At 72.4% G+C, this 112469-nt stretch carries 101 protein-coding genes and 4 pseudogenes (1 of these 105 only partly in view); 50 read left to right on the plus strand and 55 right to left on the minus strand.

The genetic code is table 11. From position 1 onward, the window contains the following. Nucleotides 1–84 precede the first annotated feature (84 nt). Nucleotides 85–1842: an ABC transporter permease subunit gene (locus tag ACFY9S_RS35310; RefSeq protein WP_391136980.1), complete on the minus strand. Its 1758-nt coding sequence runs from the start codon at nt 1840–1842 to the stop codon at nt 85–87. A 5-nt stretch (nt 1843–1847) separates the two neighbouring features. Then, the gene (locus ACFY9S_RS35315) at nt 1848–3359 is read right to left on the minus strand and encodes an ABC transporter substrate-binding protein (RefSeq protein WP_391136983.1); all 1512 of its coding nucleotides are present in this window, start codon (nt 3357–3359) and stop codon (nt 1848–1850) included. A 210-nt stretch (nt 3360–3569) separates the two neighbouring features. On the opposite strand from ACFY9S_RS35315, the pseudogene ACFY9S_RS35320 reads away from it, so the two are divergent. The 3 genes and pseudogenes from ACFY9S_RS35320 to ACFY9S_RS35330 form a co-directional block, all read left to right on the plus strand. Continuing rightward, nucleotides 3570–4007 (plus strand): annotated as a pseudogene (locus tag ACFY9S_RS35320) (DUF2236 domain-containing protein); the annotation flags it as partial. Further along, nucleotides 3959–6190 (plus strand): tetratricopeptide repeat protein, encoded by a 2232-nt coding sequence (locus tag ACFY9S_RS35325; protein WP_391136986.1) that lies wholly within the window; start codon nt 3959–3961, stop codon nt 6188–6190. The pseudogene ACFY9S_RS35320 and the gene ACFY9S_RS35325, both read left to right, overlap by 49 nt. A gap of 62 nt (nt 6191–6252) precedes the next feature. Continuing rightward, nucleotides 6253–7830 carry an FAD-dependent oxidoreductase gene (locus ACFY9S_RS35330; RefSeq protein ID WP_391136989.1) on the plus strand — a complete coding sequence of 526 codons (1578 nt, stop codon included), beginning with the start codon at nt 6253–6255 and terminating at the stop codon, nt 7828–7830. A 4-nt stretch (nt 7831–7834) separates the two neighbouring features. Here the strand turns inward: ACFY9S_RS35330 and ACFY9S_RS35335 are convergent, their stop codons facing one another. Further along, nucleotides 7835–9616: a serine hydrolase gene (locus ACFY9S_RS35335; RefSeq protein WP_391136992.1), complete on the minus strand. Its 1782-nt coding sequence runs from the start codon at nt 9614–9616 to the stop codon at nt 7835–7837. A 326-nt stretch (nt 9617–9942) separates the two neighbouring features. On the opposite strand from ACFY9S_RS35335, the gene ACFY9S_RS35340 reads away from it, so the two are divergent. From ACFY9S_RS35340 to ACFY9S_RS35350, 3 genes are all read left to right on the plus strand, one after another. Next, on the plus strand, nt 9943–11052 hold the full coding sequence (locus ACFY9S_RS35340) for a nitronate monooxygenase (RefSeq protein ID WP_391136995.1): 1110 nt from the start codon (nt 9943–9945) through the stop codon (nt 11050–11052). Beyond that, complete coding sequence (locus ACFY9S_RS35345) at nt 11049–12602, plus strand: AMP-binding protein (RefSeq protein ID WP_391136998.1); 1554 nt, start codon at nt 11049–11051, stop codon at nt 12600–12602. The genes ACFY9S_RS35340 and ACFY9S_RS35345 overlap by 4 nt, the downstream gene beginning before the upstream one ends. Before the next feature lie 113 nt (nt 12603–12715). After that, entirely contained in the window at nt 12716–13981 is a 1266-nt protein-coding gene (locus ACFY9S_RS35350) for a DUF418 domain-containing protein (protein ID WP_391137001.1), read from the plus strand. 51 nt (nt 13982–14032) lie between these two features. Here the strand turns inward: ACFY9S_RS35350 and ACFY9S_RS35355 are convergent, their stop codons facing one another. Next, complete coding sequence (locus ACFY9S_RS35355) at nt 14033–16471, minus strand: penicillin acylase family protein (protein WP_391137004.1); 2439 nt, start codon at nt 16469–16471, stop codon at nt 14033–14035. Between the two features lie 155 nt (nt 16472–16626). On the opposite strand from ACFY9S_RS35355, the gene ACFY9S_RS35360 reads away from it, so the two are divergent. The 3 genes from ACFY9S_RS35360 to ACFY9S_RS35370 all read left to right on the plus strand — a co-directional run bounded on the left by ACFY9S_RS35360 (nt 16627) and on the right by ACFY9S_RS35370 (nt 19816). Continuing rightward, the gene (locus ACFY9S_RS35360) at nt 16627–18129 is read left to right on the plus strand and encodes a fatty acyl-CoA synthetase (RefSeq protein ID WP_391137007.1); all 1503 of its coding nucleotides are present in this window, start codon (nt 16627–16629) and stop codon (nt 18127–18129) included. A gap of 60 nt (nt 18130–18189) precedes the next feature. Beyond that, nucleotides 18190–19023: an alpha/beta fold hydrolase gene (locus tag ACFY9S_RS35365; RefSeq protein WP_391137010.1), complete on the plus strand. Its 834-nt coding sequence runs from the start codon at nt 18190–18192 to the stop codon at nt 19021–19023. Between the two features lie 70 nt (nt 19024–19093). Next, nucleotides 19094–19816 (plus strand): alpha/beta fold hydrolase, encoded by a 723-nt coding sequence (locus tag ACFY9S_RS35370; RefSeq protein WP_391137012.1) that lies wholly within the window; start codon nt 19094–19096, stop codon nt 19814–19816. Here the strand turns inward: ACFY9S_RS35370 and ACFY9S_RS35375 are convergent. Next, nucleotides 19788–21668 (minus strand): sulfatase, encoded by a 1881-nt coding sequence (locus ACFY9S_RS35375; protein ID WP_391137015.1) that lies wholly within the window; start codon nt 21666–21668, stop codon nt 19788–19790. The genes ACFY9S_RS35370 and ACFY9S_RS35375 overlap by 29 nt on opposite strands. A 113-nt stretch (nt 21669–21781) precedes the next feature. Continuing rightward, nucleotides 21782–23401, minus strand: a complete 1620-nt coding sequence (locus ACFY9S_RS35380; protein WP_391137018.1) for an AMP-binding protein — start codon at nt 23399–23401, stop codon at nt 21782–21784. 175 nt (nt 23402–23576) lie between these two features. On the opposite strand from ACFY9S_RS35380, the gene ACFY9S_RS35385 reads away from it, so the two are divergent. The 7 genes from ACFY9S_RS35385 (at nt 23577) to ACFY9S_RS35415 (ending at nt 29803) form a co-directional block, all read left to right on the plus strand. Further along, the gene (locus tag ACFY9S_RS35385; protein WP_391137021.1) at nt 23577–24377 is read left to right on the plus strand and encodes a crotonase/enoyl-CoA hydratase family protein; all 801 of its coding nucleotides are present in this window, start codon (nt 23577–23579) and stop codon (nt 24375–24377) included. Between the two features lie 116 nt (nt 24378–24493). Further along, on the plus strand, nt 24494–25435 hold the full coding sequence (locus ACFY9S_RS35390) for an OB-fold domain-containing protein (protein ID WP_391137024.1): 942 nt from the start codon (nt 24494–24496) through the stop codon (nt 25433–25435). After that, complete coding sequence (locus ACFY9S_RS35395; RefSeq protein WP_391137027.1) at nt 25432–26496, plus strand: thiolase domain-containing protein; 1065 nt, start codon at nt 25432–25434, stop codon at nt 26494–26496. The genes ACFY9S_RS35390 and ACFY9S_RS35395 overlap by 4 nt, the downstream gene beginning before the upstream one ends. Beyond that, entirely contained in the window at nt 26493–27659 is a 1167-nt protein-coding gene (locus tag ACFY9S_RS35400; RefSeq protein WP_391137030.1) for a thiolase domain-containing protein, read from the plus strand. Before ACFY9S_RS35395 ends, ACFY9S_RS35400 begins: the two co-directional genes overlap by 4 nt. An 82-nt stretch (nt 27660–27741) precedes the next feature. Beyond that, nucleotides 27742–27984 (plus strand): DUF397 domain-containing protein, encoded by a 243-nt coding sequence (locus tag ACFY9S_RS35405; RefSeq protein WP_010033039.1) that lies wholly within the window; start codon nt 27742–27744, stop codon nt 27982–27984. 161 nt (nt 27985–28145) lie between these two features. Then, the gene (locus tag ACFY9S_RS35410) at nt 28146–29048 is read left to right on the plus strand and encodes a universal stress protein (RefSeq protein ID WP_391137033.1); all 903 of its coding nucleotides are present in this window, start codon (nt 28146–28148) and stop codon (nt 29046–29048) included. A gap of 257 nt (nt 29049–29305) precedes the next feature. Then, nucleotides 29306–29803 (plus strand): hypothetical protein, encoded by a 498-nt coding sequence (locus tag ACFY9S_RS35415; protein ID WP_391137035.1) that lies wholly within the window; start codon nt 29306–29308, stop codon nt 29801–29803. Nucleotides 29804–29872: 69 nt separating this feature from the next. On the opposite strand, the gene ACFY9S_RS35420 is transcribed toward ACFY9S_RS35415, so the two are convergent. Continuing rightward, nucleotides 29873–31012: a phosphotransferase gene (locus ACFY9S_RS35420; RefSeq protein ID WP_391137038.1), complete on the minus strand. Its 1140-nt coding sequence runs from the start codon at nt 31010–31012 to the stop codon at nt 29873–29875. Between the two features lie 232 nt (nt 31013–31244). On the opposite strand from ACFY9S_RS35420, the gene ACFY9S_RS35425 reads away from it, so the two are divergent. After that, nucleotides 31245–32738 carry a hypothetical protein gene (locus ACFY9S_RS35425; protein WP_391137041.1) on the plus strand — a complete coding sequence of 498 codons (1494 nt, stop codon included), beginning with the start codon at nt 31245–31247 and terminating at the stop codon, nt 32736–32738. Nucleotides 32739–32767: 29 nt separating this feature from the next. Here ACFY9S_RS35425 and ACFY9S_RS35430 read toward each other — a convergent pair whose 3' ends face one another. The 3 genes from ACFY9S_RS35430 to ACFY9S_RS35440 all read right to left on the minus strand — a co-directional run bounded on the left by ACFY9S_RS35430 (nt 32768) and on the right by ACFY9S_RS35440 (nt 37167). Beyond that, nucleotides 32768–34177, minus strand: a complete 1410-nt coding sequence (locus ACFY9S_RS35430) for a SpoIIE family protein phosphatase (protein ID WP_391137043.1) — start codon at nt 34175–34177, stop codon at nt 32768–32770. Nucleotides 34178–34450: 273 nt separating this feature from the next. Further along, entirely contained in the window at nt 34451–35545 is a 1095-nt protein-coding gene (locus ACFY9S_RS35435; protein ID WP_391137046.1) for a chemotaxis protein, read from the minus strand. A gap of 50 nt (nt 35546–35595) precedes the next feature. After that, nucleotides 35596–37167, minus strand: a complete 1572-nt coding sequence (locus tag ACFY9S_RS35440; RefSeq protein WP_391137049.1) for an alpha/beta fold hydrolase — start codon at nt 37165–37167, stop codon at nt 35596–35598. A 304-nt stretch (nt 37168–37471) separates the two neighbouring features. Here ACFY9S_RS35440 and ACFY9S_RS35445 point away from each other — a divergent pair, with 304 nt between their 5' ends. Further along, nucleotides 37472–38137, plus strand: a complete 666-nt coding sequence (locus ACFY9S_RS35445; RefSeq protein ID WP_391137051.1) for a chaplin family protein — start codon at nt 37472–37474, stop codon at nt 38135–38137. Between the two features lie 11 nt (nt 38138–38148). On the opposite strand, the gene ACFY9S_RS35450 is transcribed toward ACFY9S_RS35445, so the two are convergent. From ACFY9S_RS35450 to ACFY9S_RS35460, 3 genes are all read right to left on the minus strand, one after another. Beyond that, the gene (locus ACFY9S_RS35450) at nt 38149–38883 is read right to left on the minus strand and encodes a class I SAM-dependent methyltransferase (RefSeq protein ID WP_391137054.1); all 735 of its coding nucleotides are present in this window, start codon (nt 38881–38883) and stop codon (nt 38149–38151) included. A 6-nt stretch (nt 38884–38889) separates the two neighbouring features. Beyond that, on the minus strand, nt 38890–43194 hold the full coding sequence (locus tag ACFY9S_RS35455) for an aminotransferase class I/II-fold pyridoxal phosphate-dependent enzyme (RefSeq protein WP_391137057.1): 4305 nt from the start codon (nt 43192–43194) through the stop codon (nt 38890–38892). Between the two features lie 141 nt (nt 43195–43335). Then, nucleotides 43336–43821: a deaminase gene (locus ACFY9S_RS35460; protein WP_391137060.1), complete on the minus strand. Its 486-nt coding sequence runs from the start codon at nt 43819–43821 to the stop codon at nt 43336–43338. A gap of 146 nt (nt 43822–43967) precedes the next feature. Between ACFY9S_RS35460 and ACFY9S_RS35465 the strand changes: the two genes are divergently transcribed. After that, nucleotides 43968–44744: a GNAT family N-acetyltransferase gene (locus tag ACFY9S_RS35465; protein WP_391137063.1), complete on the plus strand. Its 777-nt coding sequence runs from the start codon at nt 43968–43970 to the stop codon at nt 44742–44744. Nucleotides 44745–44874: 130 nt separating this feature from the next. Here ACFY9S_RS35465 and ACFY9S_RS35470 read toward each other — a convergent pair whose 3' ends face one another. Beyond that, on the minus strand, nt 44875–45315 hold the full coding sequence (locus ACFY9S_RS35470) for an SPW repeat protein (RefSeq protein ID WP_391137066.1): 441 nt from the start codon (nt 45313–45315) through the stop codon (nt 44875–44877). 228 nt (nt 45316–45543) lie between these two features. On the opposite strand from ACFY9S_RS35470, the gene ACFY9S_RS35475 reads away from it, so the two are divergent. After that, nucleotides 45544–45720 (plus strand): hypothetical protein, encoded by a 177-nt coding sequence (locus ACFY9S_RS35475; RefSeq protein WP_391137069.1) that lies wholly within the window; start codon nt 45544–45546, stop codon nt 45718–45720. A 193-nt stretch (nt 45721–45913) separates the two neighbouring features. Here the strand turns inward: ACFY9S_RS35475 and ACFY9S_RS35480 are convergent, their stop codons facing one another. Further along, a complete protein-coding gene (locus ACFY9S_RS35480; protein ID WP_391137072.1) occupies nt 45914–47023 on the minus strand; it encodes an ABC transporter substrate-binding protein in 1110 nt (369 codons plus the stop codon). A gap of 125 nt (nt 47024–47148) precedes the next feature. Between ACFY9S_RS35480 and ACFY9S_RS35485 the strand changes: the two genes are divergently transcribed. The 4 genes from ACFY9S_RS35485 to ACFY9S_RS35500 all read left to right on the plus strand — a co-directional run bounded on the left by ACFY9S_RS35485 (nt 47149) and on the right by ACFY9S_RS35500 (nt 51112). Further along, a complete protein-coding gene (locus ACFY9S_RS35485) occupies nt 47149–47595 on the plus strand; it encodes a MarR family transcriptional regulator (RefSeq protein WP_391137075.1) in 447 nt (148 codons plus the stop codon). 238 nt (nt 47596–47833) lie between these two features. Then, complete coding sequence (locus tag ACFY9S_RS35490) at nt 47834–48724, plus strand: glycoside hydrolase family 19 protein (RefSeq protein ID WP_391137078.1); 891 nt, start codon at nt 47834–47836, stop codon at nt 48722–48724. A gap of 75 nt (nt 48725–48799) precedes the next feature. After that, nucleotides 48800–50161 carry a phospholipase gene (locus tag ACFY9S_RS35495; RefSeq protein ID WP_391137300.1) on the plus strand — a complete coding sequence of 454 codons (1362 nt, stop codon included), beginning with the start codon at nt 48800–48802 and terminating at the stop codon, nt 50159–50161. 42 nt (nt 50162–50203) lie between these two features. After that, entirely contained in the window at nt 50204–51112 is a 909-nt protein-coding gene (locus tag ACFY9S_RS35500) for an oxidoreductase (RefSeq protein ID WP_391137081.1), read from the plus strand. 7 nt (nt 51113–51119) lie between these two features. Here the strand turns inward: ACFY9S_RS35500 and ACFY9S_RS35505 are convergent, their stop codons facing one another. Together ACFY9S_RS35505 and ACFY9S_RS35510 are read right to left on the minus strand one after the other, a co-directional pair. Continuing rightward, nucleotides 51120–51578 (minus strand): pyridoxamine 5'-phosphate oxidase family protein, encoded by a 459-nt coding sequence (locus ACFY9S_RS35505; protein ID WP_391137083.1) that lies wholly within the window; start codon nt 51576–51578, stop codon nt 51120–51122. A 49-nt stretch (nt 51579–51627) separates the two neighbouring features. After that, the gene (locus tag ACFY9S_RS35510) at nt 51628–52029 is read right to left on the minus strand and encodes a tautomerase family protein (protein WP_391137086.1); all 402 of its coding nucleotides are present in this window, start codon (nt 52027–52029) and stop codon (nt 51628–51630) included. A gap of 136 nt (nt 52030–52165) precedes the next feature. Between ACFY9S_RS35510 and ACFY9S_RS35515 the strand changes: the two genes are divergently transcribed. Both ACFY9S_RS35515 and ACFY9S_RS35520 read left to right on the plus strand, forming a co-directional pair. Further along, nucleotides 52166–52558, plus strand: a complete 393-nt coding sequence (locus ACFY9S_RS35515; protein ID WP_391137088.1) for a VOC family protein — start codon at nt 52166–52168, stop codon at nt 52556–52558. 45 nt (nt 52559–52603) lie between these two features. Further along, complete coding sequence (locus tag ACFY9S_RS35520) at nt 52604–53683, plus strand: adenosine deaminase (RefSeq protein WP_391137090.1); 1080 nt, start codon at nt 52604–52606, stop codon at nt 53681–53683. On the opposite strand, the gene ACFY9S_RS35525 is transcribed toward ACFY9S_RS35520, so the two are convergent. From ACFY9S_RS35525 to ACFY9S_RS35535, 3 genes are all read right to left on the minus strand, one after another. Beyond that, the gene (locus tag ACFY9S_RS35525) at nt 53665–54180 is read right to left on the minus strand and encodes a DUF664 domain-containing protein (protein ID WP_391137092.1); all 516 of its coding nucleotides are present in this window, start codon (nt 54178–54180) and stop codon (nt 53665–53667) included. The genes ACFY9S_RS35520 and ACFY9S_RS35525 overlap by 19 nt on opposite strands. Before the next feature lie 41 nt (nt 54181–54221). Then, complete coding sequence (locus ACFY9S_RS35530; protein WP_391137094.1) at nt 54222–54347, minus strand: hypothetical protein; 126 nt, start codon at nt 54345–54347, stop codon at nt 54222–54224. A 64-nt stretch (nt 54348–54411) separates the two neighbouring features. After that, nucleotides 54412–55329: a LysR substrate-binding domain-containing protein gene (locus ACFY9S_RS35535; protein ID WP_391137096.1), complete on the minus strand. Its 918-nt coding sequence runs from the start codon at nt 55327–55329 to the stop codon at nt 54412–54414. 117 nt (nt 55330–55446) lie between these two features. Between ACFY9S_RS35535 and mgrA the strand changes: the two genes are divergently transcribed. Next, nucleotides 55447–56439 carry an L-glyceraldehyde 3-phosphate reductase gene (mgrA, locus tag ACFY9S_RS35540; protein ID WP_391137098.1) on the plus strand — a complete coding sequence of 331 codons (993 nt, stop codon included), beginning with the start codon at nt 55447–55449 and terminating at the stop codon, nt 56437–56439. 42 nt (nt 56440–56481) lie between these two features. Here the strand turns inward: mgrA and ACFY9S_RS35545 are convergent, their stop codons facing one another. Further along, entirely contained in the window at nt 56482–56769 is a 288-nt protein-coding gene (locus ACFY9S_RS35545; protein WP_391137100.1) for a DUF1905 domain-containing protein, read from the minus strand. A 77-nt stretch (nt 56770–56846) separates the two neighbouring features. After that, on the minus strand, nt 56847–57230 hold the full coding sequence (locus ACFY9S_RS35550) for a nuclear transport factor 2 family protein (RefSeq protein ID WP_391137103.1): 384 nt from the start codon (nt 57228–57230) through the stop codon (nt 56847–56849). 336 nt (nt 57231–57566) lie between these two features. Here ACFY9S_RS35550 and ACFY9S_RS35555 point away from each other — a divergent pair, with 336 nt between their 5' ends. Genes ACFY9S_RS35555 through ACFY9S_RS35570 form a run of 4 tightly spaced genes read left to right on the plus strand, consistent with a single transcriptional unit; the run spans nt 57567 to nt 62787 of the window. Then, complete coding sequence (locus tag ACFY9S_RS35555) at nt 57567–57977, plus strand: hypothetical protein (protein ID WP_391137106.1); 411 nt, start codon at nt 57567–57569, stop codon at nt 57975–57977. A 59-nt stretch (nt 57978–58036) separates the two neighbouring features. Then, nucleotides 58037–60376: an FHA domain-containing protein gene (locus ACFY9S_RS35560; RefSeq protein ID WP_391137109.1), complete on the plus strand. Its 2340-nt coding sequence runs from the start codon at nt 58037–58039 to the stop codon at nt 60374–60376. Between the two features lie 9 nt (nt 60377–60385). Continuing rightward, on the plus strand, nt 60386–61792 hold the full coding sequence (locus tag ACFY9S_RS35565; RefSeq protein ID WP_391137112.1) for a hypothetical protein: 1407 nt from the start codon (nt 60386–60388) through the stop codon (nt 61790–61792). Next, complete coding sequence (locus ACFY9S_RS35570; RefSeq protein ID WP_391137115.1) at nt 61789–62787, plus strand: protein kinase; 999 nt, start codon at nt 61789–61791, stop codon at nt 62785–62787. Before ACFY9S_RS35565 ends, ACFY9S_RS35570 begins: the two co-directional genes overlap by 4 nt. 8 nt (nt 62788–62795) lie before the next feature. On the opposite strand, the gene ACFY9S_RS35575 is transcribed toward ACFY9S_RS35570, so the two are convergent. Further along, entirely contained in the window at nt 62796–64094 is a 1299-nt protein-coding gene (locus ACFY9S_RS35575) for a streptophobe family protein (RefSeq protein WP_391137118.1), read from the minus strand. A gap of 176 nt (nt 64095–64270) precedes the next feature. On the opposite strand from ACFY9S_RS35575, the gene ACFY9S_RS35580 reads away from it, so the two are divergent. Beyond that, nucleotides 64271–65455 carry a DUF6777 domain-containing protein gene (locus ACFY9S_RS35580; RefSeq protein WP_391137121.1) on the plus strand — a complete coding sequence of 395 codons (1185 nt, stop codon included), beginning with the start codon at nt 64271–64273 and terminating at the stop codon, nt 65453–65455. 10 nt (nt 65456–65465) lie between these two features. On the opposite strand, the gene ACFY9S_RS35585 is transcribed toward ACFY9S_RS35580, so the two are convergent. Next, nucleotides 65466–65882, minus strand: a complete 417-nt coding sequence (locus ACFY9S_RS35585; RefSeq protein WP_391137124.1) for a PRC-barrel domain-containing protein — start codon at nt 65880–65882, stop codon at nt 65466–65468. After that, nucleotides 65879–66463, minus strand: coding sequence for a PRC-barrel domain-containing protein (locus ACFY9S_RS35590; RefSeq protein ID WP_391137127.1), 585 nt, complete (start codon nt 66461–66463; stop codon nt 65879–65881). Before ACFY9S_RS35590 ends, ACFY9S_RS35585 begins: the two co-directional genes overlap by 4 nt. A 326-nt stretch (nt 66464–66789) precedes the next feature. Between ACFY9S_RS35590 and ACFY9S_RS35595 the strand changes: the two genes are divergently transcribed. Continuing rightward, nucleotides 66790–67254: an ATP-binding protein gene (locus ACFY9S_RS35595; RefSeq protein WP_391137130.1), complete on the plus strand. Its 465-nt coding sequence runs from the start codon at nt 66790–66792 to the stop codon at nt 67252–67254. A 102-nt stretch (nt 67255–67356) separates the two neighbouring features. On the opposite strand, the gene ACFY9S_RS35600 is transcribed toward ACFY9S_RS35595, so the two are convergent. Beyond that, a complete protein-coding gene (locus tag ACFY9S_RS35600) occupies nt 67357–68244 on the minus strand; it encodes an RNA polymerase sigma factor SigF (protein ID WP_102911313.1) in 888 nt (295 codons plus the stop codon). Between the two features lie 204 nt (nt 68245–68448). Here ACFY9S_RS35600 and ACFY9S_RS35605 point away from each other — a divergent pair, with 204 nt between their 5' ends. Beyond that, nucleotides 68449–68862 (plus strand): helix-turn-helix domain-containing protein, encoded by a 414-nt coding sequence (locus ACFY9S_RS35605; protein WP_391137133.1) that lies wholly within the window; start codon nt 68449–68451, stop codon nt 68860–68862. A 64-nt stretch (nt 68863–68926) separates the two neighbouring features. Here ACFY9S_RS35605 and ACFY9S_RS35610 read toward each other — a convergent pair whose 3' ends face one another. Next, on the minus strand, nt 68927–69529 hold the full coding sequence (locus ACFY9S_RS35610) for an ATP-dependent Clp protease proteolytic subunit (RefSeq protein WP_391137136.1): 603 nt from the start codon (nt 69527–69529) through the stop codon (nt 68927–68929). Next, nucleotides 69529–70170: an ATP-dependent Clp protease proteolytic subunit gene (locus tag ACFY9S_RS35615; RefSeq protein ID WP_248509782.1), complete on the minus strand. Its 642-nt coding sequence runs from the start codon at nt 70168–70170 to the stop codon at nt 69529–69531. The genes ACFY9S_RS35610 and ACFY9S_RS35615 overlap by 1 nt, the downstream gene beginning before the upstream one ends. Before the next feature lie 430 nt (nt 70171–70600). Between ACFY9S_RS35615 and ACFY9S_RS35620 the strand changes: the two genes are divergently transcribed. Beyond that, nucleotides 70601–71083 carry a VOC family protein gene (locus ACFY9S_RS35620; RefSeq protein ID WP_391137140.1) on the plus strand — a complete coding sequence of 161 codons (483 nt, stop codon included), beginning with the start codon at nt 70601–70603 and terminating at the stop codon, nt 71081–71083. 132 nt (nt 71084–71215) lie between these two features. Here the strand turns inward: ACFY9S_RS35620 and ACFY9S_RS35625 are convergent, their stop codons facing one another. Further along, nucleotides 71216–72106: a phosphotransferase gene (locus ACFY9S_RS35625; RefSeq protein WP_391137143.1), complete on the minus strand. Its 891-nt coding sequence runs from the start codon at nt 72104–72106 to the stop codon at nt 71216–71218. 16 nt (nt 72107–72122) lie between these two features. Beyond that, nucleotides 72123–73031, minus strand: a complete 909-nt coding sequence (locus ACFY9S_RS35630; protein ID WP_391137146.1) for an SGNH/GDSL hydrolase family protein — start codon at nt 73029–73031, stop codon at nt 72123–72125. Between the two features lie 196 nt (nt 73032–73227). Here ACFY9S_RS35630 and ACFY9S_RS35635 point away from each other — a divergent pair, with 196 nt between their 5' ends. Together ACFY9S_RS35635 and ACFY9S_RS35640 are read left to right on the plus strand one after the other, a co-directional pair. After that, nucleotides 73228–74025: a VOC family protein gene (locus ACFY9S_RS35635; RefSeq protein ID WP_391137149.1), complete on the plus strand. Its 798-nt coding sequence runs from the start codon at nt 73228–73230 to the stop codon at nt 74023–74025. Nucleotides 74026–74064: 39 nt separating this feature from the next. Then, the gene (locus ACFY9S_RS35640; protein WP_391137151.1) at nt 74065–74778 is read left to right on the plus strand and encodes an RNase H family protein; all 714 of its coding nucleotides are present in this window, start codon (nt 74065–74067) and stop codon (nt 74776–74778) included. Here ACFY9S_RS35640 and ACFY9S_RS35645 read toward each other — a convergent pair whose 3' ends face one another. Continuing rightward, nucleotides 74779–75600 carry a tyrosinase family protein gene (locus ACFY9S_RS35645; RefSeq protein ID WP_391137154.1) on the minus strand — a complete coding sequence of 274 codons (822 nt, stop codon included), beginning with the start codon at nt 75598–75600 and terminating at the stop codon, nt 74779–74781. A 32-nt stretch (nt 75601–75632) separates the two neighbouring features. Beyond that, a complete protein-coding gene (locus tag ACFY9S_RS35650; RefSeq protein WP_391137157.1) occupies nt 75633–75998 on the minus strand; it encodes a tyrosinase family oxidase copper chaperone in 366 nt (121 codons plus the stop codon). A gap of 341 nt (nt 75999–76339) precedes the next feature. Here ACFY9S_RS35650 and ACFY9S_RS35655 point away from each other — a divergent pair, with 341 nt between their 5' ends. Beyond that, entirely contained in the window at nt 76340–77551 is a 1212-nt protein-coding gene (locus ACFY9S_RS35655; RefSeq protein WP_391137160.1) for an FAD-dependent monooxygenase, read from the plus strand. A gap of 43 nt (nt 77552–77594) precedes the next feature. On the opposite strand, the gene ACFY9S_RS35660 is transcribed toward ACFY9S_RS35655, so the two are convergent. Next, complete coding sequence (locus tag ACFY9S_RS35660; protein WP_391137163.1) at nt 77595–79322, minus strand: cholesterol oxidase substrate-binding domain-containing protein; 1728 nt, start codon at nt 79320–79322, stop codon at nt 77595–77597. 138 nt (nt 79323–79460) lie between these two features. Here ACFY9S_RS35660 and ACFY9S_RS35665 point away from each other — a divergent pair, with 138 nt between their 5' ends. After that, complete coding sequence (locus ACFY9S_RS35665; RefSeq protein WP_391137166.1) at nt 79461–80444, plus strand: aldo/keto reductase; 984 nt, start codon at nt 79461–79463, stop codon at nt 80442–80444. Between the two features lie 9 nt (nt 80445–80453). On the opposite strand, the gene ACFY9S_RS35670 is transcribed toward ACFY9S_RS35665, so the two are convergent. Beyond that, nucleotides 80454–80801, minus strand: coding sequence for a hypothetical protein (locus ACFY9S_RS35670; RefSeq protein WP_391137169.1), 348 nt, complete (start codon nt 80799–80801; stop codon nt 80454–80456). A gap of 196 nt (nt 80802–80997) precedes the next feature. On the opposite strand from ACFY9S_RS35670, the gene ACFY9S_RS35675 reads away from it, so the two are divergent. Continuing rightward, nucleotides 80998–81468, plus strand: a complete 471-nt coding sequence (locus ACFY9S_RS35675; protein ID WP_102911611.1) for a DUF6328 family protein — start codon at nt 80998–81000, stop codon at nt 81466–81468. 225 nt (nt 81469–81693) lie between these two features. On the opposite strand, the gene ACFY9S_RS35680 is transcribed toward ACFY9S_RS35675, so the two are convergent. After that, on the minus strand, nt 81694–82119 hold the full coding sequence (locus tag ACFY9S_RS35680) for an SsgA family sporulation/cell division regulator (RefSeq protein ID WP_102911607.1): 426 nt from the start codon (nt 82117–82119) through the stop codon (nt 81694–81696). Between the two features lie 62 nt (nt 82120–82181). After that, a complete protein-coding gene (locus ACFY9S_RS35685; protein WP_391137172.1) occupies nt 82182–83222 on the minus strand; it encodes a hypothetical protein in 1041 nt (346 codons plus the stop codon). Between the two features lie 143 nt (nt 83223–83365). Between ACFY9S_RS35685 and ACFY9S_RS35690 the strand changes: the two genes are divergently transcribed. Further along, complete coding sequence (locus ACFY9S_RS35690) at nt 83366–84061, plus strand: hypothetical protein (protein WP_391137175.1); 696 nt, start codon at nt 83366–83368, stop codon at nt 84059–84061. On the opposite strand, the gene ACFY9S_RS35695 is transcribed toward ACFY9S_RS35690, so the two are convergent. Then, nucleotides 83958–84929 (minus strand): LLM class F420-dependent oxidoreductase, encoded by a 972-nt coding sequence (locus ACFY9S_RS35695; protein ID WP_358959892.1) that lies wholly within the window; start codon nt 84927–84929, stop codon nt 83958–83960. The genes ACFY9S_RS35690 and ACFY9S_RS35695 overlap by 104 nt on opposite strands. 72 nt (nt 84930–85001) lie before the next feature. On the opposite strand from ACFY9S_RS35695, the gene ACFY9S_RS35700 reads away from it, so the two are divergent. Beyond that, the gene (locus ACFY9S_RS35700) at nt 85002–86453 is read left to right on the plus strand and encodes a serine hydrolase (RefSeq protein WP_391137179.1); all 1452 of its coding nucleotides are present in this window, start codon (nt 85002–85004) and stop codon (nt 86451–86453) included. Here the strand turns inward: ACFY9S_RS35700 and ACFY9S_RS35705 are convergent. The 6 genes from ACFY9S_RS35705 to ACFY9S_RS35730 form a co-directional block, all read right to left on the minus strand. Beyond that, complete coding sequence (locus tag ACFY9S_RS35705) at nt 86445–88106, minus strand: protein kinase (protein WP_391137182.1); 1662 nt, start codon at nt 88104–88106, stop codon at nt 86445–86447. The genes ACFY9S_RS35700 and ACFY9S_RS35705 overlap by 9 nt on opposite strands. Nucleotides 88107–88447: 341 nt before the next feature. Beyond that, nucleotides 88448–89407 (minus strand): pyridoxal-phosphate dependent enzyme, encoded by a 960-nt coding sequence (locus tag ACFY9S_RS35710; protein WP_391137185.1) that lies wholly within the window; start codon nt 89405–89407, stop codon nt 88448–88450. A gap of 265 nt (nt 89408–89672) precedes the next feature. After that, entirely contained in the window at nt 89673–90695 is a 1023-nt protein-coding gene (locus tag ACFY9S_RS35715; RefSeq protein ID WP_391137188.1) for a polyprenyl synthetase family protein, read from the minus strand. An 86-nt stretch (nt 90696–90781) separates the two neighbouring features. Then, nucleotides 90782–91837, minus strand: a complete 1056-nt coding sequence (locus tag ACFY9S_RS35720) for a tetratricopeptide repeat protein (RefSeq protein ID WP_391137191.1) — start codon at nt 91835–91837, stop codon at nt 90782–90784. Nucleotides 91838–92009: 172 nt separating this feature from the next. Next, complete coding sequence (locus ACFY9S_RS35725) at nt 92010–92687, minus strand: AIM24 family protein (RefSeq protein WP_391137194.1); 678 nt, start codon at nt 92685–92687, stop codon at nt 92010–92012. A gap of 77 nt (nt 92688–92764) precedes the next feature. Further along, complete coding sequence (locus ACFY9S_RS35730) at nt 92765–94048, minus strand: CAP domain-containing protein (RefSeq protein WP_391137197.1); 1284 nt, start codon at nt 94046–94048, stop codon at nt 92765–92767. Nucleotides 94049–94426: 378 nt separating this feature from the next. Here ACFY9S_RS35730 and ACFY9S_RS35735 point away from each other — a divergent pair, with 378 nt between their 5' ends. Further along, nucleotides 94427–95668: a GDSL-type esterase/lipase family protein gene (locus ACFY9S_RS35735; RefSeq protein WP_391137200.1), complete on the plus strand. Its 1242-nt coding sequence runs from the start codon at nt 94427–94429 to the stop codon at nt 95666–95668. A 30-nt stretch (nt 95669–95698) separates the two neighbouring features. On the opposite strand, the gene ACFY9S_RS35740 is transcribed toward ACFY9S_RS35735, so the two are convergent. The 5 genes and pseudogenes from ACFY9S_RS35740 to ACFY9S_RS35760 form a co-directional block, all read right to left on the minus strand. Continuing rightward, nucleotides 95699–98635 (minus strand): AAA family ATPase, encoded by a 2937-nt coding sequence (locus ACFY9S_RS35740; protein WP_391137203.1) that lies wholly within the window; start codon nt 98633–98635, stop codon nt 95699–95701. 110 nt (nt 98636–98745) lie between these two features. Then, the gene (locus ACFY9S_RS35745) at nt 98746–99099 is read right to left on the minus strand and encodes a UBP-type zinc finger domain-containing protein (protein ID WP_391137206.1); all 354 of its coding nucleotides are present in this window, start codon (nt 99097–99099) and stop codon (nt 98746–98748) included. Continuing rightward, nucleotides 99096–99385: pseudogene (locus ACFY9S_RS35750) on the minus strand (ATP-binding protein); the annotation flags it as partial. The pseudogene ACFY9S_RS35750 and the gene ACFY9S_RS35745, both read right to left, overlap by 4 nt. Next, nucleotides 99386–100069: pseudogene (locus ACFY9S_RS35755) on the minus strand (response regulator); the annotation flags it as partial. A gap of 106 nt (nt 100070–100175) precedes the next feature. Continuing rightward, entirely contained in the window at nt 100176–100529 is a 354-nt protein-coding gene (locus tag ACFY9S_RS35760; RefSeq protein ID WP_391137209.1) for a VOC family protein, read from the minus strand. 63 nt (nt 100530–100592) lie between these two features. On the opposite strand from ACFY9S_RS35760, the gene ACFY9S_RS35765 reads away from it, so the two are divergent. Beyond that, nucleotides 100593–101474: a universal stress protein gene (locus ACFY9S_RS35765; RefSeq protein ID WP_391137211.1), complete on the plus strand. Its 882-nt coding sequence runs from the start codon at nt 100593–100595 to the stop codon at nt 101472–101474. Between the two features lie 13 nt (nt 101475–101487). Here ACFY9S_RS35765 and ACFY9S_RS35770 read toward each other — a convergent pair whose 3' ends face one another. Together ACFY9S_RS35770 and ACFY9S_RS35775 are read right to left on the minus strand one after the other, a co-directional pair. Continuing rightward, nucleotides 101488–102759: a DUF4032 domain-containing protein gene (locus tag ACFY9S_RS35770; protein WP_391137214.1), complete on the minus strand. Its 1272-nt coding sequence runs from the start codon at nt 102757–102759 to the stop codon at nt 101488–101490. Between the two features lie 170 nt (nt 102760–102929). Beyond that, nucleotides 102930–103553, minus strand: a complete 624-nt coding sequence (locus ACFY9S_RS35775) for an alpha-ketoglutarate-dependent dioxygenase AlkB (protein ID WP_391137216.1) — start codon at nt 103551–103553, stop codon at nt 102930–102932. Between the two features lie 100 nt (nt 103554–103653). Between ACFY9S_RS35775 and ACFY9S_RS35780 the strand changes: the two genes are divergently transcribed. Both ACFY9S_RS35780 and ACFY9S_RS35785 read left to right on the plus strand, forming a co-directional pair. Further along, nucleotides 103654–104292 (plus strand): TetR family transcriptional regulator, encoded by a 639-nt coding sequence (locus ACFY9S_RS35780; RefSeq protein WP_391137219.1) that lies wholly within the window; start codon nt 103654–103656, stop codon nt 104290–104292. 17 nt (nt 104293–104309) lie between these two features. Further along, the gene (locus ACFY9S_RS35785; protein ID WP_391137222.1) at nt 104310–105983 is read left to right on the plus strand and encodes an FAD-binding dehydrogenase; all 1674 of its coding nucleotides are present in this window, start codon (nt 104310–104312) and stop codon (nt 105981–105983) included. A 28-nt stretch (nt 105984–106011) separates the two neighbouring features. Here the strand turns inward: ACFY9S_RS35785 and ACFY9S_RS35790 are convergent, their stop codons facing one another. Further along, entirely contained in the window at nt 106012–106356 is a 345-nt protein-coding gene (locus ACFY9S_RS35790; RefSeq protein ID WP_391137225.1) for a DUF488 family protein, read from the minus strand. 138 nt (nt 106357–106494) lie between these two features. Between ACFY9S_RS35790 and ACFY9S_RS35795 the strand changes: the two are divergent. After that, nucleotides 106495–106937 (plus strand): annotated as a pseudogene (locus ACFY9S_RS35795) (DUF6098 family protein). 44 nt (nt 106938–106981) lie between these two features. Here the strand turns inward: ACFY9S_RS35795 and ACFY9S_RS35800 are convergent. Next, nucleotides 106982–107236: a WhiB family transcriptional regulator gene (locus ACFY9S_RS35800; protein WP_391137228.1), complete on the minus strand. Its 255-nt coding sequence runs from the start codon at nt 107234–107236 to the stop codon at nt 106982–106984. A gap of 103 nt (nt 107237–107339) precedes the next feature. After that, nucleotides 107340–108557 carry a saccharopine dehydrogenase C-terminal domain-containing protein gene (locus tag ACFY9S_RS35805; RefSeq protein WP_391137231.1) on the minus strand — a complete coding sequence of 406 codons (1218 nt, stop codon included), beginning with the start codon at nt 108555–108557 and terminating at the stop codon, nt 107340–107342. A 124-nt stretch (nt 108558–108681) separates the two neighbouring features. On the opposite strand from ACFY9S_RS35805, the gene ACFY9S_RS35810 reads away from it, so the two are divergent. Further along, nucleotides 108682–109389 (plus strand): TetR/AcrR family transcriptional regulator C-terminal domain-containing protein, encoded by a 708-nt coding sequence (locus ACFY9S_RS35810; protein ID WP_391137234.1) that lies wholly within the window; start codon nt 108682–108684, stop codon nt 109387–109389. 4 nt (nt 109390–109393) lie between these two features. Here ACFY9S_RS35810 and ACFY9S_RS35815 read toward each other — a convergent pair whose 3' ends face one another. Next, on the minus strand, nt 109394–110293 hold the full coding sequence (locus tag ACFY9S_RS35815; protein ID WP_391137237.1) for an ArgP/LysG family DNA-binding transcriptional regulator: 900 nt from the start codon (nt 110291–110293) through the stop codon (nt 109394–109396). Between the two features lie 69 nt (nt 110294–110362). Here ACFY9S_RS35815 and ACFY9S_RS35820 point away from each other — a divergent pair, with 69 nt between their 5' ends. Continuing rightward, nucleotides 110363–110980 carry a LysE family transporter gene (locus tag ACFY9S_RS35820; protein WP_391137240.1) on the plus strand — a complete coding sequence of 206 codons (618 nt, stop codon included), beginning with the start codon at nt 110363–110365 and terminating at the stop codon, nt 110978–110980. Between the two features lie 81 nt (nt 110981–111061). After that, the gene (locus tag ACFY9S_RS35825; RefSeq protein ID WP_391137243.1) at nt 111062–112354 is read left to right on the plus strand and encodes an MFS transporter; all 1293 of its coding nucleotides are present in this window, start codon (nt 111062–111064) and stop codon (nt 112352–112354) included. 4 nt (nt 112355–112358) lie between these two features. Here the strand turns inward: ACFY9S_RS35825 and ACFY9S_RS35830 are convergent, their stop codons facing one another. Further along, nucleotides 112359–112469 carry the final stretch of a cyclic nucleotide-binding domain-containing protein gene (locus ACFY9S_RS35830; RefSeq protein ID WP_391137246.1) on the minus strand. Its footprint extends 345 nt past the window's final position, so 111 of the gene's 456 nt are visible here — the last part of the coding sequence; the start codon falls outside the window, past its right edge; it ends in the stop codon at nt 112359–112361.

The following is a 112469-nucleotide window of genomic DNA, read 5'->3' on the forward strand; positions in this document are numbered from 1 at the left end:
CGCGCCGCGCCCCCACGCCCGCCCCCGCCCGACTGCCGTTTCGCTGGCCCCCCGGCGGGTGCCCCCCCGGGCCCGGGGCGCCTGCTACTCGCCTTTCGGGCGTCCCAGCGCGCTGCCCGTCACCGCCAGCACGGAGAGCACCACCAGGGCGGCGGCCGGGCCGAGCACCGTCCAGGGGGCGAGTTCGGCGTACGGCTGGTTCTCCGACAGGAGCCGGCCCCACTCGGGGGTGGGCGGCTGTTCGCCCAGGCCGAGGAAGCCGAGCGAGGCCAGTACCAGGACGGCGGTCGGCAGCCGCAGCAGGGCGTTGCGGAGAAGGGCCGGCAGCACCGCGGGGAGCAGGTGACGGCGCAGCAGGTGCGGCCGTCCCGCGCCGAGTGCGACGGATGCGGCGATGTGACCGCTCGCGCGTTCCTGTTCGAGCAGCGCGGCCGTCTGGGCGGCGTACGGGCTCCAGCCGACCACGCAGACCGCGATCGCCGCACCCCACACCGACGGCCCGGTCACGCCCGCGATGAGTAGTCCGGAGAGGACCGCGGGCAGGGTCGACACGACCTCCGTCGGACCGGCGCTCGCCCGCGGCGCCATACCCAGCAGGAGACCGGTGATCGCGCTGACCACCGTCACGGCGAGGGCGACACCGGCCGTGCGCAGCGCCCCGTGGCCCAGCCGGGCCAGCAGATCCCGGCCCAGCGCGTCCGTGCCCAGGGGGTGTTCGAGGGACGGCGCCACCAGCCGCGCCGCCGTGTCGACCTGCAGGGGGTCGCGCAGGAGGCCCGCCGTGACGAGGGCGATCAGGACCACCGAACATGCCGCGGTGATCCAGCGCAGGGAACGCGGCGGGACGAGCGGGGGCCGGTGCAGGGTCGGCAGGGCGCCGTCGCGCAGGGGGCGGCCGAGGAGCGCGTGGCGCAGGGCCCGGATCAGGATGCCGGCGCTCACGCCGAGCAGGACCAGCGCCAGGGTCGCGGTCTGGAGCACCGGGAGGTCCTGCGCCACGGCGGCTTCCAGGGCGAGTCGGCCGAGCCCCGGGATGTTGAAGATCTTCTCCACGGCGACCGCCCCGCCGACCAGCGCCACGACGGTCGGCAGCAGCTGCGGCAGTATGCCGGGCAGGGTGCGGCGCAGCGCGTTGCGGGCGATGTTGCCGGGCGGGAGCCCGACGGCGTACGCCGTGCGCGCCCAGGGTTCGTGAAAGGCGGCGGGCAGCGCCTGGTCGAGCATGCCGCCGAGCATCGCGCCCGACGGGATGCCGAGGGCGAGCGCGGGCAGCACCATCGACTGCGGCCCCTCCCAGCCGCTGGACGGGAACCACCCCCACCAGACCCCGCACACGGTGGCCAGTACCGAGGCGAGCAGGAACTTCGGCAGGGCGGCCAGCACGGCGGCCGTCGTGCCCGCCCGGTCCTGCCGCAACCGTCGCCGGGAGCCGAGGAACACGGTGCGGGCGCACACCAGCGCGGCGACCAGGGCGGTCACCACGAACGCGCCCAGCACCAGCGTCAGGGAGACCGACAGGGCCGTCCCCGCCTGCGGCATGACCGGTGCGCCGGAGACCCATGAGACGCCCGCGTCCCCGCGCGGCAGGCCGGCCAGCCAGTGTGCGAGGTGGACCAGGGGGCCTTGGTCCAAGCTCAGTTGCTCGCGCACGGCGGCGAGTTCCGACGGGGTCGGATTCTGGTCGGCGGAGCGGGCGCGCAGCACCGTGCGGGCCGGGTCCGCGCCGGTCAGCCACGGCAGCAGGGCCACCGCACCGAGCAGCGCGGCTCCGGCGAGCACACGGCCGGCCGCCGCCGGCCAGAGGGACGGGCGGGCGGCGGCGGACGTGCGCGCGAAACTCATACGGGTTACTTGAGGCGGGTGTCGACGTCGATCAGGGACCGCTCGCGCGGGTCGAGGATCACGCCCTCGACATCGTCCGCGACGCCCTGGACGGCCTGCTCGTGCACCAGCGGCACCACCGCGTCGGTGCGCAGGATCTCCGCCTCCGCCTGCATGATCTTCTCCTGGCGCCCGGCGGTGTCCCGCTCGGCGGCGGCGGCCCGGATGGCCTTGTCCACCGCGGCGTCCTTCAGCCCGGCGATGTTGTAGACACCCTCGCTCGTGAAGTCGCTGGCGAGGTAATCGACCGCATCGCCGGTGTCGAGGAGCGTCACCCGGGAGAAGACGAGGGCGTCGTACTTCCCGGCGAGGAGGTCGCCCTCCATCTGCGTGTACTCGCGCACGTCCTGCTTCACGGTGAACCCGGCCTTCTCCAGCTGCTGCTGGAGCACGGCCGCGGCCTCGGGCAGTTCGGCCCGGTTGGTGTAGGTGGCCAGTCGCAGCGTCCTGCCCTTGGCGCCGGTCTTGACCTCGGCGGCGGTCGCGGCCTCGGCACGGCCCGTCACCTCGGTGCGCTTGCCCGCCGCCCAGGGGACGGCGGGCCCGAACAGGCCCTGCGCGGGGTCGGCGTAGCCACCGAAGACGGAGTCGACCAGCGCGGAGCCGTCGACGGCCTGACGGGCGGCGGCGCGCAGCCCGGCGTCGGTGAACAGGCCGCTGCCGGTGTTCAGGATCAGGCTGTCGGTGCGCACCGAGGGGACCTCGTGCCGGGTCTTCTTGTCCAGCAGCTTGGCCTGGGCGGTCGGGATCCACTCGGCGACGTCGGTCTCGCCGCCGCGCAGTGCGTTGGCACGGGCCGTTCCGTCCGCGATCCAGCTGACGTCGATGCCGGGCGCCTTCGCCTTGCCACCCCAGTAGCCGTCGAAGCGGTCGAGGGTGGCCTTGCTCTTGCCGCTCAGCCGGGTGAGTTCGAACGGACCGGTGCCGGTGCCGAGAGGGCTGGCGGAGCCGTCCTTCGCGTACGCCTTCGCCGACAGGATCGCCAGTGCGGGGCTGGCCAGTCGCAGCGGCAGCACCGGGTCGGGCGACTTGGTGGTGAGGGTGACGGTGTCGGCGTCGTCGGCCTTGGCGGTCAGTGACACGTCGCTCAGTACGCGGGGCTTGGGCTTGGCCGCGCTCGCGTGTTCGAGTGCGTTGACGACGGCCCGGGCGGTGAGCTCGGTGCCGTCCTGGAACTCGGCCTTGCGCAGCTCGAAGGTCCAGGTGGTGTCGCCGTCCTGCTTCCAGGACTTCGCCAGAGCGGGCTTGGCCGCGCCGTTCTCGTCGAGCGCGGTGAGGCCCTCGGCGACGGACAGCTTGCTCAGCACGGTGGCGTCGTTGCTGTACGGGGACAGCGCCTGCACCGGCGGTACGGCCAGCGCGACCCGGAGCCGCCCGCCCGGTCCCGCCCCGGTGTCGCTGTCGCCGGGCGCGAAACACCCGGTCAGCACGGGGGTGAGAGCGAGCGCCGCTATGAGGCCGCGGGAGGTGGTGCGCATGTCGGATCCTGTCGTGCGGGAGGTCGGGCAGGCGGTTGCGGCCCGGTCCGGGGCTTGATCGGCGACGCCAGCATATAAGGGGAGCCTTACCAAACCCTCAACCGGGTAGGTGAAATCTCAACGACTGGACGGTCACGGTTCGAACGACGGCCTCTCGACCTGTACCGCATGCTGACCGCGACCGGTCCGGACACGGGCGAGCGTTACGGCGACCTGGCCGCCGGACCCGAGGCACGCGAGGTGGACGACTTCCTGCTGCGCCCACCGACGCACCGCCTCCTCGTACCGGCGCGCGAGGCGCTGTGGCGGCGCGTGGCACATCTGGCGTACGCCTCCCTGCCGCCGTACGCCCACGAGTTGTACGGCAGACCGGCCCCCGCACCAGCCACCGTCACCCGTCAACTCCGCCTCGCGGGCCTCCTGCTGCGCCACGTTCCCGCACGTGTGCGGTGGCAACTCCCGCCCAAACACATCCTGCGGGCCATGGCGAGGCTCGGCCCCGGCGCCCGCCCGGCACCGTACAAACTCGGACGACAGGCAGCCATACTGGGTGGGCCAGGGGGGCGGGCGAACAGCTACCGGGGGGAGCGTCGCGCGACATGGGGGACAGCAGGCTCATCCAGGGCCGGTACCGGCTGCTCGATCTGATCGGGCGCGGCGGCATGGGCGAGGTGTGGCGGGCCCGGGACGAGTCCCTGGGCCGGCACGTTGCCGTCAAGTGCCTCAAACCGCTGGGTCCGAACCACGACCACGCCTTCACCCGCGTGCTGCGGGAGAGGTTCCGCCGCGAGGCCCGGGTGGCTGCCGCGCTGCAGCACCGGGGCATCACCGTCGTGCACGACTTCGGCGAGTCCGACGGCGTCCTCTACCTCGTCATGGAGCTGCTGGACGGCCGTAACCTCAGCCAGCTCCTGGAGGACAACAAGCAGCACCCGCTGCCGGTCGCCGACGTCATGGAGATCGCCGAACAGGTCGCCGCCGCCCTCGCCTACTGCCACGAACAGCACATCGTCCACCGGGACCTGAAGCCCGCCAACATCGTGCGGCTGCGCGACGGCACGGTGAAGATCTGCGACTTCGGCATCGCCCGCCTCGGCCACGACATCGGCTTCACCTCCCGGCTGACCGGCACCGGCATCGCCATGGGCACCCCGCACTACATGTCCCCGGAGCAGATCGGCGGCGACGGGGTCGACCACCGCAGCGACCTCTACTCCTTCGGGTGCGTCCTGTACGAGATCGCCACCGGCGTACCGCCGTTCGACCTCGACGACGCCTGGGCGGTTCTCGTCGGCCACCGCGACACCCCGCCCCGCCCGCCGCGCGAGCACCGCGCCGAACTGCCCGAGTACCTGGAACGGGTCGTCCTCGACCTGCTCGCCAAGGAACCCGCGCAACGCCCCGACGACGCCCGCGAGCTGGCCCGCCGGATCAGCGCCCACCGGGCCGCGCCGGCGTACGTGCCCGCCGGCGCGGCGGCCCGCCCGGCCCCCGGCGGGCCGGCGGGCGCGGACCGGCTGCCGTCCTGGACCCGCGGCATGACCACCGGCCACAAGGCGACCGGCACAGGGCTGCGCACCACGCCCGCGGACCCGTCGGCGGGACTGTCCGGCGAGTGGATCGCACGGCCCGCCACCGGCCCCGTCATCGAGGAACCCGTCCCCGCGCAGCGGCCCGCCCCGCCCACGGAGGTCCTGACCGCCCTGGCCGGCCGGCACAACGCGGGCCTGAGCCTCGGACGGCTCGGCCGCTGGGCGGAGGCGGGCGAGGTGCACCGGGCGGTCGCCGCCGAACGCGAGCACCTCCTCGGGCCCGACCACCCCGACACCCTCTCCAGCCGCTACGAGGTCGCCTTCACCCTCAGCCGCACCGGCCGCGCCGCGGACGCCCTGCGCGAGTACAAGCACGTCACCGAGGCCAGGATCCGCACCCTCGGCGCCGACCACCCCGACACCCTGGCCGCCCGTCAGGAGATGGCCTACGCACTCGGTCAGCTGGGCCGCCCCTTCGACGCCCACCGCGTCTACACCTCCGTGCTCACCGCCCGCGAGCACACCATGGGGCCCGACCACCCCGACACCCTGCGCTGCCGCCACAACCTCGCCTTCAACCTCAGCCGCCTCGGCCGCCTGGAGGACTCGTACCGCATGGCCCGTGAGGTGGCCACCGCCCGCGCCCGGGTCCTCGGCCCCGACCATCCCGACACGCTCGTCACCCGCTACGAAGTCGCCTACGCCCTGGGACAGCTGGGCCGCTGGCCCGAAGCCCTGGAGACCTACCGCGAGGTCGCCGAGGCCCGCGGTCGCGCCCTCGGCCCCGACCACCCCGACACCCTGGCCGCCCGGCACGAGATCGGCATCAGCCTGGGCCGCCTCGGCCGCAGCGCGGAGGCCCTGGACCTCTACCGCGGCCTGGCCGAGGACCGCGGCCGCAGCCAGGGCCCCACCCACCCCGAAACCCTGCGCGCCCGCCACGGCCGCTGCGTCAACCTCGGGCGGCTCGGCCGCTGGGAGGAGGCCCTCACCGAATCCCGGGAGGTCGCCGTCCTGCGCGAGCAGGTCCTCGGCCCCGACCACCCGGACACCCTGGTCAGCCTGCGCGAGGTCGCCGTCGGCCTCGGCTGGCTGGGCCGCTGGGCCGACGCGCTCACCGAGTACCGGCGTGTGGCCACCGCCCGCGAACGCGTCCTGGGCCCCGACCATCCCGACACCCTCGCCAGCCGCAACGACGAGGCCCACTGCCTGGAACAGCTGGGGCGCGGCGCCGAGGCCGTCGCCCTGTACCGAAGAGTGGCGGCCCTGCGAGAGCAGCGGGCCGCGGCGGCGCGCTGACCCCGGGGCGAGCGGGCAGGCGCCGTCTGGCCGACCCGGATCACCCCGTGTTACCAAGAACCATGACCGCACCCGAGGGACCCCGCGCACACCGGACGTACGACGCCGTCATCGTGGGCGGCGGCCACAACGGCCTGGTGGCCGCCGCCTATCTGGCCCGGGCCGGCCGCTCCGTGCTGGTCCTGGAGCGACTGGACCACACAGGCGGCGCGGCGGTGTCCACCCGGCCCTTCGCCGGGGTCGACGCCCGGCTGTCCCGCTACTCGTACCTGGTCAGCCTGCTGCCGAAGAAGATCGTCCGGGACCTCGGCCTGGACTTCCGGGTCCGCGCCCGTACCGTCTCCTCCTACACCCCGGCCGAACGCGACGGGCGGCCCACCGGTCTCCTCGTCGGCGGCGGCGAACGGCGCACCCGTGAGGCGTTCACCCGGCTCACCGGCTCCGACCGCGAGTACCGGGCCTGGCAGGCGTTCTACGGCATGACAGGCCGCGCCGCCCAGCGGATCTTCCCGACCCTCACGGAGCCGCTGCCCACCCGCGAGGAACTGCGTGACCGCCTCGACGACGAGGCGGCCTGGCGGATGCTCTTCGAGGAGCCGATCGGCATCGCCGTCGAGGAGCGCTTCGAAGACGACCTGGTGCGCGGTGTCGTGCTCACCGACGCCCTCATCGGCACCTTCGCCGACGCCCACGACCCCTCCCTGAAGCAGAACCGCTGCCTGCTCTACCACGTGATCGGTGGCGGCACCGGCGACTGGGACGTGCCGGTCGGCGGCATGGGAGCCCTCACCGACGCCCTCGCCGACACGGCACGCGCGGCGGGCGCGGTCCTCGCCACCGGCCACGAGGCGCTGCGCATCGCCACGGACGGCCGAACCGCCGAGGTCACGTATCGCACGGCCGACGGCGAAGGCACCGTCGCCGCCCGCCATGTCCTGGTGAACGCCTCACCGCAGGCCCTGGCCGACCTGACGGGCGACACCCCTCCGGCGCCCGCCGAGGGTGCCCAGCTCAAGGTCAACATGCTGCTCAAGCGGCTGCCACGGCTGCGCGACAGTTCCGTCGACCCGCGGGAGGCCTTCGCCGGCACCTTCCACATCGCCGAGGGCTACGAGCAACTGGCCGCCGCCCACACCCAGGCCGCCGCCGGAGAGCTGCCCGCCGCGCCGCCCTCCGAGATCTACTGCCACTCGCTCACCGACCCGACCATCCTCGGACCCGGCCTGGCCGAGCAGGGCTACCAGACGCTCACCCTCTTCGGCCTGCACACCCCGGCCCGGCTGTTCGAGCGGGACAACGACGCCGTACGTGAGGACCTGCTGAAGTCCACCCTCGCCCAGCTCGACGAGCACCTGGCCGAACCTCTCGCCGCCTGCCTGGCCACCGACGCCGACGGGCGCCCCTGCATCGAGGCCCGGACCCCGCTCGACCTGGAGCGGGACCTCGGCCTGCCCGGCGGCAACATCTTCCACCGCGAGCTGAGCTGGCCCCACGCCCAGGACGGCACCGGCCGCTGGGGCGTGGAGACCGGGCACGCGAACGTGCTCCTGTGCGGGGCGGGCGCGGTGCGCGGCGGCGGGGTCAGCGGGGTGCCGGGGCACAATGCGGCGATGGCCGTGCTGGAGAACACCGGAGGGTGACCGCTCAGTCGGCCTCCTGCGTCCACCCCACTGCAGTGAGGCGCGCCCCGTCCGCCGGACGCGTCTCGTCGAACAGGACGTCCCCGGAAGCCTCCACCCGCAGTCCGTCCACGTAGCAGCCGCGCCCGACGTACAGCCGGCCCGTCGCGTACCGCCAGCGCAGGGCGAGTTCCCGTGCGGCCGGGAGGCCGGCGGTGAGCGTGTGCCAGACGCGGCCGGACCAGCCGGTGACCGAGCCCGACGGATGCTGCCCGGGATCCCCACCGCGGCGGGACGTGGTGAAGGGCACGGGCCGCCAGCTCGTGCCGCCGTCGGCCGAGGCCTCCAGGACCAGCACGTCGGCCTGCGGCTCGGTGTCCCACCACAGCGCGCAGCGCAACCGGGCCCGGCCTGCGGACGTGTCGAGCGCGGGAAGCGTCAGGGTCGCCGTCGTGGCGACCGCCATCCCGGAGAACCAGGCCCTGCGGCGCCGCACCGGCCGCACCGGCACCGCCCGCGCCATGTTGTTCGCCGCAGCGACCCTGGGCGCCGAACCGGAGCGCCACGTGCGCACCGGATGAACCGAGTTGCCGAGGACGACGAGGAACGAGTCGGTCGTCGGGTCGAGCACCAGCGAGGTGCCCGTGAACCCGGTGTGCCCCGCACTGCGCGGCGTGGCCATCGCGCCCATGTACCAGTGCTGGTAGAGCTCGAATCCCAGGCCGTGTTCGTCCCCGGGAAAGGCGGTGTTGAAGTCGGTGAACATCAGCTCCACCGACTCCCGCCCCAGGATCCGGGCCCGCCCGTAGACCCCGCCGTTGAGCAGCGTACGGCCGAGGACCGCGAGGTCCCACGCATCGGAGAAGACGCCCGCGTGGCCCGCGACCCCGCCCAGACCGAAGGCGTTCTCGTCGTGCACCTCGCCCCACACCAGGCCCCGGTCGAGCCCGGACCACGGTGCCCGCGCGTCCTCCGTGGCCGCGATCCCCGGCCGCCAGGACGCGGGCGGGTTGTAGCGGGTGCGGCGCAGGCCGAGCGGCTCGGTGATCTCGTCGCGGAGCAGGATGTCCAGGGTGCGGCCCGCGACCCGTTCCAGCACGAGCTGGAGCGAGATGAGGTTCAGGTCCGAGTACAGGTACGCGGTGCCCGGTGCGCTGACCGGCGCCTCGTTCCAGATGCGCTGGAGCTTCTCCTCGTACGTCGGCGCGCTGTACAGCGGAATCCAGGCGCGGAAACCGGAGGTGTGCGTGAGGAGCTGACGGATCGTGATGTCCTGCTTGCCCGCACGCGCGAAGTCCGGCAGGTACGAGGCGACCTTCCCCTCCAGCTCCAGTGCGCCGCGCTCCATCTGCTGCACGGCGAGGATCGAGGTGAACAGCTTCGACACCGACGCCAGGTCGAAGACGGTGTCCCGGGCCATCGGAATCTGCTCGCCGGGCGGAAACTCGATGCCGGTGTCGGTCTTCTCGTCGTAGGCCCGGTAGCGCACCGCCATGCCGATGGGCCGGTGCAGCGCGACCGTGCCACCGCGTCCGGCGAGCAGGACGGCTCCCGCGTACCAGGGGTGCTCGGGGGAGGGGGCGAGGAACGCCTCCGCGTCGCTGACGAGCCGGCGCAGGTGGGAGGAGAGCAGTCCGGCGCGGGCGGCGGAGCCGTGCCGCAGGGTGGGGTGGCGGCCGGACCCCTCCGGGGCGGCCCCGACGGGCCCGGCGGGTAGCGGGGTGAGGGCGAGTGCACCGCCCAGGGCCAGCCCCGCCCGGCCCAGTTGACGCCGGGTCAGTTCGCCGCTCGCAGGTCTGTCGGTCACCGCACACACCCCTTCGCCTCAACGGTCGCGCATGTCCCGTGCAGTATGTCCGTCGCACGTCCGCGCACACAGCCCGCAGGCGGGGACCGACGCGGCCCGAATCTGAGCACTCAGCCCGCGCAGGGGAACTGACCGCGGCCCGAATCCGAGCACAGCCCGCAGGCGGGGACCGACGCGGCCCGAATCTGAGCACTCAGCCCGCGCAGGGGAACTGACCGCGGCCCGAATCCGAGCACAGCCCGCAGGCGGGGCCGCCCGCGGCCTGAATCTGACGGAGCATCAGGAAAACCCTTCCGTCCTGCGGAGGACTCCGGCATCCTGCGCCCATGCAGACGGAGCTGAGCCAGGAACTGGGAATCGAGCACGCCGTCTTCGGCTTCACGCCGTTCCCCGCCGTCGCCGCGGCCATCAGCCGGGCCGGCGGCTTCGGCGTGCTCGGCGCGGTCCGCTACACCGCCCCCGACGAGCTCAAACGCGACCTGGACTGGATCGAGGCACATGTCGACGGCAGGCCGTACGGCCTGGACGTCGTCATGCCGGCGAAGAAGGTCGAAGGCGTCACGGAAGCCGACGTCGAGGCGATGATCCCCGAGGGCCACCGGCAGTTCGTCCGGGACACCCTCGCCAAGCACGGCGTGCCCGAGCTGGCCGAGGGCGAGGCGTCGGGCTGGCGCATCACGGGCTGGATGGAGCAGGTCGCCCGCAGTCAGCTCGACGTCGCCTTCGACTACCCGATCCGGCTCCTCGCCAACGCCCTCGGCTCACCGCCCGCCGACGTCATCGCCCGCGCCCACGACCAGGACGTCCTCGTCGCCGCACTCGCGGGCAGCGCCCGGCACGCCCGCAAGCACCAGGACGCCGGGATCGACATCGTCGTGGCGCAGGGCTACGAGGCGGGTGGACACACCGGCGAGATCGCCTCCATGGTGCTCACCCCCGAGGTCGTCGACGCCGTCGCCCCACTGCCCGTGCTGGCCGCCGGCGGCATCGGCAGCGGGCGGCAGGTGGCCGCCGCGCTCGCCCTCGGCGCCCAAGGGGTGTGGCTGGGCTCCCTGTGGCTGACCACCACAGAAGCGGACCTCCACTCACCCGCCCTGACCCGAAAGCTCCTCGCGGCCGGCTCCGGCGACACCGTCCGCTCCCGGGCGCTGACGGGCAAGCCCGCACGCCAGCTGCGCACCGAGTGGACCGACGCCTGGGACGACCCGGACGGGCCCGGCACCCTGCCCATGCCCCTGCAGGGGCTGCTGGTCGCCGAGGCCGTCTCGCGCATCCAGAAGTACGAGGTCGACCCGCTGCTCGGTACCCCGGTCGGCCAGATCGTCGGCCGGATGACCAGCGAACGCAGTGTCCAGGCGGTCTTCGACGACCTCACCCGCGGCTTCGAGCGGGCCGTGGACCGCGTCAACCGCATCGCCGGAAGGAGCGGACAGTGAACACCCGTCCTCCCGTGGGATTCTGGGCCCAGGCCACCGCCGACCCCGACCGCGCGGTCCTGGTCGCCCCCGACGGCGAGGAGTGGACCGCCGGGCGCCTGCACGCCGCCGCCAACCGGCTGGTGCACGGCCTGCGCGCGGCCGGACTGGAACGCGGCGACACCTTCGCGGTGGTCCTGCCCAACGGCGTCGAATTCCTCACCGCGTACCTCGCCGCCAGCCAGGCCGGGTTCTACCTCGTGCCCGTCAACCACCACCTGGTCGGACCGGAGATCGCCTGGATCGTCTCCGACTCCGGCGCCAAGGTGCTCCTCGCCCACGAGCGCTTCGCCGACGCGGCCCGCGACGCCGCAGACGAGGCAGGCCTGCCGGATATGCACCGGTACGCCGCAGGTACGGCCGAGGGCTTCCGCCCGTACGCAGAACTCCTCGACGAACAACCCGAGTCGCCGCCCGGCGAACGCACCCTCGGCTGGGTCATGAACTACACCTCGGGCACCACCGGCCGCCCCCGCGGCATCCGCCGTCCACTGCCGGGCAAACCGCCGGAGGAGGCGTACCTCGGCGGGTTCCTCGGCATCTTCGGCATCCGCCCGTTCGACGGCAACGTGCACCTGGTCTGCTCGCCGCTCTACCACACGGCCGTTCTGCAGTTCGCCGGCGCGTCCCTGCACATCGGCCACCGGCTGGTCCTCATGGACAAGTGGACACCCCAGGAGATGCTCCGCCTCATCGACGCCCACCGGTGCACCCACACCCATATGGTCCCCACCCAGTTCCACCGCCTGCTGGCCCTGCCCGACGACGTGAAGGACCGCTACGACGTCTCCTCCATGCGGCACGCCATCCACGGCGCCGCGCCCTGCCCCGACCATGTGAAACGGGCCATGCTCGACTGGTGGGGGCCCTGTGTGGAGGAGTACTACGCGGCCAGCGAGGGCGGCGGCGCCTTCGCCACGGCCGAGGACTGGCTGAAGAAGCCCGGCACCGTCGGCAAGGCCTGGCCCATCAGCGAACTCGCGATCTTCGACGACGACGGCGACCGGCTGCCGCCCGGTGAACTCGGCACCGTGTACATGAAGATGAACACCGGCGGCTTCTCGTACCACAAGGACGAGGCCAAGACCCGCAAGAACCGCATCGGTGACTTCTTCACCGTCGGCGACCTCGGCCACCTCGACGAGGACGGCTACCTCTTCCTGCGCGACCGCAAGATCGACCTGATCATCTCCGGTGGCGTCAACATCTACCCGGCCGAGATCGAGTCGGCCCTGCTCGCCCACCCGGCCGTCGCGGACGCCGCCGTCTTCGGAATCCTGCACGACGACTGGGGCGAGGAGGTCAAGGCGGTCGTGGAACCGGCCCCCGGACACCGCCCCGGACCCGCTCTCGCCGCCGACCTCCTCGACCACTGCGCCCACCGGCTCGCCGGCTACAAGCGGCCCCGGAGCGTCGACTTCATCACCGAGATGCCCCGCGACCCCAACGGCAAGCTGTACAAGCGGCGGCTGCGCGAGCCGCACTGGGAGGGCCGGGCCCGACCGGCGTGAGGCGGCGGTGCGGCTTTGGTCGCACCGGAGGGGCACGGGCGTCATCCTTTGGTCGGCGCCCGCTCGCCCTCCGGCCGATGTCCGGCCGGGCCCCGCCTTCCTAGCGTGAAACGATGACGATCGCGACCGAACGGGGAACGCTGCGGCGTGGGGGCGTACGGCCGGGCGAACGGGCGCTCGCCCCCGATCTCGCCCGCGGGATCATGCTGCTGTGCATCGTGCTGTCCAACACCGCCTTCCATCTGTGGACGGCCCGGCGCGGGCCCTCCGGATGGCAGCCCGTGGACGGCTCGTGGCTGGACCACGCCGTGCAGTTCACCATGATCATGGCGCTCGACCTGCGGATCTACCCGCTCTTCGCCTTCCTCTTCGGCTACGGCATGATGCAGCTCTACCTCCGGCAGACCGCCGCCGGCACCGACGGGCGCGACGCCGCGAAACTCCTGCGCAGGCGCAGCCTCTGGCTGATCGTCATCGGCCTCGCCCACGCCGGCCTGCTGATGGCCGGGGACATCATCGGCTTCTACGGAGTCCTGAGCCTCGTCCTGGGCGTGGCCTTCCTGCGACGCGGCGAACGCGCTCTGACGTGGTGGATCTGGATCGGAGTCGCTCTGATGGCGCTCGTCACGGCCGGGCCCGTCATCGCCGCTCTGCTCCAGGGCGATCTGGGCACACTGGGTGACGCCGACGCCGAGGCCGGCTTCAAGGCGTTCGCGTCGGACGAGGAGAACTGGCTCACCGCGGCGGGAACCCGGCTCGAGACCGGCCTGTTCATCACCTTCGCCGCCGCCCCGCTGACCCTCGTCGCCGGCGGGTACATCCTCTTCCTGCTCGGCTTCTGGGCCGCACGCCGCCGCATCCTGGAGGAACCGCACCGCCACCGCACACTGCTGCGCATCACGGCTGTCATCGGCATCGCGGCCGGCTGGCTCGGGGCGCTGCCCGCCGCCCTCGCCCACATCGGCGTCCTGCGCGTGACGGACGACATGCAGAGCGAATCCGGGGCGCTCATGGCCCTCCGCGACGTCACCGGCAACGCCGCCGGCCTCGGCTATGTCGCGGCGGTAGCCCTCTTCACGCACTGGTGGACCACCCGCGGGCCCCGCCGCGGCACGACGGCGGTGACGGCGGTGGCCTCCGTCGGCAAACGGTCCCTGTCGTGCTACCTCGCCCACTCGCTGCTCTTCGCCCCGGTGCTGGCCGCCTGGGGCCTCGGCCTCGGCGCGCACCTGGGCAGTACGACCATGGCGCTCTTCGCGTTCGCCGTCTGGCTGGTCACCGTGGCCGGGGCGTACGCCCTGGAACGGGCCGGCCGCCGGGGCCCCGCCGAAGCGGTGCTGCGCCGGCTGATGTACGGGCCCCGGGGCGACCGGGGATGACGACATGAACGGGGGTGCCGCCCCACCGGGAGCGGCACCCCTCAGCCACGGTCAGCGGCGCTCGTGCACCCGGACGACCTTCAGCTTCGGCGAGGACAGGATGTCCTTCTCGCAGAAGCGCGACGGTACCCACTTCTCAGCGGAGAACAGCCGGGTCTGGTCCGCGTGGTGCGGCGACTCGGGGTTCGACGACTGGGAGTACGTCAGCAGGGTGCGGGCCACCGGGCAGCGGCCGCCGTCCCAGCCCACCGCCTGGAGGTGACTGCTGCCGAACGGCACCTCCGTGTAGCCGCCCCCGGCCGCGTTCCACTGCGGTTCGAGCACGTTCCACACGCCGATCCGCCCCGAGCCGCCGGGCATCGGAAGGCGCTCACCACCGCGGACGACGAACTGGTGCGCGCCGAGCGGCGCGTCGAGCGCGATACCCGCCGCGCGCAGTTCCGCCACCGCGTCGGCGAGGGCGACGCCGAAGCCGGGCGCGTCCGTGTTCAGCGTGTTCGGCGTACGCACCGGGTCCGCCGCCGAGAACGGCACCTTCCACGCCTCGGCGGCCGGCACGGCCTGTTCCAGCTTCCGCCAGAACCGGTCGAACAGCAGCGCGCCCCGGCTCCCCGTGTTCATGGTGCGGTCCCAGGCCGCCAGCACCCCGCAGGCCCCCGACACGTCGACGGCCTCGCCGTCGCTGCCCGTCGCCGTGCCGCCGGGCAGTGCGGCGCACGCCCGTGCCACATCCGTCGCGGTGAGGTCACCCGCGGGCACCCGGTTGGCGAACTGCTGCCGTTGCAGGTCACGTACGGTCAGGCGGCCCCGGTCCGCCATCGCCGCCACGTCCTCGATCCCGCCGCGCGTACGCATGCCGAGCTCCGTCTTCACCGTGCCGAAGACCCGCTCGTATCCGGTGATCGGCCGGTCGGCGTTGGTCATCCACGCGGTGCCGTTGGAGTTCTCCACGTACGGCGCGTCCTTGAGCGTCGGCATCCGCGCCGGCCCGAAGATGCCCGGCGCCACCGCGTCGGGATCGCTGCCCAGGGCGCAGTTGCCGCGCGAGCCGTCGAGGATCGCGATGCCGGACGCCGGATACGTGGTCCTGCCCAGCACGGTCGAGCAGCGCTGCGCCAACGCGTCGGTGATACGCGGAAGTACCTGGGACTGGGTGAAGAGGGAATGTCCCGCGCGGTCGGCGGCGATCGTGTTCACCCAGGGGATGCCCTGGTGCCGGGTGAGGGACCCGAGGACGTCATGCGTGCTGCGCGCCTTGCTGAAGCCGAGCGAGGTGTCGGCGAAGCGGAGGTTCGCGGCGTTCGGGTCGTGCAGGGCGTACGCCGTGGTATCCGTCCACGGCAGCGGGACCTGGGAGTTCAGGGAGGTGACGACCGGGCCGAACCGGGTCCACCACTGGGTGCGGGTCACCGGCGCGCCGTCCTTCACCGCGACCGTCACGGTCCGCTTCTTCATACGCTCCGGCTCGCCGTCCACGAGGTACGTCGTGGGATCGGCCGGATCCAGCGCCAGCTGGTGGAAGTTGGCCGGAATGCCGGTCGAGACGGTGTGGCTCCACGCCACATGTGCGTTGAACCCGATGGAGATCGCCGGGGTGCCGAGCAGAGAGCCACCGGAGACGTTCAGCTCGCCGGGGATCGTCTGCTGCGACTGCCAGAACCGGCGCCCGCCCTGCCACGGGTAGTGCGGGTTGCCCAGCAACAGACCGCTGCCGTTCGCCGTGGTGTCGCCGCGGAAGGCGACCGCGTTGGAGCCCATGCCGGAATCGCCCCACAGCTCGTCGGCCGCCTTCGTCACGGCCTTCGCGTCCGGTGTGCGGGCGGCGGGCCGGGAGGACGGGGTGCCGGAGGCGGCACCGGCCTCCGTCGGTGGCCGCGCGGCCGTGATCGTGTCCACGAAGCGCCCCTCGCCGGAGATCGAGGCGAGGGCGAGGCCACGGGCCGCCACGTCCAGCTCGGTGACCGGACGGACCCAGGACGCGCTTGCACAGCCGGGATCCGTGATCTTCTTCTGCTTCAGCCAGGCGTTGTAACCGGCCGCCCAGCCGCGCATCATGTCCCGGACCTCACGGCTCGGGCCCGCGGGCGCGGGCTCGGCCAGCAGCTTCTCCACCGTGCGGGTCTCACGGACCCCGCGGAAGTAGAGGTCACTGGCGAGATTCGTCCTGGCCCCGGAGAGGGCACCGCCCGCGGCCGCACCGGCGCCGAAGTACCGGGAGCGCTCGCCCCGCAGGGTTACGAACCCGTCGGCGAGCGTGCAGACCTCGTCCGACGCCTGCGCCCAGCCCGTACCGAAGCCCAGGTCGGCGTAGTTCTTCGCGAGGATGTGCGGGATGCCGTACTCGGTGTAGCGGATCACGGCGGACAGGCCGTCGCGGGACGGGTGCTGCTCCGCCCGTCCCTGGCCGGACGCGGCGGCCGCGGGTAACGCGGACGCGGCCGTGAACAGGGCCGTGGCCCCGAGAACGAGTCGTCTCAGGCGGCTGCGCATCGTGCCCTCCAACATCATTGAGGTAAAGGAGACTTGCGCGTACGAATGTGCTGCGTGCGCACGTCGGTACCAACACACCGGACGCCTCCGGCGTCGGCAGGGTTGAGCCGGTCGGTTCTTGACCTCGCCCGGCGGTGAACCGAGGATCAGGTGTCATGACGACGCCCGGACACGGCAGCACGGTCGACGGAGTGCTGCGGCGCAGCGCCCGACGCACCCCGGCGCGCGTCGCCGTGGAGTACGGCGACCGCACCTGGACGTACGACGAACTGGACACCGCCGTCTCCCGAGCGGCGAGCGTCCTCCTCGGCCAGGGGCTGTCCCCGGGCGACCGGGTGGGCGCGTACGGTCACAACTCCGACGCCTACCTGATCACCTTCCTGGCCTGCGCCCGCGCGGGCCTGGTGCACGTGCCCGTCAACCAGAACCTGACCGGCGGCGACCTCGCCTACATCGTCGGCCAGTCCGGCAGCTCCCTGGTCCTCACCGACCCGGACCTCGCGGCGCAACTGCCGGACGGCGTACGGACGCTGCCCCTGCGCGATGCCGGCGACTCGCTGCTCGCGCGGCTGCCCGGGGCGCCCGCGTACGACGGCCCCGAGCCACGCGCCGAAGACCTCGTGCAACTGCTGTACACGTCCGGCACGACCGCCCTGCCCAAGGGCGCGATGATGACGCACCGGGCCCTGGTGCACGAGTACCTGAGCGCGATCACCGCCCTCGACCTCAGTGCGGGCGACCGCCCCGCGCACTCCCTGCCGCTGTACCACTCGGCGCAGATGCACGTCTTCCTGCTGCCCTACCTCACCGTCGGCGCGACGAACATCATCCTCGACGCACCCGACGGCGACCGGCTCTTCGACCTGATCGAATCGGGCCGCGCGGACAGCCTGTTCGCGCCGCCCACCGTCTGGATCGCCCTGGCCGGCCGCCCCGACTTCGCCACCCGCGACCTGAGCGGTCTGCGCAAGGCCTACTACGGGGCGTCGATCATGCCGGTCCCGGTGCTCGAACGGCTCCGGGAGCGCCTGCCGGGCCTGGCCTTCTACAACTGTTTCGGCCAGAGCGAGATCGGCCCCCTCGCCACGGTGCTCGCGCCGGACGAACACAAGGGCCGCATGGACTCCTGCGGCCGGCCCGTCCTGTTCGTCGACGCGCGCGTGGTCGACGAGGACGGCAAGGACGTACCCGACGGCACACCGGGCGAGATCGTCTACCGCTCCCCGCAACTGTGCGAGGGCTACTGGGACAAGCCCGAGGAGACCGCCGAGGCCTTCCGCGACGGCTGGTTCCGCTCCGGCGACCTCGCGGTACGCGACGCGCACGGCTACTACACGATCGTCGACCGGGTGAAGGACGTCATCAACTCCGGTGGCGTCGTGGTCGCTTCACGCCAGGTCGAGGACGCGCTGTACACCCACCCCGCGGTCGCCGAGGCCGCGGTCGTGGGCCTGCCGGACGAGCGGTGGATCGAGGCGGTCACGGCCGTCGTCGTCCCGCGCGGCGACGTCTCGGAGGCGGAACTGATCGACCACGTCCGCGGGAAGCTCGCCCACTTCAAGGCGCCGAAGCGGGTGGTGTTCGTGGCGGAACTCCCGCGCAACGCCAGCGGGAAGATCCTCAAACGGGAACTGAGGAACGACCTCGGACAGCGCTGACGCGCACGAGCCGGGGAACCCGGTTGTGCCGGACCGGCCCCGGCCACCAGGATCGGCGGCATGCCGATCTTCAGTACCCCGGACGGAACCCGGCTCACCTATCACCTGCGCGGCGAGGGCGAGCCGCTCGTCGTGCTGCCCGGCGGCCCCATGCGGGCCTCCGCCTACCTGGGGAACCTGGGCGGACTGGACGCGCACCGGCAGCTGGTGCTGCTCGACCTGCGCGGCACGGGGGAGTCCGAGCTGCCGGCGGACCCGGGCACGTACCGCTGCGACCGGCTCGTGGACGACGTCGAGGCGTTGCGGCTCCATCTGCGGCGGGAGCGCGTGGACGTGCTCGCGCACTCGGCGGGCGGCAGTCTCGCGATGCTCTACGCGGCCCGGTATCAGCAGCGGCTGGGACGGCTGGCACTGATCACCGCCACGCCATGGGCCCTGGGCATGCCGGCGACGGCCGGGGACCGGCTGGCAGCGGCCCGGCTGCGCGCGTCCGAACCCTGGTTCGCGGACGCGTTCCCGCCGTTCGAGGCCTGGCTGGAGGGCAAGGGCGACTTCGACCCGGTGTTCCTCCCGTTCTTCTACGGGCGATGGGACGACACCGCCCGGGCCCACGCCGACCGTGAGGAGGCCGAGAGCAACGACGACGCGGCGGAGGTCTACGGTGCCGACGGCGCCTACGAACCGGACTCGACACGCGAGGCGCTGGCCCGGATGGGAACCCCCGTACTCGTCCTGGCCGGTGAACTGGACGGCGGCCCGAGTCCGTCGCTGGCCCGGCAGGCCGTACAGGCCTTCCCGGCTGCCGAGTTCGCGGTCCAGCCGGGCGCGGGGCACTACCCGTGGCTCGACGACCCGGCCTGGTTCGTGCGGCGCGTGGCCGGCTTCTTCTCCTGACGCGGGGGGCACCCCTCTGCTGCCGGCAGAGCGGCCCGGCCCGCAGCCGCCCCTCGCCTACCGTGCCGGTATGGAAACCCGACCGCACACGGTACGGGCGAACGGCATCACGCAGGCCTACCGCGTCTGGGGGCCGCAGGACGCACCGCCCCTCGTGCTGCTGCACTGCCGCGGGGCCGACGGCACCGACTGGGCGGAGATCGCCCCCGCTCTGGCCACGGGGGCAACGGGGCCCCGCCGGGTGTACGCCCCGGATCTGCGCGGACACGGCGGCAGCGACTGGCCCGGCGGATACGCGTACGAGACCCTGCGCGACGACATCCACGCCTTCCTCCGGGCGCTGGGCATCGGGCGGGCCGACGTCGTGGGCCACTCGCTGGGCGGCGCCGTCGCCTACCTGCTCGCCCAGTACCGCCCGGGGCTGGTACGGCGGCTCGTCCTGGAGGACGTGCCCGCGCCCTTCCCCCTGGACCCGCCCCGACCACCCGCCGAACGGCCCGGCGGTGGCCTGCCGTACGACTGGGCGATGATCCTCGCCACCGACGAACAGCGCAACGCACCCGACCCCGTGTGGTGGGACCACATGGTGCGGATCACCAGCCCCACGCTGCTGATCGGCGGCGGGCCGGGCAGCATCGTCCCGCAGGAGCAGATCGCGGCCTTCGCGGAACTGCTCCCCGACGCCCGGCACATCACCGTCGACGCTGGGCACCTCGTGCACGAGGCACGCCCGGAGGAGTTCCTCGCGGCCGTGCAGGACTTCCTCAGCCCTGGGGACCGTACGCCGTCATGAAGCGGTCGCGGAACTTGTCCATGCCCCACCGGGGGGCGTTCCCGGCAGGCTTGAGGCCCTCCGTCCAGTTCCAGTCGGCGACCCGGTCCAGGACCTTCCTGTCCTTGGCGACGATGGTGATCGGCACGTCCTTGCCGGTGTCCCCGGCGGTGACGGTCGGCACCGGCTGGTGGTCGCCGAGGAAGACCAGCACCGTGTCGTCGTCGCCGTAGCGCTCGACCCACTCGGTCAGGCTCCGGATCGAGTACTCGATGGCCCGCCGGTACTCGGTGCGCACCTTCTCCGGGTCCTTCCAGACCTCCGTGGGGTTCGTGCCCTCCTTCTTGATGCGGTGGAACACCGAGCCGTCGCCGAGGTCGTCCCAGTCGATCATCCGCGCGATGGGGGACCAGGGGTTGTGGCTCGACGCCAGGATGATCTCCGCCATGATCGGCTCGCGGTCCTTCTTGCCGTGCTCCAGCCGCTGGAAGGCCTCCATGCTGAACTGGTCGGGCACGGGCGTCCAGCTGAAGTAGGGGCCGTGGTAGCCGAGGTGCTCGGAGTCGTAGATGTGGTCCAGGCCGAAGTACTTCCCCTCCGGCCAGGCCCGCCGCACCCCGGGCACGATTCCGACGGTCCGCCAGGCGCCCGTCTTCCCGAAGTACTTCGTCAGCGTCATGCGATCGCTCGTGGTCAGATTGCGGTACCGCTGCTGGTTCTTGATCCACAGTCCGGACAGGAAGGTCGAGTGGGCGAGCCAGCTGCCCGCGCCCGTCACCGGCGCCTGCAGCCAGCCGCTGCGCGACTCGAACCCGGCCGCCTTCAGCCGGCTCGTACCCTCCTGGAGGACGGCGTCGGTCTGCTGCGCCATCGCCGGATCGTCGATGGCGACCCTGCCGTAGCTCTCGATGAACGTGAACAGGACGTCCTTGCCGCGCAGTCCGGTCAGCAACTGGTCGGGCGGTGTCTTCGCGAAGGCGTCGACGGCGGCCTGCTTCTCGAAGACCCGTGCGTCCTTCAGACCCGCCCGGACCTGCTCCACCCGGTTGCCCAGGAACTCCGCGTTGCCCTTGGTGGCGATCGGAACAGTGCCGATCTGCAGGCCCAGGGTCATGCAGGTGATCCACGCCGTGCCGAGGATCAGTGTCGTACGGGCGGCGACGGGCCGGTGCCGGACCATCAGGCGGGTCAGCCGCACCACGGCGAGGGTCGTGAGGACCAGCACCGCGACGAACAGGACGATCACACCGGTCACGGCCAGCACCTGGCCGGTACGGCCGAACGTCTCCCTCAGGAAGTCCGTGCCGTTCTCGATCAGGATCCAGTCCAGGACCAGATCGAACGGGCGGGCAAGGATCTGGTAGAAGCCCATGTCGACGAACTTCAGGATCGTGACCAGCCCGAGGAACGCGCCCATGACCACGGCCGTGACCCGGCGGGGCTTCGGCGGCAGTGTGAGCAGCAGGCCCGCGAGCAGCACGCCCTCGGCGGGAATCCTGACGAACGAGGCGAACTCGATCTTCTCGACCTGGTTCGGTACGAGCAGCGCGAACAGTACGAGGGCACCGGCCAGCACGGTGGTCCCCACGCTGACGCCGCGTGCCGCGCGGGGGAAGCGGCGCCGCCAGCCGAACCAGCCGGGCTTCATCGCGCCGGGCGACCCGTCGGACGCCAAGTCGGGGGCCGTGTCCGAGCCCGCGTCCCCAGCCGTCCCCGGTTCCGCCTCCGGGGCCGTGTCCGCCTCCGCGTCGGCCTCCGGCTGGTCGGCCTCGGTCTGCTCCCCGGCCGGTTTCTTTGCCGCCGTGTCGTCATCCGGTTCCGCCCCGCCCTCGGTCGTGTCCGAGAGCTGACGGGAGCGAGTGAAGAGCGACACCCGGTGGTCCTTCCGTGCGGTCTTGCTGGCATGGCTGACAGAGCCCGGAGACCGAGCCTGCCACCACCAGTACGTCCGCACGTCATCCCGGGTTCAATGTTGCGGCCGGAGAATCACCCGTCCGCAGCCACCGCCACCTCCCGGGCCCAGCGGTAGTCCGCCTTGCCGCTCGGCGACCGCTGCACCGACTCGGTGATCACCAGCCGGCGCGGGATCTTGTAGCCGGCGAGCCGGTCACGGCAGTGCGTCCGGATGTCCTCCAGCGACAGCCGCGCCGCACCCTCGCGCAGTTGCACCACCGCCGCCACATGGTGGCCCCACCGGGGGTCCGGCACCCCGGCCACCAGCGCGTCGTAGACGTCGGGGTGGGACTTCAGGGCCTGCTCCACTTCCTCCGGGTACACCTTCTCGCCGCCCGTGTTGATGCACTGCGAGCCCCGGCCCAGGACGGTGACCACGCCCTCCTCGTCGACGGTGGCCATGTCGCCGAGCAGCACCCACCGCTCGCCGTCCCTGACGAAGAAGGTCGCGGCGGTCTTGGCCGGGTCGTTGTAGTAGCCGAGCGGCACATGCCCGCACTGGGCGATCCGGCCCACCTCACCGGCCGGCACCGGCGCGTAGGTGGCCGGGTCGACCACCTGGGTGCGGGCGTTGACCCGCACCCGGAAGCCCCGCTCCGGTCCGGAGTCCTCGGTCGCCGTCCCGTTGAAGCCGGACTCCGACGAGCCGAAGTTGTTCAGCAGCATGGCGCTCGGCACCAGTTCCCGGAACTGCCGGCGCACCGTGTCCGACAGGACCGCGCCGGACGACGACACGCTGAACAGCGACGAGCGGTCGATGTGCCGCAGCGGACCGCTCAGCGCGTCGACCAGCGGCCGCAGCATCGCGTCGCCCACCAGCGAGATGCTGCTGACCCGCTCCTTCTCCACGGTCCGCAGCACCTCCTCGGGCACGAACTTGCGGTGGATCACGACCCGTTGGCCGAAGTTGAAGCCGATGAACGCCGTGAGGGTGGAGGTGCCGTGCATGAGTGGAGCCGTCGGGAAGAACGTGATCCCCGTACCCCCGGCCGCGACCCGTTCGGCGAGCTCCTCCGGCTTCTTCACCGGCTCCCCGGTCGGGGCGCCCCCGCCGAGGCCCGCGAAGAACAGATCCTCCTGGCGCCACATCACACCCTTGGGCATGCCGGTCGTCCCGCCGGTGTAGATGATGAACTGATCGTCGCCCGAGCGGGCCGGAAAACCGCGCTCGGGCGACCCGGCTGCCTCCACCTGTGCGAACTCCAGGCAGGGCACCTCCGCGGCTCCCGGCGGCGGAGCGCCCACCCGGATCAGATGCCGCAGCTTCCCGGCCCGGTGACGCGCCGCCGCCACCCGGTCCGTGAACCCGGCGTCGAAGACCAACGCCGCCAGGTCCGCGTCCCGGTAGAGGTACACCAGCTCGTCTTCCACATACCGGTAGTTGACGTTGACCGGCACGATTCGCGCTTTCAGGCAGCCCAGTACCGTCTGCAGGTACTCCACACCGTTGTAGAGGTGGAGACCGAGGTGCTCACCGGGACGTATCCCGCTGTCGAGCAGGTGGTGGCCGACGCGGTCGGCCGCCGCGTCCAGCTCCGCGTACGTGAGCCGGCGCTCCGCGCCCGTACCGGGGTGGTCGGCGTACACCAGCGCCTCACGACCGGGGACGACGTCGACGACCGACTCGAACAGGTCGGCAAGGTTGTACTCCACCGCTCCTCCTGACCCCGGGCGTGTCTGGCATCGGACGGTTCGCCGGTCATCAGAGCAAAGGGCGGTCCAACTGTGAAGGGCCAGCACGAAAGAATCTGACTGACTGTCAGAAAACCCTTGAAGTGCTCCCCGCCCTACTGCAACCTGTTCTCGTTCCATGAGAGGGGAGTTCGCCATGGGCGGGACGGAACACCTCACCGTGCAGCGCGAAGGCGCCACACTGGTGCTCACGCTCAACAGGCCGGAGGCCAGGAACGCGCTCTCGCTGCCGATGCTCGTCGGCCTCCACGACGGGTGGCTGGAGGCCGACGCGGACGACTCGGTCCGCTCGATCGTCTTCACCGGCGCGGGCGGCTCGTTCTGCTCCGGCATGGACCTCAAGGCCCTGGCCGGCAACGGCATGGCCGGAGAGGAGTACCGCGACCGGCTCAAGGCAGACCCCGACCTGCACTGGAAGGCCATGCTGCGCCACCACCGCCCGCGCAAGCCGGTGATCGCCGCCGTCGAGGGGGCGTGCGTCGCGGGCGGCACCGAGATGCTCCAGGGCACCGACATACGCGTCGCCGCCGAGTCCGCCACCTTCGGCCTGTTCGAGGTGAAACGCGGCCTGTTCCCGATCGGCGGCTCAACGGTCCGCCTGCAACGCCAGATCCCGCGCACCCACGCCCTGGAGATGCTCCTCACCGGACGCCCTTACAGCGCCCGCGAGGCCGCCGCAATCGGACTGGTCGGCCACGTCGTCCCCGACGGCACGGCACTCGACCGAGCGCTGGAGATCGCCGAGCGGATCAACTCCTGCGGCCCGCTGGCCGTCGAAGCCGTCAAGGCCTCCGTCTACGAGACCGCCGAGATGACCGAGACCGACGGCCTGGCCGCCGAACTCACCCGGGGCTGGCCGGTCTTCGGCACCGCCGACGCCAAGGAGGGCGCCCGCGCCTTCGCGGAGAAGCGACCGCCCGTCTACAAGCGCGCGTAGGCGCTGCCCAGGCTTTGGCCAGAGCAGACCTGCGGGCCGTCGGTCGCTGAGCGCGCAGTTCCCCGCGCCCCTCAGGGGGCGCCCGTGCACGCCGAGTCGAAGGAGGCAGGCCCTCGATGTCCGCAGTTCTCAAGGCGCCGCTCGTCGTCGAATTTCCCTTCACCCGCTCCCTCGGGCCCGTCCAGGGTGCCTTCCTGACCGGTCTGCGGGAACGTGTGATCCTCGGGGTGAAGACCCGCGACGGCCGTACCCTGGTCCCGCCCGTCGAGTACGACCCCGTCACCGCCGAGGAGATCCGCGACCTCGTCCACGTCGGCCTCACGGGCACCGTCACCACCTGGGCCTGGAACCACCGACCTCGCCGGGGCCAACCCCTGGACACGCCCTTCGCCTGGGTCCTGGTGCGACTCGACGGCGCCGACACCGCCCTCCTGCACGCCCTCGACGCCCCCGGCCCCGACGCCGTCCACACCGGCATGCGCGTCCGCGTCCGCTGGGCCGGGGAACGCATCGGCGCCATCACGGACATCGCCTGCTTCGAGCCGTACGACGGAGAGGTCTCCACCGTCACCGTCCACGCGGGCGAGATCGAGGACCCGGTCACCGGCATCGTCGCCGCCGCCCGCCTCGACTACACCTACTCACCCGGCCGCGCCCAGACCGCCTACATCAACGCCCTCTCCGGCCGCCGGACCGTCGGTGAACGCTGCCCGTCCTGCCGGAAGGTGTACGTCCCGCCGAGGGGCGCGTGCCCCACCTGCGGGGTGGCCACATCCGAACAGGTCGAGGTCGGGCCGCGCGGCACGGTGACCACGTTCTGCATCGTCAACATCAAGGCGAGGAACCTCGACATCGAGGTGCCCTACGTCTACGCCCACATCGCCCTCGACGGCGCCGACCTCGCGCTGCACGGCCGTATCGGCGGCATCCCGTACGACGAGGTCCGCATGGGGCTGCGCGTCGAACCGGTGTGGACGGAAGGCTCCCCCTACCCCGACCACTACCGGCCGACGGGCGAACCCGACGCGGACTACGACACCTACAAGGAGCTGCTGTGACGAGCGCACCGCGGGACCGCGAGATCGCCGTCGTCGCCTTCGCCCAGACCGGCCACCGGCGCACCAGCGAGGAGCTCTCCGAGGTGGAGATGCTCATGCCGGTACTGCACGAGGTCCTCGACAGGACCGGCCTGAAGACCGCGGACATCGACTTCACCTGCTCCGGCTCCAGCGACTACCTCGCCGGCCGCGCCTTCTCCTTCACCCTCGCCCTGGACGGCGTCGGCGCCTGGCCGCCGATCTCCGAGTCGCACGTCGAGATGGACGGCGCCTGGGCACTGTACGAGGCCTGGACGAAACTCCTCACCGGCGACGCCGACACCGCCCTGGTCTACGCGTACGGCAAGTCCTCGCCCGGCTCGGTCCGCGACGTCCTGACCCGCCAGCTCGACCCCTACTACATGGCACCCCTGTGGCCCGACTCCGTGGCCCTCGCCGCCCTCCAGGCCCAGGCACTCATCGACGCCGGCGACACCGACGAGCCGGCCCTCGCCGCCGTCGCCTCCCGCAGCCGTGAGGCCGCCACCGCCAACGCGCACGCACAGCTGCGGGGGCCCGTACCGCAGGGCGACTACCTCGTGCAGCCGCTGCGCACCGGTGACTGCCCGCCCATCGGCGACGGCGCCGCCGCCGTGATCCTCGCGGCGGGGGACCGCGCCCGTGACCTGTGCGAACGCCCCGCCTGGATCCGCGGCATCGACCACCGCATCGAGGCCCACGCCCTCGGCGTTCGCGACCTGACCCACTCGCCGTCCACCCGGCTGGCCGCCGAGCGGGCCGGAGCCTTCGAACGGCCCGTCGACACCGCCGAACTGCACGCGCCCTTCACCGCCCAGGAGATCGTCCTGCGCAAGGCCCTCCGGCTGGGCGACGGCGTGGTCGTCAACCCCTCCGGCGGAGCCCTCGCCGCCAACCCGATCATGGCCGCCGGCCTCGTCCGCATCGGAGAGGCCGCCGCCCGCATCCACCACGGCCGGTCCGACCGCGCCCTCGCCCACGCCACGTCCGGCCCCTGCCTCCAGCAGAACCTGGTCGCCGTCCTCGAAGGGGAACCCCGATGAGCAAGGAGCCCGTGGCCGTCGTCGGCATCGGCCAGACCAGGCACGTCGCGGCTCGCCGGGACGTGTCCCTCGCCGGACTGGTCCGGGAGGCGGCCCTGCGCGCCCTCCAGGACGCCGGCCTGTCGTGGGCGGACATCGACGCCGTCGTCATCGGCAAGGCACCCGACTTCTTCGAGGGCGTCATGATGCCGGAGCTCTACCTCGCCGACGCCCTCGGCGCCGTCGGCAAACCCATGCTCCGCGTGCACACCGCCGGCTCCGTCGGCGGCTCCACCGCGCTCGTCGCCGCGAACCTCGTCGCGGCCCGCGTGCACGGCACGGTCCTCACCCTCGCCTTCGAGAAGCAGTCCGAGTCGAACGCCATGTGGGGCCTGTCCCTGCCCGTCCCCTTCCAGCAACCCCTGCTCGCCGGGGCCGGCGGGTTCTTCGCGCCGCACATCCGCGCCTACATGCGCCGCACCGGCGCCCCCGACACGATCGGCGCCCTCGTCGCCTACAAGGACCGCCGCAACGCGCTCAGGAACCCCTACGCCCACCTGCACGAACACGACATCACCCTCGACAAGGTCATGGCCTCGCCCATGCTGTGGGACCCGATCCGCTACTCGGAGACCTGCCCCTCCTCCGACGGCGCCTGCGCCATGATCCTCACCGACCGCGCCGGGGCCGCCCGGGCACCACGGCCGCCCGCCTGGATGCTCGGCGGCGCGATGCGCAGCGAGCCGACCCTCTTCGCCGGCAAGGACTTCGTCTCCCCGCAGGCCGGGCAGGACTGCGCCGCCGACGTCTACCGGCAGGCCGGGATCACCGACCCCCGCCGCGAGATCGACGGCGCCGAGATCTACGTGCCGTTCTCCTGGTACGAGCCCATGTGGCTGGAGAACCTCGGCTTCGCAGACGAGGGCGAGGGCTGGAAGCTCACGGAGGCGGGCGTGACCGAGCTGGACGGGGACCTGCCCGTCAACATGTCGGGCGGCGTGCTGTCCACCAACCCCATCGGCGCCTCCGGCATGATCCGCTTCGCGGAAGCCGCGCTCCAGGTGCGCGGGCAGGCCGGAGAACACCAGGTGGACGGGGCGCGCAGGGTCCTCGGACACGCCTACGGAGGCGGATCGCAGTTCTTCTCCATGTGGCTCGTGGGCGACCGTCCCCCGGACTCCTGAAAGGTCCCCCTCACGTGCCCTGTTGGCCGTGGGACACGATCGCTAGGCTGGCCGCGGACGACGAACCGGGAGGAGCACGGACGTGGCCGAGACCACCACCCAGCAGCGCCCGCTCACGGGCTGGGACAAGCCCGAGCTTGACCTCACCAACGCACAGTGGCAGTCCAGCAGCCGAGGGCGGGGGGATGTCCAGATCGCCTTCGTCGAAGGCTTCATCGCCATGCGGAACAGTGCCCGCCCGGAGAGCCCTTCGCTGATCTTCACGCCCGCCGAGTGGGGCGCGTTCGTGTCGGGAGCGCGGGAGGGAGAGTTCGACCTCACCTGAGGACGGGACTGCCCCGTCCGGACGGCCGGGAGCCGACGGCCGATCCGGGGGTGTTCCGCCCGCATTTCCGGACACGCGACCGGAGGCGTCTTCCCGGAGCCACCGCCTGAGTCAGGCTGGCCCCCGGGAGGGGACGGCCCGATCCCGGAGGTGAGGACCCCATGAGCACTCTGCCCGTCGTAGCTGCGGTCGACGGTTCGGACGACAGCCTGCGCGCCCTGGATTGGGCTGTCGACGCCGCTCGCCGGCGCGCGGCACCCTTGCGCGTGGCGCACGTCCGCCAGTACGCCCACTGGGCACAGCCCGAGGTCCTCGCCGCAGGGCTCGCGGACCAGCCGGACGACCCCGTGCTCGGCCAGGTCCGCGCCCACCTGGAGGGGCGCGCCGACCAGCCGGACACGGAGTACGTCGGCGTGGAGGGCGCGGTCGGCGCGGTCCTGCCCGAACTGGGTGCCGCCGCCCAGCTCCTGGTGCTCGGCTCCCGGGGCCGCGGCGGCTTCGCCAGTCTGCTGCTCGGCTCCACCAGCATGGCCACCGCCCGCGACGCCGAGTGCCCCGTCGTCGTGGTCCCCCGGCCCGGACGCGAGGTCCACGGCGAGGCGCCGGGCGGCCCCGGCTCACGTGTGGTCGTCGGCCTCAAGGTGGACGGTCCCGACGAGGCCACACTCGAGTTCGCCTTCGCCGAGGCCGCCCGGCGCGGTGCCCGGCTCCAGGCGGTCGCCGCCTATCCGTGGCCCGCGCAGCCCTGGATGATGCCCGGGGAGATGCCCCCGCCGATCGTCGACCAGGACGTCATCGAGGACGAGACCCGGGTCCTCGCCGACGGTTTCCTCGCCCCGTACCGCGAGCGGCACCCGGACGTACCGATCCAGCTGATCCCGGCGGCGGGCGACGCGGCCGGCTACCTCGTCGCGGCCTCCCGGGACGCCGACCTCGTCGTGGTGGGCCGCCACCGGCGGCGTCTGCTCTCACCCGTGCGCATGATGGGCTCGGTCACCCACGCCGTCCTGCTGCACGCCGCGAGCCCCGTCGCCGTGGTGCCGCCCGCGTCCCCGGCGGACTGACCTCACCCAATCGAAGCAGCCGGGCCTTTCACCGGCCGCGAGCGGGATCCGTTGAACAGGGACGCCCGCCTCGCCCTCATCATCGGCCGACCGCGCCCGAGCGGCCCGCCACCACCAGCGGCACAAGGCGAAGGCCTGGCCCGGCCACCACCGCCCCGGAGGCCTCCAACCGCTCGCGGCATTTGGGTGGCGGCCCGGCCCGTCCGGTCCGCCGCCCGCCCCGCACTTCGCAGGCCGGGGCACGTACCATGGGCGACATGTCGTTCCTCCGCCGCCGCAGCGCCACTCCCGCCGGGCCCGACTTCGACGTACTGGCCATGGACCCGGGCGACTGGCCCGGCAACCTCGGTGCGGGACTGCTGCCCGCGCCCGACGGCACCTGCCAGGGCGTCTTCCTGCGCTACGACCTGTTCGGCGGTCGCGGCCCAGCGATGATCATCGGCAATCTGCCGGAGGGCTCCCCGGCCCGCGAGGTCGCCGAGGGTGAGGTCCCCTTCGAGGTGGCCCAGCTGCTGCTGGCGCTGGAGAACGACGAGGAGGTCACCGTCGTCAGCACCGAGGACGTACCGGTGATGCAGGGCGACAACCTCCTGATCGTGCGCCGCGTCAAGCTCTCCGAGAGTCGCATCTCCTGCGTGCAGTTCGACCGCAGTGACAACGTCCTCGTGACCATCGCCGCCTGGGACCGCCCCATCACGGACGACCTCTACGCCCTCCTCAAGCCGCTGCCGGCGGAACTCTTCCAGCAGGGCTGAGCCGAACCGACCGCACACGAAAGGGCCGCTGTACGCCTGACCCGGCGTGCAGCGGCCCTTTCGTCCCCGTCAGCGAGTGCCGACCGCCGCGCGCACGGCGCGCCGGGCCAACTGGCAGTCGTCGTGCAGCCGCCGCAGCAGCAGCCTCTGCTCCTCGCCGGTCGGCGTGGCAGCCGGGTGCGCCGGGCCCGGTGCCGCCGGGGCCGCGTCGTGCATCGAACGCTGCACGGCCGTCTCGTAGGTACGGATCTCACGGGTCAGCACCAGCATCAGGTTCACCAGGAAGGCGTCCCTGGACGCGAGCCCCGCCGACTGGGCGATCTGGCTGATCTGACGGCGGGCGACCGGTGCGTCCCCGAGCACCGACCACAACGTCGCCAGGTCGTAGCCCGGCAGGTACCAGCCGGCATGCTCCCAATCCACCAGCACTGGACCGGCCGGTGACAGGAGCATGTTCGACAGCAGTGCGTCGCCGTGGCAGAACTGGCCCATGCCCTGGCGCCCGGCCGTCTGCGCGATGCCGTGCAGCAGCTTCTGCAGGTCGCCCAGGTCCCGGTCGGTGAGCAGGCCCAGCTCGTGGTACCGGGAGATCCGGGCCGCGTAGTCGAGCGGGGCGTCGAAGGTGCCCGCCGGTGGGCGCCAGGCGTTCAGCCGGCAGATCGCGCCGAGTGCCGCTCTGATGTCCGCCCGGGGCGGTGCCTCCGCCGGGTGCCGCTGGAGCGCCGCCACCCGGCCCGGCATCCGCTCGATCACCAGGGTGCAGTTGTCCGGGTCCGCCGCGATCAGTCTCGGCGCCCGCACGGGAGGGCGGTGCCGGACGAACGAGCGGTACGCCGCTATCTCGTGGCGGATCCGCTCGGACCAGGCGGGGGAGTGGTCGAGTAAACACTTGGCGACGGCCGTGCTGCGACCGGTCGTGCCGACCAGGAGCACGGCCCGTCCGTTGCGGCGCAGGACCTGCACCGGGGCGAACTCCGGGCAGATGCGGTGCACGGACGCGATCGCCGTGCGCAGCTGCGCGCCCTGGGGGCCGGACAAGTCGAGTCTCCCGCTGAGCGGTTGAGTGCCGATGACCGTGCCGCGCCGAGCCCTGCCCGCACCGAGCACGGGGGCCGCCGGCCGCGCGGGGGCGAGGTAGGGGCCGCTGTCCGCGGGACGCGGGTGCAGCGGCCGGGGCGGTGCGGACACGGAGGACGATGCTGTGTACATGGGCGAAACAGATCCCTTCGTGTGCCTGCGACGACAGCGCACCACCCGGCCCGGAGGCCCGGGAGAACCCTGGGGAGTGTCCCTGGCTACCGGGTCGGGGTGGCGCGTTCCTACCTGACACCGGATGGCCCATGGCACACCATCTGGCGAACCCTGGCGAACCCTGGCGAATAGTCGCCCGGCAAGTCTCCCCGGGCTACTGTCAACTCAGCCGAGAACCTGGGGGCTTGACGTGAGCGGACAACCCAACACCCGGCTCGCGGACCTGTTCGGCCTGGCCGGCTGGTCCAAAGGCGAACTCGCGAGGCTGGTCAACCGGCAGGCGGCGGCCATGGGCCACCCTCAGCTGTCGACCGACACCTCCCGGGTGCGGCGGTGGATCGACACGGGAGAGATCCCGCGCGATCCGGTGCCGCGGGTGCTGGCGGCTCTGTTCACCGAGCGTCTCGGCCGTGTCGTGACCATAGAGGACCTCGGTCTGGTCCGGCACGGGCGTGCGGGGAAACGGCAGGGCGGCGGGAGCGCCGAGGCTCCCGACGGCGTGCCGTGGGCGCCCGAGCGGACGGCTGCGGTCCTCACCGAATTCACGGGAATGGACCTCATGCTCAACCGACGCGGCTTGGTGGGCGCGGGCGCCGCGCTCGCCGCGGGATCCGCACTCAGCAGCGCCATGTACGACTGGCTGCACACCGACCCTTCCCTGGCTGCCGACGCCCCCGACCTCGACCATCCCCTGCACGCCGACCCCGCTGGGTTCGACCGCTACGAGGCCGCCCCCATCGGGTCGCAGGAGATCGAGGAACTGGAGCGCTCGGTCGAGGTGTTCCGCGCCTGGGACGCGGCCCGCGGCGGCGGGCTCCAGCGCAAGGCCGTGGTGGGCCAGCTCAACGAGGTGGGCGGCATGCTCGCCTACCGTCACCCACCCCACCTCCAGCGGCGCCTGTGGGGCGTCGCCGCCAACCTGGCCGTCCTCGCGGGCTGGATGTCGCACGACGTCGGCCTGGAGCCCACGGCGCAGAAGTACTTCGTCATCGCCGCGCACGCGGCCAGAGAGGGCGGGGACCGCCCCCGCGCGGGCGAGGCACTGTCCCGCGCGGCCCGCCAGATGGTGCACCTGGGCAAGCCCGACGACGCCCTGGACCTGATGAAACTCGCCACGTCCGGCTCGGGCGACGAGGTGCTGCCCCGCACCCGGGCGATGCTCTGCACCATCGAGGCCTGGGCGCAGGCGGCCATGGGCAAGGGCCAGGCGATGCGACGCACACTCGGCCGGGCGGAGGACCTGTTCGTCTCCGACAAGGCCGACGTCCCGCCGCCGGACTGGATGCAGACCTTCAAGGAGGAGGACCTCTACGGCATGCAGGCGCTGGCCTACCGCACGCTCGCCGAGTTCGAGCCGGGCGCGGCCGCCCATGCCCAGCACTACGCGGAGAAGGCGCTGGCCCTGCGGGTCGACGGCCGGCAGCGCTCGAAGATCTTCGACTACCTGTCGATGGCGTCGGCCTGCTTCATCGCGGACGACCCCGAACAGGCGGACCGGTACGCGCGACTGGCCCTGGTGTCGATGGGGTCCAACTCCTCCCACCGCACCTGGGACCGGCTGCGCCAGATGTACCGGCTCACCGCCGAGTACTCGGGCTATCCGAGGATCCAGGAGCTGCGGGAGGAGATCAAGCTCGCCCTGCCGAAGACGAAGGGCAGGGGCGGCAGCCGCGCGCAGGCCTGAGGTCCCCGGTAGGCCCCGTTTCCGGTTCTCTACGACATGACCCGGGCGACGAGCACACAGGCGTTGTCCGCGCGCCCGCCCTCGCCGAACTCCTGGACCACGGTCCGTAAGCAGTCCTCCGCGGTGCGGTTCCGCGCCATACGCGGTGCCAGGCCGAGGAGGAGGTTCGCCGCCGCCGATCCGGTGTGCCCGGGTACCAGCCCGTCGGTGTGCAGGAGCAGCAGGTCGCCCACCCGGAGCGTCTCTTCGGCCTGCCCGTAGACGGCGCCCGAGGTGGCGCCGAGCAGGACGCCGTCCGGTGCGTCCAGGACGCGCCCCGCCCCGTCGCGGAACAGCAGCGGGGCGGGGTGCCCGGCCTGCGCCCACACCAGGGTGCGGTCCGCGGGCCGGTAGCGGCAGCAGACGGCGCTGCCCAGGGCGGGTTGCACGGTGGCGTCGAGTAACTGGTTCAGCCAGGCCATCACCTGCCCCGGCTGCGCGCCGGCCATGGCCATGCCGCGTACGGCACCGAGCAGCATGGTCATGTTCGATGTGACGCCGACTCCCTGGCCGGTGAGGTCGCCGACGCTGAGGAGTGTTTCGCCGTCGGTCAGTTCGAGGGCGTCGTACCAGTCGCCGCCGATGAGTGTGCGGGTGGACGCCGGCAGGTGGTGGGACGCGAGGTCGAGGGTCCTGAGGCCCCGGTGCGGGAGCCGCAGGGAGCCGCGCCACGGCGGCAGCACGGCCTCCTGCAGCTCGGCCGCGATCCGGTGCTCGCTCTGCGCGGCCTCCTGCCGGTGGTGCAGCGAGTCACGGGTCTCGCTCACCACCCGCTGGCTGCGGCGCAGTTCGCTGACGTCACGCAGCACGGCCCACATCGAGGCGGTACTGCCGTCGGTGTCGAGCACCGGTTCGCCCATCATGTGCACGGTCCGTACGTCGCCGGCCCGGCGGGCGATGCGGAACTCGCCGTCGATGGGCCGGGCGTCGACGAGGCAGTCGGTGACCATCGCCGTCAGCTTCGGCCGGTCCTCGTCCACGACCAGTGACGGCAGTTCGTCGAGGGTGAGCGGGGAGGCGGCCGGGTCGCGGCCCAGGATCCGGTAGAGCTCGCCGGACCAACTGGCCTCGTCCGTCAACAGGTTCCACTCGGCGCTGCCGACCCGGCTGAGCAGGGAGCCGTGCGCGGGGAGGGGGGCTTCCGAGGCCGCTGCCGTGGGCAGGGGACCGTCCCGCAGCTGGGCCAGGTGCTCGTCGAGGTCGTTGAGCTGGTGCAGGGCCAGGTCGTACAGGGCACGCTGCCAGCGCTCGCGGGGGTGGTCCGATCCCTCTCCGCCGGAGTCACGGCGCACCGCGTCCACGTCGCCCTTGAGCCGCCGCGTCTGCGATATGAGCGCGTCGACCGAGCCGCGTCCGGGCGGCTGGGCGGCTGGGCGGTCCGCGGAGAGGTGGGACGGCATGACGCACTCCGATGCGGGGACGGTACGACCAAGGCGGACGGAGGGACCGTTACGACTGTTGCACAGCCCGCGACGGCCTGTAAGGGATTCGGCGACACACGATACGGTGGTGCTTCTGGCATATGTCACAGTCTCGCGGAGCTACTCCGGGGTAGGTGGGGGACGCTCTCCCCGAAGGCTCAAGTCGTAGATTACACAGGGCATTTGAGGCCCATAGGAAACACCCGTACGAGGTTCATGCGGGTGTTCGATGGTTCTGTGTTCGAGCCGTGGTCAGTAGCGCAGCACCCCGGCCATGCCGGCCGCCTCCCCGAGCGTGCCGTCCGGGACGAAGCGGACGTCGGCCCCTGTCTCCAGGCACTGTTCGACGATCTCGTCCACGATGTCCTCGCGGGAGTCGAGGTCGCCGCTCTCGGCGAGGATCAGATGGTCCCCGGCGTCGCGGACCGTCACGCGGTAGTTCTCCTCGACGGCCAGCAGCCCGACGCGGCCGTCCCGGGCGCTCTGCCACAGCTCGTCGACGCCGGCGGCGAACGCGCGTCGGCCGCGGGCCGTTTCGAGGGCGCGGGTCACGGCGTCCGTACTGCGGCGGGCCTCCGCCTCGACCACCGGGCGCACGGCCTGCCACACGGTCTCGGGGGTCCCGTGGGCGAGCCCGCCGTGCGGGATGTGCACCGCCCCGCGGGCGGTACCGCCGACCTCGTCCAGCAGGGAGAGGGCGGCCGGCTCGCCGGTGACGTACAGCTGCCTCGGGTGGTCGCGCAGCACGGCGTTCATCACGGTGCCGGCCTCGCGCAGGAACTGGCGGGTGCGTTCCTCCCGGAAGGCGCTCGGTGTGTCGCCGGTCCGCTGCTGCCGTTCCGGGTCGAAGTTCTCCACGCGCCGGGTCAGCGGGAAGCCCCCGACCCGGGCCTCGGCGACCCGGTCGACGCCGCCGTTCCACAGGGTGACGCGGTCCGCGGCGAGCGACAGGATCCAGAAGGGACGCCCGGCCGTCTGGGCGGAGACGAGGTTGCGGGTGAGGAAGGTGTCCGAGAGCACCACGCGTTCGGGTACGGACCTCGCCAGCGACCACACCTGGTGCTCGCCCGGAGCGGCGAAGATCGCCAGGCCGTCCTCGGCATGGGTCAGGTCCACCTCGGTCATGGCCCGGTCCAGGTGCCCGGCCACCTCGGCGCGTCGCTCCCGGGTGACGGCCGGATCGGCCTCCAGCTGCCTCTTCGCCTCGGCCACCGCATTGCGCAGCCGGACCTGGTCCTGGGCGTTGTAGGGATCGCGCCGATGGGTCGGCGTCAGCACGGAGACCGCGGGGTAGGGGCGCGGGCGCCGCAGCTCGGCAAGGGTCGCGGGACTCAGAACGCTCTCCATGACAGAACGATAGAGCGAATTCGGCATGAGGGCATTTGGGGCAATCGATCTCACTCGTCGTCGCGGTCGGAACCGCAGGAGCTGCCGTCCGGCGGAAGCGTCCCGTACAGCAGGAAGGCGTCGACCTTGCCGTGCACGCACTTCGACGAGCCGTAGCCGGTGTGTCCTTCACCCCGGTTGTCGAGCACCACGGCCGACGATCCGAGCCGCCTGGCCGTCTCCACCGTCCAGCGGTACGGCGTGGCCGGATCGCCCCGGGTGCCGACGAGCAGCATCCTCGGCGTGTCGAGGTCCTTGACGTCGTCGCGGATGTAGTCGGTGCCCTTGGGGCGGCCGTAGCACATCAGCACCTGGGTGAGCCGGTAGCGTCCGAAGACCGGTGAGGCCTGCTCGTAGCGGGCGCGCAGCCGGCCGAGGTCCTCGGTGACCTGCGCGGCGGTGGGGCGGTCCGGATCGTCCGCGCAGTTGACGGCCATCAGCGCCGCGGGCAGGTTGTCGATCGGCACGTCCGCGGGGTCGGTCAGCCCGGTGTGCGGGCCGCGCCGGGGCGGCAGGGTGAAGCCCCCGGACAGGAACGCCTCCAGGCCGCTCGGGTCGCCGTCCTCCAGCAGCCGGCCGACGGCCCGCTGCAGCGAGGGCCACAGCTCCCTGCTGTAGAGGCCCTGCCCGAGAGCGCCGGCGAAGTCCTGACCGGAGAACGCCTCGCCGAAGCCGTTCGGCAGCGGATCCTTGTCGAGTGACTCGACCACCTGCACGACGTGCTTCCGGGCTTCTCGCGGATCCCGTCCGAACGGGCAGGCGATGTCCTCGGTGCACCAGGTCAGGAAGTTCTCCAGTGCGGTCTGCTGTCCCCGGGCGCTCGCCACACCCTGCTCGGACAGGGGCTCGGTCAGTGTGTCGACGCCGTCCAGCACCATCCTGCCGACCTTCTCGGGGTGCTGGGCCGCGTACACCGCGCCGAGCCGGCTCCCGTAGGAGAAGCCCAGGTAGTTGAGCTTGTCGTCGCCGAGCGCGTCGCGTATGACGTCCATGTCGCGGGCGGCGTCGACCGTGCCGATGTGGGGCAGGACGGGGCCCGAGTGCTCGCTGCACTCGGCCGCCGCCGCGCGCAGCTCTTCGAGGACGGCCGCCGGGTCGGTCACGTCGGCATTGCCGTCGGTGGCGTCCAGGGCGCTGTCCGAGGCGTTTCCGCAGCTGACCGGCGAGGAGCGGCCGACGCCGCGGGGGTCGAAGGAGACCACGTCGTAGCCGTTGGTCAGGCCCATGAAATCCTTTCCGCCCATGGCGAGTTGGGCCACGCCCTGCCCGCCCGGACCGCCGAAGTTCAGCAGGACCGATCCCCGCGACGTGCCCGTGGCCCGGTAGCGGGCGACGGCGACGTCGAGGGTGCCCTGCCCGGGCCTGGCGTAGTCGAGCGGGACGGTGACCTTCCCGCACTGGAGGTCCTTCGGCATGTCCATGCCTTCGCACTTCGACCATGTGACCTTCTGGTCGTAGAAGCGCTTGAGACCGGGCGGAGGGTCGTCGGCGGCCGGCAGTGCCGTGCCCAGCAGGGCGAGCCCGGCCGTACCGGTGACCGCGCAGCGCCGTATCGAGGGGCGCGAGGACAGCTTGGCCAGCATCGATGCCTCCAGGGACGCGGGGCGTCCGGCAGCGGACCGGGACCGGCGCCCTCGCTCACCATATGCGTGCCCCGGAAGCCGCGCCTCCGGGCGGGCGGGGCCGGGCGGCGAGCCGTGATCTGCGCTGCTCGCCCCCGAAAAGCCCGCATGCGGGGCCGATATACGAAGGGCTTGACCACTAGTTCGACAACCGGGCCGCTCGATGGAGTGAAAGGCCGATAAGCCATAACTCGGACCGGACGCTCCGCGTTCTACCCGGTGCGGGTGAGTGCCCGCCACGCGATGTCTGGAAGGCAGGGGCCCCATGAGACGCCTCACCCGAAACGGAGTGATCGCCGTCGCCGCCGCCTCGGGCGCGATGGCCGTGACCGTCCCCGCGTACGCCGGTTCCGGTGCGGACGGCTCGGCGGCCGGTTCGCCCGGAGTGGCCTCCGGCAACACCGTCCAGCTGCCGGTGCACGTCCCGGTGAACGTGTGCGGGAACACCGTGAACGTGGTGGGGCTCCTGAACCCCGCCGCCGGCAACGGCTGCGCGAACAACGACGACGGGCCGGCAGGCCGGCCGGGCACGCCCGGGGGCGCGGTCGCCGAGGGCAGCGGAAAGGATTCACCGGGCGTGATCTCCGGCAACGGCGTGCAGTTGCCGGTCGGCCTCCCGGTCAACGTCACGGGCAACTCGGCGAACGCGGTCGGCATCGGCAACCCGTCGACCGGCAACGAGTCCTCGAACACCCCCGGTGAGCAGCGCCCGGCCCGCCCCCAGCACCCGCCGAAGCCGGCCCCGGAGCGGACCCCGCCACCTCGGCCGAACCCGGCTCCCGAACCGGCCCCGCACGCCGTCCCGCACGCCACCGGTGCCCTGGCGCACACGGGCACGGACCACACCCTTCAGGCCGTCGCGGCGAGCGCGGCGCTGATCGCCGGGGGAGTGGTGCTGCGCCGAAGGCTCCGCCCGAGCTCGGACGGCTGACGGCACACGGGCTACACCGCCTCCGCCACCCCCGTGAGCAGGACCATCCCCGAGTCCCCGTAGTCGGGCAGGGTCGGGTCCACGTCGATGTGGGTCACGTCCAGGGCCCGGGTCAGGGGCGTGAAGACCTCCGTCACGGTCGCCGGGCTCACCGGGCAGCCCGGCCAGCGCGAGGCCGGGCCGATGCGGTACGTCGGCATGTTCTCCATGAAAGCCGCGACCAGGTGGCCACCCGGCCGGACCGTGCGGACGAAGGCCCGGCAGAAATCGGCGAACTCGGCGAAGTCCTCCGTGACGCTCTCGGCGACGAAGTGCATGGAGGCCAGTCCGTACGCGCCCGGCGGCAGCGTCCGGACGTCGGCGTGGACGATGTTCACCGGGGCCAGCGCCCCCGCAAGGGTCGCGGGCACCTCCGGGTTCAGCCGTCGGCACAGCGTGTGGAAGGGCAGCCAGCTGGCGTCGAGACGGTGGCAGATCTGGTCCTCCAGGTAGGCGACGTTGCTCGCCCCGGCCTCCACGGCGTCGATCCTGCGGCACGCGGCGGACGCCAGCATGAGCGGGTACAGGTTGGGTCCCGCCCCGAACTCCACCGAGCGGGCGATCCGGCCGGGCGGGAGGCCCCGGTAGAACGCGGAATGGTGCGCGATCACCGCCGCGTCCGACGCGTGCACCTCGCGGTAGTTCTCCGCGAGGTAGTCGGAGACCGGCCAGCGGTCCCAGTCCACGTCGTCGTTGTGCGTCGTCATGGCCGGCTAGCCCTTCAGCCGCAGCGGGAAGCGTTCGGACAACCGGGTCAGGGTCCCGTTCAGATGGTCGATGTCCTCGTCCGAGTTGAGGGCCGTGAGCTGGACACGGAACCCCACCCGGTCCCGTGGGACCAGCGGGTACGCCGCCAGCGTCACATAGACGCCCTCCTGCCACAGGTATGCGGCGACCGCGTCCAGGTCCGCGGGGTTCGCCAGCGGCACCTCCACGATCGGCAGCCGGTCCGCGTTGAGGGTGCTCACCCCCATGCCCTCCAGGTGGTCGAGGACCCGGACCGTCTTGCGGTACAGGTCCGCCCGGATCGCGTCGCCGCGGCGCTCGTTGACGCCCAGCCCGGCCAGCGCGGTCGCCAGTGACGCCGTCGGTGACGGCCCCGAGTACAGATAGGGCGCCGCCGCGGTCTTCAGCCGGTTCTTCAGCTCCGGCGGCAGCGCGAGGAACGCCAGCAAGGACGAGTACGCCTTGGAGAACCCGCCCACGAGCACGATCCCGTCGTACGACTCCCCGGTGTGCCGCACCACGCAGTTGCCGCGCATGCCGTACGGGCACGTCTCGTCCGGCCCGCGCTCCCCGATCACGCCGAAGCCGTGCGCGTCGTCGACGTACAGCGTCGCGCCCTGCGAGCGGCACACCGCTGCCAGGGCAGGCAGATCGGGGATGTTGCCGCTCATGCTGTTGACGCCGTCGAGACACACCAGCCGAGGCGTTCCCGCCGGGACCCCGGCCAGCAGGGCACGCAGTTCGTCGAGCCGCTCGGCGTGGAAGCGGTGCAGGGTGGCGCCCTGCGCCCGGGCCACCACGCAGCCGTCGTAGACCGTGCGGTGCGCGGTCGCCTCCACGAAGACGTGCCCGTCCTCGACGATGGCCGGGATCACCGAGGAGTGGACCAGCGTCAGCGTGGGCAGCAGCAGCGTGTCCGGCGCGCCCAGCAGCGCGGCGAGCCGCTCCTCGATGTCGGGGTACAGTCGCGGACTGCCCAGCAGCCGCGACCAGCTGGGGTGCGTGCCCCACCGGCGGACCGCGGGATCGACCGATGCCATGATCTCCGGGTCCCAGTCGAAGCCCAGGTAGTTGCACGACGCGAAGTCGATCAGCCAGTGGTCACCGCTGCGGATGTGCCTCCCGCGCACCTCGTCGAGGACCGCGTCGCTCATCGGGCTGGTGCGCCGCAGATGCTCCAGGTCCGCCCAGCGCGTCTCGCGGCGTCCCCGGGGGGCGTCGACCCGGGGCCGGGGCGTCTGCGAAGGGGCGAAGGGGCGGGCGCTGGGCTCCCGCAGGACGTGCGCGCTCTGGTCGACCGTCAGCGGCCGGGCGAACAGGAACCCCTGCCCGAACCGGCACCCCATGCTCGCCAGCAGGTCCCGCTGCGCGGTGTTCTCGATGCCCTCGGCGATGACCTGCAGACCCAGGGTGTCGGCGATCCGCACGATGCCCTCGACCAGGGCGACCTGCTGGGCGTCCTGTGCGATGTCGTCGATGAACGACTTGTCGATCTTCAGCACGTCGATGGGGAAGTCCCGCAGGTAGCGCAGCGAGGAGAAGCCGGTGCCGAAGTCGTCGACTGCGATGTGCACGCCGAGTTCCTTCAGCGTGTTCAGCACCGTCTGTAGCCGGTCGTCGCGTTGCAACAGGACCGTCTCCGTAAGCTCCAGCTGCAACGATCCCGGTTCGAGTCCCGGGGTGCTCAGTGCCTCCCCGATCTGCTCGATGAACCCGGCGCCGCGGAACTGGCGGGCGGAGACGTTCACACTGACGTACGGCGGTCGGGCCGGGCCCGGCAGCCGTTGCAGTCCCGCGATGTCGTTGACCGCGTTCTCCAGCACCCACGAGCCCAGTGCGGCGATGTGCCCGGTCTCCTCGGCCAGGGTGATGAACTCGTGCGGGGCGACGGGAGGCCGGCGCTCGTCCGGCCACCGCACCAGCGCCTCGAACCCGACGACTTCGCCCCCTGTGATGTCCACGACCGGCTGGTAGCGCAGCCCGAACGTCTTGTCGGCGACCGCCTGGGCCAGCTGGGTCTGCAGATCGTGCCGCTCGACCATGCGGCTGCGCAGCAGCGGCTTGAAGCGGCGCCACTGCCGCTTGCCCGCCGCCTTCGCCGCGTACAGCGCGAGGTCGGCATGGCCCAGCAGCTCCTCCGCGTCCGTGCTGTCCCGCGCGGTGGCCACGCCGATGCTGGCGGACACCGTCACCGACTCGTCGGCCAGTTCGAACGGCCTGCTCAGCGTCTGGATCACCTGGGCCGCCAGCAGTTCGGCGTCGAGGGGCTGCTTGGCACCCTCCATCAGCACGGCGAACTCGTCACCGCCGAGCCGGGCGGCGGTGTCGGTGCGCCGCAGCGCCCGGGACAGCCGGTTGCCCACCGCGACCAGCAGATGGTCGCCCACCCGGTGCCCCATGGTGTCGTTGACCAGCTTGAAGTCGTCGAGGTCGATGAAGAGCAGACAGGTCAGGGACGACTCGCGACGCCCGCGCAGCAGGGCGCGTTCGATCCGCTCCAGCAGCAGCGTCCGGTTGGGCAGACCGGTCAGCGAGTCGTGGAAGGCCCGCTGCGTCAGCTCCTGCTCCAGCCGCCGCTGCTCGGTCACGTCCCGCAGGGTCACCACCAGACCGGACACGGTCCGCTCGTCCCGGAAGTCGCTGAAGCGGACCTCCACCTCGACGCGCCCTTCCCGGCGCCGCACCCACCAGTGGTCGTGGCCCGCCCCCGAACCCCGCTCCCGTACGGAGGCCAGCTCCCGGGCCGCCCGCTCCCGGTCGCCGGGGTCCACCAGCTCCGGCAGGGACACGCCGAGGAGCTCGTCGGTGCCGAAGACGGACTGCGAGGACGGGCTGGCGTACCGGACGGTGTCGTCGTCCTCAAGGATCAGGATCACGTCGGAGGCGTTGCGGACGAGGGTGCGGAAGTACGCCTCTTTCTCCCGCCGGAAGACCTCGCGCCGCAGCGTGACGCGTTCCATGGCCAGACCCGCGTGCGAGGCCAGGATCTCCAGGGAACCCCACGTCTCGTGCAGCTGCCGCTCGGGGGCGGCGACCAGCAGGATGCCCGGCACGGCTTCGGCCGGGCGGTCGGGCTGGGTCATGGGACACACCAGGACGGACGGCAGGCCGTCGAGCGCGGAGGCGACCTCGGGGTCGAGGACCGCCGGGCTGACCAACCGGGTGCCGTGGGCGCCCAGGTCCGCCGCCCGCTCCGTGGGCAGCAGCATCGTCCGATGCGGTACGTCCGGGCCCATCAGCCGGTCGACCGCCTGGTGGCAGGACTGGTCGACCTCTTCCTGCCGGAAGGCGGAGACCAGAGACGCGGCGGCTCCACGCAGGGCCAGCTCCCGCGTCACCGCGTGACGATGTGCCACGACCATCCCCGCCAGCCGGAGGATCACGAGCAGGAACAGCACTCCCGAGAAGGCCGCGATCACGGCGGCGTCCCGGGTCTGGCCGCTCAGCCCCTCCCAGAGCAGGATGCCCGGCGCGATGAGCGTGGCCACGGCGAGCAAGACCAGCCGGCGCGGCGGCGGCAGCAGGGACTCCCGCTGTGGTACGGAAGCCGTCAGCTCGACCATGGAGGGCTGCAGCGCCGCCAGGCCCCAGGCGGTGTAGAAGACGACCCAGCCGAGATCCAGCAGGCTGCCGGTCTGCCAGACGTCGTTCAACTGCAGCATCCCGTAGGCGATGTCCGTCACGAGCAGGGTCACCGTGCCGACGACCAGCAGGCGCACGGCGCGATTGGACCCGTTGACCGGGCTGGGGGTGAGCAGCCTGACCAGCAGGGCCAGCACGAGGATGTCACCGAGTGGGTAGGCGATGCTGATGGCCCGCTGCTGCCAGGTCAGGCCCTGCAGCACGGTCAGCGGTTGCACCAGGTACACCCACACGGGCAGCGCCAGGCCGGCGGTGACGATCAGCGCGTCGAGCAGGCTCGGCAGGTCGCGGTCGGCCCACCGGTGACGCACCAGGCCCAGCAGGCCGATCGCGAAGAGCGGGTACATGGCGAGGTAGCAGGCGTCGGCCGGGGACGGGAACGGGTTGGACGCTCCGAGGTACTGCTCCATCACGAAGTAGTACGTGTCGCCCGCGATGAAGACGAGCAGGCCGGCGGCCAGGACCCACCAGGGCCATGGGTGGGCGGGCCGGTACAGGCGCGTGCCGATCAGGATGGCGGCGACACCGGCCAGCCCCATCACGGCCCACATCACGGGAACCATCACCGGGACGGTCATGTACACGACGGTGACGACCGCAACCAGGATGACGTAGACGGCTATGAGCCGACGTGCCGGCAGCGAGGACATGTGCCTCCCCCCGTCGGGGAGCCCGGGGTGTGTGCCTGGTCTTACACCTGGTCCAATTGAAATCGATCGTAGGTTCGTCCGGGCGGCCCTGCATCTCGGGCGGATGCCTGCCGGGGCGGAGCCCGCGCCTCCCGTGATGTCTCAGTGGCGTCCGCGGTGGAACCTGATGTGCAACTCCCTCACCTGCTCCGCAAGTTCGGGCACCGGTCCGTCCACGGTGACACCGGGTGCCACCTCGTGTACGGACAGTGGCCGCACTGGCGCCGTAGGAACTCCCAACTCACCCAGCCATGTGGTGAGTTGTTCGGACGAGGCGACGTAGACGATGCGTCCGAGGCCGACCCAGGCGTGCGCGGCCGCGCACATCGGGCAGTGCTCGCCGGAGGTGTAGACCGTGGCGGCCGCCCGCGCCCCGGGCGTGAGGTGCGCCGCCGACCAGCGCGCCAGCGCGAACTCGGGGTGCCGGGTGCGGTCGCCCGAGGCCACCCGGTTGTGGTCCTCGCCGAGGACGGTGCCGTCCGCGCCCACCAGGACCGAACCGAACGGCTCGTCCCCGGCCTCCAGCGCCTCGGCCGCCAGTTCCACGCAGCGGCGCAGATGCGGCAGTTCCGTGTCCTTCACGACCATGGGCCGGCCTTTCCCGTGACGATGTGATCAACAGGACATTAGGGGGGCGGCGCGCGGGGCGAAAGGAGCGGGGCCGCAGGCCGGGAGGGTGCCGCCGGGCCGGAAAACCGTTTGCCGACCGGCCCGGCGGCTGGTGAGGTCTGCCCATGGATCATGCCGAGGTGCTCGCCCTGTTCGACCGCGACCTGCGTGCGGGGGCGAGGCCGGACGGCCCCGGCGCCCGTGTCGAGCGGACCGGCGGCGTCGTCCGCCAGGTCGCCTCCCCACAGGGCTGGAACGGCATCGTGTGGTCAGCCCTCGACGAGGCCGGGGCGGACGCGGCGATCGCCGCGCAGATCGTCCACTACACCGGGCTCGGCCTCGACTTCGAGTGGAAGCTGTACGGGTACGACCGCCCGGCCGACCTCGGGCGGCGGTTGTGCGAGGCCGGGTTCACGCCCGGGCTCGAGGAGACGCTGATGGTCGGTGAGGTCCACGGCCTGGCCCTCGGCACCGAACCGCCCGAGGGTGTGCGCGTCGTGCCGGTCACCGACCCGGCGGGCGTCGATCTCGTGGCCGACGTCCACGAGAAGGCGTTCGGCGCGGACAGCTCCTGGCTGCGCCACCAGCTCCTCGCCCGGCTGTCGGCCGACCCGGACGCCGTCGTCGCCGTCGTGGCGATGGCCGGCGCCGAGCCGGTGAGCTCGGCCCGGATGGAACTGGTACCCGGCACGCCCTTCGCCGGGCTGTGGGGCGGCGGCACCGTCCAGCACTGGCGGGGCCGTGGCATCTACCGCTCGCTGGTCGCCCACCGCGCCCGCGCCGCCGCGGCCCGCGGCCACCGCTACCTCCAGGTCGACGCCTCCAGCCAGAGCCGACCGATCCTGGAACGCCTCGGATTCGTGCCGCTGACGACCACGACGCCGTACCAGTACACGTCGTAGCCGGGCAAGGGCGGGCGATTCCGCCGCACGCCGCGCGGGCCGGGTCCCGTCGCCGCGGGCGGCCACGGGCCGGACGGTCCCGGGCCGGCCCGGGAAGCGGACCGGCCCGCCGGCTCCTTTCCGGCGTTCGCTACGGCCTGCGCGAGGCCTTCGCCGCCGCTCCGGCGCACACCAGCCCCAGGAGCACGGCCAGTGCGCCGATGATGATGTTGTTCCACACGACACCGGCGTCCGGGCTTTCACCCACGATCCACGGCGAAATGATCAGCCACGCCCCGAGGGCACACATGGCCCAGCTCAGGCCGTACATGCGCTCGGGAGCGCGAGTGAAGCCGAGCGCCAGCAGGCTGATCGCGATACCCATGATCAGGTTGTGGGTCACGAGTGCCGGCTGGCTGGTCGTGTAGTGGACTATCCACGGGGATGCGGCGCAGTACAGACCGAGCAGGAACACCGGTCCGTCCACGAGCGCCACATCGCGGCCGCCGAGCACGCGGGCGTACCGGTCCCGCATCTCGGAGGCGTCAGGGTGGCTGGTCATGTCACCTCGGGTGGGCGAGACGTTGGCCATGACTCGTCTCCTTCATGGTGCAGGGCGTCCGCGTCTGGAAGGGTGTGCGGTAAACGCCGCGTAAGCATCATTCTGCCCTTATGTACCATTTATGTGTAGAGGTCGGCGCGAGGCGAGGAATCTACCCGGCGGTACATGTCCGGCCGGATCGGGGGCATCCGGATGTGTACGACAGCGACCGATCGGCGTCGCCCGGCGGGCGGCGCGGGACAGGGGAGGGCAGCGGACGTGACTGCGGCGATCAGCGCGAAGGTGTTGGAACGGTTCCCGGCGGGGTCTCCGCGCGGATCGTGGCCCGCGGAGGAGTACGCGGCCCGCCGCCGTGCCGAGGGCGAGGCCGCCACCGTCGTGATGGACCTGGAGTCGGACGCCTTCCTCGTGGTCGTCCCGGCGGACGAGAACTGAATGCCTCGTTTCTCCCGCCCCTGACGGCTTTTCGGCCGCCATCCGTGAGGGCGGCGCGGGGCGCCGGTCCGGGGGTGTGTCGGCGGCCGACCGGCCGCACACCCGGCGGGCACGGACCGGAGTGGCTTGTGCCGGGCCGGACTGGACCCGAGTGGGCTGTGCCGGGCCGGACTGGAGCGCAGCGGCTGTGCGGTCAGGTACGGGCGTCCAGTTCCGTGAGGACGTCGAAGTCGAGGCCGTCGGCCCGCGCCAGATAGATCCGCTGGCGCACATGGGCGTCCCGCAGGTGGAGCAGCCCGCGCGGGCCCTCGTACGACACCGCCCCCGCACCGGCCGCCGCGCCGATCGCCGAGACGTCCAGCGCCCCGGCCCGCTTCAGCAGCGCGGCCAGCAGCAGCACACCCTCGTAGCAGGACTCACCGAGGCTGCCGAGGGCGGGCGCCTCGACGCCGTAGCGGGCGGCGTACCGCCCATGGAAGTCGAGGGTGTCGCGATTGGCCAGCGAGGCGAAGAACCCGGCCGCGCTGTAGAGGTCCTCGGTCGCCGTGGGGCCGCTCGCCACCAGCATGTTCTCGTCCATCAGGGTGCTCAGCCGCAGACAGCGCGCGTGCAGGCCGTACGCCGCGAACTCCCGGTTGAAGCGCACCGCGTCACTGCCGACGAGCAGCATCAGCACCGCGTCGGCGTCGGAGCGTTCGACGCCGCGCAGCACCGGCCCGAAGTCGTGGGTGCCGAGCGGGACATAGACCTCGCCGGCGACGCCCCCGCCGCAGTCCCGGGCGTACAGGCGGGCCGAGCGGGCCGTGTGCCGCGGCCACACGTAGTCGTTGCCCACCACGAACCAGCGCCGCACCCCGCGCTCGCGCGCCAGCAGCTCCATCGCCGGCCGGAGCTGATCGCGCGGGGTCTCGCTCGTCAGGAACACCCCCGCCGTGTCCTCCCCGCCCTCGTACAGCGCGGTGTAGACGTACGGGACGCGGTGCGCGATCCGCGGCGCCAGCGCCTGCCGTACGGACGAGATGTGCCAGCCGGTGACGCCCTGCACGGCACCCAGGTCCACCAGCGCCCCGACCTCGTCGGCGATCTCGTGCGGTGTGCCCGAGCCGTCGACCGGTACCAGCCGCAGCTCCCTGCCGAGCACGCCGCCGTCCCGGTTGACCTCCTCGGCGGCCAGCCGGGCGCACAGCTCACAGGTGGGCCCGAAGATCCCGGCCGGCCCCCGAAGGGGGAAAACGAGGGCCACGCCGAGCACGGAGTCGTCTGCCGTGAACCACTCGGGCGTGGGGTGGTCGTGCCGGAACATGGCGTCATGATTCCGGCTCCACCGGACGAACTCCAGTGCGTCTCCTACGATGGACACCCCTCGTGACCCAGGCCCGTCCGCATCAGGCCGCGGGGTTTCGAACGACAGGCTCTGGAGGAGCAGGGATGCCCAGCCCCACCTCGCGTCGGCCCGACGCCCTCGTGCAGTTGCTGACACGGGCCGAACGGCTCGCGGCACGGCGATTGCAGGGCGTTCTGGAGGCGGAGGGCTGCTCGCTCGACGCGTGGCGGGTGCTGGCCTCGCTGTCCGACGGTGAGGGGCACCACATGACGGGGCTCGCCGAGGCCGCCTTCCTGCCGCCTCCGACGCTGACCAAGCTCGTCGACCAGCTCGTCGACCAGAACCTGGTGCACCGCAGGGTCGACCCCTTCGACCGCCGCCGCGTCCTCGCCCACCTCACCCCGCGCGGCCAGGAGTACTGGCAGCGCCTCGACCGTGCGGTCCGCTCCGGGCCGTCCCCGCTCGGCGACGGGGACGAAGACCTGCTGCGGTCCCTGCTGGTCCGGCTGGAGACAGCGCTGGAGGGCTCCGCGCACGTCCAGGGCCTGTAGATCCGAAGGCCCCGGCGTACGGACGACAGGTCGGCTCACCGCAACCCGTCCCGTTTGGTCTAGACCTGACTGGTCTACACCCTTGACTGGTACATACCAATACGGTTGAGTGTGCCTCACCAGCCCCCACCGCGGCCGCCCCCACGCCGTGCCCGGATCACCCGGCGCGTGCGGTCAAGGGCCTGTTTCACCCTGCCCTCGTCAGAGTGCGGCCGTGCTCCGCGAAGGAGTCGAACCCGTGTCGAGACGCCGCATCTCCGCAGTCCTGGTCACCCTCGCCCTCGCCGGCACCGCGCCGGTGCTCCTGCCCGCTTCGAACGCCTCGGCCGCAGCCTGCTCCAGCTACCCGAACTGGACGGCCGGGAAGTCGTACGCCGCCGGTGACATCGTCCGCTACACCGACGGCAAGGCGTACATCGCCGAGCACGCGAACCCGGGCTACGACCCGGTCATCAGCACCTGGTACTGGGAGCCGTACGCCTGCGACAGCGGTCCGGGCACGCCCAACGGCCGCTTCGTGGTGAGCGAGGCCCAGTTCAACCAGATGTTCCCCAACCGGAATTCCTTCTACAGCTACAGCGGGCTCACCGCGGCCCTCAGCGCCTACCCCGGCTTCGCCAACACCGGCAGCGACACGGTGAAGAAGCAGGAGGCCGCCGCCTTCCTCGCCAACGTCAGCCACGAGACCGGCGGTCTGGTGCACGTGGTGGAGCAGAACACCGCCAACTACCCGCACTACTGCGACTGGAGCCGGCCCTACGGCTGTCCGGCCGGCCAGGCCGCCTACTACGGGCGCGGCCCGATCCAGCTGAGCTGGAACTTCAACTACAAGGCCGCGGGCGACGCGCTCGGCATCGACCTGCTGAACAACCCCTGGCTGGTGCAGAACGACTCGGCCGTCGCCTGGAAGACCGCCCTGTGGTACTGGAACACCCAGACCGGCCCCGGATCCATGACCCCGCACAACGCCATGGTGAACGGCGCCGGGTTCGGCCAGACGATCCGCAGCATCAACGGTTCCCTGGAGTGCGACGGCAAGAACCCGGCGCAGGTGCAGAGCCGCGTGAACAACTATCAGCGGTTCACGCAGATTCTCGGGACGTCACCCGGCGGCAACCTGTACTGCTGACGCGGGACCGTGCGGCGTGGTGTCATGCGGGATGTCATGTACCTGATGGCCGATCGAAGGGCATCCCCCATGCGACTGCGCACCCCCCACGCCCTGCTCGCCACGACCGCGGCACTGGCCGCCGCGGTCGTGGCCCCCCAGCCCGCTGCCGCCGCCGTCCCGGTCCCGGGGACGTACTACGTCCAGAGCGCCACGACCGGGCTCAACGCGGCCGACAGCGGCGGAGCGGTCGAGCAGCACAGACCCCGCGGCGACGAGGACCGTCAGCAGTGGCAGCTGAAGCCGAGCGGCTCCTCGTACCTTCTGGAGAGCGCCGACGCGCCCGGCTCCTGCCTCGGCCGCGCCGGCGACCAGGCCGCGACCGTCCCCTGCGCGGGCGCCGACGCCGGGTGGGAGATCAGCCCGGCCGGCTCCGACCGCTACACGCTCAAGGCGCCCGGGACCGCACGGCACCTCACCGTGGCGCCCAAGCCGCCCGGCGCCACCTATCCCGCCCGGCTCGCCGTCGGCGGATCCGGCGACCTCGCCACCTGGTACCTCACCCCCGTCGACCCCGCCACCGGTCCCATGCCGCCGCAGGACCGGCGCACCCTGGACCAGGTCACGTTCCTCACCAGCCACAACGCCTACGCCAACGGCGTCGACGGCGGCTTCGCCCCGCCCTTCGTCAACCTCGTGCCCAACCAGACCCGCGGCATCGAGCGCCAACTCGCCGACGGCGTACGCGGATTCATGCTGGACATCCACCAGACCCCGGACGGCGCCATCCTCTGCCACAACAGCTGCACCCTCGTCAGCAGGCCCGTCGCCCTGTGGGTCGACCTCCAGCGCATGGTCGACTTCCTGAAGGCCCACCCCGACCAGTTCGTCACCGTCTTCCTGGAGGACTACGTCGACCCGGCCGTCCTGCGCGCCGAACTCGCCCGCGTGAGCGGCCTGTCGGACGTGCTCTACCGGCCCGACCTCACCGGCGTACGGCGCGGCGGCTGGCCGACGATGGCGGACCTGGCCGCGGCCGGCGACCGACTGCTGATCTTCACCGACCACAGCCGCTCCGCCGACCAGGCCGCGGGCCTGACCCGGGACAGCTTCGGCGTCATGTACCAGCGCGAGTGGACCGTCGAGAACCACTGGTCCATGGGCCCGGGCGTCGGCACCTCCGACTGGTCCTGCTACAGCCGCTGGTACGGCGCCGACACCAATATCCCCCTGACCCGCACCGAACCCGGGTTCCGCCCGCTGTTCGTCATGAACCACTTCCGTGACGTCCCGCTCACCGGTACCGCGGGCACGGACAACACCAAACTCGCCGACCGTGCCCGGAGGTTCTGCCAGCCGGCCGCCCGCAAGAAGCCCAACTTCCTCGCCGTGGACCACTACGACCGCGGCAACCCGGCCTCCGCCGTCACCACCCTCAACTCCTACACCTACCCGTAGACCGGTTGCGCCGGCCGGCGCGCCGTGTGTGAGACTCCGCCGATGAGCTCACAGACGGTCACCGCGGACGCCGCGGGCACCTGGAAACTCGGCGACCTGCCCGTTCACCGCCTCGGCTTCGGCGCGATGCGGCTGACGGGCAGCGCCGCCTTCCACCACGGCACGCCGAGCGACCGCGACCGGTCGATCGCCGTACTGCGCAAGGCGATCGACCTCGGCGTGAACCACATCGACACGGCCGCCTTCTACTTCTCGTCACTGCGCTCCGCCAACGAACTCATCAACAGCGCGCTCGCGCCCTACCCCGACGACCTGGTCATCGTCACCAAGGTGGGCCCGTACCGGACCTACGACGGGGAATGGGGCACCTCCGCCCGACCCGAGGATCTGCGCGGCCACGTGGAGGAGAACCTGCGCCAGCTCGGCCGCGACCACCTGGACGTGGTCAATCTGCGCCGGATGCCGCAGTACGACTCGATCGCCGAGCACTTCGGGGCACTCGCCGCACTGCGCGAGGCGGGCCTGATCCGGCACCTCGGCATCTCCAACGTCACGCCCCGCCATCTCGCCGAGGCCCGGGCCATCGCCCCCGTGGTCTGCGTCCAGAACCGGTACGCCCTCGACCGCCCCGACCCCGCCACCGACGAACTGCTGCGCCTCTGCGGGGAGCAGGGCATCGCGTTCGTGCCGTTCTACGCCGTCGCCGGCGACGCCGCCGAGCAGGGTGCCGCCACCGCCCACGACGACGACGTCCGCGCCGTCGCCCGGGCCCACGGCGCGAGCCCCGCCCAGATCCGCATCGCCTGGACCCTGCACCAGGGCCCCCACGTCCTCGCCATCCCAGGCACCGGCAACCCCGGCCATCTCGCGGAGAACGTCGCAGCGGGCGCGATCCGTCTCACCGGCGAGGAGCTGAACCGTCTCGACAGGCCGCGCCGTGAAGCCGGTTGAGTGACCTCTACACCGCCCAGGCACCTTCCCGCATGAGATGCCTGCGCGGCAGCTCGTGCACCTCGCACCACGCCTGCACCGCGTGCGGCCGCACCCGGAAGAACGCGTACGACGCGTGATCCTCGCGCGGATCCCAGCCGGTCTTCGCGCGGAACGCCTCGACCGCCGCCGACGGCACCTCCCGCATCGGGTAGGTGTGCACCTCACCGTCGACGAGCACGACGTCCCTGGTGTCCCCCAAGGCCAGCCGGGTCCGCCCGCCGTCCCGCAGATTGCGGCCCGTGGGGTTGGTCAGCCGGGTGCACAGCCACACGGCCGCGTCGTGCCACACGAACCACAGCGGGACGAGGCAGGGCACACCTTCGGCGTCGGCCGTGGCGACCCAGATGTCGATCTCGCGCTCCAGGCGACCCAGCAGGTCCGTCTTGCGCTGCTCGGGGGTGCGGGGTGGCTCGGTGATCTTCATGGAGGCGACGGTAGCTTTCACAGGGGCCCGGCGCCTCGGGCCGCGGTCCTCATCCCCGGGACCTAGGACTCTCGAGATACTGCGCCACACCCTCTCCGAGCGACCAGTCCGCCGACTCGTTCTCCGTCAGCACGACGAACACGTTCCGCGGCTCGGTGCTCGCGTACACGTGAGACAGCTCTGCGATCCTGCGGTACAGCGCCTGCTTCTGCGCGGGCGTGCGGCCGGAGCGCAGGGTGATCGCGATGTAGGCGATGCCGTCGTCGCGGTGCACGCCCAGGTAGTCGTCCCAGCGCAGGGTGCCGCTCGTGCCGTCGTGGTCCACCAGGACCTGGAACCGGTCGTCGGGCGGGATGCCGATCGTTTCCTCCAAGGCGTCGTGCACGGCACGGCCGAGTGCGGCGAGGCGCTCGGGCCCGGCCCGGAGCGTGTGGATACGGACGAAGGGCATGGGGCCTCCGGAAGTCGGGATCGAGAGTGTACATACTAGTAGTTACAGAAGGCGGCCGGGCCGTCGGCAGGCAGTTGGCATCCTCGGGGTTTTACGTATAACCTCTCCGGTCAACCGCCCGCTCCGAGAGGCCCCGATGAGACGTATCGCCCTGGTCACCCTCGTCGTCGACGACTACGACGAGGCGATCCGCTTCTACACCGACGCCCTCGGACTCCGGCTCGCGGAGGACGCGCCCCGGCCCGACGGATCGCGCTGGGTCGTCGTCGAACCCGGCACCCCGGGAGCCGGGACCGGGCTGCTGCTGGCCCGCGCCGAGGGGGAGGCCCAGGCCGCCCGGGTCGGAGACCAGACGGGCGGACGGGTCGGGTTCTTCCTGCACACCGACGACTTCGCCCGCGACCACACCCGGATGGCCGCCGCGGGCGTGATCTTCCTGGAGGAGCCACGGCACGAGCCCTACGGGACCGTCGCCGTCTTCCAGGACCTGTACGGCAACCGCTGGGACCTGCTCCAGAGCGCCGGCTGACCCCTTCCCGCCGCTTCGAACCACCTGCCCGAGGAAAGACCCGCCATGACTGCTACGCGCGTAGACATCGATTTCATCCGCCGCCTCCCCAAGGCCGTGCTGCACGACCACCTCGACGGCGGCCTGCGCCCCGCCACCGTGGTGGAGCTGGCGGCCGCGGTCGGCCACACCCTGCCCACCACCGACCCGGACGAGCTCGCCGTCTGGTACTACGAGGCCGCCAACTCCGGCGACCTGGTGCGCTACATAGCCACCTTCGAGCACACCCTCGCCGTGCTGCAGACCCGCGAGGGCCTGCTGCGCACGGCCGAGGAGTACGTGCTGGACCTGGCCGCCGACGGTGTCGTCTACGGCGAGGTGCGCTACGCCCCCGAGCTGAACACCAACGGCGAGCTGACCATGGCGGAGGTCGTCGAGACCGTCCAGGAGGGCCTGGCGGCGGGCATGTCCAAGGCGGCTGCCGCGGGCACGCCGGTACGGGTCGGCACCCTGCTCTGCGGGATGCGGATGTTCGACAGGGTGCGCGAGGCCGCCGACCTGGCCGTGGCGTTCCGCGACGCCGGAGTCGTCGGCTTCGACATCGCCGGCGCCGAGGACGGCTTCCCGCCCGCCGACCACCTGGCGGCGTTCGAGCACCTGCGCCGCGAGAACGTGCCGTTCACCATCCACGCCGGTGAGGCGCACGGCCTGCCCAGCATCCACCAGGCCCTCCAGGTGTGCGGCGCCCAGCGCATCGGGCACGGTGTGCGGATCACCGACGACATCCCGGACCTCACGGCGGGCAAGCTCGGCAGGCTCGCGGGCTGGGTGCGCGACCGGCGTATCGCCCTGGAGATGTGCCCGACGTCCAACCTCCAGACGGGCGCCGCCACCTCGATCGCCGAACACCCGATCACCGCGCTCAAGGACCTCGGCTTCCGTGTCACCCTGAACACCGACAACCGCCTGGTGTCCGGCACCACGATGACCCGCGAGATGTCCCTGCTGGTCGAGCAGGCGGGCTGGACCGTCGAGGACCTGCGCACGGTCACCGTGAACGCCCTGAAGAGCGCGTTCGTCCCCTTCGACGAGCGGAACGAACTCATCCGGGACGTGGTGCTGCCCGGTTACGCCGCCGCGCTCTGAAGCAGCCCGCGGAGGTAGGCGGCCTGTCCGACGTGCTGGAGATCGTCGGACAGGACGCTGACCAGCCGGACGCCCAGGGTGACCGGCGGGTCCCAGCGCTCGTCGATGACCCGCTCCAGGTCCTTGGCCGTGAGGCCCCGCAGGGCGACCAGGTTCTGGTCGTGCACGGCGTCGTAGTAGCCCGTCAGCAGCTCGCCCGAGTCGACCCGGACCCGTGCGACCTTCGCGGGGCTGTGGCCGTAGCCCGTGTCGCGGCGGGGCAGGTCGAGGCCGAAGCGTTTCTCCCAGTCCTGCGACAGCCACACCTGTTCCAGGCCGAAGGCGTCGGCCATGTGGTCGTCCTGGACGCGGGTGAGGTGCCAGACCAGCCAGGCGATCGAGTTGGTGTCGGGGGAGGGGCGGGCGATCAGCTCGTCCGGCCCGAGCCCCTCGACGGTGGCGTGGACTTCTTCGCGGATGCGGCTGAAACCGTCGATGAGGATGTCCTTCGCATGCATAGCTCCACCATCGCGCATCGCCGGGGCTCACGCGCTGGGGCTCACGCGTCGGGGAGGGGAAGCTGCGCGGCGCAGCGGGCGCCGCCACGGCCGGCCGCACTGCCGTGCCGGTGCCGGAGAGCGCCCCGGCCGCCGCGCAGCACCTTCCGTCGGGTGTGAGCCGTCATCCCGCCCACTCCTGACCGCGGTGCTTCGGGACGGTCACGAGTCTGCTGCGCGGGACGGATCGGGTCAGGAGGGGTGGACACCCTCCTGGATCGATGCCAGGCCCCCTGTCTCCAGCAGGGCCATCAGCGCCCGGGCCGCCGGACTGGTCGCCTGCTCGGGCGGCAGCAGGGCCACCGTCTCGTAGACGGCGTCTCCGGCGCCCTTCACCGGCAGGGCGGCCAGCGAGGCGCGCTTGTGCCGGAAGTGGCGCGGCACGACGGCGATGCCGAGGTCCTCGTCCACGAGGTCGAGGAGGCTGTGCACGTCGTTGACCTCCAGGGCGACGCTCCGGCGCACGCCCGCCGCGGCGAACGCCGCGTCGGTGGTGCGCCGCGGCCCCCAGTCCGGATGGAAGTCGACGAAGACCTCACCGCCCAGCTCCTCCGGCGTCACCGCCGCCCCGGCCGCCGCGAGCCGGTGGCTCGGATGGCACAGCACGGTCATCGGCTCGCTCGTCAGCGGCACGGTCCGCAGCTGGTCGGTGTCCTCCTGGGCGGTGCGCACGGCGAACGCCATATCCAGGCGCCCGGCCGCGACCTCCTCCGCGAGGGCCCCCGAGCCCGCCTGCCGCAGACAGATCTCCACGTCCGGGTGGTTCCGCCGGAACGCCGCCAGCAGGCCCGCCACGTGGACCCCGGCGATGCACTGCTCGGACCCGAGCGCGAGCATCCCGCGCAGCACGCCCTGCACCGCGGCCACCGCCTCGTGGGCCGAGCGCACCTGCGCGAGGATCCGCTCCGCCTCGCCGAGCAGTGCCCGCCCGGCCGGGGTGAGCGTCACCCGGCGGGTGGTCCGTACGAACAGCGGCGTCTGCAGCTCCCGCTCCAGCGCGCGGATGGACGCCGACAGGCCCGACTGGGAGACCAGGAGGCGTTCCGCCGCGCGGGTGAAGTGCTGGTCCTCGGCGACCGCGACGAAATGTTGCAAGTGGCGCAGTTCCATGACTGAGAAGCGTAGCCGCTGAATTCCATCGGATTATTCTGTTGGACGCATGGGCGCAGGTCACGCCAGAGTGGACACCGTTTCCCTCCCGACCGTGCCAACCCCTCTGGAGTCGCGTTGTACACCGCACACCCCGACCGCTACGCGGACATGCCCTACCGGCGTACCGGACGCAGCGGCCTGAAGCTCCCCGCGCTCTCGCTCGGCCTGTGGCACAACTTCGGCCCGGACCGTTCCGTCGAGACGCAACGCGCCATCCTGCGCCGCGCCTTCGACCTCGGCGTCACCCACTTCGACCTCGCGAACAACTACGGCCCGCCGCCCGGCGCCGCCGAGTCCGCGCTGGGGGAGTTCCTGAAGACGGACTTCGCGCCCTACCGCGACGAGCTGGTGATCTCCACCAAGGCCGGCTATCTGATGTGGCCGGGCCCGTATGGCGAGTGGGGCTCCCGCAAGTACGTGCTCTCCTCGCTGGACCAGAGCCTGAAGCGGATGGGCCTGGACTACGTCGACGTCTTCTACTCGCACCGCCCCGACCCGGACACTCCGCTGGAGGAGACGATGGGGGCCCTGCACTCGGCGGTGCAGCAGGGCAAGGCGCTGTACGTCGGTGTCTCCAACTACTCCGCTGAGCAGACCCGCGAGGCCGCCCGCATCCTGGGCGAGCTGGGCACCCCGCTCCTCATCCACCAGCCGCGCTACTCGATGCTGGACCGCCGTCCCGAGGACGAGGGTCTCCTCGACGCCCTCGACGAGCTCCAGGTCGGCTCGATCGTCTTCTCCCCGCTGGAGCAGGGCGTGCTCTCCGCCCGCTACCTCGACGGCATCCCCGAGGGCTCCCGGGCCGCGAGCGACAGCCCCTTCCTGAACTCCGACGCGCTGACCGAGGACCTGGTGGGCCGGCTGCGCGACCTCAACGACATCGCGAAGGGCCGCGGCCAGACCCTGGCCCAGATGGCACTGGCCTGGGTGCTGCGCGGCGGCCGTGTCACCTCCGCGCTGGTCGGCGCGAGCAGCGCGCGGCAGATCGAGGACAGCGTCGGCGCCATCCGCTACCTGGACTTCGACGCGGACGAACTGGCCCGGATCGACGCGATCGTCAAGCCGTAGAGGCCGGCCCGCCCGGGGGGGTCCGCCCCCGGGCGCGCACGCTCAGGAACCGATCCGTTCCTCCAGGCGCACGGTCACCGTGTCACCCTCCTCCTTGCCGATGGCCTTGCGGATGCCGGCCTTCACGGGCAGCTTGTGTGTGCCGTCGCCCAGGGCCATGAACGAGCTGCGGAACGGATGTCCGTCGATCGTCCCGCGGATCTTCACCAGGCCGCGGGTGCCGAAGAACTCGACGGACCGGGGCCAGACCAGATAGGTCCAGCCGCCCTCGGCGGGGCTCTTGCGCAGGACCGCGGTGAACTCCGCGTCCAGTACTTCCGTGACGGCCATGACGTCCTCCGGTGCTCGGCGGCCTCTTCCTCACAGCAGACCGCCGGACACCGGAGAACTCATCGCGAGCGCCCGCTTCACACCCCGGCGGGCACCCGGTCCAGGAATCCGAGGACGGCCCGGATCCGGCCCTGCCCGTCGAGGGTGATCACATCCGACCCGGCGACCGGGGCCGAGCCGTCGGCCGCGCTCACCAGCTCCCAGGAGAAGCGCGCGGTGTCGTGATGCCCGTCGACGCCACCCGCGAGCCGGAACTCGAACCCCGGGAACTGCTCCCGGGCCGCCGCGATCACCGCGGCGATCCCCTCATGGCCGCTGACGTCGGCCAGGGGGTCCGTGTAGCCGCCCTCCTCGGTCCAGGCGGCGGCGACCGCCTTGGCGCGCGCCGCCGGGTCCTCGGCGTTCCAGGCCTCGAAGTAGCGGGCGACGGCGTCCTCGTAGCGGTGAGCGGTTGCGGACATGGGCGATCATCCTCCTGAAGGTCGTCCCTGCTGGTCAGGGCCCGGATTCCGGTTGCGGTGAACCCGGTACGACCACCCTGCCCGCGCCCGCCGCGAGCGTCGATTACCTCCGGAGTCATGGCCCGGCGCGGCAGTTCGCCGGATTTCGGCCAACCCGAGGGGTGAATATGCCAGGAGAGTGGCCGGAAAGTCATGGTGACAGTGATTCAGTAGTGAACATACTGACCTGCGAGAGCGCTTTCACATCCAGCGACGGCGTCCTCACGCACAGCACGCGAGCCGCAGGAGAAGCGAGGCCGGGCAAGGCGGACGGGCAGGGCGACGGGGGAGGGCCACGTGCACGACGAGTTTCTGTGCCACGTCACGGCATACGGAGTCTGCGACGGCCGCCGGATCGGAGTGCCCCTCGGTACCTATCGTGCGCCCACCCTCGCCCTAGCCCTGTGGTGGCTGCGCGACCGTGCCTCCTGGATCGCCCAGCGCCTCGACCCGCAGCCCGCCGCCGAGCACTTACCGCCGGGCGCGCTCGTGCCGGTCGCCCACACCGTGCCCGACGTGCCCGGGCTGCTGCGCGCCTGGTGCGCCGATCCGGCCCAGCAGGAGCGGGTCGCCGAGGAGTTGGCGGCCGGACGGCTGGTGCGCATCGCCACCAGCGACGACACCACCGAATACGAACTGCTCGCCGAGTCCGTCGACACCCTGCGGATGCAGCGCACGGCACCCTTCGTCGGCATCACCGTCGGCTGACCCGCCGCACGCCGCACTCGCCCAGGCGCACAACAGGGCAAATCGGTAGAATCATGACCATGGCGCAACCCTCGGTAGCACCACAACTCGTCCTGGAGACAGAGACGGGCAGCACCGTGATGATCCCGGGCCGCGACTACCACGTAGGGCGCGACCCGATGTGCGACATCGTCATCGACGACGACCGGGTCTCCTGGCACCACGCGGTGCTGAAGCCCGAGGACGGTCACTGGACCATCGAGGACGAGGACAGCACCAACGGCACCTACGCCGACGGCAGGCGCATCCACGAGTGGGACGTCGGGCCCGGGAGCGTCATCCGCTTCGGCAATCCGGCCGACGGACCGCGCATGACCCTGACGGGCCGCCCCGCCCCCGCCCGGCGCACCCCGGAACGCCCCTCCGCCGTCTCCATGCCGGCGCACACCGGCACCTACCGGCAGCCCACGACCGTGCGTCCGCTGCCCTCCCGCACCGTCCGCATCGGCCGTGCCCCCGACAACGACCTGCTCGTCGACGACCTCTCGGTCTCCCGCCGGCACGCCGAACTGCGCGCCCTGGCAGACGGCACCTACGAGATCGTCGACCTGGGCAGCCACAACGGCACGTACCTCAACGGCAGCCCCGTCACCACCGCCCCGGTCGGCCAGGGCGACATCGTCGGCATCGGCCACTCGGCGTTCTGCCTCGTCGGCGACCAGCTCCAGGAGTACGTCGACACCGGCGAGGTCTCGCTCGACGTGCAGGACCTCGCGGTCACCGTCGACCGCGGCCGCAAGACGCTCCTCGACCACGTGTCGTTCCCCGTGGGGGAGAAGTGCCTGCTCGGCGTCGTCGGCCCGAGCGGCGCCGGCAAGTCCACGCTGCTCAACGCCCTCACCGGCCAGCGGCCCGCCGACCACGGCACCGTCCTCTACGACGGCCGCGACCTCTACCGCGACTACGCCGAGCTGCGCCAGCGCATCGGCCTGGTCCCGCAGGACGACATCCTGCACGCCCAGCTGACCGTCCGCAAAGCCCTCTCCTATGCCGCCGAACTGCGCTTCCCGCAGGACACCGCCAAGGCCGAGCGGCGCGCCAGGGTCGACGAGGTCATCCGCGAACTGGGCTTGGAGCAGCGCGCCGACCAGCCCGTGCACAGCCTGTCCGGCGGCCAGCGCAAGCGCGTCAGCGTGGCCCTGGAGCTGCTGACGAAGCCGTCGCTGCTGTTCCTCGACGAGCCGACCTCGGGCCTCGACCCCGGCATGGACCGCTCGGTGATGCACATGCTGCGCGGCCTCGCCGACGACGGCCGGACCGTCATCGTCGTCACCCACAGCGTGCTCAGTCTGGACGTCTGCGACCGGCTCCTCGTGCTCGCGCCCGGCGGGAAGATCGCCTACTACGGGCCGCCCGAGGAGGCGCTGGCCTTCTTCGGCTTCGAGGAGTGGCCGGAGGCCTTCGAGGCCTTCGACCGGGACACGAACCGGGACTGGGCGGGGGAGTACCTCGCCTCGCCGTTCCACGGCCGGTACGTGGCCGACGCCTCCGCGCAGCCCCCGCAGCCACGGTCCGAGCCCGTCGTCATCACCGCCCCGCCCCGGCCGCGCAGCCGCGGAGCCCAGCTCGGCACGCTGGTGCGCCGGTACACGTCCGCGCTGCTGGCCGACCGCACCTTCCTGATCATCATGATCGCCCTGCCGTTCGTGATGGGCGCGATGGCCCGCGCCCTGGCGGGAGGCAAGCTGACGCTGGACACGGCGATGAACGCGCTGCTCATCCTGTGCGTCGGAGCGGTGCTGACCGGAGCGGCCAACGCCGTGCGCGAACTCGTCAAGGAACGCGTGATCTACCAGCGTGAACGGGCGGTGGGCCTGTCCAGATCGGCGTATCTGATGTCCAAGGTCGTCGTCCTGGGCGTCATCACCGTCCTCCAGGCGGTGGTGCTGACCCTGGTCGCCCTGCTCGGCGTCGACCTCAACGCACCCGGCGGCGAAGGCGTGCTGATGCCGCCCCTGGTGGAGATCACGGTCGCGGTGGCCCTGCTGGCGTTCACCGCGATGATGCTCGGCCTGCTCATCTCCGCGCTGGTGCGCAAGGAAGAGGTGACGATGCCGCTGCTCGTGCTCATCGCCATCGTCCAGGTCGTCTTCTGCGGGGCTCTGCTCAAGCTGACCGACACCCCCGGGCTGGAGCAGCTGGGCTGGCTGGTGCCGGCGCGCTGGGCGCTGGCCGCGATGGCCGGGACCGTCGGGCTGGCCCGGATCGTTCCCGACGATCTGACGAAGGACCCCCTCTTCGAGCACTCCGCCGGCACGTGGCTGCTGGACGTCGGGATGCTGGTCGTGCTGTCGGTGCTCTTCGGTTTCCTGGTGTCCCGGCTGCTGCGCCGCCACGAACCGGCCGTGATGCGGAAGTAGGCAGCGCCTGTGACGACTCCTGGATTCCGGCCCACGCACGTGGTCCCGCAGAACGGGATGCCAGCCTGGGAGGCCCCCGACCCGTCCCGGCCCACCGTGGACCTGGACCCGCTGCTGCCGGTGCAGCTGCTGGAGCGGCAGGGCGACTGGGGGCACGTGCTGTGCTTCAACGGCTGGGCGGCCTGGGTGGACGGACGCCGCCTGGTCGCCGTACCGCAGGACCCGCCCGCGGCGGACGGGCCGCTCACCCGCGCCGCCGATCCGCGTCCGCTGCTGGGCCGGGCGCAGGAGGCCCTGGCGCGCTACCGCTCCGCGGTGGAGGACCTCGCGGGCGGCCTCGACCGGGAGTCGTTCCGCGCCCGCACCCATGGCATGCGGATCGGCGTCGTCGTCGACGGCGAGTCCGTGTGGCTCTACGACTCCGCCCACGGGCACTGGGTGTACGCCGACGGCATCCGGACGACCACCTACGCGACGGACGAGACGCCCGCAGCCGGAGCCGCGTCCCGCCCGGCCGAAACGCCCGTGCGTCCCCCCACGCGGGCGGAGCCGCCCGAGGGCCCCGTCGGAGCCCCCCGCCGGCCCGACGCGCCTCAAACCGAGCGGAGCGCCCCCGCACGACCGACGCGGGCGACGCCGCCCGAGCCGCAAGGGGGAGCGGGGCCTGAGGCATCCGAGCCGGCGAACTCCGCGTCTGCGGAGGCACCCGCGCTGAAGGGGGCTGCCGCCCCTGCGGAGGCACCCGCCCTGACGGGTGCTGCCCCTGCTGTGGCGCCTGAACCGACCCGGGTGGTCGCACCGGTGGCCCCGGCACCCGCGCCGAGCTCGCTGCCTCCGGAGCCACCCGAGCCGACCCGGGTGGTGCCTGCTGAGGCTCCTGAGCCGACGCGGGTGGTGTCGCCTGAGGCTCCGGAGTCCGCCGGGGCGGTGCCTTCGGGGGCTCCGGAGCCGACGCGGGTGGTGCCTGCTGAGGCTCCTGAGCCGACGCGGGTGGTGTCGCCTGAGGCACTCGAGCCCACGGGGGCAGTGCCTCCGGCGGCTCCCCAACCCACACGAGTGGTGCCCGCCGACGCTCCTGAGCCGACGAGGGTGGTGTCTGCCGACGTTCCTGAAGCCACGAGGGTGGTGTCTGCCGACGGTCCTGAGCCGGGGAAGGTGGTGCCCGCCGACGTTCCTGAAGCCACGAGGGTGGTGCCGACCGACGGTCCTGAGCCCAGGGAGGTCGCGCCCCCCGACGCTCCTGAGCCGACGAGGGTCGTGTCTGCCGATGCCCTCGAACCCACCCGCATCGTGTCCCGCGAGGACCGGGGCGGGGAGGGGGAAAGCGAGGTGGATCTGCCTGCCGGCGCGCAGCCCACGCGGGTCGTGGGGCATGAGCCCACCCGGGTCCTCCCGCCCGAGGGTGACGGGCGTTGAACCGCGAGACGAGCCTGTTCTCGGGGCGGCCCTCCGAGCTGATCGGGCAGCAGATCGCCGGGTACCGGATCGAGCAGGAGATCGGGCGCGGTGGCATGGCCGTCGTCTACCGGGCCCGCGACCTGCGTCTGGAACGTACCGTCGCCCTGAAGCTGCTCGCCCCGGAACTCGCCCGGAACGACACCTTCCGCCGCCGGTTCACCCACGAGTCCCGGGCCGCCGCGGCGATCGACCACCCGCACATCGTGCCGGTGTTCGAGGCCGGTGAGACGGACGGCGTGCTGTATATCGCCATGCGGTACGTCGCCGGCAGCGACCTGCGGCATGTCCTCGACCGCGACGGCCCGATGCCGCCCGCCACCGCCGTGCGCGTCGCCGCCCAGCTCGCCTCCGCGCTCGACGCGGCCCACGACCACGGGCTGGTCCACCGGGACGTCAAGCCCGGCAACATCCTGGTCTCCCGCGGCACCGACAGCGACCACCCCGAGCACGTCTACCTCACCGACTTCGGCCTGACGAAGAAGTCGCTGTCGCTGACCGGCTTCACCACCGTCGGCCAGTTCGTCGGCACGCTCGACTACGTCTCCCCCGAGCAGATCTCCGGCAAGCCGGTCGACGCCCGCTGCGACGTGTACGGATTCGCCTGTGTCGTCTTCGAGACCCTGGCCGGCCATCCGCCCTTCCTCCGCGACGACGACATGGCCCTGCTCTGGGCCCACCAGTACGACGAACCGCCGCCGCTGACCGAGGACCGGCCCGACCTCGACCCCCGGGTCGACCCCGTCTTCGCCCAGGCCCTCGCCAAGAGCCCCGACGACCGGTACCCGTCCTGCCTCGCCTTCGTCGCCGCCCTGCGCGCCGCGACGACCGGCGGCGGGCAGGGGGGTGCCACGAGGCAGCCCACGCGAGTGGACCGGCAACTGCCGGGCGCGGGGGAGGAGCGGCCCAAGCCACCGCCGCGCTGGGCCGAACCGGTCTTCGTGGAGCGGACGTAGAACGGGCGTCAGTTCCCGTCGTCCGAACGCACCTCGCCGCGCCGCCGTACGTGCCGGGCCAGCAGCGCACCGGCGAACCCGGTCACCAGCCCCCACGGGACGGCCAGGCCGACGGCACCCCACAGCCTGGGTCTCAGGAACAGCTCGCCCCCGAGGCCGCCGCCCAGGTCCCCGATGCCGAGCACGGACAGGCCGTAGTGCGCGGAGATGCGCCCGACGAGGCAGATCATGAACACCGTGAGCACGAGGGCCACCGCCATGTGCACGGCGTGCTGCCAGGCCCGCACCCGGGCCGGCGACCGGGCCGCCATCACGAACGCGGCCGCCAGCAGCAGCACGATGTCGACGACCAGCAGCCACCACACCCGGCCGTCGTGCTCGGCCAGCGTGCGCAGGTTCAGTTCGGAGATGTCCGGGGTGCGCAGGACCTCGTCGAGCACCTGCGGCATGGGCAGCCCGAACGGCCCCTCCACCCGGCCGTTCCAGGTGGCGCCGAGTCCGATCGTCAGCGCCGGCCACACCAGGTTGGGGATGCCGAGCAGGATCACCGCGAACGTCTCCCGCGCGTGCCCCTTGGTCGCCGCGACGATCAGGGCGATGACCACGCCGATGACGACGAAGGTCAGCAGCAGCGCGACCATCGCGTACGCGGCCGGCCGCACCGACGCCTGGAAGCGCAGCAGCCTCGCGGGCAACGGGGCCCCACGCGACACCAGCAGGGCCAGCACCAGCACACCGGCCAGCCACACCACGCCGACGAACACGGACAGCGGAACGTCCGTGGTGAAGCCGACCTGCGGTGACCCGCCGAACAGGTCGCCGAGTTCACCCAGTGTGTCGTCCCCGAGGGAGATGTCGAAGGTGTGGCGGGCGGCGAGCGTGAGACCGATCAGCGCGAGCAGCCACAGGACCGCCACCCGGCCGGCCCAGCCGGCCAGCTCCTTGGCACCGGCCACGGCACGGTGCCGCAGCGGCCGCAGGAACCCCCAGGCGATCACCAGCGCCCCCGTCAGCGTGACGGACAACGGAATGACCGTCAGGCCGGCCTGCGTGTCCGCGAGATCGCCCGCGCTTGCGGCGAGCTTCACCGTGCCGCCGACGGCGGTGACCATGGTGGCCGCGACGACGGGGGCGAAGGAGCCGTCCGGAAGGTCCGCGGCCCCGGCCGCCCACAGACCCAGGCCGGCCACCACCGCCATGGCGAGCAGCCCGCCGAGCACCGTGACGAGGGCATGCGCCCAGCCATGGCGGGCGGCGGCCCGTTCGCCGGAGGTGCGGGCCTGGCCGGAGGGGGTGCGCGAACTCACGCCGCCACGCTAAGCAGCCCGCGCGCCGACCGCCCGCCGGAGAGGTCCGTCCGCGTCGGCTTGCGGGGCGTACGGGACCGGGGCACACAATGAACATGTAGTGGAACAAGCGGCATGTACCGGGATCAATCACCCTGGGCGAAGGCCGCAGAGAACCCACGCGGGGAGAAGAACTCGTGAGCGTCGATCCGCCGTCGTCCGGCCGCCCCACAGGACCTCCCTCCGGCCCGCTGTCGGGCCCCTCCCAGCCCCCGCCCGGCGGCGGCCCGCCCTCGGAGCCGCCCAGCGGAGGTGGCGGGGACCCGGAGCCCCGCCGGCCCTGGTGGGGCTCCGTGCCCCGTGTCGCGATCATCGCCACCGCCGTGGTGGCCGCCGTCATCCTGGCCGTGGTGCTCTCCCGGCCCGACAACGGCGGCACCGGCGCGTCCGACGGCGGCACCAGCACGGCCAGCGGCGAGGTCTTCCTCCAGCCCGCCGCGGACACGGGCCCCGACGCGTTCACCGAGTCGACGGCCGAGGAGAAGAGCTCCGCCTCGCCGGTCGCGCCCTCGGGGGCGACCGAGTCGGCGCCGCAGAACGCCGTCCGGGGCGTGAAGGGCGACGCGCCCGGTCTGTACGGCGGCACCCGCAACGTCGCCAGCTGTGACGTGGAGAAGCAGATCAAGTACTTCGGGGAGGCCCCGGACAAGCAGCGCGCGTTCGCCTCGGTCGCGCGGATCGAGTCGTCCGAGGTCCCGGCCTACCTGCGCTCGCTCACCCCCGTGCAGCTCCGCATGGACACCCGCGTCACCAACCACGGGTACAAGGACGGCGCGCCCACCAGCTACCAGGCCGTCCTCCAGGCCCGCACGGCCGTCCTGGTCGACGACCGCGGCGTGCCACGAGTGCGCTGCGCGTGCGGCAACCCGCTGTCCCCGCCGGTAGCCCAGCAGAGCGCGCCCAGGACGACCGGCGAGGAGTGGCCGGGCTACAAGCCGTCGAACGTCGTCATGGTGACGCCCGCTCCGAAGCCGGTCGACGCCTTCGTGATGTGCGAGCCCGACGGCGAGTGGTTCGAGCGCCGGCCGGGCGACACGGGCAAGAAGGACCACAAGACCCAAAAGCCCGAGAAGCCCTCCCCGTCGGCGAGCGTCACCACGCCCACGGCACCGCCCGACACGACGTCGTCGCAGCCGCCCACCGGCGAACCGCCGACCTCGGACACGGACACGACCGGGCCGACGACGGACGAGCCACCGTCGTCCGACACCCAGCAGCCCCCGCCCGAGGGTGACACCGGCACCGGCACCGGCAGCGACACCGGCACCGGCACGGGAAGCGACACCGGCGGCGGCACGACGGAACAGGCCCCGTCCTCCTGACCCGGCCGGTTCAGGCGGCGCGGACCACCAGGGCATAGTCCCCGAGTCCGAGCAGCCGGTCGGCCGGCAGGTCACCGTGGGCGGTGACGACCGCCTCGACCCGGCCCGTCTCCGGTTCGAACGCGACATCCTGGACGGTGCCGAGCGTGTCGCCCGTCTCGGTGAGGATCCGCAGACCCGGCAGCTCGTGGTGCGGCGGCACCTCGGCCGGTCCGGCGGTCGTGCGGACCAGCACCGCGTCCGGACCGACGGCGTGCAGCGCACCCCAGGCCAGCACGGTCTCCTTGCGGGAGTGCCGGCCGCGCACCCGGACGTGGGTGACCACGCCGGACACGGCGTCGACCGTCAGCGACTTCAGGGCACCCACCTCCTCCGCCTCGTCCAGCGTCAGCACCGGCAGGCCCTGCGCTTCGGAGAACAGCATCATGTCGCCGTCCCCTCACGCCCGGCCCGGAAGGCCCCGACCCGGGCGGCGAAGGCCGTCAGGTCGTCGGCGACGTAGCGGGTGGCGTCCGCCGGGATGACCAGCGCCCGGCCGGAGACGGCGAGCGTCTCGCCGCGCGGCACGTACACCCGGTGCCGACGGCGTCTGGATCTCTGTACCAGCGCCTTGCCCGCGGCGATCCGGAACCCCACGACCCGGCCGCTGGTCCCGCCCTCGACGATCACGTCGAGTACGGTGCCGACCTCGGCACCCTCGTCGGTCAGCACCTTCGCGTGCAGCACCCGGCCCTGCTGGGCCTCCCGGCGGGCCACCACCGCGGACGTGTCCTGCAGCGCCAGGGCATCGCGGATCATGACCGCGTGCGGACCCAGCGCGTGCACCGCCGGCCAGGGCAGACTCTGCTTCAGCGGACCCGACAGCAGGCCCAGGCCACTGAGCGTGAAGCCGGTGATCCGACCGGCGGCGGCGTCGAAGACGGTGTCCTTGACCTGGGCGACGGCCTCCCCGCCGAGGGTGACCACCGGCAGGGTCGTCAGGCTCCGCGCAGCCAGCAGCTCGTTCATCGCGGGCCTTTTCCACGGGACCGCCGCCGGACCGCGATGACGGTCCCCGACCGGCGGCCCGCCTGCACGGCGATTGTCACCACCGCGACGGCGGCGAGCGCCGCGATCACCATGACCAGCCATGTCCACCAGGCCACCGCGCACCTCCGGCGATCCGGGCCCGGCCGCCCCCGGCCGGCCCTGATTCCTTCCGGGTGCCCCGCGGACGGGAGACAATGCCTGGGCACCGAACGGGCGAGCATCTGTCAGGACTGCAAAGCCCGGCTCGGGGTACGAGCACTGGTGCAGAGAGCGTCCGGCCAGTCCGGCCTTCCAGAGAGAAAAGAATGATCGACCACCTGGACGGGGCAGTGATACCGACTGGTTTCGACGTGCCCGTGGAACCGCTGAGGCGGGCGGCACACTACACCGGTGAGCAGGGATGCATCGCCGAGGCGCGGTCCTTCGCCGCGCTCTTCCTCGACCAGCTCAGGACCGAGTGGTGCGCGCGGATCGACGAGCGGGTCGACGGCGCCGTACTGCTGGTGGTGAGCGAGCTGGTCACCAACGCGGACCGGCACAGCAACGGGCCGTACATCCTGGAGCTCGTCGGCACCGACAGCGCGGTGACGGTGTCGGTCTACGACAGCAGCTCCGCGCTGCCCCGCATCTTCCCGCGCAACCCCGAGCGCATCGGCCGGCACGGCCTGGAGATCGTCCACGCGCTCGCGGAGCAGGTCAGCGTGGAGCGGGTGCCGGTCGGCAAGCGGGTGCGTGCGGTGCTGCCGCTCTCCGAGGCGACCGCGGGGTGAAGCGCCCGGGCCGGACGCGTCACCCGGACGGAATCCGGACGCGGTCGCGGGTGCCGCCCCACTCCCGCATGGGGGACGGCACCCGTTGGTCGTCCGACGGTGTCAGGCGCAGCCCAGCTCGCCCAGCATGCCCTCGCGCAGCCGCGTGATGATCCGCTTGATGAGGCGGGAGACGTGCATCTGCGAGCAGCCGAGCCGCTCACCGATCTCCGCCTGGGTGGCCTCCTCCACGAACCGCATGTGGATGATCTGCCGGTCGCGCTCGCTCAGCTCCGCCATCAGAGGGGCGAGCGAGTGGAAGTCCTCGACGAGCCGCAGCCCGTCCTCCTCCACGCCGATGAAGTCGGCGAGGACCGCCTCGCCGCCCTCCGGACCGTCACCGGTGAGGGCGGCGTCCAACGACGACGAGTTGTACCCGTTCGCCGCGATCTGCCCCTCCACGACCTGCTGCTCGGTGATGTTCATCAGCGTGGCAAGCTCGGCGACCGTCGGCTCGCGGTCCAGTCGGCTGGCGAGCTCCTCACGGGCCTTGGCCAGCTCCACACGCAGCTCCTGGAGCCGCCGCGGTACGTGCACCGCCCAGGTCGTGTCACGGAAGAAGCGCTTGATCTCGCCGACGATGTACGGCAGCGCGAAGGACGTGAACTCGACCTCGCGCGAGAGCTCGAACCGGTCGATGGCCTTGATCAGGCCGATCATGCCGGTCTGGACGATGTCCTCCATGTCGTCACCGCGGCCCCTGAACCGGCCGGCCGCGAAGCGCACGAGCGACATGTTCATCTCGATCAGGGTGTTGCGCGCGTACTGGTAGTCGTGCGTGCCCTCTTCGAGTTCCGTCAGGCGCTGGAAGAACTGGCGGGACAGCTGCCTCGCGTCCCGCGGGGCCACGGACCGCGGGTCAACGACGCCCAGCGGTGCTCCGTCACCCGCGCCGGCCTCGGCGTTCTCTTCGACGACCTGTGCCTTTGACCGGATCACGGCGCTCTCCATTGCCTCTCCCACGAACGTCACGGCGGACATCTGCATAGGTACTCCCGAGTTGCGGGTACCCGGGCCGACGCGCAGCATGCCCTTCGATTTTCCCATGGGCGAAATCGGGCGGAATGTTCCTCTCCGCCGGTGTGGGGGCGTGATTCCACCCAGGGCGGAACGCCGGGCCCTTCCCAGGGCGGCCGGGATTCCTAGGCTGGAGCGGTGAGCAACCACCTGCCGAACGAAGCCCGTGTCATCCCTCTGCGCCCGCACGGTGCGCGTCCCGCCGGAGCGCCGCCGCGCCGGACGCCGCCGGCTCCCGCCGCGAAGGAGCCGCTGCTGCGGGACCTGGTGGGGGACGTGCTGCGCCGGGAACGCCTGGCCCAGGAGCGCACCTTGAAGGACGTCGCCGAGGAGGCGCGCATCTCCATGCCCTACCTCTCGGAGGTGGAGCGCGGCCGCAAGGAGGCCTCCTCGGAGGTCCTCGCGGCCGCGGCCCACGCCCTCGGACTGAACCTCGGCGATCTGCTGACCAGGGCCCAGGGCGAACTGGCCCGCGCCACCTCGCGCCACGCGGGCGCGGGCCGCCGAGGGGCGTCCGCCTCGTCGCACGACGGAATGTGCCTGGCCGCCTGAGCCGTACCGGCCGGCGCCTCAGACCCTCGCGAGGCGCCCGCCTGTGCCGTACCGGGTCGGCGCCTCAGACCCTCGCGAGGCGCCGGCTGAGCACCTCGTCGGCCAGCCCGTAGCCCACCGCCTCCTGCGCGGTGAACACCTTGTCGCGGTCCATGTCGGCCCGCAGGGCCGCCACGTCGTGGTGGGTGTGACGTGCCAGCACCTCCTCCACCTGGGAGCGGATCCGCACCATCTCCTTGGCCTGGAGCGCCAGGTCGGACACCATGCCGCGCTGCCCGCCGGCGGCCGGCTGGCCGAGCAGCACCCGGGAGTGCTCCAGCACGAACCGCCGCCCCGGATCCCCGCCCGCCAGCAGCACGGCCGCCGTGGAGGCCGCCTGCCCGACGCAGAAGGTGGAGATCGGCGCCTGCACGAACGTCATGGTGTCGTAGATGGCCATGAGTGAAGTGAAGGAGCCGCCCGGGGAGTTGAGGTAGATCGCGATCTCGCTCTCCGGGGAGGACGACTCCAGGTGGAGGAGCTGGGCGATGACGACGTTGGCGACGCCGTCGTCGATCTCGGTGCCGAGGAAGATGATCCGCTCGGACAGCAGCCGGCTGAAGACGTCGTAGGAACGCTCGCCCTGCGGGGTGCGCTCGACGACGTTCGGAATCGTGTACGAACCCATCACTGCAGCCCCATCCTGCGCCGGGTGGCCGCCGGGCGGACGTCCGCGAGGGACTCCACGACCCGGTCCACCATGCCGTACTCGCGGGCTTCCTCGGCCGTGAACCAGCGGTCCCGGTCGCCGTCCCGGGAGATGGTCTCCTGGCTCTGGCCGGTGTGTTCGGCGGTGATCCGCTCGATGGTCCGCTTGGTGAACTCCAGGTTCTCCGCCTGGATCTCGATGTCGGCAGTGGTGCCGCCGATGCCCGCCGACGGCTGGTGCATCATGATCCGTGCGTTCGGCAGGGCGTAGCGCTTTCCCGGCGCGCCGACGCTCAGCAGGAACTGGCCCATACTGGCCGCGAAGCCCATGGCCAGCGTGGAGACGTCGTTCGGGATGAGCCGCATCGTGTCGTAGATGGCGAGGCCCGCGTGCACCGCCCCGCCCGGGCTGTTGATGTACAGGCTGATGTCCGTGTGGGCGTCCTCCGCGGACAGGATGAGCAGCTGGGAGCAGACCCGGTTCGCGGAGACCTCGTCGACCTGGGTGCCCAGCAGCACGATGCGCTGCGCGAGCAGTTGGGCGGCCAGATGGTCGTCGAAGCGGGTCGGAGGGGTGTCGCCCTCCTCCGCCCGCGGGGCGAGCGTCGTGAGTGGAGTCATCGGTTCTCCTCGTCGTGGCGGCAAGCGCCGTGGACGTGTCGGGGATGTGCCGTCGACTCCACTCTTGGCCCCGGACGATGCCCGCGAACGGTTTCTCTGCCCTCGGCAGATCCGCTACCGGCAGAGTCCTCGGGCTCAGCCCGTCTCCCCCCAACTGGCCGAAGAACGCCCGCACATCACCGACCGGCAGGTCCGGCTCCTCGACCGCCGCGAAGTGCCCGCCGCGGTCGAACTCCGTCCGGCGGGTCGCTCTGCCGTACGTCGAAACCGAAGGGACGGATGCCCGCTGCCGGCGGGCGAAGGCGCCATGAGCGGATGCTGGTTCCGAACGGTGTAGTGGCCACCTGAATTCGCCGGCCGTCGGCCGATGAGTTCCGGGGCGAGTCCCGGTCGACAGTGGTGACAGCGTTCGAAGCGTGCAGGAGGACTCATGACCACCGACGGATTCACCACGTGCCTCTGGTTCGACGGCCAGGCCGAGGAGGCCGCCCACCACTACGTCTCGATCTTCAAGAACTCCAGCATCGGCAAGATCGCGCGCTACCCCGAGGGAGCGCCCCAGCCCGCCGGCAGCGTGATGACGGTGGAGTTCACGGCCAACGGGCACCGGTTCCTCGGGCTCAACGGCGGCCCTCAGTTCAGGTTCACCGAGGCCACTTCCTTCATGATCTTCTGCGAGAACCAGGAGGAGATCGACTACTACTGGAACAGGCTCACCGAGAACGGCGGCGAGCCGGGCCCCTGCGGCTGGCTCAAGGACAGGTTCGGCGTGTCCTGGCAGGTCGCCCCGGACCGGCTCTCCGACATGATCAGCGACCCGGATCCGGCGAAGGCGTCCCGGGTGACCCAGGCGTTCATGGCGATGGGCAAGTTCGACATCGCCACGCTGGAGAAGGCGTACGCGGGCGAGTGACCCGTGCGGCCAGGGGCGGGGCCGCCCTGCGGGGAAGCCGCCGTGTACGAAATCGCTCCGCGGAGGGGGCAGCCGACCGGTGGGGAAGCCGACCCGCGGGGGAAGCCGACCCGCGGGGAAGCCGCCGCGCCCCTACGCCGCCTCGGTCAGGATTTCCTCGATCACGTACCGGGAGTTCTCCGCGACCGGCGGGTTCGTCTCCCAGTAGTACGGCAGCGCGATGACCGCGATCGACAGGGCCCAGCCCCGCCCCCGTACCCACTCGGCCTCGCCGGCCCCCACGGCCTCGCGGAAGACGCCGCGGGCCGCGGCCGGCAGCAGGCACCAGGCGCCGATGAGATCGACGGAGGGATCCCCGACCCCGACCGTGCCGAAGTCGATCACGGCGCTCAGCCGCCCGCCCGTGACCAGGACGTTCCCGGCCATCAGGTCACCGTGGGCCCAGAGCGGCGGACCGGTGTGCTCCGGAGCGCTCAGGGTCTCCTCCCACACTCGGGTCACCGCGGCGCTGTCGACCCGCCCTGCGAGCCGCCCGAGTGCCTCACGCAGGAAGGGATCACGGGTCGCCAGCGGCACACCCCGGTACCCCGGGGGGCCCTCCGACGCGTCGATGCGGCGCAGGGCCGTGACGTACGCCGCCAGGTCCCCGGCGAGCAGGGCGGGCTCCTCGATCCTGCCGGGCACCGGGTTGCGGCCGCCGAGCCAGCCGTAGACCGACCAGGGCCACGGGAACCCGTCACCGGGTTCCCCCCGGCCGAGGGGCTCGGGCGAGGCGGCGGGCAGTCCCGGGCCCAGCAGGGGCAGCCAGCGCAGCTCGTGCGCGATGGCCTCCACTGCCCGGGGGTGCCGGGGGAGGCGTACGACCTTGTCCGCACCGAGGCGGAACATGGCGTTCTCCGTCCCGGAGGACTCCAGCCGCCGCAGCGGCAGCCCGGCCCACTGCGGGAACTGCCCCGCGATCAGCCGGCCGACGAGTGACAGGTCGATGTCCAGCTCGTCCTCATGCATCCGCACCGCGCACATGGCGCCATTCGAGCGGTCAACGCGCCGCCTGTCGAATGGTTTTGGTGACCTCCCGGGCGATGCGCAGGATGCCGGGCGACCGGACCGGGCAGGGTTTCGGCCGGGTGGTGGTCGGGGCCAGGCAGAAGTGCAGATAGTCGTCGTCGCGGTGCAGTGCCGTGCGATCGCGGCCGGGCTGTGTGCACAGGCCGGGGCGGGCACGTTCGTGGGCCGTGCACGGCAGGTACTGCGTCCAGGTGTAGCGGCCCGCGGCCGGGCTCACCGCCTTCCCGGCGTCCGCCACGAGGTCGCCCGAGGCGGCGGCCCGCTTCTCGTAGAGCGCGTTGACGCGCCGGACCCGGTCGGGGGTGATCGGGTCCGGGCCCTGGGACACCCAGACGATCCGCGGGCGGCTGCCGCCCCCGGCCGCGGTGATCTGCTCGGTGAGCCGGCGGGCGTCGGCGTCGTAGCGGCGGAAGTACCGGGCCGGGGACTTGTCGTGGGTGATGCCGTCCATGCACGGCGTGTAGCCCCAGGAGTTCCCCCAGAACTGCAGGACCACGAAGTCGGGCCGCAGCCTGCGCACCAGCGCGGCGGCCTTGTCGGCGGGCGGCACCAGGGACCGTTCGGCCGTGCCCTCCAGGTAGTCGCACAGGGTGGTGCCGGAGTACGGGGCGCCGGTGTACCGCGCCTTCAGGTCCCGGCGTAACTCCTGGCCCAGGACCTTCTGGCTCTCCATCGCCAGGGAGTCGCCGAGGTACAGCACCCTGGGGGCCTTCCTCGGCTCCGGGCCGGGAGAACCGGGAGAGGCAGGGGCCCGCTGATGGGTGGTGGCCGAGGCACGGGGCGCGGCCGGGGCCGGCTCCTCGGGTCCGGACGCGGGATCCCCGCACCCGCCGAGGAGCACCCCGGCCAGTAGTGCCCCCACGATCCACGGCTTGCGCATACGGCAACTCCCGCCCCGGCCACCGAAACGGCACTCAGGCAAGCACAGCCGGGCGCCGGGGGGAAGACATCCGCCGGACGCGATCGTCCGTGCCGTGCCGTGCCGGACGGCCCGGCCCACTCGACGCGCGGGCCGGCCGCCGGATGACTAGCGTGAGGAAGCGGACGATTCCATCCATTCGGAGAGGGCCGTGGCCATGGCCGTGCAACCTGAAGGAACCCCCTGCTGGGCCGACGCGATGTTCGGCGACCTCGAAGGGGCCAAGAGCTTCTACGGTGACGTCCTCGGCTGGACCTTCGCCGAGGCGTCGGCGGAGTTCGGCAACTACACGGAGGCCTACGCGAACGGCAAGGCGGTCGCCGCCGTCGTCCCGCCCATGCCCGGCCAGGAGGGCCTGTCGCAGTGGTGCCTGTACTTCGCGGCGGACGACGCCGCCGCCACCGCCGGCCGCATCCGTGACAACGGCGGCGAGGTGCTGATGGAGCCGATGCAGGTCGCCGACTTCGGCACCATGTGCCTGGCCCGTGACCCCGGCGGCGTCGTCTTCGGCGTCTGGCAGGCGGGTACCCATGAGGGCTTCCAGGCGATGGCCGAACCCGGTGCCTACACCTGGGCGGAGGTCTTCACCCGCGAGCCCGGCAAGTCCGACGCGTTCTTCCCCGCGGTCTTCGCCTACCGGCAGCGGGACATGGAGGACGGCGAGACGGACTTCCGGATCTACGACCTCGGCGAACGCACCGTGCTGGGCCGGATGAAGATGGGCGACGACTTCCCGCCCGAGGTGCAGCCGTACATCAACGTGTACTTCACCGTGGAGGACTGCGACGAGACCGTGGCGAAGGCGACCGAGCTCGGCGGCGTGCTGCGGTTCGGCCCGATGACCACCCCGTTCGGCCGCTTCGCGGCGATCAGTGACCCGCAGGGCGCGAACTTCTCGGTGATCGACATCACGAAGACCGAGGGAGAGATGCCGAAGCTGACCGACGTGGACTAGGGGCGGACCTCCCGGCCGGACGGCCACCGAGGTCATGGCATGATCGAGCGCATGCGTGAACGTGTTGTGGCCGCCTGTGACGGGGCTTCGAAGGGAAATCCCGGGCCGGCGGGCTGGGCCTGGGTCGTCGCCGACGCTTCCGAGGCGCCGGAGCGGTGGGAGGCGGGGCCGCTCGGCAAGGCGACCAACAACGTCGCCGAACTCACCGCGCTGGAGCGCCTGCTGGCGGCGACCGACCCGGACGTGCCGCTCGAGATCCGGATGGACTCGCAGTACGCGATGAAGGCCGTCACCACCTGGCTGCCCGGCTGGAAGCGCAACGGCTGGAAGACCTCCTCCGGCAAGCCGGTCGCCAACCAGGATCTCGTCGTGCGCATCGACGAACTCCTGGACGGCCGCTCGGTCGAGTTCCGCTACGTCCCCGCCCACCAGGTCGACGGCGACCGGCTCAACGACTTCGCCGACCGCGCCGCCAGCCAGGCCGCCACCGTCCAGGAGCCCGCGGGCAGCGGCCTCGGTTCTCCCGAGCCGCCGCCCGCCTCCGACACCCCGGCCAAGGCCCCCCGCTCCCGCCCGCGTGGCGGCGCGGCCCGCACCGCCACGGCCGCGGGCGGGAAGGGCTCCGCGCGCACCATCAAGGCGAAGTTCCCCGGCCGCTGCCAGTGCGGACGCTCGTACGCGGCCGGCGAGCCCATCGCCAAGAACGACGGCGGCTGGGGCCACCCGGAGTGCCGCGAGGGCGCGAGCGTCTGATCAGACGTCGAACGTGTAGTGCGGCGTGTGGTCCAGCAGATCCGCCGGGCTCATGTCGTGCCACGGCCGCATCGTCTCGTTGAGGTCGATCACGTTCGGCGTGCCGGAGACCGGCAGATAGCCGGAGCCGGGGTGCCGGCGCTGCCACTCGGCCCACAGCTTGTCTATGTACGCGTGATGCAGCCAGAACACCGGGTCGTTGGGGGAGACCCCGGTCGCCATCTGCCCGCCGACCCAGACATGGACGCGGTTGTGCAGGTTCACGCCCCGCCACCCTTCGAGGTGGTTGCGGAAGCCGTCCGAGCCGCTGTTCCAGGGCGCCATGTCGTACGTGGACATCGACAGCACCGACTCGACCTCTGCCCGCGTGGGCAGCTCGCGCGTACCGGAACCGAGGGAGCGCCGCAGGAACGTACGGCTGTCCACCCGCACGTTGACCGGCCAGTTCCCGCCGGACGCGGAGAAGGGCCCGTCCGTCACGCGGCCGTCCCGCTCGCGCCCGGTTCCCCCGAGGAAGTCGGGCGCCCACAGCGAGGCGCGCGGCGTACGGTCGACGGTCCAGTCCCAGTAGGGCAGTGACACCGAGGCGTCCACCGACTGCAACGCCCGCTCGAACTCCAGGAGGAATCTTCGGTGCCAGGGCAGGAAGGACGGTGAACGGTGCCCGGTCCGCTCGCCGTTGTCGGTGTCGGAGACGATGAACTCGTTGTGCGTCGTGACGAACTCGTCGTAGCGGCCGCTGCGCTTCAGCTCCAGCAGCGCGGTGACGAAACGCCGCTTCTCGTCGGCGGTCAGGGTGGACTGGTTCTTGCGGACAGCCATGTGCGGTTGCTCCAGATGCCTTGCGGGGCGGGTCAGTTGGCGGGGAAGGGCAGCAGCGGCGCGCCCTGCAGCTCGTCCACCGCGGCGCGGGCGGCGGCCCGCGGGGTGGCCACCGGGTCGTAGTGGCTGACGACGCTGATCCAGCTGCCGTCGGCGTTGCGCATCACGTGCAGCTCCACGCCGTCGACGAACACCGCGTATCCCGCGCCGTGGTGGTGGTGACCGGACCCGGTGGCCGGCCGGCCCTGTATCCGGCGGCCCTTGTAGACCTCGTCGAAGGTCCCGGGGGAGCCGTGGTGCCCGGCGGCCGAGGCCGGGGTGACTGCGGACAAGGTCCCCGCGCTCGTGGCGAGGACGGCCGCGGCGGTGAGCGCACTGCGACGGCTGAGTTCCGGCATGCGGACCTCCAGAGGTGGGTTCGGCTGATGTCCCCGCATGCCTACCGGCCCGCCCGCTACCGGGAGAAATCCACGCGAGCCGGTTGGCTCCGATCCAGGCAATTCCCCTTATGTCGTGCAAGGTTGAACGAAGATGATCTTGCTGCGAGGCGCCTGTGCGCGAGTGTGGAAGGGGAAGTTCCACCCGTGCGGGGCGCTGTGGCGGATGTTTCTGCCGGTGCGGCCCGCTGCCCGTGGTGCGGGTCACGCCGGGAAACTGGCGCGATTCGGCGGTCCGGTCGGCGGCACTCACAAGCTGCTACTCTGCGTCGGCAATCGACAGCTCTCGGTCATTCTCAGGGGTGTGCGTGAAGGTCGCCTGTGTCGGCGGCGGGCCCGCCGGTCTGTATCTCTCGATCCTGCTCAAGCGGCAGGACCCCTCCCACGACGTCACCGTCTATGAACGCGATCCGGAGGGTTCGACCTACGGCTGGGGCGTGACGTACTGGCGTGGACTGCTCGACCGGCTCCACGAGCAGGACCCCGAGTCGGCGGCCCTCCTCGACGCCGGCTCCGTCCGGTGGAGCGACGGCGTCGCCCACGTCCGGGACCTGACGACCCGGCACAGCGGCGACCAGGGGCACGGCATCGGCCGCCACCGGCTGCTGGAGATCCTCGCCGCCCGGGCCCGCGAGCTCGGCGTACGCCTGGAGTACGAGCGCGCGATCACCGCCGGCGACCTGCCCTCCGGTGCCGACCTGATCGTGGCGGCCGACGGCGTTCGCAGCGCCCTGCGCACCCGCCACTCCGCGCACTTCGGAACGCGGCTCACCCCCGGGCGCAATCAGTACGTGTGGCTCGGCACCACGAAGGCCTTCGACGCCTTCACCTTCGCCTTCACGGAGACCTCCCACGGCTGGATCTGGTGCTACGGCTACGGCTACGGCCCCGACCGCAGCACCTGCGTCGTCGAGTGCGCACCCGAGACCCGGGCCGGGCTCGGACTCGACCGGGTGAGCGAGGCCGACGGCCGGGCCCTGATGGAGCGGCTCTTCGCCCGGGTCCTCGAAGGCCAGACCCTGCTGGGCCGCCCCGGCGGCACCCCCTGGCAGACGTTCCGCACCCTCACGAACGCCACCTGGTCCCACGGCAACCTCGTCCTGCTCGGCGACGCCGCCCACACCACGCACTACTCCATCGGTGCCGGCACCACCTTGGCCCTGGAGGACGCCATCGCCCTGGCCGCCGCGCTGCGCGAACACCCGGAGCTCCCGCGCGCCCTCGCCCGCTACGAGCGGAAACGCAAGGCGGCCCTGCTGCCCGTGCAGAGCGCGGCCCGCTACAGCGCCCAGTGGTACGAGAACCTGCCGCGCTACATGCACCTGCCCCCGGAGCGCATGTTCGCCCTGCTCGGCCAGCGCCACTCGCCCCTGCTGCCCCATGTCCCGCCCCAGCTGTACTACCGCCTCGACCGGGCGGCCGGACAGCTGGAGCCGCTGCGCCGGTTCAAGCGCTGGCTGGGGCCGAAGGTCGCACGGACCGTGCACGCGCGGGCGTTGGCCTCCCGGGACTAGCCGCCGGAACCATGGGTGTCGTCGACGCTCGTGATCGATACGACTAGGGGCCGAACAGCCGGTCCAGGAAGGCGTTGCCGTACACACGGTGCGGATCGAGCCGGTCCAGCGCGGCGTTCGCGTCCGCCCACGCGGCCGGGCCGACCGCCGCCGGGACGGCCCCGCCCAGCACCTCCTGGTCGCTCCACACGTCGTCGTCCGTGTACGCCCACCCCTTGGACCACTCCACCCGGGTGAGCGCGGACCCGCCGTCGAAGGCGCGCAGCAGGAACCGCTCGATCTCGCGCAGGAACGCCTCCGCGTCCGGCGTGCCCGGCAGTGTCAGGACGTCCAGCCACACGGCCGCGTCCCACTCGGGGTGGTCCTCGGGCGGCCGGAGCGCCGACAGCAGCGGCGGACGGGCCCCGGCCACGCCGGTGTCGGCCGGGTCGTCCAGGCCGGTCACCCGGATCTCCACCGAGCCGTTGACCGGGAAACTGCCCCGGGCGGCGTACGCCGTCAGCCGCTCCCGGTAGAACGCGGCGAACTCGGAGACGACCCGCTGCACCCGGTCCCGTGCGGTGAGGACCGCGTAGCCGTTGGCGTGCACCTGCAGCGTGGTCGGCTTCAGATACAGCAGCGTGTTCTTGGAGGGCCCCCAGAGGTCGGCGGACAGCGTCGTCACCAGCCCGAGGGCGGCGGCCTCGTACTGCGCGGTGCCGAGCACCGGCGCGAGGTACCAGGCCGCCTCCGACGTCATCCGGCCGACCAGCTCCGCCACCGGCGTGGGGACGTTGTCGGAGAACGGATAGTTGTACGGCCGTGTCACCTTCCGCGAGGTCAGCGGCCGTGTCGGGGAGACGCTCCACACCTTGAGCCAGGGATGCTCGGTGAAGGCGAACCAGATCGCCTCGACCCGCCCCGCCTCGTCCAGGAAACTCGCGAACGTCCGCCCGCCGCCCGAGCCGGGTGCGGCGAACAGCTCCCCGGCCGGGATGTCCGTGCGGCTCACACACCGCAGGTTCGTGTTCGCGCCGACGCGCAGCACCACCTCGGTGACCAGCGACCGTCCGAGATGCGTCAGCAGCGCGGCGCCGTCCGTCCCGCCGCGCCGGAACGTGCGCAGCACGTACGCGCCGGCCCCGTCGTCCCACACCACGGCCGTGAGGGACAGGATGAGATTGCTGAGCGAGCCGTACGTGTGCCCGGGCCGCCGCTGCTCACCCCGCGCGGGGACGGCCGTGCCGTGGCCGTCGACGGCCAGGACTCCGCCCAGGGTGAGTACGCCGGGAGCGGGCGCCGCGGTGACGCCGAGGCCGTGCTCCTCCAGGAAGGCGAGCAGATCCTCCATGGTCACGCCGGTCCCGGCGCGCACTGCGGTCGGGGAGTCCAGGGCGAGACCCGTGAGGTGGACCGTGGTGTCGACCAGGAGGACCGGGGCCCCGGGCGGCGTCCCCTCCGTCACCGTCAGCGGTGACCAGCCGTGTGCGGCGCCCCGTGCGCGCACCCGCCACCCGTGCCGCCACGCCCAGTTGACGACGGCGACCACCTGGCCGGGGCCCTCCGGAGCACAGGCCCACAGACCGTCGGCGGTGATTTCACCGACCCAGTTGCGGTAGGCCGAGCGGTACAGCGCGACGTCCGCCGGGAAGTCCGGCAACTCCGCGGCGGCAGCAGCAGGATCCGCCGGCAGACCGGGCAGCGCGGCCAGGGCGGCGGCGCTGAGAAGGAAGCCCCGACGGGTCCAAGGCGAGGCGTCGGACGGGTGGTTGTTCGCTGAACCGGTAGTCACCGGCGTCACACTAGAGGCCCGCTTACACGTGACGTGTTCCTGCCGCATTGCCTCACTCGTGTGAGTGAACGGTGTGAGCTCGACGAGCCGGAGCAGCACGTTCCGCGCGGTGTCGTGACGGATGAAAGACTGACGCTCATGGACGAGCGCACATTCGACAGGTCGGGGCAGCACGCCTCCGTCATCGGTCTGGGCACCTGGCAGCTGGGTGCCGACTGGGGAGACGTCGACGACAAGGAAGCCCTCGCGGTACTGGAGACGGCGGCCGAGGCAGGGGTGACCTTCTTCGACACCGCCGACGTGTACGGCGACGGACGCAGCGAGCAGACCATCGCCGCGTTCCTCAGCGGCCGCCCGGACCTGCACGTCATGGTCGCCACGAAGATGGGCCGCCGAGTCGACCAGATCCCCGCCAACTACGTGCTGGACAACTTCCGCGCCTGGAACGACCGTTCCCGGCGCAACCTCGGCGTCGACCGGATCGACCTGGTGCAGCTGCACTGCCCGCCGACGCCCGTCTACTCCACGGACGAGGTGTTCGACGCCCTCGACACCCTGGTCGAGGAGGAGCGCGTCGCCGCGTACGGCGTCAGCGTCGAGACCTGTGAGGAGGCACTGACCGCGATCGCCCGGCCGAACGTGGCGAGCGTGCAGATCATCCTCAACCCGTTCCGCATGAAGCCCCTGCGCCAGGTGCTCCCGGCCGCCCGCGAGGCAGGCGTCGGCATCATCGCCCGTGTCCCGCTGGCCTCCGGCCTGCTGTCGGGCAAGTACACCCGGGACACCGTCTTCCCGGAGAACGACCACCGCACCTACAACCGGCACGGCGAGGCCTTCGACCAGGGGGAGACCTTCTCCGGCGTCGACTACGCCACCGGTGTGGAGGCGGCGGCCGAGTTCGCGGCGCTCGCCCCCGAGGGATACACACCGGCCCAGCTGGCCCTGCGCTGGATCGTCGAGCAGCCCGGCGTGACGACCGTGATCCCCGGTGCGCGTTCACCCGAGCAGGCCCGGGCCAACGCGGCCGCCGCCCGCCTCCCGGGACTGCCCGGCGAGACGCTCACGGCGATCCGCGACCTGTACGACCGGCGGATCAGGGACCAGGTCGAATCCCGCTGGTGAGACCGGTTCTCACGGCTCCAGGAGCAGCTCCCTCTCCTGCTCCTGGTCGCCGGAGGCGGCACCGTCGTCGCGTGCCGTGAACGCCCGGGTGAGCGTGTCGCTCGCCCGGCGCACGGCCTCGGGGCTGCCCTGCACGGTGACGCTCACCGGCGCGGACAGCCGCCCGGAGCCCTCCCCGCCACCGCCGGCGGGACCCGTCTCCCTCTCCCCGTCGAAGGTCGCCGTGTGCACCGTCGCGTTCTCGTCGGCGGGAATCTCGTCCGGCGCCCCGAAGGCGCCTTCCAGGGCGCGGACGACCGTCCGCGCGTCGTCGGCGCCTCCGCCGCTGAGCGTCACGGTGAGCTGCGTACCGGACATGCGTCCACGACCTCCTCGGGCTCTGCGTCATTCGCGCCGTCCGTGTAACCGTCCACTGATCGCTCAAACCGCCGCGGCCCCCGGGACGACGACTCGTTACGGGGAACCCGGGAAAGAGGAGGGCTCAGGGCTCACACCGGGGGCTCAGGACTCACACCAGGAGGAAACAGTGGCGGACACGGCGGAGGGCGGGGCCATGCGCCGGGGGCGCAACGAGACGGAGGAGGAGAGAGCGGACCGGATGTGGCAGGAACTCATCCAGGAGGTCCGCGTGGCGCAGATGGGCGTGCAGATCCTGTTCGGCTTTCTGCTCACCGTGGTGTTCACCGAGAAGTACGACGACCTCTCCGCCACCGACCAGACGATCTACCTGGTGACGGTCGTCCTGGGCGCCTGCGCGACCGGGGCGCTCATCGGCCCGGTGTCCCTGCACCGCCTCGTCTCCGGGCGGCGCGTCAAGCCCCAGGCGGTGCAGCTGGCCTCCCGGCTCACGCTGCTCGGACTCGTGCTGCTGCTCGCCACGACGACCGCCTCGCTGCTGCTGATCCTGCGCGTGGCGACGCACGACGGCTTCGTGCCCTACCTGGTCGCCGGGGTGGTCGCCTGGTATCTGCTGTGCTGGTTCGTCCTGCCGCTGTGGACGCGGCACCGCTACACGGCGAGGTGACGGTACGGCCGCCCGCTGCCGGGCCGGGCACGCGGCTGAGCAGCGACTCGCCGGCCACGCCGATGAGTACCGACTCGGCCGGGTACCCGGCCGGGCAGCGGCACCACGGCCGCCCACCTCGGCACCACGGGTCGGGCGGCCGGCAGCCGGCTCTCCCTCGGCAGCGCGTCGTCCCGGCCGGAGCAGTGCCTCGGCATGAGGACGCCCACACGGACCGGCCGTGATTCAACCCCCGGCGAGCACGCCCGCCAGGAAGTCGTCGACGTGGACCTCCTCGCGGCCCGGCTGCACCACGTCGTACGTCTCGCGCAGGAACGCGGCGAACCCCGGCGCCCAGGCGAAGACCACCGCGTGGTGCCGTCCCCCGTCGGCGCGGGCGTCGCCGAGGAACTCCATGCGCAGCTCCTGCCACATGCCCCGGGATTCCGGGCGCATCCGCACGTCGCCCACCCCCACCGGACGCCGCAGCGCCTCACCGAGCATCTCCCGGTCCAGCTGCCACCGGGCGAGTACGCGGCCGTCATGGCTGAAGACCACGGTGACGGCGAACGGGTCCGCGGCGTCGTAGCTCAGGTGGGCGAGCACGGAGAAACGGTCCGTGTCGCCCGCCTGGAGCTGCACCACCAGGGTCTTGTGGACGAACGAGTTCACGAGAGGGCCTCCGGGAAGAACCGACGTAGAGCCCTCTAGTACCCCCGATCCCGCCGGAATGCTCAGCCGACCGGGTGATTCCCGCGAGCACCGCGCAGCGACTCGATGCAGACGGCGACGGCCCGCTGCAGATCCTCCAGACGCTGCACCATGTCGTCCTCGTAGAACTCCCCGGCGTCGTCGAAGGTCAGCTCCTCGAACACCTTGGTCGCCTTCTGCAGGCTGCTGTAGAACTTCGTGCGCCGCTCCTGCACACGCAGCCCCGGATCGCCCTCCACGACATCGACGACGCGGGACTTCATCGCGCCGTACGCCTCGGCGGCCCACTCGCCGGCGTCCTCGCCCTCGTCCAGCTCGTCGATGAGGGACAGGTGCCGCTCGGCCTCCTGGCGCAGGTCGGCGGGCGCGTCGACGGTCTGCCCGGCGGGCGTCCTGAACTGCCCCGACTCGGCGATCTGGCGCACGTAACCGATCCGGTCGGCCGCCCTGCTCTCCCCGGCGACGGCCTTCTTCAGCTCGTCGGTGCGCACGACGTCACGGGCCAGTTCCGACTGGAGGTCCGGGTCCTCCCGGACCCGGTCCAGCAGGGCCTGCCGGGCCGCGCGGGCGGTGGAGGGGTCGGCGAGGATCGCGGCGCGCAGGGCGGTGGGGTTCTCCGCGACCTCCAGGGCCTTCGTGGGCCGGATGCCCTCCGCCTCGGCGGCCTCGGTGATGGCGGTGCCGCGCTCGGAGGTCGCGCTGTTGCGGGAGACGTAGTAGCTCGGCCACACGTCGGCGTCCGGCAGTTCCACTTCCTGACCCGGCGTCAGCACCTCGAAGTGCGGGACCATCCCGTCGTCGGCCGCCCGGTCCCAGGCCTTGTAGTAGCGCATGACCCGCTCAGCGGAACAGCCGGCGAGTTCCGCGAACTCCTTCGCGGACACCTTCGGCGTCTCGTCCGCGCCCTGCCCGCCGGGCCGCACGCTGCGCGCCACCTTGAGCCCGAAGGCCCACCCTCCGGTCCGGGCGTACGCCCCGAACTCCCGCGCGTCCCGCGCGACCGGGTCGGAGACGGGCGCCGGGGCAGCGGGGGACGTCTCGGGCGGGGTGATGGCTACGGTCACGGACGACTCTCCTGAGGCGGGCGGGCGGACGGGACGGCACGAGGTGCGCACGGAAGCCTAGCGGCACCCGCTGACCTCGCCCTTCACCGCCCGGCGCCGTAAATCGCTTCCCCTGCCGGGCGGGGTGCGTGACGATGGCCGGCATGGTGCGACCCGAGCCGGACGCGGCGCTGCGCCGCTGCGCGGAATGCGGTGGGTACGCGTACGCAGGTGCGCCCGACTGTGCCGCCTGCCGCGCCCTGGTGGACGGCATCGTAGAGGGGGAGTGGGCCGCCTTCCTGCGGCAGCGGGACACCGTCGCGGGCGGCGACCAGGAACGGGCACTGGCCGAGACGGTCGCGGCCGAACCGCACCGGCACGACTGGCGGATCGTCGACGCCGCCCTCGACCGGCTGGTGTGCCCCGACTGCCGGGCCCGGCTCGCCCGCGGCCCGGCCGGCTGCGCAGCCTGCGACCTGGCGCACGGCTTCCGCTACGCCGCTATCGAGACGGACCGTCCGGGCGTCCCGCCCGGCAACGAACACGCGATCCGGGTCAACGTCTCGGTGGTGCGCAGGCCGCAGGTCACCTCCGAGAGTGAAGTACTCGTCCGGCGCCTGCTGTTGCCCCTCCTGCTGGCCGGGTTCCTGCCCACGACCGAGGAGGCCCAGCGGGTGAGCGCGCTCGTGAAGAGGAGCCCCCCGGGCCGGAGGGCTCATCTGGTCGAACGGGCTGTGCAAGCGCTGGCCGACGACTTCAGCCGAACGCGTCACGCAGCGCCGGCAGCAGGGTCTTCTCCGACCAGTCCAGGTACGCCGGCTGCGACTCGCCGCCGATCTGGACGAGGGCGACCTCGGTGAACCCGGCCTCGGCGTACGGGCGGACGGCCTCGACGAACGCGTCCGGGTCGTCACCGCACGGGATGGCGTCGGCGACGTCGTCCTGCGTGACGAACTGGGTCGCCGCCTCGAAGGAATCCGGGTGCGGCAACTCAGAGTTGACCTTCCAGCCACTGCCGAACCAGCGGAACTGGGAGTGCGCCCGCTTGACGGCCGTGTCCCGGTCGGGGTCGTAGCAGACCGGCAGCTGGCCGACCCGCGGCTTGCCCTGTCCGCCGTGCCGGTCGAATGCCTCCAGCAGCCCGGCCTTGGGCTCCGTGGCGATCACCAGGTCCCCGAGCCGGCCCGCGAGTTCGCACGACCGCTCACCGGAGACGGCGACACCGATCGGCGGCGCCTCGTCCGGCAGGTCCCACAGCCGGGCCGACTCCACGTCGAAGTGCGTGCCGCGGTGGTTGACGTGCCCGCCCTCGAAGAGGGCGCGGATGATCTCCACGGCCTCCTCGAACATCTCGTGCCGCACATCGACGGACGGCCAGCCCCCGCCCACCACGTGTTCGTTGAGGTTCTCGCCCGAGCCCAGTCCCAGCCGGAACCGGCCCTCGGACAGCAACTGCAGCGTCGCCGCCTTCTGCGCCACCACCGCGGGGTGGTAGCGGAAGGTCGGGCACGTCACGTACGTCATCAGCGGGATCCGTGACGTGGCCTGGGCGGCCGCGCCCAGCACGGCCCACGCGTACGGCGAATGCCCCTGCGAGCGCAGCCACGGGAAGTAGTGGTCGGAGGTCACCGAGAAGTCGAAGCCGGCCTCCTCGGCCCGGACCACATGGTCGACGAGGTCACGAGGGCCGGCCTGCTCGGTCATCATCGTGTATCCGATTTGCACCATAACCCGCGAGTCCCCTGACAGCGGGCCCGGAAACGGCTCGATCAAGGCCGCCGACGGGTGCAGGATGCATCCATGAGTGCTTCCGCCCTGCCGTCCTCCGGACCCGCCGCACAGGGGGTCGACGCCTCCGGAGTCCACGCCTTCCTCGACGCTCTCGAAGCCGCCCCCGAGATCGAGCCGCACAGCCTGATGATCATGCGGCACGGGCAGCTGGTCGCCTCCGGCTGGTGGGCGCCCTACACCGCCGAACGCCCCCATCTGCTGTACTCGCTCAGCAAGAGCTTCACCGGGACCGCGGCCGCCCTGGCGGAGGCCGAGGGGCTGCTCGACTTCGACGCGCCGGTGATCTCGTACTTCCCGGAGTCCGAGGCCGGCGTCACCGACCCGCGCAGCCGGGCCATGCTCGTACGGCACGTGGCGTCCATGGCCAGCGGCCACCGGCGGGACACCGTTGACGAGGCCTATGGCCGCGACCCCGCCGACCCCGTGCGAGGGTTCCTGCACCTGCCGCCGGACGGCGACCCGGGCACCGTCTTCGCCTACAACCAGCCCGCCACCCACACGCTGGCCGCGATCGTCCAGCGCGTGACCGGCCAGTCGCTGACCGAGTACCTGCGCCCCCGGCTGCTGGACCCGCTGGGCATCGGCGAGGTGGCCTGGCTGCGGGACCGCACGGGCCGCGAGATCGGCTTCAGCGGTCTGCACGCCACCACCGACGCCGTGGCCCGGCTCGGCCAGTTGTACCTGCGCGACGGGCTCTGGGAGGGCGAACGGCTGCTGCCGGAGGGATGGGCCGCCCGGGCCTCGCACCCCCGGATGCCCACCGCCGGGGCCATGGGTGACGAGGACCGGCAGGACTGGGACCGGGGCTACGGCCACCAGTTCTGGACGTCCCGGCACGGCTACCGGGGCGACGGCGCGTACGGCCAGTTCTGCCTGGTGCTGCCGGAGCAGGACGTGGTGATCGCGTCGACCGCGGCGACCGAGTGGATGCAGCAGTACCTGGACCTGGTCTGGGCGCATCTGCTGCCCGCGTTCGGCCCCGAGCCGCTGACCGGCCGCGAGGCCGCCGACGCGGAGCTGCGCGAGCGCCTGGACCGGCTCGCACTGCCGCCCGCCCCTGGCCGGTCCGCGCCCCCGGACCGGGTCCGGGACTGGGCCGGGGCAGCGTTCACGCCCCTGGCGGGGCCGGGACCGATCCGGTCCGCCGGGCTCGCCCGGGACGCGGACGGCTGGACGCTCACGCTCACCGGAGAAGGGGACCGGCCGGACCGGCCGGACCGGCTCGTCCTCCGCCTCGCACGGGAGGGCTGGACGGTCGCCGAGGAACCCGTCCCGACCGCGGTGAGCGGCGGCTGGACCGATGCCGGCACGCTGTCCGTCGCGGTGGTGTTCCTGGAGACCCCGCACCGTCTGGCGCTGGCCTGTTCCCTCGCGGACGGGACGCTCACCGCGCACTGGCTCACCGAGCCGCTGCACGGCGACCGGCTCACCGGCCTGCGCGCCCCGCGCCGCTCAGCCTGACTCCGGCCGGAAGGTCTTGAAGAACGTGCGCAAGGCCTGCTGGTTGGCGGCGTCGTCCCAGTCGGCGTCCGGGGTCGTCCAGCGCAGCGAGAAACTCCGGCCGCCGCCCAGCAGGAGACCCCGGCCGAGGGTGTGCACCCGGGTGCCGTCGACGTCCGCGGTCCACTCCATGTCGGCGGCCTCGCGGCCCTGGTACGTCGTCGCGCGGATCGCCCCGATCCGGTCGTAGTCGTCGGCCTGCTTGAGGTTCGGCTCGACGTCGTCCCGCCACACGGCCACGGGGTCCGGACCCGCCTTCTCGCTGTAGGTGACGGCCAGCGTGCGGTCCCCGCCCTCGGCGCCGAAGACGACCCGGTAGGCATCGCCCTCGCGGTCGGTGTCCAGCCGCTTGAAACCCTCGGGGAGCGCGACGGAGAAGCCCTCCGGCGCGCGGTAGCGCTGGAAGCCGGGGGGCAGGGCCGTGGCCGGGGCGGACGGCGTGGGCGTGGGAGCGGAGGACGGGGGCGACGGAGTGGGCGTGGGGGAGGGAGAGGGGGACAGGGAGGGGGACTCGGGCCGGCTGGGTGCCCCGGACGGATCGGGGCCGCCGCCGGTGCCCTCGCCCGGTGTGGCGGCGGAGGCCGGCGGCCGGGCCGGCGATTCGGCCGCGTCGCTGCCGTCGTCCGTGCCGGGCAGCCCCTGGGTCGCGGCGAGCACGGCGACCGCGACGGTGACCACGGCCAGAGCCGTCCCCGCCACCATGGTCCGTCTGCTCCACGCCGGGCTCCCCGGCCGCACAGCGGCGTAGGCGCCGCGCAGCCGCGGGGCCGGCGCCGCGGCCAGGGCCGCCTCGGGGTCCTCGCTGAGCGCGCGGGTCAGCGCCTCACGCACCACCGGGCGGGTCAGCCGCTCCCGGGACTCCTTGCGGAGCAGTCCCTGCACGACCTGGGTGAGCGGCCCGGCGCGCACCGGCGTGCGCAGCGGCAGCCGGTCCACGCCCTTCAGGGTGTTCTCGGGACGCCCCCGGTCCCGGAACGGCGGGCGCCCCTCGACCATCGTGTACAGGATCGCGCCCAGCGCCCACAGATCGGCCGCGGGACCGATGCGCTGGTCGCGCGCCTGCTCCGGGGACGCGTACGCCGGTGCCGTCAGACGCGGCGCGAGGGTCGCGCCGGCCAGGCCGAAGCCGGTGACGACGACCGAGTGGTCCTCGCGCACGAACACCTGGCCCGGGCTGAGCTCTCCGTGTGTGATGCCCTGGGCGTGCGCGGCGTCCAGCACGTCGAGCAGCTCCAGACCGATCCGCGCCGCCCGGACGTAGTTGAACGTGCCCTGCTCCGAGAGGAGCTCACCGAGAGGGGTGCCGTCGATCCACTCGTTGACGGTCCACAGGGCGCCGGTCTCCTCCACGGCGTCGACGACGGTGGCGATCCGGCCGGGACACAGCAGCACCATGTTCTCGGTCGTCCGCAGCAGGCGGGCGGCGGCCCGGCGCTCGGCCTCGCGCGGGTCCTCCGGAAGCCCGATCTGGGTCACGAGGCACGGACGGGAGATCTCGCCGGTCCCGGTGTCCTCGGCGTACCAGCAGATGCGGTTGGTCTCCCGCTGGATGATCTCGAGCAGCCGGTACCGGCCGGCGACCAACTGGTGTGTGGAGACGTGCGCCCTGCCCATGGCCATCCCTCGCTGGAAACCTGGCTCTCACCTTTTCCAGAGGTACGGGGAGTGAGCCCGTCCGCGTTCAATCGGATCGCAACTCCGTGTCCATTCTTGTCTTTTGTTCAAGAGATGGGATCAAGTGTACGAGGGAAAAAGGTCATTCGCGGGCTCCGGTGCGGTTCACCTCGGCCGCCCGGGCCGCCACGGGCGCGAGGAATTCGCCCGCGGCGGGCCGTGGATTAGCCAATTCCTGCCCGGCCTGGTGGTAACCGGCGGTAAATGCGGACGTGAACAAGGTCCGAACTCGAAGCCCTCCGATGAATTCCGCGACTGATTGCCCGACAGCGGCCGGATCGTCAGCGCAGACCGAAGCGTCGTGACCAGGCGAACAGATCGCCCGTCGTCACGTTGCCCCCGCACACCACCAGGCCGAGCCGGGCGCCGTCGCCGACCCGCTCCAGGATCTTCCGGGCGGCGGGGAGCAGACAGCCGGCCGCCGGTTCGGCCCACACCTTGGCATGGTCGGCCAGGTCGAGGGAGCCCTGCACGGCCTCCCGGTCCGGAACCACGAGAACCTCGGTGACCAGGGCCGAGACATGGTCGTAGGTCAGCTGCGACACGGACGGGGCGCTGAGCGTGGAGACGATCGACGACAGGGCGACCGGCAACGGGCCGCCCGCCGCCAGTGCCTCCGACATGGCCTGCGCGCCCTCGGTCTCCACACCCCACACCCGCACCCCGGGCCGCTGGGCCCGCAGCGCGGCGGCGACACCGGCGATCAGGCCGCCACCCCCGATACTCACGAGGACGTCGGTGAGCTCACCGGCGTCGGCGGCGAACTCCAGCCCGACCGTGCCCTGCCCGGCGATCACCACCGGGTCGTCGAAGGGGTGGACCAGGGTCAGTCCCTCCTGCTGGAGCCGCGTCGCGAGAGCGAAGGCACCGTCCATGCCGTCGGTCAGCCGCACCGACGCGCCGGCGGCCTCCGCGATCTCCACGGCACGGGCGGGTGCCGAGCGCGGCATCACCACCATGGCCTTCACATCGAGGGCCGCGGCCATGACCGCCAGGGCGATCCCGTGGTTGCCGCCGCTGACCGCCACCACCCCGGCGGCCCGTTCGGCCCCGCCCAGCGAGAGCAGCTTCGCGGTCGCCCCGCGCGCCTTGAACGAGCCGGTGCGCTGCAGCAGTTCGAGCTTGGCGGTGACCGGCGCGCCGAGCAGCTCCGACAGTCCCGGGCTGTCCACCGTCGGGGTGCGTACGACGTGCCCGGCGATCCGCCCGGCCTCGGCTTCGATCTCCGAGATGCCGATCATGGCAGCCATCCTTCCGGCGCGGGGTCGCGGAACGCGCCGTGCCGAACCCTGACGCGCGGAAGGGGGTGTGGTCAACGCGGTGCGGCCGGGGGAGCGCGAGCTGGCGGATCGCGTCGGCGAGGGTGGGTGGTGTGCCGCGTGCCTGTGGCTGGAGCGGGGGTCGGCGGGTCGCGTCGGCGAGGGTGGGTGGTGCGCCCCGCGCCCGTCGGCCTCGCCGGAGAGCGAGCGCCACTGCCCGCCCGGAGGGCGGGCCGTTCGCGCCGGTTCAGGTGTCGCGCCGTACCAGGTAGGCGAGCAGCGACCGCAGGTCGTCGGCGGCCCGCGTGGCCAACGGCGCCCCGGCGAGCGCCGTCTCGACGGCGCCGATGTGCCGCCGGGCCTGCGCCATGGCCGCCGAACGGCCGCCCGCCTCCTCGATCAGCACCGCCGCCGTCTCCGGCGCATCCCCCGTCTCCAGGAGTGCGGCGACCCGGCCGCCCAGGGGGGAGCCGAGTGCTACCAGCACCGGGTACGTCTTCTTCCGCTCGCGCAGATCACCGTGGACCGGCTTGCCGGTGATACAGGGATCGCCCCAGATCCCCAGCACGTCGTCGACGATCTGGAACGCGACTCCGAGGTGCCGGCCCGCCCGCTCGAGCGCGGCGGCCGTCTCGGTGCCGGCACCTGCGAGCACGGCACCGAGCGCTGCCGCGCAGCCCAGCAGCGCGCCCGTCTTGCGCTCCGCCATCGCCCGGTACTCGTCCGGTCTCACCCGCTCCGGCCCCGTCCACGGACGGTCGGCGAACAGCAGGTCGTCCGCCTGCCCGCGTACCAGGTCGCCCAGCGCCACGGACAGGGTCCGAACGGCTCCAGCGCCTCGCGGCTGCGCGGCGAGGGTCTCGACGGCCAAGGCGAACAGGGCGTCGCCCGCGAGTACAGCTGGCCCCGTGCCGTAGGCCTTCCACACGGTCGGGCGGCCCCGCCGGTCCGCGTCGCCGTCCATGATGTCGTCGTGCAGCAGGGAGAAGGTGTGCACCAGTTCCACCGCGACGGCCGCGGCCACACCGGCCCGCCCCGGCGCACCGGCCGCCTCGGCCCCGAGCACCGCGAGCGCCTGCCGTACGCCCTTGCCACCGGAGGCGACGGACGGCGCACCGCCGGCCTCGCACCAGCCGAAGGAGTACGCGGCCATCTCACCGACCCACGGGTGCAGCCGTCCGACGGCCTCCTCCAGGGCGGGCCGGACCAGGGCGCGACAGCGGTGGAGGACCGGGGGGATGTCATCGGTGCCCACCGCGAGATCGCGCATCTCGCCCCGCCGTACCGTGCGAGCGGTCGGGGCACTTCGGGCGGAGCCGGTCGCCCTCGTCGCCTTCACCGTCCTCGGCGGCGCCGTCACCGTGCCGCCTCCGTCGCCGGCCCGGCCGCCGGTATGCCGAGTTCCTCATGGGCCCGGGCGACCATGCGGCGGGCGTGCTGCAGGCCGATGCGCTCCAGCAGGCCCGCCAGGTCGGCCAGTTCGGCTGCCGTCTCGTCGGCGTCGCGGCCCAGGCGGGCCAGGGACTTGGCGAGGCCCAGCCGCGACAGCGCCTCCCCGCGCGGCTCGCTCATCTCACGGAACTCATCGAGCGCCTGCTCGTACAGCTCGCGTGCCTGCGCGTAACGCCCCGCCCGGTACAGGACGTTGCCGCGCATCTTGTGGTTGTAGGCCAGCGCGCTGGACAGCCGCATCGTGCGGCATGTCGTCTCCGCCCGGCTCAGCAGCTCCAGGGCCCGCTCGGTGTCGCCGTCGCGCACCGACACCACATCGGCCAGTCCGCGCAGCGCCCAGGCGTGGCCGCGCCGGTCGTCGGCACGCACGGCGATCTCGGCGGCCTCTTCGAACAGCGCGTACGCCGTGTCGTAGCGCCCGGTGTTGCGGTGCATCTGCGCGATGCCCTCCAGCGCCCACACCGTGTGCCGCGCCTCCCCGCGCCGCCGGGCCTCGGCGAGCAACTGCTCGTGCAGCCGGCCGACGGCCTCGTAGTCGCCCTGGATGCGGCCGGTCTCGGCCAGGCCGGCCAGCGAGTAGCCGCGGACGACGATGTCCCCGCCCTGTTCGCCCAGGTCGGCCGCCAGCCGGAGCAGCCTGCGGGCCAGCGGCAGCGCGCCGCGCTGCCGGGCCAGCGTGCCGCCGCTCCACAGCGCCCAGGCCATCGCCCCGACGTCCCCGGCCTGCCGGGCCGCGCGGTAGCTCGCCTTCCAGGCCCGGTCCGCGTCCTCGACCCGGCCCAGCCGGCGGTGCGCCTCGGCCACCGCGAGTCCGGAACGCGCCGCGTCCCCGGGCTGCCCGGCGCGCTCGGCCGCTCTCAACTGCTCGGTACCGGCGGCCAGGACCTCGGTCAGTGAGGAGTTGACGGACAGGGTGGTGAGCGCGCCCTGGTACTCCGGGGCGAATGCCTTGCCGTACATCGATGCCTTTCGGTCCGTATGCACCTCGTGTATACGCTGTGCGTATACATGAGGCGTATAGAAGGGTGGACACCTGCCCTGGCCACAAGGGCCAGGGCATCACCTGTTGCCGATCAAGACGTCGACGCCACGGCCCGGGTTGCCTCTGAGGCGCAGATCACCCGGGGAGTGCTCAGTGCTGGCCGGCTTTGTGCGGTGTCGCCTCGCTCGGCCGGACGACGACGTACCCCTCGCCCTGGAGCAGCAGTTGCACGGCCTCGCCGGAGCCGCCGCGCAGCATGGAGCCGATGGACTGGGAGCGGTGCAGCGAGGTCTGCAGACCCGCGGTCCAGCCGACGATCGCGTCCGTGTCGACATACACCGGGTACTGCGGCGAGACGGGGATGACGAGCGGATTGCCCTCGCAGACCAGGCCCAGCTTGCCGTGCCCGGTGAAGACGCTGTTGAACAGGCCGCCGCCGGTGATGCCGGCGCCCTTCACGGTCGCGATGCGGTAGGACAACGTGGCGTCGAAACACAGGACGTTGCGGCCGTTGACCGTGAACTCGTCGCCGGGCTCGACATCGACGATGAAGCAGTTCTGCGCCTCGTGCGCGAACCAGGCCTCACCCTGCCCGCGCACCGCCATCAGCGGCAGCCCCTCACCGGTGACCGCGCGCTTGAGCATGCCGCCCACGCCCTGGCCCTTGCGCTCGAACTGGAGGTTGCCCCGGTAGGAGATCATCGCGCCCTGCCGGGCCAGCATCTCGCCGTTCACCGTGTACCGGACACACTTGGAGTTTTCGATCGTCATGCCCGGCGCCACGGCCGGCTGCACCATGTGCTCACTGGAAAAGAGGTCACCCTTCATACCGGCATCCTCGCCCGGAGCGTCTCCCTCCGCCAAGATCGCGCGGGAGACCGGGTCCCGCGGCGCGGTCGCCGGCGTCAACCGCCGAAGAGCTGCGTCCAGTACGTGCCCGCCCGGCCACCCCCGGCGAAGCCGATGCCGATGTGGGTGAAGCCGGGTTCGAGGATGTTGGCCCGGTGGCCGGGACTGTTCATCCAGCCCTCCACGACGTCGGCGGGGGAGCGCTGGCCGCAGGCGATGTTCTCGCCGATGGCACGCCGGGTCGAACCGGCCGCGGCGGCCCGGTCCCAGGGTTGGGAACCGTCGGGGGCGGTGTGCGCGTAGAAGGCGCGGGCCACCATGTCCGCGCTGTGCGCCTGGGCGGCGGCCGTGAGCAACGGGTCGGCGGCCAGGGGCGGGAGCCCGGCCCGGGTTCGCTCCCGGTTGGTGAGGTCGATGACGGCCGCCGCCGTGCCGGCCAGCCCGTCCGGGGTGAACGGCCTGGCCCACAGTGCTGTCCAGAAGGTGTCACCGGACGGGCCGTCGTGCACCCGGGCGAGTCCGGCGTGGGTGAACGCCGGGTCGTGCAGGGTGCGCCGGGGCCCGTCCGTGCGCACGCAGTACGCGACGAACTCGGCGGCCGTGCGCGGTCCGGACACCAGGTGCTCGCCGATGGTGAGGTACGGGAACCCGGAGCCGACGACGCGCTGGTAGACGGAGACGCCGTCGCGCGTCTCGACGCCGAGACGCCCGGCGGCGGCCATGGCGGCGGCATGCTCGCGAGCCGCCGACACCAGGCGGGAGTCAAGGAGGAGCGGTGGAGAACCGGCCGCGGCCCGCGCGGAGTTGACCAGAGGCAGGAAGCCGTCGGGATCGGGGGCACTGGAGGCGCCGGAGGGTGTGTCGTCCACGACGTCCACGCCGAAGTCCCGTGCGAGCCCCGCCAGTCCGTCGGCGTACCCCTGGCCCAGGGCGCGCAGCTTCCAGCGGCCGCCGCGCCGGTAGAGCTCCGCCAGCAGCAGCATGGTCTCCTGCCCAGGGGGCGGCGGGGTGAAGCGGGCCAGCGGGCTGCCGCCGGCGTCGGCGACGTGGAGCGTGGGGGAGGGCAGGCCGCCGAGGGCGGTCGCCGGGTCGGCGGGGCTGATGACGACCGTGACCCTGGTCGCGCCGGTGCGCAGTCCCGGCGGGTTCACCGTGAGCGTGTCGCCCCGCAGGACGGCTCCCGGCGCCGACGGCTGGTTGTAGAAGACGAAGTCACCGTCGCCACGGACCTTTCCGCCGTCGTCCGTCACGAGCGCGGACACGTCGAACGGCCCGGGCACGCGTACGCTCACCGCACCGTCCGGGAGCGTCAGATTTCCCCCGGGAACCAACTCGTCCATCGTGCCGCCCTGCCCTCCCCGCGCGGGACCGGTTGCCCGGACAACGGCCGCCGGAGCACGGGGGTTCCCGGCGCGGGAACCCCGGCCGGCCCGGCGCGGGAACCCTGGCCGGCCCCCAGTGCGGGAATTCTGGCCGGCACCGGGCGCGTCGTGCGCGGCGGCTTCGCCCCGGCTCGTGCCCGCGGTACGGCGCGGCGGCTTCGCCCCGGCTCGTGCCCGCGGTACGGCGCGGCGGCTTCGCCCCGGCCCGTGCCTGCGGCGCGGCACGCCCGGCGACGCCACCCCGCACAGCCGTCGACGAACCGCACCACTACCGTGTCCTGGGCCCCGTGACACCGCCCGCCCGCATCCCACCGACCGGCCGAAGGAGCGCCGACGATGCCCCGCACCGCACGCCCCCGCTGCCGTGCCGCCCTGGCCGCCCTCTCCACCTGTGTCGCACTGGGCTGCGGAACCGGCACGGTACCTCCGGGGGACCAGCCGAGCCCGCCGCCCGGCGCCCCGACGGCGGCCGGGCGGGGCGTGGTCACCTGGGCCTCCTCCGCGGGCCACATCGGCGAAGCGGTGAAGGCCCGCGGCTACCGGCTGATGGTGCACACCAGCGTCGGCGGCAGCGACCTCAGGGTGCGGCTGTCCAACGCCTTCGGCGACCAGCCGGTGACGTTCGGCAACGTCCACGCGGGACTGCAACGGGACGGCGCCGCACTCGTCCCCGGCAGCAACAGGCGCCTGACCTTCCGCGGCGCACGCTCCGTCACCGTGCCCGCCGGCGGCATCGTCTACAGCGACCCGCTGCCCGGCCACGTCCCCGCCGGGCGCACCCTCGCCGTCAGCCTGTACGTCCCCCGGGCGGGCGGCCCGCTCACCGGGCACTGGCTGGCGATGCAGACGTCGTACACCACGCACGGCGACCACACCGCCGAGGAGGGCGCGGCCCACTGGAAACAGCGGACCGGCTCCTGGTTCTACCTCGACGCCGTCACCGTACGGCCCCGCAAGGGGACCGGCGCCGTGGCCGCCCTCGGCGACTCCATCACCGACGGCTGGCAGTCCACCACCGGCCGGGACCGCCGCTGGCCCGACTACCTGGCCCGCCGCCTGGCCGCGTCCGGCAGCACGGTCGAAGGCGTGGCCAACGCGGGCATCGCCGGGAACAAGGTCATCCTCGACGGCCCGGGACAGAGCGCGCTGAACCGCATGGAACGGGACGCGCTCTCCCTGCCGGGCGTACGCACGGTGTTCCTCTTCCAGGGCGTCAACGACATCAAGGCCGAACCCGGTGCCACGGGTGCCGGGCTGATCGACGGGTACCGCACGCTGATCGACCGGGCGCACGCGGCCGGGAAGTGCGTCGTCGGCGCCACGATCGCCCCCTACAAGGGGTGGCAGGAGTGGGACCCCGCCGGGGAAGCGGTGCGACGGCAGGTCAACGCCTTCATCCGCGACAGCGGCGCGTTCGACGCGGTCACCGACTTCGACCGCGTCCTGCGCAGCCCCCACGACCCCGAAAAGATGCTCCCCGCCTTCGACGGCGGCGACCACCTGCACCCCAACGACAAAGGGATGCAGGCGATGGCCGACGCCGTCGATCTCCGAAGCCTCGACTGCCGGACCGGCTGACACCGCCCGCCACGGCGCAAGGCCGCCCGGTCAGCCGGACGTCGACGGCTCCGGGGCGATGAGGCCCTCGCGGTAGGCGACCGCCACGGCCTCCCCACGGCTCGACGCGCCCAGCTTGGCGAGGATGTTGGAGACGTGGACGCTCGCGGTCTTGCCGGTGATGAACAGCTCCTCGCCGATCTGCCGGTTGCTGCGGCCGAGAGCGAGCAGCCGCAGCACGTCCTGCTCGCGCGCGGTGAGCACGGCCGCCCCGTCGTCGCCGCCGGGCCTGTCCGACAGCCGGCCGCGACGGACCAGGGCGTCCACCTGCTCCCGCAGGGGCGCGGCACCCAGGAGGTCCGCGCTCTCCCGGACCGCCCGGGCCTCCGCCGCGGCCTCCTCGCGATGCCCGGCCGCCACCAGGGCCTCGGCGTACCGCAGCCGGCACCGCGACCGCTCGTAGACGTCGCCGTAGCCGAACGCGGCCACCGCCTCCGCCCAGGCCGCCACATCCGGCCCGGACCGCGCCCGGAGCCACTCCGCCTCGGCACGCGCCAGCCACGCCTGCCCCTCGGGGCCCTGCGCGGCGCCGTTCTCACCCCGGCAGGCAATGGCCCGCGCCAGTTCCACCAGCTCCGACGCGGTGTCCGTCCAGCGGCGCGCCCCGGCCTCGTCCCCGGTCAGCCGCAGCCCGGCGGCCGCGTCGGCCACCGCCGCCAGCGCCAGGGCGGCGAGCCGGACCGTCACGTCGGGGCGGGCGCCCGTCTCGTCGGTGAGAGCCGTGACCGTGGACCGCATCCACCGCACCGCGTCCTCCGGATCACCACGCAGCGCCGCCGCGTCGGTGAGCACGATGCCCGCCACCAGGGCGGCCATCCAGTCGAACGGCCCCTCCAGCAGGGCACGCGCCCGGTCGGCGGCCGTCACGTCACCCCGCGCGAGCGTCACGAACAGCGCGGGGCCCATCGTGTACCCGCCGGCGGCCGGCAGCACCTCGGCGTCGGCCGCCGCCGCGCGCACACACTCGTCCCAGCGGCCCAGCACGTTGAGCACCAGCAGCCGCAGATAGCGCATCTCCAGCGGGTACGGCGACGACAGCAGCCCGGCGCGCCGGGCCCGGTCCAGGCCCTCCGTCAGGAAGGGCACGCACTCCGCCAGGGCACCGGACTCGTAACAGCCCATGGCCAGATTGAACAGGGCACGCAGCTCGACGGGCGCGTTGCCCGAACTCCGGGCCAGTTCACGAGCCTTGAGCAGTCGCTGACGACCCTCCCGGCCGCGCCGCCCCTCGCCGTCGAAGACGGCCAGGGAGATCAGCAGGTCCGCCTGGGCGTCGGTCACCCGCAGCCGCTCCGCCACTCCCAGGGCCCTGCGGGCGACCTGCAGCGCGGTCCCGTTCTCCCCGACGTGGCGTGCGGCCAGGACGTGCGTGGCCGCCGCCCACACCCAGGTGCGCGACGCAGGCTCCTCGGGGATCATCGCCAGGGCCTCGCTGCTGTAGGCGAACGCCGCCGTCAGGCTGTCCACCCGCAGCAGGTCACCGGCGAGCGTGTAGCGGACCCGGGCGGCGAGTTCGGAATCGGCGTCCTGGCCGAGCTCCGCCAGTGCGGACCGGGTGAGGGAGACCGCGCGGTGCAGCTCCCCGGCGTGCGCGGCCGCCGCGGAGGCCCGCAGGGTCAGCGTCACCCGGTCGACACCCACGCCCGACGGACGGGCCTCGGCGGCGACAGCCGGCCACAGATCGAGGGCCGCTTCGAGATGCCGCTGCTCCTCGGCCGGCGCGCCGACCTGCTGGGCGTGATCGGCGGCCTCCAGCGAAGCGGCCAGCGCCTCGGCCAGGTCGTGGCTCTCCCGGTAGTGATGGGCGCGCTCGGCGGCACTCTCGGCGCGGTGCCCGCGTCCGGCGAGCAGCCGCGCGAACGCGCCGTGCAGCCTCGCCCGCTCCCCGGGCAGCAGATCGGCGTAGACGGCTTCGCGGGCGAGGGCGTGCCGGAAGGAGTACGTGTCGTCGTCCCCGGCGACGAGCAGTTGCCGCCCCACCGCAGCACGCAGTGCCGACTCCAGCTCCGGCTCCGGCAGCCCGGCCGCCTCCCGCAACAGATCGTGCTCCACCCGGCGTCCGGCGACGGCGGCGGTCCGCAGCACCTGCTGCGCTGTCTCGGAAAGCTGCTCGAAACGGATCAGCAGCACATCGGCGAGCCCGCTGGGCATCCCACCGGACTCCGTGTCCGTGGCCGCGAGCAGCTCCTCGGCGTAGAAGGCGTTCCCCTCGGCCCGCTCCACGATCCGCCGTACCGTCGCCTCCGGCAGCGGTCTGGGCTCCAGGGCGCGCACCAGTCGGTCCACATCGGGGTCGGCCAGCGGCCGCAACTCCAGCCGCTCTACGAGGGGCAGCCGTATCAGCTCCGCCAGCAGCGGCCGCAGCGGATGCCTGCGGTGCAGGTCGTCGGCCCGGTACGAGGCGAACACCGCCAGCCGGTGCCGGAGCACGCCCCGGCCGAGCAGGAACCGCAGCAGATCGCGCGAGGACTGGTCGGCCCAGTGCAGGTCCTCCAGCACGAGCAACAGCGGCGCGACCTCCGCGACATCGGCCAGCAGCCCCGCCATCCCCTCGAACAGCCGCAACCGCCCGTCCACGTCCCGCACGGAATCGGACCCGGCCCCCAGCAGCCGCTCGACGGCGGGATGGGCGGCCAGGGCGGAAGCGAACCGCTCATCGCCCGCGAGTACACCCAGCACCTCGGTGAAGGGCAGATAGGGCAGACCGACATCCCCGAGATCCACACAATGCCCGGTGACCACGGTCATTCCGGCGTCAGCGGCCAGTCCACCGACCTCGTCCAGCAGCCGGGTCTTGCCCACCCCGGCGTCCCCGGCGACCAGCACGGCCCGTGCCTCACCGGCACGAGCACGCTCCAGCACGGAGGAGAGCCGGTCGAGTTCGGCTTCCCGCCCGACGACCGGCGTGATGAAGGAAATGTTCGGCACTGAACCAACTCTCTTGAGGGCGCGGGGCTGTGGCGTTGTACGGCTCCGCCGCGTGGGCGCGGTCAACCACCGACAACCCGCAGCCGCAACGAAACGACGGACCCGGGCCCCTAGGCCCGCAAAACCCTCGCCCAGTCATCCGGCACCCGCCCCGCAGGCCCCGGTACCGGCTGATCCGCGGGATGACTCACCGGCGCGGCCAGCTCCGGCCCCGACTCGTACAACTCGTTCGTCGAGTAGTCCCAGTACCAGTCCTCACCCGGCTCGAAGCTCTGGACCAAGGGATGCCCCGACTCCCTGAAATGAGCCGTCGCGTGCTTCGCCGGAGAGCTGTCGCAGCACCCCACGTGCCCGCACCGCGCACACCGCCGCAGGTGGAACCACCACCCGCCCGCCGCGTCGCACTCCGCGCAGCCACTGCCGCTCGGCGCGGCAACCGGGTCGATTCCGTTCTCCGCACTCATGCCGACTCCTCCTCGACCGCTGTCAGCGGAAGCAGTACCTGGAAACGCGTGGCGCCCGGCTCCGACTCCACCTGGATGCTCCCGTGGTGCTTGTCGACCACGATCCGCCAGGAGATGCCGAGCCCGAGCCCGGTCCCCTCACCCACCGGCTTGGTGGTGAAGAAGGGATCGAAGATCCGCCCCCGGTCCTGTGCCGAAATCCCGACGCCCTGTCACGGAACTCCACCAGCAGCCGGTCGTGGTCCGAGGCCGTCCGCACCGTCAACGTCCCCTGCCCGCCCGCGCTGTCGGCCGTCGGGGTCGTCGCCGGCCCGACCCGGGTGGCGAGGTCGACGGCCTCCGGCTCGACCAGCGGTGTCCCGTCCGGTGTGACCACCACCGGCAGTCGCCTCCCGTCCTCGCCGGCCGCGGCCGGCAGCCGCCGCCCCTCCGGCTCGTCGGCGGAGTACCAGCGGTACGCCACCTGGTTGCGGGCCAGGAACTCCCGTACGTCCGAGGAGCGCGACGACCACCGGTGCCCCACGACCTTGGTGCTGGGCACGGGCCGGAAGTCGCTGGACTGCCACGCCCGGAGCAGATCGTCGAGGACCGGGTACAGCTTCTCCTCGGGCGGGTCCCACGGCTTCAGCAGATAGTGGTCGAGGTCGACGACGTTGATCGCGGCGTTCGTGTCCGCGTACGCGGTCAGCAGCACGCGCCGCGCGCCCGGGCAGACGTCCAGGGCCTCTTCGAGGAACTCGATGCCGTTCATGCGCGGCATGCGGTAGTCGGCCAGGATCACCGCCACGAGATCGCCGCGCAGCTTCAGCTCGCGCAGCGCGTCCAGCGCGGACTCGCCGGACTCCGCCCGCACGATCCGGTACGACGCGCCGTACCGTCGCCTCAGGTACCGGGCCACGGCCCGGGAGACACCCGGGTCGTCGTCCACGGTCATGATGACGGTCCGCGCCGAATCGGCGGCCTGTGCCATGCGTCCCCCACGCCGGGCGGTCGACTCACGGCGCGGCGCCCCGGAGCACCGCGCCGACCTCCGCCCATCGTATGTTCGATCGCTGCCCGGCGCCCGGATACGGGGATCAGCTCCGGGGGGACCCCAGCACGCAGAACTCGTTGCCCTCCGGGTCGGCGAGCGTCACCCACGACTGCTCGCCCTGCCCGACGTCGGCGTGCCGCGCACCGAGCGCCAGCAGCCGTGCCACCTCGGCCTCCCGGTCGTCGGGCCGGAAATCGAGGTGGAGGCGGTTCTTGATCGTCTTACGCTCCGGCACCGTCGTGAAGAGCAGCCCCGGCAGCCGGTCCGGGGCGGGCCGGATCTCGAACTCGTCGGGTGCGTCGTTCACCACCACCCAGCCCAGAGCCTGCGCCCACCTGCGGCCGAGGGCCTCCGGTTCGGCAGAGTCCACCATGACCTGTTCCCACCCCAGCGACATGCGGGCAGTGTAGTGAAGACTGATCATGAGCACGTAGTGATTTCCACGAGGGGAGACGGCCGGATGACACGCCCGATCACGGCAGGGGTCGACGGATCGCAGGAGAGCCTCGCGGCCCTCGCCTGGGCGGCGCGGGAGGCGGTACGGCGCGACCGGCCGCTGCGCGTGGTGCACGCCTGGCGGGTACAGCCGCAGGAGGCGCTGGAAGCGGGGATCGAGGGGGACGCGGACAGCCAGAGCGAGTGGGTGCACAGCGCAGTGACCGAGGCCGTCGGGACGGTCATCGAACGGCATCCGGACCTCGCGGTCACCACCGCCGTCGTCGAGGGCCCGGTGGCCGACACCCTGGTCGCCGCCGCGGCCGACGCCGAGACGTTGGTGCTCGGCTCGCGCGGGCACGGCCGCATCGTCGGATTCCTGCTCGGCTCGGTCGGCCAGCAGGTGATCGCCGCGGCCACCCGGCCCGTGGTACTCGTCCGGGCCGGTGACGAGCCCTCGTCCGAGGCCGCCGGGCGCGAGATCGTCGTCGGACAGCAGGGTGACCCGGAGGACAGCGCCGACGCGTTGCGCTTCGCCTTCGAGACGGCCGCCGCGCGCGGGGCGACCGTACGGGTCGTACGGGCCTGGAACCTGCCGCCCGTCTTCGCCTACAGCCCCGGCTCGCTGAAGCTCCTCGACGAGGCCGGCGGTCTGGAGCCGTACGAGAAGAAGAGCCTGGCCGCCGCGGTCCGGCCCTGGCGGGAACGCTTCCCGGACGTGCCGGTCGAGGAGCACGTGGAGATGGGCAGTGCCAGTCAGGTACTGCTGTCGGTGGCCGGGACGGCCCAGCTGATGGTCGTCGGCCGCCGCGCCCACCGCACGGCCGTCGGAGCCCGCATCGGCTCGGTGGCCCACGGGATGCTGCACCACGCGGACTGCCCGGTGGCGGTGGTGCCGCACGGGTGAGGGCGCCGGCCGCTCACTCCGCCGTCGGCTGCAGCGTCTGGCGTGCCATGGGCAGGATGTTCCGGATGTAGTCCTCGACCACCGCGTCGAGGCCGATGTCGTGCTGGGCCCGCTCGGACAGGTACCAGCGGTGTTCGAGGAGCTGGTGGTAGATCTCCGCCGGGTCCATGGCGCCGCGCAGTTCGAGGGGCACGGCTCGCACGGTCGGGCGGAACACCTCCCGCACCCAGCGGTGGGCCAGCACCTCCGGGCGGGTGCCATGGAGGTTCCCCCTGTTCGAGCGAAGCCGAGAACTGGGGGCAGGGGCGCCCGGGGTGTAGTCGTCCTGGGTCGCCATCCAGCTCTCAAGGTCGTTGAGCAGCCGCCGGGCCTGGTTCTCCTCCGCGTCCAGCCCGGTCAGGCGCAGCAGCTGCCGCTGGTGGTGGCCCGCGTCGACGACCTTGGGCACGAAGCTGACCGTGTCGCCGTTCGAGGCGTGCTCGATCTGCATCTCGGCGACGTCGAAACCGAGGTCGTTGAGGCGGCGGATCCGGCGTTCTATGTAGTGGTACTTGCCGGCCGGGTAGACGGAGGCCCGGGTCAGTTCCTCCCACAGTCCGCGGTAGCGGGCGCAGATCTCCGTGCCGAACTCGATCGGGTCCACGGACGGGTGCAGTGCCCCGGAGGCCTCCAGGTCCAGCAGCTCCCCGCTGATGTTCACCCGGGCGAGGTCGAGGTCGTAGTCCCGCTGCCCCGAGCTGAGCTGCGGATGCAGGTCACCGGTCTCGGCGTCGACCAGGTAGGCGGCGAAGGCGCCCGCGTCGCGCCGGAAGAGCGTGTTGGAGAGCGAGCAGTCGCCCCAGGCGAACCCGGCCAGGTGCAGTCGCACCAGGAGGACGGCGAGCGCGTCCATCAGCCGGTGCATGGTGGCCGGGCGCATGGTGGTCTCGAACATCGAGCGGTACGGCATCGAACCGCCCAGGTGCCGGGTGATCAGGACGCTCTCCAGCGGGGCCCCGCTCGCGTCGGTACGGCCCGTGACCACGGCCAGCGGGTCCACCGACGGGATGCCGAGCCGGTCCAGGTCGCGCAACATGTCGTACTCGCGCAGCGCCGGGCGCTCGGCCAGCTCCTTGACGGCGATCACCTCGTCGCCTGCCCGGGAGTAGCGCACCACGTGCCGGGAGATACCCCGCGGCAGCGGCACCAGGTACTCCTCCGGCCAGTCCTCCAGGGGCACGTCCCACGGCAGTTCCAGCAGGAGCGCGGGGTGCTCCGGATCGGTCGCGCTGATCTGCAGTGCCATGGGCTGGGTGTCCTTGTCTCGCCGCTGATCGTCACATCAGACTAGAGGGCGCCTTCCAGGGCCCGGGCAGCGGCGTCCCGCACCGGCCCGGGCCCACAACGGCCTCCGGGGAACAGCCCGCCTCGGCGAGCGAGGCCAGGAGCAGAAGCCGTACCCCGGTCGGTCCGCCCTCAGCGCACGCCGTGCGGGCGGAACTGGATGCTGATGCGCGGCCCCGTCGCGCGGGTGCTCTTGGGGATCGCGTGCTCCCAGGTGCGCTGGCAGGAGCCGCCCATCACGACGAGGTCGCCATGGCCCAGCGGACGGCGCACGGTGTCCCGGCCGCCCCCGACGGGGCGCAGCAGCAGGTCCCGGGGCGCTCCGACCGACAGGATCGCGACCATCGTGTCCTCGCGCGCACCGCGTCCGATCCGGTCGCCGTGCCAGGCCACACTGTCCCGGCCGTCGCGGTAGTAGCACAGCCCGGCCGTGGTGAACGGCTCGCCCAGCTCCTCGCCGTAGCGGGTGCCGAGTGCCTCCCGGGCTTCGGCCAGCACCGGGTGCGGCAGCCGGTCGTCCGCGCCGTAGAAGGCGAGCAGGCGGGGGACGTCGACCACGTTGTCGTACATCGTGCGCCGCTCCGCCCGCCACGGGACCTCGGCCGCCAGTCGTTCGAACAGTTCGTCGGAGCCGTGGAGCCACCCGGGCAGCACGTCGAGCCAGGCGCCGAAGCCGAGGTGGGTACGGCTGATCCCGTCCAGGGGGCCGAGGCGCACCTCGTCGGCCTGGTCGAAGAGGGAGCCTTGCAGGTGCATGCCGTCAGCGTACCTCTGAATCGAATGCATGTTCCATCGGAAACCTCTCTTTCGATACACCGGTGTATCCAATACAGTCCTGTATCGAAAGGGGGGCGGCATGCCTGTCGAGGGAAGCACCGGGCGCGTGACCAGACGCCGTGCCCACACGCGCGCCAACCTCCTGGAGGCGGCGTTCTCCGTGTTCGCGGCCAAAGGCTTCGGGCACGTCTCGATCGAAGAGGTCTGCGAGGCCGCCGGCTACAGCAGGGGTGCCTTCTACTCCAACTTCTCCAGCCTCGACGAGCTGTTCTTCGCCCTCTACCGCGAGCGGGCCGACCTGATCGCCGAGCAGGTGTCCGGCGCCCTCGCCCTCGACGGACCCGACCTCGACGTGCCCGCCGCCGTGGACCGCGTCACCGACGTGCTGCTCCTCGACCGTGACTGGCTCCTGGTGAAGACGGACTTCCTCGTGCACGCCGCCCGCGATCCGGAGGTCGCGCAGGGCCTGCTCGAACACCGCGCGCGGCTGCGGCAGGCCATCGCCGACCGGCTCGGCCGGGCCCGCGGGCACACCGCGCTGCCCGCCGTACTGGGCGACACCGACGGCGCCGCCCGTGCCGTGGTCGCCGCGTACGACGGCGTCACCACGCAACTGCTCCTGGACCGGGACGTGGAAAGCGCCCGTGCCTGGCTGAAGCAACTGCTCACGGCCCTGCTGACCGATGGCAGCGGCACCCTCGCCCACACGAAGAACTGAAGAAGGGAACGGTCGCCATGGATGCCGATGTCATCGTCGTCGGAGCGGGTCTCGCCGGTCTGGTCGCGGCGCACGAGCTGACCAGCAGGGGCCGGCGGGTCGCCCTCGTCGACCAGGAGAACGCCGGCAACCTCGGCGGCCAGGCGTTCTGGTCCTTCGGCGGGCTGTTCCTCGTCGGCTCGCCCGAACAGCGGCGCCTGGGCATCAAGGACTCCTTCGACCTCGCCTGGAGCGACTGGCGCGGCAGCGCGGGCTTCGACCGGCTGGAGGACGAGGACTCCTGGGCCGTGCGCTGGGCCCGCGCCTATGTCGAGTTCGCCGCGGGGGAGAAGCGGTCCTGGCTCGACGGGCACGGCATCACGTTCCTGCCCACGGTCGGCTGGGCAGAGCGGGGCGACCTCACGGCAGACGGGCACGGCAACACCGTGCCCCGCTTCCACGTCGCCTGGGGCACGGGCACCGGCGTCGTCGAACCGTTCGTGCGCTACGCCAAGCAGGCCGCCCGCGACGGCCTGCTCACCTTCCACCACCGGCACCGCGTCGACGCACTCGTCGTCGAGGGCGGCACCGCCCGGGGCGTACGCGGCACGGTCCTGGCCGAGGACCCCTCACCCCGGGGTGTCGCCTCCAGCCGCGACGCGATCGGCGAGTTCGAACTCACGGCCCAGGCCGTCATCGTCACCAGCGGCGGCATCGGCGCGAACCACGACATCGTCCGCCGCTACTGGCCCGAGCGCCTCGGCACCCCGCCGCGCGAGATGGTCACCGGCGTCCCCGCCTATGTCGACGGGCGGATGCTCGACATCAGCGCCGAGGCGGGCGTCCGGCTGGTCAACCGCGACCGTATGTGGCACTACACGGAGGGCCTGCAGAACTGGGACCCGATCTGGCCCGGTCACGGCATCCGCATCCTGCCCGGCCCGTCCTCGATGTGGTTCGACGCCCTAGGCCGACGTCTGCCCGGGCCCTGTCTGCCCGGCTACGACACCCTCGGCACCCTGAAGCACCTGCGCACCACCGAGGACATCGCCGGTTACGACCACTCGTGGTTCATCCTCTCGCAGAAGATCATCGAGAAGGAGTTCGCCCTGTCGGGCTCAGAGCAGAACCCCGACATCACCGCCAAGGACCGTGCCGGATTCCTCAAGGAACGCATCCTCGGCAAGGGCGCGCCCGGGCCGGTCGACGCGTTCGTGCGCAAGGGCGCCGACTTCGTGACCGCGGCGGGCGTCGAGCAGCTCGTCGAGAAGATGAACGCCCTCACCGACAAGCCGCTGCTCGACGCGGCCGAGATCAAGCGCCAGATCGAGGCCCGCGACCTGCAGATCGCCAACCCCTACGCCAAGGACGCCCAGGTGCAGGGCATCCGCAACGCCCGCCGCTACATCGGCGACCGCCTCGGCCGGGTCGCCACCCCGCACCGCATCCTCGACCCGGCGGCCGGGCCGCTGATCGGCGTCAAGCTGCACATCCTCACCCGCAAGACCCTCGGCGGCATCCAGACCGACCTCGACTCCCGAGCCCTCGGCACCGACGGCAACCCGGTCGAAGGTCTGTACGCGGCCGGTGAGGTCGCCGGATTCGGCGGCGGCGGGGTCCACGGCTACAACGCCCTGGAGGGCACCTTCCTCGGCGGCTGCCTCTTCTCGGGGCGGGCGGCGGGCCGGGCGGCGGCGAAACAGACCGCCTGACCTCGCCGGACGGCCCGCCCCCTCATCCTCACAGGAGGCGGGCCAGTACCGTCGCGTGGCTCTCCTGCGGCGTCTTCGAGGCGGTCAGCAGCGTCACGTCCCCCTTGCGGAGCAGCTCACGCACACCGTCGAGGGCCTCGGCGGCCTCCTCGGCGGCGAGCTCCGCCTCGTACCGCTCGGCGAACTCCTCGTACGAGCCCTCGCCCGCGTGGTACCAGCGCCGCAGTTCCGTCGACGGAGTGATCGCCTTCGGCCACTCGTCCACCCGAGCCGCGTCCTTCGCCAGCCCCCGCGGCCACAACCGGTCGACCAGGACCCGCACCCCGTCCTCCGGCTCGGGCGGATCGTAGACGCGGCGTACGCGAACACTCATGCTCGGCCCCTTCTGCGACGGGCGGGTGTGCCGCGAGCGTAACCCTGCCCGGCGCCCGGTGCCCGGCCGCGCCGAACAGCCGATTCGCGCCGAGCGGGTACTCCGTCCGCCGACGGCGTCGAGGGAGGAGGACACGGCATGAGTGGATCGGACGAGCTGCCGGTCGTGCGCACACTCGCGGACCTCGCCGAGCTGGTCGAACGGCACCAGGCTTGTACGTCCGCTGGTCGCGCGGCCCCGCGACCGATCTCCGCGACGTGTCCAGCACCGACGACCTGACGGGCGTGTCCATGCCTGGCCTGTCCGTCAACCCCCTCGACGTCGAGAACCGGTGGGAGGACCGGCCGGTCCGGGTGTGGGTGGCGCGTCGCCTGCACGACTACGCCCATCTGCCGCACGAGAAGGGGCCCGGCGTACGGGCCTGGGTGCTCGCGGGCAGGGAGACCTCCCGCGGGCCCGACAACGAACCGCTGGTCACCGACGTCCGGCCGATGTGCTGGATCGACCCGCAGGTCATCGACGAGGCGCAGACGGAGGTGGCCCGGCCGGAAAACCCCTGGGGACCGCTTCGGCGCGGATGAGCGCCGCAGACGAGCGCTGGGGTTCCCAGGGGTGGGGGCCGGTGTCAGCCGGAGCGGCGGCGGGCGGCCGCGCGGCGCTTCAGTGCACGCCGCTCGTTCTCGCTCGTCCCGCCCCACACGCCGATGGACTGACCTGTGTCCAGGGCCCATTGCAGACACTGCTCCTGCACGGGGCAGCGCCGTCGGCACACCGCCTTGGCCTGCTCGGTCTGCAGCAGAGCCGGCCCGGAGGCGCCGATCGGGAAGAAAAGCTCGGGGTCCTCGTGCCGACAGGCAGCGTGGTCTCGCCAGTTGTCCATCGAAGTCACCTGCATCGCAGTAGAAACGTGCTCTCTCGGATGCTTACTCCTCTTCGGGTCACCTGTCGACGGTTCGTGAAACAGGGCGTTCCCGGCCAGTCCTTCACTGCTCCCGCATGCCCCAGGGGGAGCCGTAGTCCGTCAGCAGGTCCAGGAAGGGCCGCGCCGAGAAGGCCTCCGGGCCGAGCACGCCCGCACCGGACCAGGCGCCCGTCGCGAGGAGTTCGAGCGCGACCACGGGGTTGATCGCCGTCTGCCACACCACGGCCTGGGAGCCGTACTCCGTCATGGACCACTGGTTGTCGACCACGTGGTAGAGGTACACCTCGCGGGGCTCGCCGTCCTTCACGCCCCGCACCCAGGTGCCCGCACAGGTCTTGCCGTGCATGCGCTCGCCCAGCGTCGCCGGGTCGGGCAGACACGCGGCGACCACGTCCCGGGGGGAGACCGCCACCGGTCCGTCCGGCCCGGGCACGGTCACCGGGTCGGTGCGGTCCAGGCCCAGCAGGTGGAGCGTCCTGAGCGTCTCGACGAACTCCCGCCCCAGGCCGTACTTGAAGGTCACCCGGCGGACGTCGACCCAGCGCGGGACGAGCAGCACCTCCTCGTGCTCCACGTTCACGCACTCGACCGGGCCGATGCCCTCGGGGAAGTCGAAGACCTCGGGCTCGCTGAAGGGCTCGGTGGTGAACCAGCCCTTGCCCCTCTCGTAGACGACCGGCGGGTTGAGGCACTCCTCGATGGTGGTCCAGATGCTGAACGAGGGCGCGAAGTCGTAGCCGTCGACGGTCAGGTTCGCGCCGTCGCGGATGCCGATCTCCTCGATCGCGTCGAAGAGTTCATCGGCGGCGTACCGCGCGAAGACGTCCGACAGGCCCGGCTCCACGCCCATGCCGACGAGGGCCAGCAGCCCCTCCTTCTCCCAGTCGGCGGCCTGCGCGAACTGCTCGTCGCCGAGCTTGACCCCGCACTCCTCGTACGGCCGCTCGGCATGCGGGCGGGACAGCGACATCGCCATGTCGACATAGGCGGCGCCCGCGGTGCGGGCCGCGCGGAACAGCGGCATCACGAAGCGGGGGTCGGTGGCGTTGAGGAGGACGTCGCAGCGGTGCCAGGCGAGCAGGCGGGTCACCGCGGCCTCGTCGCCCGCGTCCACCTGCTCGGCGGTGAACCGTGCGTCACCTCCGAGCGCCGCGACCGCCGCCTCGGCCCGTGCCGGGTCGTAGTCGGCCACCACCATGGCCTCGAAGAACGGTCTCCGGGTCGCGATGCGAGTGATCGCCCCGCCCACACCACCGGCACCCACGAGCAGTACACGCATGACAGAAACTCCCTATTTGCGCAGAACGTGACGCGTCCTTGAGGAGATACAACGTCGCCTCCTGTCATAAGGTCAATGGCGTTGGCATAAGGACCGGGGCCGGTCCCCGGGGAGGGAGCCCGCCGTGCCGAAGCCCGTGGTGCCCGAGGAGAAACGCCGCCGACGCAGGCCCACCAAGAGCGGCACCGTGCTGTCCGAGGAGCTGATCGTCGAGACCGCGCTGCGCATGCTGCGCGAACACGGCAGCGCCGGACTGACCGCCCGCCGGCTGGGGCTCGCCCTGGACGCCGACCCGAGCACGCTCTACCGCTACTTCCGGGGCATGGACGATCTGACCCTCGCCATCGGCGACGCCCTCATCGGCCAGGCCCTGGAGGGCTGGCGGCCCACGGGGGAGTGGCGGGCGGACCTGCGGTCCTTCGGGTCGCGCATCCACGGCGCGTATCTCGCCCATCCGCAGGCGGCCCTGCTGACCACGAACCGGGTCACGGGCCGGGCCCATGAGCTGGCCGCCGACGAGGCTGTCCTGGACGTCCTGCGCACGGCCGGCTTCCCGCTGTCCGACACCGTGCGCATCTACCACGCCTTCATCGACCAGACCCTGGCCTTCGCCGCGCTGGACGCCGCCTCCCTGGCCCTTCCCAGCGACTCGCTGCACGCCGACGAGGACATGTGGCGCTCGACGTACGCCCGCCTGCCCGCCACGACCCACCCACGCATCGCCGAGGCGGCGCCCCTGCTCGCCACCCGCATGCTCACCAGCGCCTATCCGGCGGCCCTGGAGATGCTGCTCGACAGCGCGGCGGCCCGGCTGGAAGCCGTCCGGGACTGAGGGATCAGGGCCGCAGCGCCTCCGCCGCGGTCGCCGTCACCGTCTCCGCGACCTGCACCAGCGCCGGCGAGTCGAGCTTCCACTGCTGCCAGTACAGCGGCACGTCGACCGTGCGGCCCGGAGCGATGCCGACGAGCCGGCCGTCGCCCAGCAGCGGATCCGCCTGGGGCTCCGGCACCAGACCCCAGCCCAGCCCGGCGGCCACGGCCTCGACGAAGCCCTCCGAGGTCGGCACGTAGTGCCGCAGCGCGCTCGCGCCGCTCCGCCCCCGGGTGAGCTCCCGGACGAAGCCGTCCTGGAAGTCGTCGCGCCGGTCGAAGACCACCACGGGCACCTCCGTGAGGGTCCGCGCCACAGGCCCGCCGAGGTGGCGGGCGGCGAACTTCGGCGCGGCCACGGCGAGGTAGCGCATCCGCCCGAGCGACCGCACGGAACAGCCCGGCACGGGATCCGGGGACGACGTCACCGCCGCCATCACCGTGCCCTCCCGCAGCAGGGCCGCCGTGTGGTCCTCGTCCTCGCGGCGCAGCTCGAAGCAGAGCCGGAACTCCGCCGGAACACGCGTGAGGACGGGCAGGAACCAGGTTGCGAGGGAGTCCGCGTTCACCGCCACGGACACCCGCGTCGGCTCCCCCTCGCCGCTCAGTCCGAGCTCCGCCTGCGCCTCGTGCTCCAGCCGCGCCACCTGGCGGGCCAGCCGCACCAGCACCTCGCCCGAATCGGTCGGTCGCACCGGCTTGGTCCGCAGCAGCAGGACGCGTCCCGTGCGCTGCTCCAGTGCCTTCACACGCTGGCTGATCGCCGACGGCGTCACATGCAGCGCGGCCGCCGCCGCGTCGAACGTGCCCTCGTCCACGACGGCGAGCAGGGTCCGCACCTGGTCCAGCGGAAGATCCGTCATCATCACATCTACTTATGATACGTAAGAATCATTAGCTGGACCGTGCCCGGGTGTGTCCGTAGCGTCGACGCCATGACCAGCACCTTCACCGCCGGCGCCGCCGGATTCGGCACCGGCCTTTCCCTCATCGTCGCCATCGGAGCGCAGAACGCCTTCGTCCTGCGCCAGGGCATCCGCCGTCAGGCCGTCCTCGCCGTGGTGGCCATCTGCGCCTTGTCGGACGCGGCGCTCATCGCGCTCGGGGTCGGCGGGGTCGGCGCGGTGGTGGCCCGGTGGCCGGGCGCGCTCACGGCGGTCGGCTGGATCGGCGGCGCGTTCCTGCTGGTCTACGGGGCACTGGCCGCCCGCCGGGTGTTCCGGTCCGGCGGTGACGCGCTGCGGGCGGAGGGGGAGGCGGCCGGATCGGTGCGCCGCGCCGTGCTCACCTGCCTGGCGATGACCTGGCTCAATCCCCACGTCTACCTCGACACCGTGTTCCTGCTGGGCTCCGTCGCCGCCGACCACGGTTCCCTGCGCTGGACGTTCGGCCTCGGCGCGGTGCTGGCCAGCCTGTGCTGGTTCGCCGCCCTCGGGTTCGGCGCCCGGATGCTCGGCCGGTTCCTCGCCAGGCCCGCGGCCTGGCGGGTCCTGGACGGCCTGGTCGCCGCCACCATGATCGTGCTCGGTGCCGTGCTGATCGCCGGAAGCTGAGACCGGCCGCCGATCCGGCCGGCACGAGTGCGATAGTGATCCCCGCCCGGAAAGATGTAGCAAGCATCGAGGAAGCGGCGCGTGGACGCGAGCGAGAGCACGACCGAAGAGCGGGAGCCCGGACCCCAGGAGCCCCGGCGGCGCGGCCGGCGCCGCTGGGCCATGGACACCCGCCCCCTGCGCCGACCCGCCTACCGGCGTTTGTGGGGCTCGACCCTCGTCACGGCCGTCGGCAGCCAGCTCACCGCCGTCGCCGTCCCCAAGCAGATCTACGACATCACCGGCTCCTCGGCGTGGGTCGGCGCCGCGAGCCTGGCCGGCCTCGTGCCCCTGATCGTGTTCGCGCTCTGGGGCGGGGCGATCGCCGACACCATGGACCGGCGCAAGCTGCTGCTGATCACCAACAGCGGCATCGCCGTCACCTCGCTGCTGTTCTGGCTCCAGGCCTTCGCCGGCCTGGATTCGGTCGCCGCGCTGATGCTGCTGCTCGCCGTGCAGCAGGCCTTCTGGGGCCTGAACGCCCCGGCCCGCAACGCCTCCATCGCCCGTCTCGTCCCCGAGGACGAACTGCCCGCCGCGGGCGCCCTCGGCTCGACCGTGATGCAGACCGGGCAGGTGGCGGGCCCGCTGCTCGCCGGCGCCCTCATCCCCGTCATCGGGCTTCCCGTGCTGTACCTCATCGACGCGGTGGCCCTGTGCGTGACGGTGTGGGCGGTGTACCGACTGCCCCCCTTGCCGCCCCAGGCCGGTACGGCCGTGCGCCGCGCGGGCGTGAAGGAGATAGCCGCCGGCTTCCGCTACATCTCCGGGCACACCGTGCTGCTGCTGTCGTTCCTCGCCGACATCGTCGCCATGGTCCTCGGCATGCCCCGCGCCCTGTTCCCGCAGCTCGCCTCCCAGACCTACGCCCCGTACGGCGAAGGCCTCGCGCTGGGCCTGCTGTTCGCGGCGATCCCCGTCGGCGCCGTCCTGGGCGGGCTGTTCTCCGGAACCTTCTCCCGGGCCCGGCGGCAGGGCTGGATGGTCATCGGCGCGGTCGTCGCCTGGGGTGTGGCCATCACCGGCTTCGGACTGAGCCGCAACCTGTGGATCGCGGTGGCGTTCCTCGCCCTCGCCGGGGTGGCCGACATGGTCTCCATGGTCTTCCGCGGGGTGATCCTGCTTTCCGCCGCCACCGACGAGATGCGCGGGCGCATGCAGGGCGTCTTCACCGTCGTCGTGGCGGGCGGCCCGCGTCTGGCCGACGTGCTGCACGGCACCGCGGGATCCGCCTTCGGCCCCCGCGCCGCCGTCGCGGGCGGCGGACTGCTGGTCGTCGCCGTGATGCTGGTGCTCGCCGCCGCGGTACCGGCGCTGCGGCGCTTCCGGGTCTGACGCCTCACAGGACTCCGCGCCGGTGCAGCGTGTACTGCTCCATCAGCTTGCCCCGGGTCATCTCCAGCCGGTGCGCGAGCACCTCGGCGACGTTGCGCACCAGCGTCATCCCCAG

This window comes from Streptomyces sp. NPDC012474 (assembly GCF_042955185.1).
Lineage (GTDB): Bacteria > Actinomycetota > Actinomycetes > Streptomycetales > Streptomycetaceae > Streptomyces > Streptomyces cahuitamycinicus.

Bases quoted from the DNA above. Each gene is read 5' to 3' on its own strand.
- ACFY9S_RS35310 (WP_391136980.1), bottom strand. From the start codon at position 1,842: ATGAGTTTCGCGCGCACGTCCGCCGCCGCCCGCCCGTCCCTCTGGCCG.
- ACFY9S_RS35315 (WP_391136983.1), bottom strand. From the start codon at position 3,359: ATGCGCACCACCTCCCGCGGCCTCATAGCGGCGCTCGCTCTCACCCCC.
- ACFY9S_RS35325 (WP_391136986.1), top strand. From the start codon at position 3,959: ATGGGGGACAGCAGGCTCATCCAGGGCCGGTACCGGCTGCTCGATCTG.
- ACFY9S_RS35330 (WP_391136989.1), top strand. From the start codon at position 6,253: ATGACCGCACCCGAGGGACCCCGCGCACACCGGACGTACGACGCCGTC.
- ACFY9S_RS35340 (WP_391136995.1), top strand. From the start codon at position 9,943: ATGCAGACGGAGCTGAGCCAGGAACTGGGAATCGAGCACGCCGTCTTC.
- ACFY9S_RS35350 (WP_391137001.1), top strand. From the start codon at position 12,716: ATGACGATCGCGACCGAACGGGGAACGCTGCGGCGTGGGGGCGTACGG.
- ACFY9S_RS35355 (WP_391137004.1), bottom strand. From the start codon at position 16,471: ATGCGCAGCCGCCTGAGACGACTCGTTCTCGGGGCCACGGCCCTGTTC.
- ACFY9S_RS35360 (WP_391137007.1), top strand. From the start codon at position 16,627: ATGACGACGCCCGGACACGGCAGCACGGTCGACGGAGTGCTGCGGCGC.
- ACFY9S_RS35365 (WP_391137010.1), top strand. From the start codon at position 18,190: ATGCCGATCTTCAGTACCCCGGACGGAACCCGGCTCACCTATCACCTG.
- ACFY9S_RS35370 (WP_391137012.1), top strand. From the start codon at position 19,094: ATGGAAACCCGACCGCACACGGTACGGGCGAACGGCATCACGCAGGCC.
- ACFY9S_RS35385 (WP_391137021.1), top strand. From the start codon at position 23,577: ATGGGCGGGACGGAACACCTCACCGTGCAGCGCGAAGGCGCCACACTG.
- ACFY9S_RS35390 (WP_391137024.1), top strand. From the start codon at position 24,494: ATGTCCGCAGTTCTCAAGGCGCCGCTCGTCGTCGAATTTCCCTTCACC.
- ACFY9S_RS35400 (WP_391137030.1), top strand. From the start codon at position 26,493: ATGAGCAAGGAGCCCGTGGCCGTCGTCGGCATCGGCCAGACCAGGCAC.
- ACFY9S_RS35410 (WP_391137033.1), top strand. From the start codon at position 28,146: ATGAGCACTCTGCCCGTCGTAGCTGCGGTCGACGGTTCGGACGACAGC.
- ACFY9S_RS35415 (WP_391137035.1), top strand. From the start codon at position 29,306: ATGTCGTTCCTCCGCCGCCGCAGCGCCACTCCCGCCGGGCCCGACTTC.
- ACFY9S_RS35420 (WP_391137038.1), bottom strand. From the start codon at position 31,012: ATGTACACAGCATCGTCCTCCGTGTCCGCACCGCCCCGGCCGCTGCAC.
- ACFY9S_RS35430 (WP_391137043.1), bottom strand. From the start codon at position 34,177: ATGCCGTCCCACCTCTCCGCGGACCGCCCAGCCGCCCAGCCGCCCGGA.
- ACFY9S_RS35435 (WP_391137046.1), bottom strand. From the start codon at position 35,545: ATGGAGAGCGTTCTGAGTCCCGCGACCCTTGCCGAGCTGCGGCGCCCG.
- ACFY9S_RS35440 (WP_391137049.1), bottom strand. From the start codon at position 37,167: ATGCTGGCCAAGCTGTCCTCGCGCCCCTCGATACGGCGCTGCGCGGTC.
- ACFY9S_RS35445 (WP_391137051.1), top strand. From the start codon at position 37,472: ATGAGACGCCTCACCCGAAACGGAGTGATCGCCGTCGCCGCCGCCTCG.
- ACFY9S_RS35450 (WP_391137054.1), bottom strand. From the start codon at position 38,883: ATGACGACGCACAACGACGACGTGGACTGGGACCGCTGGCCGGTCTCC.
- ACFY9S_RS35455 (WP_391137057.1), bottom strand. From the start codon at position 43,194: ATGTCCTCGCTGCCGGCACGTCGGCTCATAGCCGTCTACGTCATCCTG.
- ACFY9S_RS35460 (WP_391137060.1), bottom strand. From the start codon at position 43,821: ATGGTCGTGAAGGACACGGAACTGCCGCATCTGCGCCGCTGCGTGGAA.
- ACFY9S_RS35465 (WP_391137063.1), top strand. From the start codon at position 43,968: ATGGATCATGCCGAGGTGCTCGCCCTGTTCGACCGCGACCTGCGTGCG.
- ACFY9S_RS35470 (WP_391137066.1), bottom strand. From the start codon at position 45,315: ATGGCCAACGTCTCGCCCACCCGAGGTGACATGACCAGCCACCCTGAC.
- ACFY9S_RS35480 (WP_391137072.1), bottom strand. From the start codon at position 47,023: ATGTTCCGGCACGACCACCCCACGCCCGAGTGGTTCACGGCAGACGAC.
- ACFY9S_RS35485 (WP_391137075.1), top strand. From the start codon at position 47,149: ATGCCCAGCCCCACCTCGCGTCGGCCCGACGCCCTCGTGCAGTTGCTG.
- ACFY9S_RS35500 (WP_391137081.1), top strand. From the start codon at position 50,204: ATGAGCTCACAGACGGTCACCGCGGACGCCGCGGGCACCTGGAAACTC.
- ACFY9S_RS35505 (WP_391137083.1), bottom strand. From the start codon at position 51,578: ATGAAGATCACCGAGCCACCCCGCACCCCCGAGCAGCGCAAGACGGAC.
- ACFY9S_RS35510 (WP_391137086.1), bottom strand. From the start codon at position 52,029: ATGCCCTTCGTCCGTATCCACACGCTCCGGGCCGGGCCCGAGCGCCTC.
- ACFY9S_RS35515 (WP_391137088.1), top strand. From the start codon at position 52,166: ATGAGACGTATCGCCCTGGTCACCCTCGTCGTCGACGACTACGACGAG.
- ACFY9S_RS35520 (WP_391137090.1), top strand. From the start codon at position 52,604: ATGACTGCTACGCGCGTAGACATCGATTTCATCCGCCGCCTCCCCAAG.
- ACFY9S_RS35525 (WP_391137092.1), bottom strand. From the start codon at position 54,180: ATGCATGCGAAGGACATCCTCATCGACGGTTTCAGCCGCATCCGCGAA.
- ACFY9S_RS35530 (WP_391137094.1), bottom strand. From the start codon at position 54,347: ATGACGGCTCACACCCGACGGAAGGTGCTGCGCGGCGGCCGGGGCGCT.
- ACFY9S_RS35535 (WP_391137096.1), bottom strand. From the start codon at position 55,329: ATGGAACTGCGCCACTTGCAACATTTCGTCGCGGTCGCCGAGGACCAG.
- ACFY9S_RS35545 (WP_391137100.1), bottom strand. From the start codon at position 56,769: ATGGCCGTCACGGAAGTACTGGACGCGGAGTTCACCGCGGTCCTGCGC.
- ACFY9S_RS35550 (WP_391137103.1), bottom strand. From the start codon at position 57,230: ATGTCCGCAACCGCTCACCGCTACGAGGACGCCGTCGCCCGCTACTTC.
- ACFY9S_RS35560 (WP_391137109.1), top strand. From the start codon at position 58,037: ATGGCGCAACCCTCGGTAGCACCACAACTCGTCCTGGAGACAGAGACG.
- ACFY9S_RS35585 (WP_391137124.1), bottom strand. From the start codon at position 65,882: ATGATGCTGTTCTCCGAAGCGCAGGGCCTGCCGGTGCTGACGCTGGAC.
- ACFY9S_RS35590 (WP_391137127.1), bottom strand. From the start codon at position 66,463: ATGAACGAGCTGCTGGCTGCGCGGAGCCTGACGACCCTGCCGGTGGTC.
- ACFY9S_RS35595 (WP_391137130.1), top strand. From the start codon at position 66,790: ATGATCGACCACCTGGACGGGGCAGTGATACCGACTGGTTTCGACGTG.
- ACFY9S_RS35600 (WP_102911313.1), bottom strand. From the start codon at position 68,244: ATGGAGAGCGCCGTGATCCGGTCAAAGGCACAGGTCGTCGAAGAGAAC.
- ACFY9S_RS35610 (WP_391137136.1), bottom strand. From the start codon at position 69,529: ATGGGTTCGTACACGATTCCGAACGTCGTCGAGCGCACCCCGCAGGGC.
- ACFY9S_RS35615 (WP_248509782.1), bottom strand. From the start codon at position 70,170: ATGACTCCACTCACGACGCTCGCCCCGCGGGCGGAGGAGGGCGACACC.
- ACFY9S_RS35620 (WP_391137140.1), top strand. From the start codon at position 70,601: ATGACCACCGACGGATTCACCACGTGCCTCTGGTTCGACGGCCAGGCC.
- ACFY9S_RS35625 (WP_391137143.1), bottom strand. From the start codon at position 72,106: ATGTGCGCGGTGCGGATGCATGAGGACGAGCTGGACATCGACCTGTCA.
- ACFY9S_RS35630 (WP_391137146.1), bottom strand. From the start codon at position 73,031: ATGCGCAAGCCGTGGATCGTGGGGGCACTACTGGCCGGGGTGCTCCTC.
- ACFY9S_RS35635 (WP_391137149.1), top strand. From the start codon at position 73,228: ATGGCCGTGCAACCTGAAGGAACCCCCTGCTGGGCCGACGCGATGTTC.
- ACFY9S_RS35640 (WP_391137151.1), top strand. From the start codon at position 74,065: ATGATCGAGCGCATGCGTGAACGTGTTGTGGCCGCCTGTGACGGGGCT.
- ACFY9S_RS35645 (WP_391137154.1), bottom strand. From the start codon at position 75,600: ATGGCTGTCCGCAAGAACCAGTCCACCCTGACCGCCGACGAGAAGCGG.
- ACFY9S_RS35650 (WP_391137157.1), bottom strand. From the start codon at position 75,998: ATGCCGGAACTCAGCCGTCGCAGTGCGCTCACCGCCGCGGCCGTCCTC.
- ACFY9S_RS35665 (WP_391137166.1), top strand. From the start codon at position 79,461: ATGGACGAGCGCACATTCGACAGGTCGGGGCAGCACGCCTCCGTCATC.
- ACFY9S_RS35670 (WP_391137169.1), bottom strand. From the start codon at position 80,801: ATGTCCGGTACGCAGCTCACCGTGACGCTCAGCGGCGGAGGCGCCGAC.
- ACFY9S_RS35675 (WP_102911611.1), top strand. From the start codon at position 80,998: ATGCGCCGGGGGCGCAACGAGACGGAGGAGGAGAGAGCGGACCGGATG.
- ACFY9S_RS35690 (WP_391137175.1), top strand. From the start codon at position 83,366: ATGGTGCGACCCGAGCCGGACGCGGCGCTGCGCCGCTGCGCGGAATGC.
- ACFY9S_RS35695 (WP_358959892.1), bottom strand. From the start codon at position 84,929: ATGGTGCAAATCGGATACACGATGATGACCGAGCAGGCCGGCCCTCGT.
- ACFY9S_RS35700 (WP_391137179.1), top strand. From the start codon at position 85,002: ATGAGTGCTTCCGCCCTGCCGTCCTCCGGACCCGCCGCACAGGGGGTC.
- ACFY9S_RS35705 (WP_391137182.1), bottom strand. From the start codon at position 88,106: ATGGGCAGGGCGCACGTCTCCACACACCAGTTGGTCGCCGGCCGGTAC.
- ACFY9S_RS35710 (WP_391137185.1), bottom strand. From the start codon at position 89,407: ATGATCGGCATCTCGGAGATCGAAGCCGAGGCCGGGCGGATCGCCGGG.
- ACFY9S_RS35715 (WP_391137188.1), bottom strand. From the start codon at position 90,695: ATGCGCGATCTCGCGGTGGGCACCGATGACATCCCCCCGGTCCTCCAC.
- ACFY9S_RS35720 (WP_391137191.1), bottom strand. From the start codon at position 91,837: ATGTACGGCAAGGCATTCGCCCCGGAGTACCAGGGCGCGCTCACCACC.
- ACFY9S_RS35725 (WP_391137194.1), bottom strand. From the start codon at position 92,687: ATGAAGGGTGACCTCTTTTCCAGTGAGCACATGGTGCAGCCGGCCGTG.
- ACFY9S_RS35730 (WP_391137197.1), bottom strand. From the start codon at position 94,048: ATGGACGAGTTGGTTCCCGGGGGAAATCTGACGCTCCCGGACGGTGCG.
- ACFY9S_RS35735 (WP_391137200.1), top strand. From the start codon at position 94,427: ATGCCCCGCACCGCACGCCCCCGCTGCCGTGCCGCCCTGGCCGCCCTC.
- ACFY9S_RS35745 (WP_391137206.1), bottom strand. From the start codon at position 99,099: ATGAGTGCGGAGAACGGAATCGACCCGGTTGCCGCGCCGAGCGGCAGT.
- ACFY9S_RS35760 (WP_391137209.1), bottom strand. From the start codon at position 100,529: ATGTCGCTGGGGTGGGAACAGGTCATGGTGGACTCTGCCGAACCGGAG.
- ACFY9S_RS35765 (WP_391137211.1), top strand. From the start codon at position 100,593: ATGACACGCCCGATCACGGCAGGGGTCGACGGATCGCAGGAGAGCCTC.
- ACFY9S_RS35770 (WP_391137214.1), bottom strand. From the start codon at position 102,759: ATGGCACTGCAGATCAGCGCGACCGATCCGGAGCACCCCGCGCTCCTG.
- ACFY9S_RS35775 (WP_391137216.1), bottom strand. From the start codon at position 103,553: ATGCACCTGCAAGGCTCCCTCTTCGACCAGGCCGACGAGGTGCGCCTC.
- ACFY9S_RS35780 (WP_391137219.1), top strand. From the start codon at position 103,654: ATGCCTGTCGAGGGAAGCACCGGGCGCGTGACCAGACGCCGTGCCCAC.
- ACFY9S_RS35785 (WP_391137222.1), top strand. From the start codon at position 104,310: ATGGATGCCGATGTCATCGTCGTCGGAGCGGGTCTCGCCGGTCTGGTC.
- ACFY9S_RS35790 (WP_391137225.1), bottom strand. From the start codon at position 106,356: ATGAGTGTTCGCGTACGCCGCGTCTACGATCCGCCCGAGCCGGAGGAC.
- ACFY9S_RS35800 (WP_391137228.1), bottom strand. From the start codon at position 107,236: ATGGACAACTGGCGAGACCACGCTGCCTGTCGGCACGAGGACCCCGAG.
- ACFY9S_RS35805 (WP_391137231.1), bottom strand. From the start codon at position 108,557: ATGCGTGTACTGCTCGTGGGTGCCGGTGGTGTGGGCGGGGCGATCACT.
- ACFY9S_RS35815 (WP_391137237.1), bottom strand. From the start codon at position 110,293: ATGATGACGGATCTTCCGCTGGACCAGGTGCGGACCCTGCTCGCCGTC.
- ACFY9S_RS35820 (WP_391137240.1), top strand. From the start codon at position 110,363: ATGACCAGCACCTTCACCGCCGGCGCCGCCGGATTCGGCACCGGCCTT.